This is a genomic window from Candidatus Poribacteria bacterium (assembly GCA_009839745.1).
Taxonomy (GTDB): Bacteria; Poribacteria; WGA-4E; order WGA-4E; family WGA-3G; genus WGA-3G.
This window is the reverse complement of sequence record VXPE01000111.1, coordinates 1-101,960: the sequence shown is the minus strand read 5'-3', so window position 1 is coordinate 101,960 and position 101,960 is coordinate 1. Positions and strand designations below refer to the sequence as shown.

General features: G+C 47.8%; 91 protein-coding genes. 46 read left to right on the top strand and 45 right to left on the bottom strand.

The window, feature by feature from the left end; translation table 11 throughout:
- Window positions 1-63: 63 nt before the first annotated feature.
- The 5 genes from F4X88_17485 to F4X88_17465 form a co-directional block, all read right to left on the bottom strand.
- Window positions 64-2,559, bottom strand: coding sequence for a hypothetical protein (locus tag F4X88_17485; protein ID MYA58078.1), 2,496 nt, complete (start codon window positions 2,557-2,559; stop codon window positions 64-66).
- Window positions 2,560-2,601: 42 nt separating this feature from the next.
- Window positions 2,602-3,612, bottom strand: a complete 1,011-nt coding sequence (locus F4X88_17480; GenBank protein ID MYA58077.1) for a Gfo/Idh/MocA family oxidoreductase — start codon at window positions 3,610-3,612, stop codon at window positions 2,602-2,604.
- A 133-nt stretch (window positions 3,613-3,745) separates the two neighbouring features.
- The gene (locus F4X88_17475) at window positions 3,746-4,519 is read right to left on the bottom strand and encodes a phytanoyl-CoA dioxygenase family protein (protein MYA58076.1); all 774 of its coding nucleotides are present in this window, start codon (window positions 4,517-4,519) and stop codon (window positions 3,746-3,748) included.
- A gap of 100 nt (window positions 4,520-4,619) precedes the next feature.
- Entirely contained in the window at window positions 4,620-5,354 is a 735-nt protein-coding gene (locus F4X88_17470; GenBank protein MYA58075.1) for an ABC transporter ATP-binding protein, read from the bottom strand.
- A 215-nt stretch (window positions 5,355-5,569) separates the two neighbouring features.
- Window positions 5,570-6,571, bottom strand: a complete 1,002-nt coding sequence (locus tag F4X88_17465) for a Gfo/Idh/MocA family oxidoreductase (GenBank protein MYA58074.1) — start codon at window positions 6,569-6,571, stop codon at window positions 5,570-5,572.
- A gap of 346 nt (window positions 6,572-6,917) precedes the next feature.
- Here F4X88_17465 and F4X88_17460 point away from each other — a divergent pair, with 346 nt between their 5' ends.
- A complete protein-coding gene (locus F4X88_17460) occupies window positions 6,918-7,565 on the top strand; it encodes a hypothetical protein (protein MYA58073.1) in 648 nt (215 codons plus the stop codon).
- A 17-nt stretch (window positions 7,566-7,582) separates the two neighbouring features.
- Window positions 7,583-9,916 (top strand): TonB-dependent receptor, encoded by a 2,334-nt coding sequence (locus tag F4X88_17455; GenBank protein ID MYA58072.1) that lies wholly within the window; start codon window positions 7,583-7,585, stop codon window positions 9,914-9,916.
- A gap of 113 nt (window positions 9,917-10,029) precedes the next feature.
- Here F4X88_17455 and coaD read toward each other — a convergent pair whose 3' ends face one another.
- Window positions 10,030-10,542, bottom strand: coding sequence for a pantetheine-phosphate adenylyltransferase (coaD, locus tag F4X88_17450; GenBank protein MYA58071.1), 513 nt, complete (start codon window positions 10,540-10,542; stop codon window positions 10,030-10,032).
- 237 nt (window positions 10,543-10,779) lie between these two features.
- On the opposite strand from coaD, the gene F4X88_17445 reads away from it, so the two are divergent.
- From F4X88_17445 to larB, 6 genes are all read left to right on the top strand, one after another.
- Window positions 10,780-11,412, top strand: a complete 633-nt coding sequence (locus F4X88_17445) for a ThuA domain-containing protein (protein ID MYA58070.1) — start codon at window positions 10,780-10,782, stop codon at window positions 11,410-11,412.
- Window positions 11,413-11,497: 85 nt separating this feature from the next.
- A complete protein-coding gene (locus F4X88_17440; protein ID MYA58069.1) occupies window positions 11,498-12,178 on the top strand; it encodes a RecX family transcriptional regulator in 681 nt (226 codons plus the stop codon).
- Between the two features lie 119 nt (window positions 12,179-12,297).
- A complete protein-coding gene (gene alaS, locus F4X88_17435; protein MYA58068.1) occupies window positions 12,298-14,955 on the top strand; it encodes an alanine--tRNA ligase in 2,658 nt (885 codons plus the stop codon).
- An 89-nt stretch (window positions 14,956-15,044) separates the two neighbouring features.
- Window positions 15,045-15,602, top strand: a complete 558-nt coding sequence (locus F4X88_17430) for a hypothetical protein (GenBank protein ID MYA58067.1) — start codon at window positions 15,045-15,047, stop codon at window positions 15,600-15,602.
- A 225-nt stretch (window positions 15,603-15,827) separates the two neighbouring features.
- Window positions 15,828-16,223: a YtxH domain-containing protein gene (locus F4X88_17425; GenBank protein MYA58066.1), complete on the top strand. Its 396-nt coding sequence runs from the start codon at window positions 15,828-15,830 to the stop codon at window positions 16,221-16,223.
- A gap of 83 nt (window positions 16,224-16,306) precedes the next feature.
- Window positions 16,307-17,059, top strand: coding sequence for a nickel pincer cofactor biosynthesis protein LarB (larB, locus tag F4X88_17420; protein ID MYA58065.1), 753 nt, complete (start codon window positions 16,307-16,309; stop codon window positions 17,057-17,059).
- 1 nt (window position 17,060) lies between these two features.
- On the opposite strand, the gene F4X88_17415 is transcribed toward larB, so the two are convergent.
- On the bottom strand, window positions 17,061-17,690 hold the full coding sequence (locus F4X88_17415; protein ID MYA58064.1) for a hypothetical protein: 630 nt from the start codon (window positions 17,688-17,690) through the stop codon (window positions 17,061-17,063).
- A 231-nt stretch (window positions 17,691-17,921) separates the two neighbouring features.
- Here F4X88_17415 and F4X88_17410 point away from each other — a divergent pair, with 231 nt between their 5' ends.
- The gene (locus tag F4X88_17410) at window positions 17,922-18,599 is read left to right on the top strand and encodes an ABC transporter permease (protein MYA58063.1); all 678 of its coding nucleotides are present in this window, start codon (window positions 17,922-17,924) and stop codon (window positions 18,597-18,599) included.
- A gap of 15 nt (window positions 18,600-18,614) precedes the next feature.
- A complete protein-coding gene (locus tag F4X88_17405; protein ID MYA58062.1) occupies window positions 18,615-19,349 on the top strand; it encodes an ABC transporter ATP-binding protein in 735 nt (244 codons plus the stop codon).
- 7 nt (window positions 19,350-19,356) lie between these two features.
- Here F4X88_17405 and iolG read toward each other — a convergent pair whose 3' ends face one another.
- The 10 genes from iolG to F4X88_17355 all read right to left on the bottom strand — a co-directional run bounded on the left by iolG (window position 19,357) and on the right by F4X88_17355 (window position 27,169).
- Window positions 19,357-20,376, bottom strand: a complete 1,020-nt coding sequence (iolG, locus tag F4X88_17400; GenBank protein MYA58061.1) for an inositol 2-dehydrogenase — start codon at window positions 20,374-20,376, stop codon at window positions 19,357-19,359.
- Between the two features lie 32 nt (window positions 20,377-20,408).
- On the bottom strand, window positions 20,409-21,302 hold the full coding sequence (locus F4X88_17395) for a TIM barrel protein (protein MYA58060.1): 894 nt from the start codon (window positions 21,300-21,302) through the stop codon (window positions 20,409-20,411).
- A gap of 82 nt (window positions 21,303-21,384) precedes the next feature.
- Window positions 21,385-21,792 (bottom strand): hypothetical protein, encoded by a 408-nt coding sequence (locus F4X88_17390; GenBank protein MYA58059.1) that lies wholly within the window; start codon window positions 21,790-21,792, stop codon window positions 21,385-21,387.
- Complete coding sequence (locus F4X88_17385) at window positions 21,789-22,127, bottom strand: type II toxin-antitoxin system RelE/ParE family toxin (GenBank protein ID MYA58058.1); 339 nt, start codon at window positions 22,125-22,127, stop codon at window positions 21,789-21,791. The genes F4X88_17390 and F4X88_17385 overlap by 4 nt, the downstream gene beginning before the upstream one ends.
- Before the next feature lie 11 nt (window positions 22,128-22,138).
- Entirely contained in the window at window positions 22,139-22,957 is an 819-nt protein-coding gene (locus F4X88_17380; protein ID MYA58057.1) for a hypothetical protein, read from the bottom strand.
- Between the two features lie 3 nt (window positions 22,958-22,960).
- Window positions 22,961-23,548, bottom strand: a complete 588-nt coding sequence (locus tag F4X88_17375) for an HNH endonuclease (GenBank protein MYA58056.1) — start codon at window positions 23,546-23,548, stop codon at window positions 22,961-22,963.
- Window positions 23,529-24,332, bottom strand: coding sequence for a site-specific DNA-methyltransferase (locus F4X88_17370; GenBank protein ID MYA58055.1), 804 nt, complete (start codon window positions 24,330-24,332; stop codon window positions 23,529-23,531). The genes F4X88_17375 and F4X88_17370 overlap by 20 nt, the downstream gene beginning before the upstream one ends.
- Window positions 24,333-24,471: 139 nt before the next feature.
- On the bottom strand, window positions 24,472-26,100 hold the full coding sequence (locus F4X88_17365) for a tetratricopeptide repeat protein (GenBank protein MYA58054.1): 1,629 nt from the start codon (window positions 26,098-26,100) through the stop codon (window positions 24,472-24,474).
- 132 nt (window positions 26,101-26,232) lie between these two features.
- The gene (locus tag F4X88_17360) at window positions 26,233-26,634 is read right to left on the bottom strand and encodes a hypothetical protein (GenBank protein ID MYA58053.1); all 402 of its coding nucleotides are present in this window, start codon (window positions 26,632-26,634) and stop codon (window positions 26,233-26,235) included.
- Window positions 26,606-27,169 carry a type II toxin-antitoxin system VapC family toxin gene (locus F4X88_17355; protein MYA58052.1) on the bottom strand — a complete coding sequence of 188 codons (564 nt, stop codon included), beginning with the start codon at window positions 27,167-27,169 and terminating at the stop codon, window positions 26,606-26,608. The genes F4X88_17360 and F4X88_17355 overlap by 29 nt, the downstream gene beginning before the upstream one ends.
- 29 nt (window positions 27,170-27,198) lie before the next feature.
- On the opposite strand from F4X88_17355, the gene F4X88_17350 reads away from it, so the two are divergent.
- From F4X88_17350 to F4X88_17340, 3 genes are all read left to right on the top strand, one after another.
- A complete protein-coding gene (locus F4X88_17350; protein MYA58051.1) occupies window positions 27,199-27,453 on the top strand; it encodes a hypothetical protein in 255 nt (84 codons plus the stop codon).
- A complete protein-coding gene (locus tag F4X88_17345) occupies window positions 27,437-29,329 on the top strand; it encodes a hypothetical protein (protein ID MYA58050.1) in 1,893 nt (630 codons plus the stop codon). Before F4X88_17350 ends, F4X88_17345 begins: the two co-directional genes overlap by 17 nt.
- 122 nt (window positions 29,330-29,451) lie before the next feature.
- Window positions 29,452-29,955: a hypothetical protein gene (locus F4X88_17340; GenBank protein ID MYA58049.1), complete on the top strand. Its 504-nt coding sequence runs from the start codon at window positions 29,452-29,454 to the stop codon at window positions 29,953-29,955.
- A gap of 174 nt (window positions 29,956-30,129) precedes the next feature.
- Here the strand turns inward: F4X88_17340 and F4X88_17335 are convergent, their stop codons facing one another.
- The 15 genes from F4X88_17335 to F4X88_17265 form a co-directional block, all read right to left on the bottom strand.
- A complete protein-coding gene (locus F4X88_17335; protein ID MYA58048.1) occupies window positions 30,130-31,617 on the bottom strand; it encodes a CoA-acylating methylmalonate-semialdehyde dehydrogenase in 1,488 nt (495 codons plus the stop codon).
- Between the two features lie 12 nt (window positions 31,618-31,629).
- On the bottom strand, window positions 31,630-33,069 hold the full coding sequence (locus F4X88_17330) for a S41 family peptidase (GenBank protein ID MYA58047.1): 1,440 nt from the start codon (window positions 33,067-33,069) through the stop codon (window positions 31,630-31,632).
- A 32-nt stretch (window positions 33,070-33,101) separates the two neighbouring features.
- Complete coding sequence (locus F4X88_17325) at window positions 33,102-33,581, bottom strand: hypothetical protein (protein MYA58046.1); 480 nt, start codon at window positions 33,579-33,581, stop codon at window positions 33,102-33,104.
- Entirely contained in the window at window positions 33,581-35,059 is a 1,479-nt protein-coding gene (gatA, locus tag F4X88_17320) for an Asp-tRNA(Asn)/Glu-tRNA(Gln) amidotransferase subunit GatA (protein ID MYA58045.1), read from the bottom strand. Before gatA ends, F4X88_17325 begins: the two co-directional genes overlap by 1 nt.
- A 123-nt stretch (window positions 35,060-35,182) precedes the next feature.
- Window positions 35,183-35,518 carry an Asp-tRNA(Asn)/Glu-tRNA(Gln) amidotransferase subunit GatC gene (gene gatC / locus F4X88_17315; protein MYA58044.1) on the bottom strand — a complete coding sequence of 112 codons (336 nt, stop codon included), beginning with the start codon at window positions 35,516-35,518 and terminating at the stop codon, window positions 35,183-35,185.
- A gap of 20 nt (window positions 35,519-35,538) precedes the next feature.
- Window positions 35,539-37,743 carry a DNA helicase PcrA gene (gene pcrA / locus F4X88_17310; protein ID MYA58043.1) on the bottom strand — a complete coding sequence of 735 codons (2,205 nt, stop codon included), beginning with the start codon at window positions 37,741-37,743 and terminating at the stop codon, window positions 35,539-35,541.
- Window positions 37,744-37,938: 195 nt separating this feature from the next.
- Complete coding sequence (locus F4X88_17305) at window positions 37,939-38,346, bottom strand: hypothetical protein (GenBank protein ID MYA58042.1); 408 nt, start codon at window positions 38,344-38,346, stop codon at window positions 37,939-37,941.
- A 65-nt stretch (window positions 38,347-38,411) separates the two neighbouring features.
- Entirely contained in the window at window positions 38,412-38,777 is a 366-nt protein-coding gene (locus tag F4X88_17300; protein ID MYA58041.1) for a type II toxin-antitoxin system HicB family antitoxin, read from the bottom strand.
- Window positions 38,770-39,012 carry a type II toxin-antitoxin system HicA family toxin gene (locus F4X88_17295; GenBank protein MYA58040.1) on the bottom strand — a complete coding sequence of 81 codons (243 nt, stop codon included), beginning with the start codon at window positions 39,010-39,012 and terminating at the stop codon, window positions 38,770-38,772. The genes F4X88_17300 and F4X88_17295 overlap by 8 nt, the downstream gene beginning before the upstream one ends.
- 64 nt (window positions 39,013-39,076) lie before the next feature.
- On the bottom strand, window positions 39,077-41,947 hold the full coding sequence (gene uvrA, locus F4X88_17290) for an excinuclease ABC subunit UvrA (protein MYA58039.1): 2,871 nt from the start codon (window positions 41,945-41,947) through the stop codon (window positions 39,077-39,079).
- A 187-nt stretch (window positions 41,948-42,134) separates the two neighbouring features.
- Entirely contained in the window at window positions 42,135-44,075 is a 1,941-nt protein-coding gene (locus F4X88_17285; protein MYA58038.1) for a hypothetical protein, read from the bottom strand.
- 453 nt (window positions 44,076-44,528) lie between these two features.
- Complete coding sequence (locus F4X88_17280) at window positions 44,529-45,935, bottom strand: ABC transporter permease subunit (GenBank protein MYA58037.1); 1,407 nt, start codon at window positions 45,933-45,935, stop codon at window positions 44,529-44,531.
- A gap of 198 nt (window positions 45,936-46,133) precedes the next feature.
- Window positions 46,134-47,651 carry an ABC transporter permease subunit gene (locus tag F4X88_17275; protein MYA58036.1) on the bottom strand — a complete coding sequence of 506 codons (1,518 nt, stop codon included), beginning with the start codon at window positions 47,649-47,651 and terminating at the stop codon, window positions 46,134-46,136.
- Window positions 47,652-47,731: 80 nt separating this feature from the next.
- Window positions 47,732-48,484 carry a hypothetical protein gene (locus F4X88_17270; protein MYA58035.1) on the bottom strand — a complete coding sequence of 251 codons (753 nt, stop codon included), beginning with the start codon at window positions 48,482-48,484 and terminating at the stop codon, window positions 47,732-47,734.
- 184 nt (window positions 48,485-48,668) lie between these two features.
- Window positions 48,669-49,784 (bottom strand): hypothetical protein, encoded by a 1,116-nt coding sequence (locus F4X88_17265; protein MYA58034.1) that lies wholly within the window; start codon window positions 49,782-49,784, stop codon window positions 48,669-48,671.
- A 513-nt stretch (window positions 49,785-50,297) separates the two neighbouring features.
- Between F4X88_17265 and F4X88_17260 the strand changes: the two genes are divergently transcribed.
- On the top strand, window positions 50,298-50,498 hold the full coding sequence (locus F4X88_17260) for a hypothetical protein (GenBank protein MYA58033.1): 201 nt from the start codon (window positions 50,298-50,300) through the stop codon (window positions 50,496-50,498).
- 98 nt (window positions 50,499-50,596) lie between these two features.
- Here F4X88_17260 and F4X88_17255 read toward each other — a convergent pair whose 3' ends face one another.
- The gene (locus F4X88_17255; protein ID MYA58032.1) at window positions 50,597-50,935 is read right to left on the bottom strand and encodes a hypothetical protein; all 339 of its coding nucleotides are present in this window, start codon (window positions 50,933-50,935) and stop codon (window positions 50,597-50,599) included.
- 65 nt (window positions 50,936-51,000) lie between these two features.
- Window positions 51,001-51,651, bottom strand: a complete 651-nt coding sequence (locus F4X88_17250) for a hypothetical protein (protein ID MYA58031.1) — start codon at window positions 51,649-51,651, stop codon at window positions 51,001-51,003.
- A 948-nt stretch (window positions 51,652-52,599) separates the two neighbouring features.
- On the opposite strand from F4X88_17250, the gene F4X88_17245 reads away from it, so the two are divergent.
- From F4X88_17245 to F4X88_17235, 3 genes are all read left to right on the top strand, one after another.
- Entirely contained in the window at window positions 52,600-54,609 is a 2,010-nt protein-coding gene (locus F4X88_17245) for an SUMF1/EgtB/PvdO family nonheme iron enzyme (GenBank protein MYA58030.1), read from the top strand.
- Window positions 54,610-54,705: 96 nt separating this feature from the next.
- Complete coding sequence (locus F4X88_17240) at window positions 54,706-55,596, top strand: phytanoyl-CoA dioxygenase family protein (protein ID MYA58029.1); 891 nt, start codon at window positions 54,706-54,708, stop codon at window positions 55,594-55,596.
- A 165-nt stretch (window positions 55,597-55,761) separates the two neighbouring features.
- Complete coding sequence (locus tag F4X88_17235; protein ID MYA58028.1) at window positions 55,762-56,820, top strand: DUF1669 domain-containing protein; 1,059 nt, start codon at window positions 55,762-55,764, stop codon at window positions 56,818-56,820.
- Here the strand turns inward: F4X88_17235 and F4X88_17230 are convergent.
- The 3 genes from F4X88_17230 to F4X88_17220 are packed head-to-tail and all read right to left on the bottom strand — an operon-like array spanning window position 56,817 to window position 59,201.
- The gene (locus tag F4X88_17230) at window positions 56,817-57,971 is read right to left on the bottom strand and encodes a PDZ domain-containing protein (protein ID MYA58027.1); all 1,155 of its coding nucleotides are present in this window, start codon (window positions 57,969-57,971) and stop codon (window positions 56,817-56,819) included. The genes F4X88_17235 and F4X88_17230 overlap by 4 nt on opposite strands.
- Window positions 57,972-57,974: 3 nt before the next feature.
- Window positions 57,975-58,553 (bottom strand): hypothetical protein, encoded by a 579-nt coding sequence (locus F4X88_17225; GenBank protein ID MYA58026.1) that lies wholly within the window; start codon window positions 58,551-58,553, stop codon window positions 57,975-57,977.
- Between the two features lie 21 nt (window positions 58,554-58,574).
- Window positions 58,575-59,201 (bottom strand): sigma-70 family RNA polymerase sigma factor, encoded by a 627-nt coding sequence (locus tag F4X88_17220; protein MYA58025.1) that lies wholly within the window; start codon window positions 59,199-59,201, stop codon window positions 58,575-58,577.
- A gap of 271 nt (window positions 59,202-59,472) precedes the next feature.
- Between F4X88_17220 and F4X88_17215 the strand changes: the two genes are divergently transcribed.
- Window positions 59,473-60,093, top strand: coding sequence for a hypothetical protein (locus F4X88_17215; GenBank protein ID MYA58024.1), 621 nt, complete (start codon window positions 59,473-59,475; stop codon window positions 60,091-60,093).
- Between the two features lie 73 nt (window positions 60,094-60,166).
- Window positions 60,167-62,866 carry an altronate dehydratase gene (locus F4X88_17210; protein ID MYA58023.1) on the top strand — a complete coding sequence of 900 codons (2,700 nt, stop codon included), beginning with the start codon at window positions 60,167-60,169 and terminating at the stop codon, window positions 62,864-62,866.
- Window positions 62,867-63,058: 192 nt separating this feature from the next.
- On the opposite strand, the gene F4X88_17205 is transcribed toward F4X88_17210, so the two are convergent.
- From F4X88_17205 to F4X88_17190, 4 genes are all read right to left on the bottom strand, one after another.
- Window positions 63,059-64,120, bottom strand: a complete 1,062-nt coding sequence (locus F4X88_17205) for a Gfo/Idh/MocA family oxidoreductase (protein ID MYA58022.1) — start codon at window positions 64,118-64,120, stop codon at window positions 63,059-63,061.
- A 154-nt stretch (window positions 64,121-64,274) separates the two neighbouring features.
- Window positions 64,275-64,508, bottom strand: coding sequence for a hypothetical protein (locus F4X88_17200; protein ID MYA58021.1), 234 nt, complete (start codon window positions 64,506-64,508; stop codon window positions 64,275-64,277).
- A gap of 27 nt (window positions 64,509-64,535) precedes the next feature.
- Complete coding sequence (locus F4X88_17195) at window positions 64,536-65,135, bottom strand: hypothetical protein (GenBank protein ID MYA58020.1); 600 nt, start codon at window positions 65,133-65,135, stop codon at window positions 64,536-64,538.
- Window positions 65,020-66,045 carry a Gfo/Idh/MocA family oxidoreductase gene (locus F4X88_17190; GenBank protein MYA58019.1) on the bottom strand — a complete coding sequence of 342 codons (1,026 nt, stop codon included), beginning with the start codon at window positions 66,043-66,045 and terminating at the stop codon, window positions 65,020-65,022. Before F4X88_17190 ends, F4X88_17195 begins: the two co-directional genes overlap by 116 nt.
- 173 nt (window positions 66,046-66,218) lie before the next feature.
- Here F4X88_17190 and F4X88_17185 point away from each other — a divergent pair, with 173 nt between their 5' ends.
- The 4 genes from F4X88_17185 (at window position 66,219) to F4X88_17170 (ending at window position 73,646) form a co-directional block, all read left to right on the top strand.
- Window positions 66,219-69,812 (top strand): T9SS type A sorting domain-containing protein, encoded by a 3,594-nt coding sequence (locus tag F4X88_17185; protein ID MYA58018.1) that lies wholly within the window; start codon window positions 66,219-66,221, stop codon window positions 69,810-69,812.
- Window positions 69,813-70,027: 215 nt separating this feature from the next.
- Window positions 70,028-71,563, top strand: coding sequence for a hypothetical protein (locus F4X88_17180; protein MYA58017.1), 1,536 nt, complete (start codon window positions 70,028-70,030; stop codon window positions 71,561-71,563).
- Window positions 71,517-72,581 carry a D-cysteine desulfhydrase family protein gene (locus F4X88_17175; protein ID MYA58016.1) on the top strand — a complete coding sequence of 355 codons (1,065 nt, stop codon included), beginning with the start codon at window positions 71,517-71,519 and terminating at the stop codon, window positions 72,579-72,581. The genes F4X88_17180 and F4X88_17175 overlap by 47 nt, the downstream gene beginning before the upstream one ends.
- Before the next feature lie 156 nt (window positions 72,582-72,737).
- Entirely contained in the window at window positions 72,738-73,646 is a 909-nt protein-coding gene (locus tag F4X88_17170; GenBank protein MYA58015.1) for a hypothetical protein, read from the top strand.
- Window positions 73,647-73,694: 48 nt separating this feature from the next.
- On the opposite strand, the gene F4X88_17165 is transcribed toward F4X88_17170, so the two are convergent.
- Together F4X88_17165 and F4X88_17160 are read right to left on the bottom strand one after the other, a co-directional pair.
- Window positions 73,695-74,360 (bottom strand): hypothetical protein, encoded by a 666-nt coding sequence (locus F4X88_17165; protein ID MYA58014.1) that lies wholly within the window; start codon window positions 74,358-74,360, stop codon window positions 73,695-73,697.
- Window positions 74,361-74,400: 40 nt separating this feature from the next.
- The gene (locus tag F4X88_17160) at window positions 74,401-74,769 is read right to left on the bottom strand and encodes a hypothetical protein (protein MYA58013.1); all 369 of its coding nucleotides are present in this window, start codon (window positions 74,767-74,769) and stop codon (window positions 74,401-74,403) included.
- A 209-nt stretch (window positions 74,770-74,978) separates the two neighbouring features.
- On the opposite strand from F4X88_17160, the gene moaA reads away from it, so the two are divergent.
- From moaA to F4X88_17100, 12 genes are all read left to right on the top strand, one after another.
- A complete protein-coding gene (gene moaA, locus F4X88_17155) occupies window positions 74,979-75,974 on the top strand; it encodes a GTP 3',8-cyclase MoaA (GenBank protein MYA58012.1) in 996 nt (331 codons plus the stop codon).
- Between the two features lie 119 nt (window positions 75,975-76,093).
- Window positions 76,094-76,879 carry a Fe-S cluster assembly ATPase SufC gene (gene sufC / locus F4X88_17150; GenBank protein ID MYA58011.1) on the top strand — a complete coding sequence of 262 codons (786 nt, stop codon included), beginning with the start codon at window positions 76,094-76,096 and terminating at the stop codon, window positions 76,877-76,879.
- Window positions 76,880-76,925: 46 nt separating this feature from the next.
- A complete protein-coding gene (sufB, locus tag F4X88_17145) occupies window positions 76,926-78,344 on the top strand; it encodes a Fe-S cluster assembly protein SufB (protein MYA58010.1) in 1,419 nt (472 codons plus the stop codon).
- A gap of 177 nt (window positions 78,345-78,521) precedes the next feature.
- Window positions 78,522-79,820: a Fe-S cluster assembly protein SufD gene (sufD, locus tag F4X88_17140; GenBank protein MYA58009.1), complete on the top strand. Its 1,299-nt coding sequence runs from the start codon at window positions 78,522-78,524 to the stop codon at window positions 79,818-79,820.
- Between the two features lie 129 nt (window positions 79,821-79,949).
- A complete protein-coding gene (locus F4X88_17135; GenBank protein MYA58008.1) occupies window positions 79,950-80,291 on the top strand; it encodes a glutaredoxin in 342 nt (113 codons plus the stop codon).
- A gap of 117 nt (window positions 80,292-80,408) precedes the next feature.
- The gene (locus F4X88_17130; protein MYA58007.1) at window positions 80,409-81,668 is read left to right on the top strand and encodes a cysteine desulfurase; all 1,260 of its coding nucleotides are present in this window, start codon (window positions 80,409-80,411) and stop codon (window positions 81,666-81,668) included.
- Window positions 81,665-82,051, top strand: coding sequence for an iron-sulfur cluster assembly scaffold protein (locus tag F4X88_17125; GenBank protein MYA58006.1), 387 nt, complete (start codon window positions 81,665-81,667; stop codon window positions 82,049-82,051). Before F4X88_17130 ends, F4X88_17125 begins: the two co-directional genes overlap by 4 nt.
- 52 nt (window positions 82,052-82,103) lie before the next feature.
- Window positions 82,104-82,415, top strand: a complete 312-nt coding sequence (locus F4X88_17120; protein MYA58005.1) for a non-heme iron oxygenase ferredoxin subunit — start codon at window positions 82,104-82,106, stop codon at window positions 82,413-82,415.
- Between the two features lie 33 nt (window positions 82,416-82,448).
- Window positions 82,449-82,748, top strand: coding sequence for a metal-sulfur cluster assembly factor (locus F4X88_17115; GenBank protein MYA58004.1), 300 nt, complete (start codon window positions 82,449-82,451; stop codon window positions 82,746-82,748).
- A gap of 62 nt (window positions 82,749-82,810) precedes the next feature.
- Entirely contained in the window at window positions 82,811-83,182 is a 372-nt protein-coding gene (locus F4X88_17110; protein MYA58003.1) for a DUF971 domain-containing protein, read from the top strand.
- Window positions 83,183-83,227: 45 nt separating this feature from the next.
- Entirely contained in the window at window positions 83,228-83,563 is a 336-nt protein-coding gene (locus F4X88_17105; GenBank protein MYA58002.1) for a hypothetical protein, read from the top strand.
- Between the two features lie 13 nt (window positions 83,564-83,576).
- Window positions 83,577-83,756, top strand: a complete 180-nt coding sequence (locus F4X88_17100; GenBank protein ID MYA58001.1) for a hypothetical protein — start codon at window positions 83,577-83,579, stop codon at window positions 83,754-83,756.
- Between the two features lie 457 nt (window positions 83,757-84,213).
- Here the strand turns inward: F4X88_17100 and F4X88_17095 are convergent, their stop codons facing one another.
- On the bottom strand, window positions 84,214-85,299 hold the full coding sequence (locus tag F4X88_17095; protein MYA58000.1) for a Gfo/Idh/MocA family oxidoreductase: 1,086 nt from the start codon (window positions 85,297-85,299) through the stop codon (window positions 84,214-84,216).
- Window positions 85,300-85,824: 525 nt separating this feature from the next.
- On the opposite strand from F4X88_17095, the gene F4X88_17090 reads away from it, so the two are divergent.
- From F4X88_17090 to F4X88_17080, 3 genes are all read left to right on the top strand, one after another.
- Window positions 85,825-86,985, top strand: a complete 1,161-nt coding sequence (locus tag F4X88_17090) for a restriction endonuclease (GenBank protein ID MYA57999.1) — start codon at window positions 85,825-85,827, stop codon at window positions 86,983-86,985.
- 151 nt (window positions 86,986-87,136) lie between these two features.
- Window positions 87,137-87,511, top strand: coding sequence for a hypothetical protein (locus F4X88_17085; GenBank protein MYA57998.1), 375 nt, complete (start codon window positions 87,137-87,139; stop codon window positions 87,509-87,511).
- Between the two features lie 58 nt (window positions 87,512-87,569).
- The gene (locus F4X88_17080) at window positions 87,570-89,042 is read left to right on the top strand and encodes an undecaprenyl-phosphate glucose phosphotransferase (GenBank protein ID MYA57997.1); all 1,473 of its coding nucleotides are present in this window, start codon (window positions 87,570-87,572) and stop codon (window positions 89,040-89,042) included.
- Between the two features lie 166 nt (window positions 89,043-89,208).
- Here the strand turns inward: F4X88_17080 and F4X88_17075 are convergent, their stop codons facing one another.
- Entirely contained in the window at window positions 89,209-90,246 is a 1,038-nt protein-coding gene (locus F4X88_17075; protein MYA57996.1) for a hypothetical protein, read from the bottom strand.
- Window positions 90,247-90,517: 271 nt separating this feature from the next.
- Between F4X88_17075 and F4X88_17070 the strand changes: the two genes are divergently transcribed.
- The 8 genes from F4X88_17070 (at window position 90,518) to cas2 (ending at window position 101,943) form a co-directional block, all read left to right on the top strand.
- Window positions 90,518-91,543 carry a WYL domain-containing protein gene (locus F4X88_17070; protein ID MYA57995.1) on the top strand — a complete coding sequence of 342 codons (1,026 nt, stop codon included), beginning with the start codon at window positions 90,518-90,520 and terminating at the stop codon, window positions 91,541-91,543.
- A gap of 476 nt (window positions 91,544-92,019) precedes the next feature.
- Window positions 92,020-94,905 carry a type I-D CRISPR-associated protein Cas10d/Csc3 gene (gene cas10d / locus F4X88_17065; protein MYA57994.1) on the top strand — a complete coding sequence of 962 codons (2,886 nt, stop codon included), beginning with the start codon at window positions 92,020-92,022 and terminating at the stop codon, window positions 94,903-94,905.
- Window positions 94,902-95,897, top strand: coding sequence for a type I-D CRISPR-associated protein Cas7/Csc2 (gene cas7d / locus F4X88_17060; protein ID MYA57993.1), 996 nt, complete (start codon window positions 94,902-94,904; stop codon window positions 95,895-95,897). The genes cas10d and cas7d overlap by 4 nt, the downstream gene beginning before the upstream one ends.
- A 34-nt stretch (window positions 95,898-95,931) precedes the next feature.
- Window positions 95,932-96,645, top strand: coding sequence for a type I-D CRISPR-associated protein Cas5/Csc1 (gene cas5d / locus F4X88_17055; protein MYA57992.1), 714 nt, complete (start codon window positions 95,932-95,934; stop codon window positions 96,643-96,645).
- Window positions 96,646-96,725: 80 nt separating this feature from the next.
- The gene (gene cas3, locus F4X88_17050) at window positions 96,726-99,026 is read left to right on the top strand and encodes a type I-D CRISPR-associated helicase Cas3' (protein ID MYA57991.1); all 2,301 of its coding nucleotides are present in this window, start codon (window positions 96,726-96,728) and stop codon (window positions 99,024-99,026) included.
- A 53-nt stretch (window positions 99,027-99,079) separates the two neighbouring features.
- Entirely contained in the window at window positions 99,080-99,910 is an 831-nt protein-coding gene (cas6, locus tag F4X88_17045; GenBank protein ID MYA57990.1) for a CRISPR-associated endoribonuclease Cas6, read from the top strand.
- A gap of 12 nt (window positions 99,911-99,922) precedes the next feature.
- Complete coding sequence (cas1, locus tag F4X88_17040) at window positions 99,923-101,560, top strand: CRISPR-associated endonuclease Cas1 (GenBank protein MYA57989.1); 1,638 nt, start codon at window positions 99,923-99,925, stop codon at window positions 101,558-101,560.
- Window positions 101,561-101,649: 89 nt separating this feature from the next.
- A complete protein-coding gene (cas2, locus tag F4X88_17035; GenBank protein ID MYA57988.1) occupies window positions 101,650-101,943 on the top strand; it encodes a CRISPR-associated endonuclease Cas2 in 294 nt (97 codons plus the stop codon).
- Window positions 101,944-101,960: the final 17 nt, after the last annotated feature.

Genomic DNA, 101,960 nt, shown 5'->3' with positions numbered 1-101,960 from the left:
CACCGATTTACCCGTGCTTTTCTAAAGACTAAACTTTTTTCAAACTCACGTTAGAGTACTCCTTTAATGTGGAATTCCCAATTGATGCATTCGGCGGTGAATCGCCTCTCGTGCCTCTTGGAAGGGACGAGAGAGAAATTCCTGATGGTCATCCTCGCCGTGATGGTGTGTCACGGTGCCGGGTTCATGGTGCCGCGCTGTCTCTTGAATATAGGACAACCCACCTTCAATCAAAGTCAACATATAGTTTGCAGTCTCCGGGTCAAACATCCACCACTCACCGCCGACTGCGATGTAGATTGGAGAGGTGTGGGCGATGATGCCGCGTCCCCATCCGTCGTAGTGTGGAACGGCTTGTGCGTAGTTCGGTCCACCGCATCTCGCCGCGATCCAAGAGTGTTTGTCCACTTTCAGATTCGCCTTCAGATGTAGATGCGCTTTGCCATCTTTGTCCTCAGTCGAAGCGACGACACGTCCCGCCTGAAGAATCTGCAAGGTATGGATCGGGAAGATGGAATCCGCGGAGGCTTCGACCTCAACCGTGCCGCCGTTACCGGGCAGGTTAATCGTGCTACCGATCGGTTGCCCATCGACGGTTAGACGGATCATGGGACCCCCACTGAGGAACGTATTTCCGGCACTCATGTATTTGCACCAGTTATCGTAATTGAATTCCTCGTCGTCAGGGATGTGGACATAAGTGCGATAAACACCTACCGGCACATCGCTACTCATCTTATCTGTCCCACCAACGAGCGGCAATTTATAGCCACAGTTGAGATAACGATAGTATTCAAGGTGTCCATACATCGCGTTGGTGAGGTACTCTACAGCATCAACGCGTCCGGTAGCAATGAGTGTCGCGGGTTCACAATTCGGATTTGGAATGTGTGGCAACACAACGGTGCCGCCCTGGGCGTGGCACGCATCTGCCCAGTGCGAAAGCGTGACCTCCATATTTCCGCCGAGTTCTGCTTCCCCAGGACCGTCTGAACACCACGGTGCGACCTGTTGCTTTAAACCGAGGAGTGTGAGATGACCGAGGAGATGCTGGCGATTTTCCTGCGTCGCATAGACAATGCTCCTTCCATCAGCAGAGGTTGTGGGTCTTCCGATGAATTCCTCTGTATTCGTAAAGAGATGTCCCCACTGCGAAAGGAGAAGGTTGACAACCCCCAAATCTTCGCCTTGTGCTTCGGTATGCGCCCCCTGCGTAGACAGGAAATGGACGTGCGTATCGCCGCTGAAATAACGTTCGGCGTTCATATCACACCACCGTTTTAACCGAAGCGTCAACTCGCGCTGTCCGGGTTTTATGTTGACAGTAGTTCGCAAGGGAGTATATTCAAAGCCGCGAGCGACATCAACGATAACGTCCCCGCGCGGTAGCCACCCCTGACACGTTCCGTCAATGTAGGCATAACTGATCTGTCCTAACCGGACATCACCACCGACATCTACGTGCCATGTCCCCATATTCGAATTGACGTGGGCATGGTGTCCGTGTGGCGCATACGGCACTCCGTGTGGGGAACGGAAATGGATGCGACAGGGAACCGGTTTGTTTGTATCCTCGTCAATGACTGTGGTATGCACCCAGTTTCTGCCGGCGTCGATGACCTCCACCTTAACCCGTTCATTGGGTTGAACGATCCCCTTTTCTTCGACTTCCCCCCACTTGACAGTGCCAAGCGTTTCACCTTGATTTTTGACTTCAACGCTTGCGGACGGAGTGGCGGATACTTCAACGTAAGCAGGGCTGCTTTTGTTGTTTTGGGATTCTCCCCAGCCTTTGAAATCGTCGTCGATAAAGGCATCGGGCGCATTTTCCGGTAATGGGTAAGGGTAGGTCGCAACGCCACGGTCAACATTGACTTCCATATCAAAGGGTTTGTCGGCATCCTCAGATCGAGGCAGCGTGATTTTGACTTCGCGGCGGGGACGACGTGGAATCGGGTCTTCGTCAAGGTAACCGAGCGTAACTGCTGCAACGATAAAACGCCGCTCTTGCGGTTGTATTTCAATTGACGCAACTTCGACGCCATCTCTCGGATTCTTCCATATCCATAAATAGTAGTCGCGCGGTGTCCCTTGGCTGACTTCGGTTTGTCGGTTGCCAGCGGATCCCCAAGGTCCCTCGTGTCGTGGCGATAAACTCTCCTGTCGGTCAGGTATAGCAAGAAACGTCTGTTGTCCCCATCCCTGTGGCACACTGCCGATCTCGAAGCGTTCACGAATCGGCACGCTCACCGATTCACCATCGGTGTAATGGAAAACATAATTAGCAATCAGTCTGCCGATCGGTTCGCCTTCAGGGATGCGTGACTCAAGCAGCCGATGCACAAAGATCACTCGCTTCGGGCTTGCACCGACAGGAACTTGGATAGCGTCAGTGTTAACGTCCTCACCGAAACCCAAGAAACAGGTTGTGTCTTCCGCGATGTCGAAAGGAAGTCCGTGGAACGTCTGTGCTCCGAGGGTGGGCGTTGCGTTCTCGCCGAGAATCTCTGTGCCGACATTGCACAAAGCGGAAAGTGAAATAGATTGGTAGTCTCTCATGTTTTCTAATCTTCCTTTTAAAGCCCCAGCGGGGCGACATGTCTATAGAGGAAAATCAATTGACTGTCCCTGTTCAGAGGACATATAGAACGCTTGCATGAGTTCAGTGAGGTTCCGTCCATCTTGGATGGTAATCGTCACCGGTTCATCGCGAAGAATAGCGTTAATCCACTGTTGTATCGGTTCAGGCGGTGCTGCGGGGGCATTAGCGATGTATTCCGCTTTCTCCTCATCAGAGAGTTTGCGGGTTTCAAAATGCATCTCGCCATCATGTCCCGCGGCAAACGAACCTTCTGTGCCGTAGATTTCAAGCATATTTGGACCGGAGCGTTGCGTCCACGCAACGTCAATCACCCCGAGTGCCTTGTTCGCAAACTCAACAACGGAAACACTATTGTCATCGATCGGGAAGTTGCCAGTGAAGTTGTTAATCTTGGCGATAGCACTCTTCGGCTCACCCATCAACCACCGGATAACATCGACACGGTGACACCCTAAATCGAAGAGGGCACCACCACCGGCGCGTTCTGGATCTGCGAACCAAGCACTTGTTCCACTGAACCAGCTATCCAATGCGGCAGAATGCGCAATCCGTCCTCTACCGAACGTGATGTCGCCGAGGAGTCCATCGTCAATTGCCTTTTTCGCAAACAGAATTTCAGGGTTAGCCCGGGAAGGGAGTGAAATCATGAACTTCACACCCGCCTTCTCGACGGCATCAATAATTGGATCGCATTCCGCAACAGTAATTGCGAGTGCCTTTTCGGTGAAGATATGTTTCCCTGCTTCAGCAGCAGCGATCATTACCCGCGGGTGGTCGGACGTGATTGCGTCAACGGCGACTGCGTCTACATCGTCGCGGCTGAGGACTTCATCGAGATCCGTATAGAAGGGAACTTCGTATTGCTCAGCGGCCTCTCTTCCACCCCCACCATGGTCAAAGTCCTCTTCGTCCCAGACGGCAACGAGTTCGGTTTCAGGGTTTTCGTTAATTTTTCGGGCATAGCCACCAGCGTGGACATGCGCCATACTAATCTTTGCGACTCTAATCATTTTTAATTTATGGCCTCCTGAACTGCCCTCCACTTCGTTTCGGGCAGGTTTCTGGTTAATTCTGTGCTGGGTTTGAACCGCTGTACGCGAAAGATAGGCACCCCACACATAATTCCTCTTATCCTCTTAATTGTTATCTAATCCTACCAACAGAAGAGCGGGTGGCGAGATGGTTCCAACCACGGAGTACCAATTGGACATCGGTGTGGCGATTCTCGGATTCGATCTCATCGTCACCGGCAAGCATTTGAACGAGAACGCTCTTTCTCGTCTGGTTTGAGCGGTTTGGCATCGAGCCGTGCAGGGTAAAGTAACTAAAGAAAAGCACGTCTCCGGGTTCCGCCTCTAAAACGGTTGCGTTCTCGATAGGGTATCGTTCTGTAACTTCAGCGTTCTGTCCGCTGCCCATCATGCCATCTGTGCGTCCCAACTCTTTGTGGGACCCCGGATAGACGCGGACACACCCCATTTCATCCGTAGCCTCTGAAACGTAGATGATGGCAGCTATCATCGTGTCTTTGACGGAGGGAAAATACTGCCAATCTTGATGCATCGGGAAGGGAGCACCCTGCTCCGGGGGTTTGCAGAAGAGTTTGGAGTGGTGAAGCATAATATCGGGTCCGAGAATGGCTTCGGTAACATCAAGAAACTTCTCCTGCATGAACGCCTGCAACCAGATCCCAGAGAAACTCTGGATATTGTGGGTATGGATGATAACAGATTCACCGCCATCAAGGGCATCCATCAATCTACCGCCCCAACGTGCGTTGACGTTCTCATCGCTTTTGAGGAGTTGATCCACGACCCGATCGAAGTCACTTTCCATCGCATTGATTTCTTGAGAGGAATAGACCCCTTTGGCGAAATAGTATCCGTTCTCCTGAAAGGATTTTCCGATATCTGACATTTTTTTAACTATTGCTCCTGAGCGGGGGGTCCGTTAGTCCACCCCGAATCTAAAATTGGTCAACAACCTGTTTCAGGTTATGAAAGTTTTTTATCTCTATTCAAAAGTACATCGTTAAAAAGCTCTCCTCGCTATCTACTTCTGTGCCCTCCTGCTGCAACTTGCTAAAGGTATCAAAAACAGCAAATTGACCCTTGTCCAGAATTCCGACGAGGTTTTCGACGTGCGAGTCAGAACCACACAACCGACGGACATCCTCAAGACGATTGGTAGCAACGATGACAGTTTTTCCCATCGCTTGGAGTTCACCGAGAAACTCGGTCATCTCGACCTGTCCACCCGGATCAAGCGGTGTGAGCGGCTCATCCAACAACCATAACTGTGGTTCATGTAAAAAGGTTTTGGCGAATAAAAGCCGTTGCCGTTCTCCTGTCGATAGCGTACCAACTTTAACCTCATGGAGATGCTGGATGTCCATCAATTCGAGAACTGTATCGATTGCATCCACACGCTCCCGTCTCTCCAATTTGTATGCAGCGGCAAAAAAATTGAGGTAATTTACAACGGACGATTCAGGATACCCTTCAAACGCGACCGGGATATACCCGATGCTTGGACGCACCTGTTTTAGGTTCGCAAATGCATCAATTCCATCAATAGAAACGGTCCCTGATGTCGGTTCGACTAAGGTTGCCAAAATGTTGAGTAGGAGCGTTTTCCCTGAACCATTCTTACCGATTAGAACGAGGCATTCCCCAGCTGCCACTTGGAATGTAAGTTCCGTCAGAATGGATTTCTTGTCAAAGGATTTGGACAGATTTTGGATCTCAAGCATCTTTAATTTACCTTGCGGTTCGGTTAGGATACTTTCATCTGAGCACTGCTTTCCGTATATCCGTCCCGGCGCGATGCTTGGGACTACAATTTTGACCAAAGATCATAGCAGTTAATAACATTGACGGCTGATCCAATAGAACAACTGCTGGATCTCCAAACGTTTGACTCCGCAAGCAAAATTAGAAAAACAGAAAACCGGACTGACCGAAACACTCAACTCAGATCGACCTTGACGGGTGTGCCGAGTTCAGCGGATTGCCACGCGGCTTCGGTCAATTGGATGACGCGCAACCCGTTTTCAACACCGATCGGATTCTCCGTCCGTTCACCCCGGATGAGTTCAATAAAAGCGACATCCTTGTTGGCTTGTTCCGGCATTTCAGATGTGTCAACAAGTTCTGGTGTCCCATCCCCTTCTTGACGATAGAGTTGCCCCTCTCGGAGATGGAGCGCGCCCTCCTCTAACCAGACGGAAAAAGCTTCTCGAACGCCCCCATACGCGTGTCCGACAATGCTGATATTGCACAAGGCACCCGTATCGAACTTAATGGACATCGCAGTGAGCACATCCACCTCAATGTCTAAGTTGTCTATCATCGCGAAGACAGTATCGGGACTCGCTTCCAATACCCAGAGGAGAATATCAATCAAGTGACTCCCTGAGTCGTTCAGTTGTCCACCTCCACCGAGGAACGGGTCTTGCCGCCATTTGCCCTGCTGATTCCGATACCAGTTCTGTGACTGATGTGCGGCGACGAAGTTAACGCGTCCGAGTTCACCACTTTGGACGACTTGGCGACAGTATTGATACGTAGGACTCAAATGCCGTTGGTAACCTATCATCAGGTGCAAACCGGTCTCTTCTATCTTCGCGATCACCTGCTTGGCATGATCCACCGTGCAAACCATCGGTTTCTCGGTGTGGACATGACACCCTCTATCAAGTGCGTCCATAATATGCTGGAAATGGAGACCGTGCGGTGAACTAATAACCACAGCATCCGGTTTGACGGCATCTAACATCTCAACGTGGTCTGCGTAAGTCGGCAGGGACTCGTCTAAACCGACGGTCTCTTTGAACGCCTCAAGCGAAGCTTCACTTGGATCGGCGAGCGCGACAATCTCCACATCTTCAACACTTGAGACACTGCGTCCGTGTCCACGTGCATTGCCGCCACACCCGATGAACGCAAAATTCAATTTCTGTTTTGACATATTTTAATTTATTGCCTCTTGGGCTGTCCTCCACTCTATTCATAGTTCTGACGCTGTTATCGTTTGCGATTTAGCCTATCACAACCTGCAACAAAAATTCAAGTTTTTAATTTTACTTCGCAGAGAAACAACATGCGTTAAAATTCTTGAGGGCGTCTCTTAAATCCGCTTGCACAGTCGCTGAAGAAAATTAATAAAGTGTTTAATAAATGAACACTATTGCACAAATTATGGCAGAAAACGTGCCCAAATTCACCATTTCTACTCCAATTCGCGGTGGCACACAATTTGCTAATCTGATTGTATCAAACAGCAGCTCACGTTATAAAATCAAAAAGGAGTTACCATGTTTATCAATACACAAAGGTTCTTTTTATTTTTACTATTCGCAGCTTGTTCTCTATTTTCCATATTTGGGTGTGACAGTGTTAATCCCTCCAAGATATTGGAAGACGTTACCGGTCCCAGAACTCCTACCTTAGCTGCCTCATCTGCGGTCACCAGTGTTTCTTTTCAGAACGATATCTTACCGATTCTCACAGCAAGATGCGCTTTCGCTGGATGCCATGTCGCTGGGGGACCAGACAATTTAGACTTCAGCACATATCAAACTCTGAAAAAAGGTGGAGAAGATGGCCCCGTCGTTATCCCAGGGAACCCCGACGAGAGCGATATTATCGAAGAAATCGTCTCTGGAAGAATGCCACCGGGTGGTCCTCCGCTGACTGATGCACAAATTCAACTCTTCATTGATTGGATTAATGAAGGGGCAATGGACGGGCAGCTGGGGCAACCTGTTCAACCGATAGAACAGAACACATTAATTGATGACGATGATCGTGAGGATGACGACGATGATGAGGACGACGAAGACGACAACGAGGATGATGAGGACGATGATGATCACGATGATGAGGACGACGAGGACGACAACGAGGATGAGGAGGACGATGATCGTGATGACGACAATGATAAGGACGACGAGGACGACTAAATAGGAGGAAATCTACCATGCAAAAACCGCTCTACCTTATTCTTTTTATAACCCTAAGTCTATTACTGAGCTGGATTCCGAACGTGCAGGCGGAAAAAGAGTGCACCGAAGATGTTGTAGAAGTAGAGGAGGTCACGGTAACAGCAACGCGCGCCGAAAAAGAGCCTTTCAAAACGCCTAACGCTATCACCGTTCTTAACCTCAAACAATTGGAACGGACCAATGCCGAGCACGCGTCCAATCTACTTCGTGATGCCGTCGGCGTTAGCGCACAGCAAACGACAGTCGGACAAGGTTCTCCATTACTCCGAGGCTTAACTGGCTACCAGACGTTGATACAGGTCGATTGGGTGCGTCTGAATAATTCAACATTTCGTTCGGGACCAAACCAATACACGGCAACCATCGGACCAGAGATGTTAGATCGGGCAGAAGTGCTACTTGGTTCAAGCTCGATGTTATACGGAAGCGGTGCTATGGGGGGGGTCGTGAGTTTCTTTACGAAAGCGATCCCGCTTAATCCAGCGCAGCAAACCTGGAAGATACATCCACGACTCCTTGCTCGGTACACGACAGCCACACAAGAACGACTCGGTCGGTTGGAGGTAACAGGAAATAAGGGTAGATTCGGATTCATCGCTGGCGGTGGTGCACGATTCTATGGAGATATGAACTCCGGTAACGGTTACGATCTCCACTACAAAAACCGGAAGTTTGAAATCGTAAACGAAATGCCAAGCGGCGTAAAACTCTATAACTATGATGAGATCAATCAGTTGTCAAAAGACAATATCCCTGAGAGATGGCTCATCGACACCGAAGGTCCACTGGGTTGGAAAGCCTACGATGCCAATGCAAAATTGGGTTATCAACTCAACGACACCAGCACTATCAATATCGCCTATCAGATGTGGCGACAACCGCAAACCCCGCGGTATGATAAAATCGCACCACAGGAATTTGATGAATTCTTTTTTGAACCGCAAAACCGGAATCTCGTCTATGCTAATTACTTCGTAACTCCAGTAGAAGGAGGCATCGACTCGTTCCGTCTGACAGCCTCTTATCATCGCCAAAAAGAGGGGCGCAACGAAGTGAAACTCGATGCGACATCTCGACGACATCGATATGATACTGTGAACACCATCGGCTTAAGCGCGCAAGCGGTTAGCTCCATCCTTTCTCGACAACGCTTGGTCGGTGGCGGTGAATTCTACTTGGACATGATCCAGAGTCGGACCGTTAATACCGATCTTAAGACCGGAAAAGAAGATATTAATGAAGACGTTGGACGTTTCATCAACGGTTCTCAGTTCTGGGATGCGAGTCTGTATTTGCAAGATGAAATTACGGTCCATGATCGTGTTGAACTTACCCTCGGTGGACGCGCTACGTTTTATCAGACCCATGCAGATCTGTCTGTCCGAGATAACGCTTTTGATGCGTTCAATGTATTCGACAGCAGCCTAACAGGAAGTGCTGGCGTCGTGGTGAGTTTGACAGAGCACCTGAACTTTGTAAGCAACTTTGGAACAGCATTTCGTGCCCCCTCGTTGAACGATACAACGGCGGTGGAAGTGACCAATGAAGGTGTCACTGCACCGAGTCCGGATCTTGGACCGGAAACTTCGTGGACAGTTGAGAGCGGTCTCAAGGCGAAGCACGCCTACTTCCATGGCACTCTCACACTCTTCCACAGTCGGATTAGCGGTTTAGTGGCACGTAAACCTGTGCAAGAGGCATATACAGGTGAAACACTCCCGCAACTCCATCAAGACCTCATCAAAGAATATGAGGGTATTGACGTACTCGTGTTTGATAATGTCGATGAGGCAGAGTTCCAAGGCGTTGAATTAGCTGGGTTGGTTCCGATCAATCCTGTCTGGTCGGTCTACGGCAATGGGGCATTGATACGTGGAGAAGTCCTTAAAATTGGCGGCAAAACACCAGATCCGAAGAAGCCGTGGGAAGCACGTGTCCGTAGGGAACCTCCATTGAACGGCATCGTTGGGGTCCAGTGGGAACCGTTAAATACAGAGTATTGGGCGACCTTTTATGTGCGCGCCGCAGCAGAACAGGGGCGACTGAACCGCAGTGATATCCGCGACCCCCGGATGCCCGGAAAAACACGCGATCCCGCCGAAGTTGAATTCGATTCCAACGGCTATGCAGTGGATGCTGGGACCCCAGGATGGTGGACCCTTAATGTTCGCGGAGGGTTTCAACTCTTCGATTACACACACGTGACATTATCACTCGAAAACCTGCTTGATCAACGGTATCGGCCACACGGCACGGGTGTAAACGCCCCAGGCTTCAACGTGAGCCTGAGTCTGGATAATCGGTTTTAATAGTTGTCAGTTATCAGTCGTCAGTTAAGAGGTTTTTCGGTAACAATTCAAGCCCCAGGAGTATTTCAAGCTGTGGATAATTGGTAACCTCTTTACTGACGACTGGCAATTATTTATAGCACATCAAATTTCTTTTTGATAAATTCGACCACAACTGCCGGTACCATCTCCCGCAATTTCTCCTCACTCACCTTCCGCTGCGCCATCTGCACAACCTCCATCACGAGCGTCGAACTGATATGCGCATATTGCGTGTTTGCCATCATAAAGAGGGTATCAATGTCTGGAGCGATCTGTTGATTCATCCGCGCCATCTTGAACTCCCACTCAAAATCGGAGATTTCGCGCAGTCCACGAACAATCGCGCATGCGCCGCGTGTCTGTGCGTAATGCACAGTTAACCCAGTATACCCATCAATCGTGGCTTGCGGATACGGCTCAATGACAGTCTCAAGCATTTGGGTGCGTTCCTCAAGCGTGAAGCGCGCCGGTTTGGCAGGATTCACACCAATCGCAACAACCAGTTCATCAAAGATACCGAGGTTGCAAATGCGATCAATGAGGTCGACGTGTCCATTCGTGACGGGGTCGAAACTTGCGGGAAAGATGGCGATCTTTTTAAGTATTCCTTGCGGTTCAGTCAGATGGGTTTGATGCATGAAGTGCCTCTCCGTAGACCCGCCTGCGCCGGTGTTGCAGGCTACGGGTTTTGGATACTATACTGAAGTAAAAACTGTTTCAAATTTTATCACAAATGTCTGCGTAAAGCAAGTCCTCCTGTTTTTAGCAAAAATCAAAAAAAGTTGCTTGCATTTTTGCGCGCGTGATATAATAGCACCATTACATAGCAAGGAGGCTAAATAATGGCAAAAATTAACACACTCGTCTTTGCAGGCGGCGCCATCCATGACTGGAAAGGCTGTAGTGATGAAATTGTGAAGGTTCTCTCACAACGAGATGAATTTGAGATTACCCGAGTCGAGGAAGATTTGGATGCTCTCGTTTCACCGAATTTAGATCCATACGATCTCATTGTTTTCTATTACACAATAGGTGAGATTTCGGATGCACAGAAGAATGGTTTACTCAACCACATCGCTTCCGGTAAAGGCTACGTCGGTGTGCACTCGGCAGCAGATTCGTTCCGTGAGTGTCCAGAGTACCGCTCAATGGTAGGGGGTTATTTCGTTACACACCCACGCTACCGCGACTACCAAGTCAGCATCGTTGACAGTGAACATGAAATCACAAAAGGGCTCGACGAGTTTGTCGTGGAGGATGAGCAGTATATCCTCGATTACGATCCTCGGAATCACATACTTGCGTCAGCACTATGGCAAGGTGCGGCGGCACCCGTAGCATGGACAAAGAACTGGGGCGAAGGTAAAGTGTTTTATCTCGCGCTGGGTCATGATGCAGCGGCGTGTCAGCATGAGATGTTCGGAACGCTCCTGGAACGAGGTGCGCTCTGGGCAGGCAGTAACGGCGGCGCGTAGACGTTTATCGGCTATCGGCTATCGACTATAAGTTTCCGATTGCGGATAGCCATCCTGCTTCTTCGCTGGACGATTTTTATTAAACATGAAACAGAAAATCACCAGTATTCAGGCGGTTCCTGAATTGCCTTCGCATCAACACCTTTTTCTGAATGACACTCCATTTGTTGTGATCCATACATCTCTGGTTGAAAAATTCGGATTACGTATCGGTTTAGAAATTGAAGCTGAGATCATCGAAAAGTTAATTGCAGCGGATGAAGTGATGCGTGCGAAGAACTACGCCCTCAGGTTACTCCGCGAAGAGAAAGATCCCCTTACAGTAGACGCTTCAGAGGATTCTCGCCCTATAGGAAAGCCTAAAATTTATACCAAAAATGAGATGGAACAGCGACTTGCGCGAGAAGGTTTCTCAACGAAAGCAATTGAAACAACGATCGAGGAGTTGATTCATTCGGGACATATTCGCGACCGGCAGTATGCAGAGAATTGGATAGTCCGCAGGCAGAAATCGAATCCCCGTGGAAAAATGTTGCTCAAGAAAGAACTTGTCAACAAAGGCATCGACCAAGAGACAGCAGAACAGGTTGTAGCGAACGTAGAAACTGAAGACGAAGCGAAAGTTGCCCTCCAGATTGCTCAAAAACGGATGAAGCAGTATACAGGACTGCCGATCCATGTTGCTAAACGTCGATTACACGGATTTTTGGCGCGCCGCGGGTTCGGATCGGAAATTGTTCGGCATGTACTCGAGCAGATTTTTTAACGCATCCGCACATCATACCAAAGTTTCCCGAACGGATCTTTGTATCCGTTTTTGTCTTGACTTTTCTGTAAGAAATAGACTATAATTAGGAGTAGGATAACGTAGGAGAGCATCCACAAATGACATCAGATGAAATCAGAACCGGTTTCCTTGAATACTTCCGCAAACACGGGCATACCATCGTGTCGAGTGCGTCCTTGATACCAGCAGACGACCCGACGCTGTTGTTCACGAACGCGGGTATGAACCAATTCAAAGATGTGTTTCTCGGTATTGGACAGCGGAAGTACACGCGCGCCGTTGACACACAAAAATGTCTGCGCGTCAGTGGCAAACACAACGATCTCGAAGAGGTTGGTTACTCGCCAAGTCACCATACTTTCTTTGAGATGCTCGGAAATTGGTCATTCGGAGATTATTACAAACAGGAAGCCATCGCCTTCGCATGGGAACTGGTGACCGAACTTTGGCAGATCCCGAAAGAGCGTCTCTGGGCAACGGTCTATCTTGAAGACGACGAAGCAGAAAAACTCTGGCTCCAAGAGACAGACCTTCCACACTCGCGTATCCGCCGTTGCGATAAGGATAACTTTTGGGAAATGGGTGAGACGGGTCCCTGTGGTCCGTGCAGCGAACTCTTTGTTGACATGGGCGTAGAAGCCTACCCTGAAACCGTAAACGACCCAGACGCGGGTCCCAATACGAGCGATCGCTTCAGAGAATTCTGGAATCTGGTGTTCATTCAGTATAACCGAAACGAAGACGGCACGCTCGAACCCCTGCCAGCAACACATGTTGATACAGGCATGGGCTTTGAACGAATTACCTCCATATTGCAAGGTGTTGACACAAACTACAAGACGGATCTGTTCACACCCCTTTTGGCGACCATTGCGGATATGACAGACACCGCCTATTTCGATGATGAACGTGGACTCCCTCACCGAGTCATCGCTGACCATATTCGGTGTTTGACTTTTGCCATCGGAGACGGTGTCATGCCCTCTAACGAGGGGCGAGGGTATGTCATCCGCAGGATCTTGCGACGGGCTGTGCTTTACGGTAAGAAATTAGAGATGGACGAAGCGTTCATCTATCGACTTGTTGATAACGTCATCGAATTGCTTGGCGATGTATTTCCTGATGTGCTGCCGCGTCATGAGTTTATTACTCGCACGATTCAGGGTGAGGAACACCGTTTTCATCAAACAATCGAACGCGGTTTGGAACTCCTTGATCGCTCATTCGACACGCTCAAGGCACAGAACGACACACAAATTGATGGAAAACGGGCGTTTGAGTTGTATGACACCTTCGGCTTTCCCCTTGATTTGACCCAGATGCTCGCCCGTGAACGTGGGTTCACGGTTGACGAGGCAGGCTTTGAAGACAGTATGGAAGGACAACGGGCGCGTGGACGGGCGGCATGGGAAGATAGAGGTGGTGCCAAAGACGAAGAGATCTCTGTTTACGCCGAAGTCCTCAAAGAGCACGGCGAAACAGAATTCGTCGGTTACACACAAAACAACATCGATGCAGAAGTCGTGGCTTTAATCGCCAACGCGGAATCAGTCGCCAGCGCGCAGCAGGGAGATGGGGTGTTTGTCCTGCTAAACCGAACGCCTTTTTACGGTGAATCGGGCGGACAGGTCGGCGATGTCGGCACAATTGAGAACGGCAATGCCAAGTTGGCTGTAGAAGATACGCTCAAACCTTCAGCAGACTTAGTTGTTCATAAGTGTAAGGTGCTTGAAGGTGAAATCACACCATACACCGCAGTGCAAGCAGAAATAGATAGTGAACGCCGAAATGCTGTCGCCGTGAGTCATACAGCGACACACCTTCTACACAGTGGACTGCGGCAGGTCCTCGGGACCCACGTTGCGCAAGCCGGTTCACTTGTTGAAGCCGGTAGATTGCGGTTTGATTTTTCACACTACGAATCTGTTTCACCAGAACAATTACGAGACATTGAGGAATTCGTCAACGAAAAAATTCGTGGGAATGACGCGCTGTCCATCAGTGAAATGTCATTAGATGAAGCGAAATCGAAAGGGGCTTTGGCCTTCTTCGGCGACAAATACGGCGACATTGTGCGTGTTGTGCAAGCGGGCAATTACAGCGTTGAACTCTGCGGTGGCACCCATGTTGACGCAACCGGTGAACTCGGTTTCGTAAAACTGATGAGCGAAAGCAGTATCGCTGCAGGGGTCCGACGCGTTGAGGCACTAACCGGTACTGCCGCGGTAGCAACGGTTCAAGAAGATACTCTGCTGCTCGCCAACGTGGCGAATCTGCTGAAAACGCCCAAAACTGAGCTGCCCGAACGAATCGAACGCCTCCTTCAGGAACAACGGGATTTAGCGCAACAAATCCAACAACTTAAAAGCCAGCAAGCCCTTGCGAACGTCGGCACCTTGGTCGAAGGTGCGACGCTTGTTGAAGATGTGCGAGTTGTCGCATCACTTGTAACAGACGCCGATAGGAACGGGTTACGGAAACTCGTCGATGAACTTAAAACGCGTTTAGAATCCGGTGTTGTTGCGCTTGCGGCTGTGTCAGGAAACGAAGTCGCTTTTGTGGTTGGCGTAACAGCAGATTTAGTGAAGAACCGTGATTTGCATGCGGGTAAAATCGTCTCCGAACTCACCCAACTGGCTGACGGTCGCGGTGGAGGTCGCCCAGAACTCGCGCAAGGTGGCGGCAAGAATCCGAGCAAGGTGAACGCAGCAATTGCGAAAACCCGCGACATCGTCGGACAACAACTTAAAGCTTAAACTTGCACATACCCCTTCTGCAAGACAGATATGTGCGTGAAAAGCCGTTTACGAGAAACGGTGCCCTAATAATACACAAAGGAGACATCATGGATTGGAGTTTGATTGCCTCACTTTTTTGGAAATTCAGTCTCGGTATTTTCCTCATTGCCCTTACAGCGCTCGCGGGGTATATGTGTGCCGCTATCGGTAGCTTCCGAAACTCTTTAAATAGCATCCGAAACACGCTGAACTCCACAGAAAACATCATTAATCAAGAGATCGGAGAATTGATTACCGACGTGGACAGGACGGTGAAAGAGGTGAACAAGGAACTCCCGGAACTGCTGCAAAATTTGAATGGCTTGACCGCTTCCTTACAAGGAATTAGTGAGTCCGAAATTCAACCCACCGTGCACAATATCCAAGAAATGAGCGGCGCCCTGAACCAAAGCATCCAAGAACTTGATGAATTGGTTCAAAAAGTGAGCGGTTTTTCCGGTCAGACGATCGAACAAGCCACGTTTTTCCGGAATCAGATAGCAGTTTCCCTTGCTGATGTCGTAAGTTTGTGGCAAGGCATCAAAGCAGGATGGGATAGTTTCAGTGCCACGCAACCCTCCGAATCGGAAGAGGACGTTCCGATATCCATGGCGTCTAACGGATAACTCAGTCAGGTAAAATTGTCAGTTTTCTACAAAAAAGCAACATCGTATTTAAATTGCAACAGGTCCTCATGAAAAGATAAAGATGAGAATTGAAACTTTCCACTCTGATTTTCGTAAACTTTAACAACGTGTTTTGGAAACTTGCAAGCTGCTTTAAAATACTCCAAATTTGGAGATCTGTGAGCTGCACCAAAACAATCCCAATTTAATAGAAAGGACAAAAAAATGAGTAACAACGGACAGAACAACGGAATCGCAATGATCTTCGCCTTTGTTAGCGGCTTTATGGCAGGTGCGGTTATCAGTCTGCTCTATGCCCCGAGTTCCGGCAAGGAGACCCGACAAAAAATTCGTGACACTTCGATTGAAGCAAAGAACCGGACAGTCGAATTTGCAAACCAGACCGGTGATAGCGCGCGGCAAGGCGTTCAGACTATCGTGGAACAGGGAAAAGAAAGCGTTCACCACATCGTAGACGGTGGAAAGGAACGTATCCACCAAGCCAGCGAACAGGTAAAAAGTGCTGTGGAAACAGGACGTAAAGTTTCCGCAGATGTCCGATCCAAAATCGCCGGATCTATCCCGGGCGTTGATGATGCCGAAGAAACCGAGGAAGCCTAAACGCCTTTTCAATGCATACGGATGGAAATAAAAGATCGTGGACCTGAGCCATATACCGACAGGTCCAGTGATCCGTTAGATGAATGGAAATTGCAAAGTTGAGAATCCTACTTGAACAAGTTAAAGGCGGAGAGATGGCAGTGGATGATGCCTTGCAATCTCTCCGCACCCTTCCTTTTGAAGATTTAGGATTTTCAAAGATCGATCACCATCGGCAGCTCCGCACTGGATTTCCTGAAGTCATCTTCTGTCAAGGAAAAACAGTGGAACATGTCCAGCAGATTAGCGAACGTATCCTCGCTGCAGGACATCCCCTCCTCGCAACGCGTGCCACACCTGACATGTATAAAGCCGTCCAAGCAGTTCAACCCATGGCACGCTATAATGAACTTGGGCGGACGATCACTGTCTCACAATCCACAAAAGATACAGGGGCTCCGGGTATACTTGTTGTTTCTGCAGGCACCTCCGATTTGCCTGTAGCCGAGGAAGCCGCCGAAACCGCGCTGATGATGGGAAACCAACCGGAACGTCTTTATGATGTCGGCGTGGCAGGATTACATCGACTCATGAGCAATCACGAGAAACTCCTATGTGCGCGGGTCATTATTGTCGTTGCGGGGATGGAAGGTGCGCTCCCGAGTGTTGTCGGTGGATTGGTGGATTGCCCTGTCATCGCAGTCCCGACGAGTATCGGCTACGGTGCCAGTTTCGGTGGACTCGCCGCCCTATTAGGGATGCTAAACAGTTGTGCGTCGGGGGTCACCGTCGTGAATATCGATAACGGTTTCGGGGCGGGTTATAGTGCGTCCCTTATCAATCGACTCGACGCGTAATTTATCGGTTATCTCCACTCAAAACGTCTTTCTGCTTTTCCTCACCTGCGATTCTCAGCACAACACTTGCACTTCTCGGGGTTCCTTGCGAACTGGTCCCTGATTTAGAGAAGTTGTGTTCTGCTTTTAATTGAACCACTTCAGAATTGATGCTGAGGGTAACAATATCAGTGCCAATTTTGCACCGAATTTGGTACGAAACCGATTCTGAACGACTGTGTCCATAGGAACGCGGTTGCCATGTTACACCGGATGCCTCAGCATAGACTATGAGGGCTGTTTCGGCAGCTTTTGCAATGTCTTCCCCAGAGTTAAGGACACGCCTCGCTGCGTTTGCCGCTCTGTTTACAGCGTTTTCCAGACGTTCCTGAACCGCTTTCGTATCACTCTCATCTGCGTCATCCATCTCTTTACTCTTTCGTAAAGCGACATAGACTATCGCTCCGAGCACACAAAGAAAAACGGAGGTACTCAGGATAACGGTGCCTCGCAACTCACGACGGCGCGTCATGCTTTCAAAATCCTGGCGATGGTGTGGATAGAACGCATCGTGTGCAAAAATCGGTGTGCTCCAGCACAATATACCGATAATTAACAACAGTAGCGGGGAAGAGAAAAATTTTTGGAACATCAATATGTACCTGCCTTGGTATCCAGTATAGCAACGAGAAACCGAAATGTCAATCCTGTATACACCAATGGGTATGTAAAGCTTTTTCTATAGATATATTGTTCTGCTGGCGCAAAGAGGGCTTGAGCGTTAAATGTCCTTGACCTTAATGCATGAAAAACTTGACCTAAAATTGTAAATTTGATAAAATAGGCATAAATAGATACAAATCCAAGATAAGGAGATAGACATTTGCAGCAGAGAACACCAATTGAAGAACAAATTGATCTCCCGTTTGTAGAATCTTTACGCATCAGTTTTCAGAGTTTGAAAATCCGTTTTGGGCGTTCAATCATTACGACGGCTGGTATCACACTCGGTATTGCATTTTTAGTCTCGGTTTGGACAAATAACGAAATCGGTCTCGCCCTACAGGAAAGCGGACGACAATCAGCAATTAATACCTTTGAAGAGACAACGGAAAAAGGCATTTCCACAAAAGATATCTGGTTGATTATCATGTCGCTGATTGTCTGTGTGGTAGGTATTGCGAACTCAATGCTCATGGCGGTAACAGAGCGTTTTCGCGAGATCGGCACGATGAAATGTCTCGGTGCGTTAGACGGGTTCGTGGTTAGACTGTTCCTCCTTGAATCAGGATTTCAGGGGTTTTCGGGAGCACTCATCGGCGCGCTTATCGGAACACTGGGCGCAGTGCTTTTAGGGCTTAAAGACTACGGGTTAGACTTATTCTTTTATTTTCCACTGTTACCTGCGCAGCCTGAAGACGGAACAATGCGGCTCGGTGTTATCGTCGTCATCCTATTGGGATGTATTCTGGGTATGATTTTGGCAGTGATCGGCTCCTCGTTTCCTGCATGGCGCGCGGCGAAACTTCCGCCTGCTGAAGCAATGCGTACCGAGGTATAAGCACGGAGGACAATTATGGCTGATATCGTTGTGAAAACTGAAGATGTTGTCAAAGAATATCGCATGGGTTCAAACATTCTTCGTGCTTTGGACGGCATCAACATTGAGATTGAACGTGGAGAGTATATTTCGTTGATGGGTCCCTCGGGTTCAGGCAAATCCACGCTTTTTAATATGATCGGTGCTCTCGATCGTCCTACGGAGGGTCAAGTTTACATCGACGGACAAAATATGTCCCATCTTTCGCAAAGACAAATTGCGGCGTTTCGGTGTCATCGCGTGGGCTACATTTTTCAAAGTTACAATTTGCTGCACGTGCGGAGCGCGCATGGAAATGTAACGCTACCGATGATTTTCGCTGGCATCCCTGAGAGACAACGCAATGAAAAAGCGGAACAGTTGCTGGATATGGTAGGATTGGGTGATAGGATGTACCACCTCCCTGACGAACTTTCAGGGGGTCAGCGTCAACGTGTTGCTATCGCCAGAGCACTCGCGAACGATCCGAGTATCATTCTCGCCGACGAACCGACAGCAAACCTCGACACGATTACAGGACGTGAGATTATCGACCTCGTCAAACGCTTGAATAAAGAACAAGGGGTTACTGTTATTTCAGCAACACACGACCTGAAGATGTTAGATGTCTCTGACCGGATTGTGGACATCCGAGATGGACTCGTGGAACGCATCAGGAACCGAGACGAGATTGACATCGAAGTCGGCGAAGTCGGCGGGGAGGGTCACTAAAAAACCTTTAGACCTCCGACAACAGGACAGGACGGTTTTCACGAAGCGACTTCAACGCTGCGAAACCGATCACGACAGGTGCCCGACCATCGTTCCCTGTAACCGGCGGTGGCGTGTCTTCCTGAATGCACGCAAAGAACGCTCGCAGCTCCGAAAGGAATGCTGGCTTGTAACGTTCGACAAAGAAATACGGAGGGGACGCAGCGCGGGTCCCTTCACTACCGCTAAAAGTAACAGTATTTATCGGCGGGTTCGCTGCCGTAACCATCCCTTTTGAACCGAAAACTTCAACACGCTGGTCGTAACCGTAGACAGCCTCTCTGCTGTTATCAATAGTTGCGATAACCCCATTTCGGAACCGTAAAGTGATAACGGCGGTGTCAATGTCACCCGCCTCACCGATTTTCGGATCAACGCGTACACCACCTATTGCATACACCTCAATAACCTCGTCTCCGAGGAGATAGCGCGCCATATCGAAATCGTGGATCGTCATGTCAAGAAAGATGCCCCCGGAGACCTTGACGTATTCGATCGGTGGTGGTGCGGGGTCTCGGCTCGTGATTCGCATGATGTGCGGCTCGCCAATCTCTCCAGAAGTAACGGCTTCTCGGACCCGCACGAAACTTGCATCAAATCGACGGTTGAAACCGACCTGAAACTTAACCCCTGCCCTTTCTACAATCGCCAAAGTCTCATCAATCTGCTCCAAATTTAAGGAGATCGGTTTCTCACAAAAAACGTGTTTCCCTGCCTGCGCCGCGGCTTGGCTCATTTCGACATGTGTATTGGTGGCAGATGCCACTAATACTGCTTCAATCTGGGGATCCGCCAAAAGTGCGGTATAATCGTCAGTTGTCTTTGGGATATTAAACTGCTTCGCGAGGGATTCAACACCGGGGGCATCCAAACTGCAAACGGAGATGAGTTCGGCTTCCGGTATGTTTTGGGAAAGGTGTTCAATGTGGAGTGCTCCGATACGTCCTGACCCGATAACGCCAACACCGACTTTCGAGGATTTGTTCATCAAAGACCTTTCCTACATGGATTTTATTCGTGCTACACAATTGAATTCAGATACTGTAGATTTCGTTCTGCGCTCTCGTAAGGACTCCCCATCCCCGGCAAGACATCTTGCTCCACGACGATCCACCCCTCATAGTCCTGTTTTCGTAATTCCCCAAGGAACGCCGGAAAATCAACGTCTCCGTTGCCTAACTCACAAAAAACGCCGTTCCCAACTGATTCAAAATAATCCCACGCCTCCTTACGGGAACGGGCAGCGATATCGGGATGACAATCCTTGAAATGGACGTGCCAGACGCGATCGGCATGGCGGGTATACGCTTCAATCGGATCACCGCCACCGAATCGGTAATGTCCTGTATCGAAACACAATCCGATGAGGTCCGGATCGGTGCGTTCCATCAACATGTCCACTTCCGCCGCTGTCTCTACATATCCGGCACAGTGTGGATGGAAGACCGTGCGGAGTCCTGTCTCGTCCCGGACAGATTGGGCGATGCGGTGCGCGCCCTGTATAAAAGTGTCCCACTGCGCTGGTGTCAATCCGTGTTCAGGACGGATACGACCGGCGTAGCGGGTCCGCAGCTCTGTGGTAGCATTATCATCTGACAGCACGATAAATGGCGTTTTTCCACTGACATCCGCTAACAAACGGGCGTGACGCAGTGCCGATTCCTCACCTGCTGCGTGTGTTTTTTCGTCAGCGAGTGCGACCGCTACGAATGCGCCTAACAGCGTTAATTGACGTTTTTTAAGTTCGGCATGGAGGCGTTCTGCATCCGTCGGCATGAACCCCCAATCGCCTAACTCGGTGCCGAGGTAACCGATTTCGTGCATCTCGTCTAATACCTGGGCATAGTCGGGTGCTTCGCCGTCTAACTCAAACTCAAGTACACCCCACGAACACGGGGCATTTGCAATTTTCATAGAATTTATAGACTCACTTTTGTTTAAAATCTTTTCCCATCTACTTACGGTTGCCTATTCTTCCTTCACCGTACCTGATTCATCAGTTCGTCACGCGATGTGATGTTCCTGAATCTTCCGATAGATGTGCGGTTGCTTTTGCTACTTTTGGCTCGCCTGTAGCCAGTTCAAGATTAGCATCTTCGTCCACTATGGGTTGGATTAAAAGCTGATATCCGAGTGCGTTCAGAACAACACCGATTGCGTCAATCAGCGGTGTATCCGTATTAGATAGCGCGGTTTCTAAGGTTTGTGGCGAAATATCAGTGTGTTGCGTGAGTTTGGAAATCCCGCCTTGTGCTTCGATAACTGTTTTTAGGGCTTCCCGGACGATAAGCGTCTGTCCGAAACTGTAATAGTCATCAAGAATAGCTTGGAGATAATGAATCGCTTCCTCCCGGTCAGCGAGGTCTTCGATGAGACACTCTTTCCATGTCCTCATTTTTTTCATAGGTTTTCCTCCTTATATTTCAGCCAGTAACTTTTTGCCCGTTCTATATCTCGTGTCTGTGATGATTTATCACCCGCGCACAGCAGCAAGACGATCGTATTCCTGATTTCGCCAAAATAAATCCGATAACCTCTTCCGAAGTGGAAACGCAGTTCAAGTACCCCTTCCCCCAGAAATTTGACATTCCCGAAATTTCCGAGTCTGAGTCGTTCCAATCCTGCCCGAATCCGAGCTCTTGTTTTTCTATCTTGAATTGATTTCAACCATTCATTAAAAGGTTCTTTACCGTTTAGTGCGCGATAGACCTGTATATTTCGTAGGCGTGAGGTATGCATTGTTGGTAAATTTAATGCTTTTCAAGTAACCGCTTAAGATCCTCAATGAAATGTTCCAACAGTTTGACCTTGTCACTCTCCTCGGGTGCTTCCGCTGTTAGTACATACGTGCCATCTAGCTCTGCCTCCGCAATGACTCGTTCCTTCTTTGGTAGGTCCACAATTTCCAGGGTTTTGCTTATATCAGCCGTGATGAGGTAGTATTTGACGGAAGCACTATTTTCGTCCGCCTGAAGTTTGCGTTTCCAATAAGCCTGCTCAATGATTAGGTTTTTCAAATTAACGATACACGAGATTACAGCGATAACACGAGAATTTTCAGGGGTGTAAATAACAAAATCAACATCCGGGAGATAAGCATTGAATTCCCCATAATCAATTGCGAGATACTGTTTAACATTCTCTAATTCTTCGGAGAAAGTCCCATTATTCTCCAACTCATAGCGGCTAATCAGTTTCATTCCTAAGTTTTCAATTGGGTCGGTAATAACATGTCGGATCCGTTCTCGAAAAGTGTCGCCCTCAGCAGCACGCCAGTTTTTCCCAAGTTCTCCTGTCAAAGAAGCAGCCAAGCCTTCAAGAGCAACAGCGTCTTCAAGGCCACCCCATGAAACGGATTCCCCATAGTGTTCCTTAAGTTGGTATATAATATGGCTCGTGTAGTCAACGATGCTGAAATCAATGACATTTCTTTCTATGAGTGTGTCCACTAATGTATCATCATATTCCATCTCGTAAAGCGCATCTGTAAGAATGTTTCTCCTTCCATCAAGACTGGTTCCTCCACGCGCTGTTGGGGCTGCTTTGATGGGTTCAGTTCCATTTTTCACTAATCAATCCTCCGTGTCGGGTCGGTCAATATGGCCGTTGACACCGTGTTCATCATAAACATCAAAAACGGCTTCACAGAAAACTCTCGTCTTCTCATCCTGGTTTTTTAATGCTGTTTCATACATTCTGATGAAGTACCTTTTACCAGCCTCGGTCTGTGAATAGTTACTCTTGCGCAAATTATGTTCATAACAGAGGGTTTGACCATTATCAATGGTATTGGTGCCGCCTCTATCTTTCGGTTTGATATGGTCAGCGGCGATCGTAAGGCCATCTGCTTCTCCACGTCCACAGACAACACAACGACGGCCGTCGCGTTCAAAAATAGCTTCTCTATCCCGTGGGGAAAACTCAAATAGTACCACTTCATGGACATAATCCGGGTCATACTTGTAAATGCCTTTCCGGACTTTGATTAGTTTTCCTTCTTGATGGAGTTGCCTAACGGTTCTCCAAGGATCCCGCGGAGTTTTACCATGCTCTTGAAAATATTGTTCCGACACCCAGTCAACCACGGGGCCATGCTGAAGTTCCTCGTTAGGATGATTCACGAAATACTCGAACACAAGTTCACGAATTGTCTTTGCCATGTGACTTCCCTTTTTCTTCAAACAGATACAATTGATTTGCAGCCTGACTTACCCGTTCCTTCGCAAGTTCACAGTAATATTCATCGACATCAATCCCGATGCTACGACGTTTGTTCAATTGGGCAGCAACTAAAGTAGTCCCACTGCCCATAAACGGGTCAAGGATAGTGTCACCTACGTAACTAAAGAGTTTGATACAACGCCGCGGGAGTTCTAAAGGAAAGGGAGCGGGATGCCCAATACGTTTCTTACTCTCACCGGGAAAAGTCCAGAGACCGTTTGTCCACTCCATGAATTCCTCCCGGTTCATATCCGATTGTCCACTGCCACTCGTTTTCTTCCACTGTTCTTTGTAAAGAACTACAATTAACTCAACAGGAGCAATGACGTAGGGCGCGGACGCTCTCATCCATGACCCCCAAGCAGTTCGTCTGGAGATATTGCCTTCGTTCCATACAATGGTAGAGTGGTATTGAAATCCGATAGCGGTTGCGAGTTTGGTAAGATCCGCACCGACATGTTGTTGACCACCTTTGTTTTTGTCTAAGGGGATATTAAGACAGAAACGCCCATCCGACTTAAGCCATCGAAAACAACGCGTGAACCATTTTTTGGAAAAGGCAAGATAGTCGGTATAAGAAAGGGCATCGTCATTTGAGTTATATTCTATATCAACGTTGTAAGGGGGTGATGTAACAATAAGGTCAATGCTATCTTTTTTTATAGCGCGTGTAGTCAGTACATTTCCGTTGATTATTCTGAACTGATCGTTGCCAAAATACACATCTGTCTCCTATGCATTAAGGTGAGTATTGAGAAATTCCCACGTGTAAAACCGTATCCATGCGTCCTATTGCATTAACATACCACAACAATGTGAAGTATGTGAAAACAAAAATGGAAACTATGCATCAAGATTTGGGTTACTGTGGACTCAACATCTCCCTGATGTCTTCTGGTATCTGAATATCATTTGTTTCCTCAAAATCTTCAATACTTTTGTAGCCGTTAGTAAATAAAGCAACGATATCTACCCCGTTATCTTCAGCAACAGTAAAGTCTGCTATAGCCTGTTTCCATTGTTGTTGGCACAACCCAATTATACCGCGGGCAAAACACGCATAAGGAGACGACAGAAGTATTGCTAGTTTAGTCAAGTCAGTATAAGCACACTCCAAGTCCCCTTTGAAAAGGTAGGTCTCGCAGAGGTTGTAATAAGCTTCAGCAAAATCAGATTCTCCTATAATTGCAGTTTTAAAGTCTTCAATGGCAAGTTCAATATTGCCCTTGACCCGGTAGGCACGACCGCGATTATTATAGGCACTCACATAATAGGATTTCAGTTCTATTGCCTTGCTATAGTTCTTGATGGCACAATCATGTTCACCTTTCTCGTCATAAATTATACCCAGATTGTTATAGACCTCGGGAAATTCTGGATCCAGTTCTATTGCTTTATTATAATCTTTCATTGCTAAGTCAATTTTACCCATATCTTTGTAAGTTATGCCGCGACTGTTATAGGACTTTGCGCTCTTTGGATTCAAATCTATCGCCTTGTTGAAGTCATTTAGTGCTTTTTCAGTATCACCCATTTCAGCATAACATACTCCGCGGTCGTCATACGCATTGGCACTCTCTGGATCTATTTCTATTGCGCTATTAAAGTCTTTAAGAGCAGGATCAAACCGGTCAACATCGCGAAAAACAACTCCGCGATGAATATAAACTTCGGTGAAATCTGATTTTAGTTTCAATGCTTCGGTAAAATGCTCATAAGCTTTTTCATACCATTTCAATTTCTCCTGCATGTTATTCCCTAAACTCGCCCTATTTTGACAGATTACCCCTTTACCAAACTCTAGCATAGGGTCAAAGTATCCGTCTAACCATTTTATAAATCCATGGATATCTTTGTAAATCCTTTTGGTAGATATGTCATGATGCTTTTCGAGATAGTTTAGGATAGAAAGTTTGAGTTCTTTTGGAATAATCACCTCAACGTCTGGAGTGATAAAACCTTTTGGCGACTGGAGCAGTATACTTTTCTGAGATTCCACCCGCTTAATTGTTTCTGGAGGTATTTTTGATTGATAATCTCCCGATTCTCTTTTTTGTAAGATAACCCTGCCATCTTTGTGATAAGATCGATCACAAGCAAAAAAGAGAGCAATTAGGTAGTCAGTCGTGAAGTCTATAAAATTGGTTTTGCCACCATAATGCTGGTGTCGCGCTAAGATTTCAAAATCATCGGGTGTTTCGCTGGCAGTTCCATACAAATACTCTTTCGCCAATCCCAAAATCTCTCTTTCCATGTCCGGAATATTAGGCTCAATAACTTTACAGTACTCTTCTATACCTTCTTCCACTATCGAATCAATCAATAATGAGCGATACAGACTTGAGGAAACCTTTCCATGATAAGGAAATTCTTGATAACGCTCTGGCTCACCCCGATAGATGTAATCTCCGCCAGCGGATTTTTCTACTATCTCTTGAATTTTTTCTAAAACCCTATTGAGTTCATTTTGGGAATGGGATGTGTCGTGCATTCGCCTTCCTTCACAAGAAGAATCTCTTTACTCAAAAGGTAGAGTAATAAAGGGATTCAATTAATCCTGCGGATCGGTTTCTTGTATTTGTTGATTTGGTTTTACGTTGGTATCGCTGTTCAGCAAAGACCACTACGGTAAATCAATAGGTTGCTCAGCATTGAGGTTTTTGAAATGCTGCTGACAGAACCCTACATATCCGTATACATGTAGTTTATCTATGAGGATTTTAGCCGCAAGTTCACAGACTTCAAGATCGGTGAGTTCTAATAATCCGTTTCGCCACGCGGTGATTCTTTCGGCTTTGATACGTTCTTCCTCTTTTCGCTCTGCTTCTCTCCGCCGGATACGCGCTACAATCTCGTCAATACCAGACTGATTTGCTAACAATTTATGCCGCTCAACAGAATAATCATACTTGTTCGGTTTACACTGTCGGAGAAACCGCTCAGTATATACTGGACCAATTTGTTCTATAAGTTCCTTAATACCAAGTTCATAGATTTCAAGATCGGTCATCTCTAAAATGTCCACTTTCTGTTACCTCCTCTAACCATGTAACCGGGTTTTCAACCCGAATATAAAGTCGTGTCTGATAGCGTTGTGCTCTCCTGAGTAGCCTATCATCGGTTGTTAGAAAGATATCTGCCTTACTACTTTCAGCACAAGCGATGTGCAAAGCATCTTGCTCCTTAAAACCCAACGACTCAAGTTGTCGCCCCCTTGATATTTCTCTCGCTCCAACAATAACAATCTGGTGTGCGAGATTTAGCCAGGTTTCGACCTGAATCCGTTTTCCTAAATCTGGGGTTTGCTCAACTTCATCAACTACAATTTTGCTGGATATCCAGTACCAGTGCGTCCTTAAAAAATGAATTAGAATTCTCCTAATAGCTTGGGCCTCTTCAATAAGTCGGACCTGTGTTGGCGGATCAAGAAGCCGACTCAAACAACACGTATCAAGATAAATTTTCCAGAATGGCAAATTGGTCGGCACACGTATATCCAGACTTTGTTCGGTGACTTTTATTGATCGTAAGTTAACATAATACAAATTGGTCTGCTTTATTGAATTAGCATATCACGATATGGAGCCAGATGTCAAGGAAAACCAATCATGATCAGAACTATGCAGTTTTCGGTTTTCCGCTGATTCTGTCAGAAGGCGAGGTTAGAAACCTCGCCAACGGGGAAGGATTAATAAGAGTCGGGATTCGGAGTCCCGTCCTACGGAAGAATGAACGACTCCGATTATGCTACAACACAAGTTTCACGAACACACGAAGATATGATATACTGAAACCAACCGCGATCCAAACACAAGAGGTAAAAAACCATGCTTCCAACGATTGAAGCGCGAACAGCTATTAACACACCGCCAATGTGGGCTGTGTTGGAACGCCAACTTATCGACAAAATGAACTCCGCAGGACCAGAAGTCCTGGAGAAATACACGCGCCCAGACGGGACGCTGCTCTGGCCCACACACCCAGATTTTCAGAGCATCGACGGACTGGACGACGCCTACGAGAGCTTCCATAACTGGTCCCTCTTTTACATGCTCGGGGGCGATGAACGGTTCTTGGCGGATGCGGACACAGAGTTCGATGTCATCACAAACGATATGACGCGATACGGGACAGGTCACGGCTACCCGATGGTGGTGAAAGAATACCAACCCGGTTACGATTGGTTTCACCAAGGCGAAGGGAATTACCTCTTCTACATGCTCTGTATGGCGGACCCGTCAAACCCGAAGCACATCGAACGCGCAAGACGGTTTGCAGGATTCTTCATGGACGAGGACCCGGATGCACCAAACTACGACAAACAACACAAGATCATCAAGTGCGCTATGAACGGGAGCAAGGGTCCGGCATTTTGGGCTTTCGCTGGACATCCATACTTCCCTTGGGACGGCTATAATATGCCCTTTTACGATATCCCCGGAGGCACGAGTCATGAAGCCGTCAGGGACAATGAAGCGTTACGTGAGCGTATGGGAAGGATAAACCATGAACGTCAGGGTGTAGGAGACGCGGTTGTCAATCTCACGGCGACAACGCTTGCTACGAATGCTTACCTACTGACGGGTGAAGAGAAATACAAGGCATGGGTTCGGGAATATGTCAATGCGTGGATCGAGCGGACAGCGGAAAACGGCGGTATTGTCCCAGACAATGTTGGACTTTCAGGAACGATCGGGGAACACATAGATGGCAAGTGGTATGGTGCTTACTACGGTTGGAGTTGGCCCCACGGATGGCATAGCATCGGGCAAGCCGTAGGTATCGCGGCGCAGAATGCTACGTTGCTCTGGCAGGATACGGCATATCTCGACTTTCCGCGCTCACAAATTGACGTTCTCATCGAAAAAGGAATTGAGAAGAACGACCAACTCTACGTTCCACAGAAGTATGGGGATCCAGGCAAAGTCGACTACGTACCTGGTGCTTGGCTACAATACCCGATTACAAACGAAGATGGCACCGCTTTGCAAGTGGACGGTTGGTTTGAGTTCATGCCGATGCATCCGTCGGATGTCGCGCATTTATGGGCACTGTCAATGGAACCGATGGATCAGGAACGGGCAAAAAAAATCGCCAAAAGGACAGGCTCGAAATTCGACATCAACGCGTGGCACCATATCAAGGACAGCGGAGGACACGACGGCGCATGGCTCGCATACATGCGCGGCGAGTATCCCGAATACCCAGAAACAATTCTCAATCACAATCTCTCCCAAGTCGAAGCACGTCTTGCGTTTATGGCCGACGATGACGAAGACCCCGCCAACTATGGAGATGCCTATTTCCAACGACGGAATCCAATCGCCTGTGAAGGACTGGTTCAACTCACGTGTGGGGGTCCGTTGCCGCATTACAACGGCGGCTTGCTCGTGACGCGAGTTCGGCACTTTGACGGACAGCAGAAGCGACCGGGATTGCCACGCGATGTCGGGGCGTTGGTTACGAAGATGACTGCGGATACCACAGAACTCCAACTCGTCAACCTGAACACAACAGAACCGCGGGAGGTCATTGTGCAAGCAGGCGCGATGGGTGAACACAATTTCACGTCGGTAAGCATCAACGACACTCAGAACAGAAACACCATCTCGGTTAATGGAACATCTCTCCATGTCCAGCTACCGCCCTACACGCAAATCGACTTGGAATTAGGGATGCACCGTTTTGCCAATGCACCCTCCTATAAGCATCCCTTGTAAAATAAAAAAACGAACCTTTTCTGAACGGATCTGACTAAATAAGCAAAAGCAAGATGTAAATGCCTTTCCTAAAAAGATAATTGGGCATTCACAAAATCATAATTCTAATAGGAGATAGAAAAATGAAAAAGCAATGGTTCGTACTTAGCGCAATCGCAGCAATCGCAATGGTCGGAATGTTCGTTTTTGAAAACACGGCAGCAGCGCATCGAGAGGTTCGCAACAAACGAGAATATCGCAAAGACAATGCCCGCGCAACTCGGGGTCGGATCGCTACGCTAAATCCGGTGGCGACACTCAATCAATCGTGGATAGATCTGACTTTCGGTGTGGAACTTGACACAGAGACGTTAGCGAAGGTGCATCCGATCTATCAGAAAACCCGTGAAGCACTGCAGACGCAGATTAAGGAAGCGCGTGCATCTGACGAAAAGCGGGCGGCAGTGAAGAAATTACGCGAGAGCATCAAGGAAACGCAGACACAATTCTACGCGAGTCTCAAGGAGGTCTTGACGGAAGAGCAGATGACGAAACTGACGGAACTGACGAAGAAACGGCAGACGGAAGCAAAGAAACGCGTCAGCGAACGTCGTCGTAGCCAGCGAGAGTTCCGTCGTCACCGTTAAGTAAGTTTCATTCACAATCAATTTGGGTCGGGCAAACACGCCCGACCTTTTTTAATTTTACATAGATTGGATAACCTGGGTAACGAGGTTTAAAGGTGCGGTTAGGAAACCGCACCTACCTTGTTGGAGAGCATCAGCGAAGTTAAAAACTTCGTTAACAAAGAGATACAAAAGTTATGCCCAGCGTTCAACGACGACTTTCTTCTGGGTGAAGAAATCTACGGCATCCCAACTCTGACCGTGGAGGTCACCGAAGAAACTATCTTTCCACCCACTGAAGGGGAAGAATGCCATCGGCGCGGCGACGCCGATGTTAATGCCGACATTCCCAATCTCTGCTTCATAACGGAATTGACGGGCAGCCGCGCCACTACTCGTAAAGAGACACGCCATGTTCCCGTAACGCCCGCTATTGATGAGTCGGATTGCGTCGTCAATCGTCTCAACATGGATAAGCCCTAAAACCGGTCCGAAGATTTCGGTCTTGGCAATATCGCCCTGTGGATTCAGGTCATTGAGGATTGTTGGACGAATAAAATTGCCGTTTTCACCACCAAGGATACTCGGATACCTGCCATCAACGAGGAGTTGCGCCCCCTCATCAGCCCCGGCTTGAATAAGCCCCTCAATTCGGCTTTTGCTCTCGGAAGTGATGACGGGTCCCATTTCGACCCCTTCTTCCAGTCCATTTCCGACCACTCGATCCGTAGCGGTGTCTGCGATGGCTTCTGTGAACCAAGAACGCGCCTCGCCAACAGTGAACGTAAGGGAGGCGGCAAGGCACCGTTGCCCGGCACATCCGAAGGCACTCTCAGCCGTCGCATTGACAGTAAACTGCGGATCAGCATCAGGAAGGACAATCAGCGGATTTTTCGCACCCCCTTGACACTGAACGCGTTTGCCGTTTGCAGCAGCCTTCGCATAGATTTCTTTAGCAGTCGCAGTCGCACCGACGAAACTGACACCTCGGATGTCTGGATGCGTTAAGATTGCATCCACAGTCTCGCGTCCACCATTCACAAGATTGACAACGCCTTTCGGCAGTCCTGTCTGTTCCAGTAGCTGAAACACCTTTTGCATAGTGATCGGCACTTTTTCGGAAGGTTTCACGATGTAAGTGTTGCCGCAGGCAATGGCATACGGTAGAAACCAGAAAGTAATCATCCCCGGAAAATTGAAAGGTGCGATTGCAGCACACACACCAACAGGTTGACGAATCATAAATTCGTCGATACCGGTAGCAATATCCTCCAAGTTGGTGCCTTGCATGAGTGTCGGGATCCCGCAGGCGACCTCAACATTCTCGATCGCGCGTCGCATTTCACCCTTCGCCTCGTCAAGCGTCTTACCGCATTCCAACGTAATCGTTCTGGCGATGTCCTCCAAGTTCTCCTCTAAAAGGGTTTTCAAGGCGAAAAGGTATTGCACACGTTCAACCGGGGGTGTCCGTCGCCATTCGTGGAGTGCCTCAGCAGCAGCTGTAGCGGCTTGATGGACCTCTTGCGCGGGCGAAAGCGGCACCTGCGTGAGAACTTCCCCAGTCGCTGGGTTTGTGACATCGATCAGCTCAGCCGCCTCGGATTTTTGCCATCTGTTATTAACGTAGTTCGGTAGCGGCGTTTGTAGGTTCCCGCTTTTAAGAAGACTAACATCGGTTTCCATCGTATATCCTCCTTAGTTCTCCTTCGCGAAGAGTTCAAGTACTTTCAATTGTTCTATAGCGGCAACGATTTGCGGATCATGCTCCAGTTCGTCACGAGAATTTTCTGTAATCTGGGCAAGTGCGTATTTAATGCCGATATCGCTGAGGATAATCTGTTCTTCGGTGAGTGCGTCGCTCAAGCGTTGATAACTGCGCAGCAGTTTTGCCGCCTGCCGGTCATCACGAGAGGCGTGAGAAGCGGCTGCGAGTTGTGCTAACACATCATCCCCATTCTCTTCCATAAAAGTTTTAAGTTTCTCATGATCTCGGAGTTTCAACTGCATCTGGCGTTCAGAACGGCTAAACCATGCGGACTCAACATCAGGGATAATACCGACCTTGTCAATATTGACCCCGTTCGGTGTAAAGTAACTCGCGACGGTTAATTTCACAGCAGCTTTTGAATTGCTCAGCGGAAACACACGTTGAACGGATGCTTTCCCGAAGGTCTTATTGCCCATGACAAGTCCTCGCCCGTGGTCTTTGATGGCGCCAGCGACGATCTCAGAAGCACTCGCGCTCCCACCATCAACGAGTACAATCAGCGGAAAGTACTCCCTTTTTATCCCTTTCGCCTTGAAGTCCTCGCGCGTCTCAATGCCTTTACTGTAAACAACAAGTTGACCGGGGGTGAGGAAGTCGCTCGCGATATCAACGGCTGAAGTGAGGAGTCCGCCAGGATTTAAGCGGAGGTCAAGAATGACACCACGGACATCCTGTGCCTTGAAGTCCACAAAGGCGTTATCTACGTCGTTCGCTGTCGTATCAAGAAATTGATTGATTTTGATATAGCCAATATTATCTCCGATGATATCCTGTTCAACGCTCGGAATCCGAATGACTTCACGCGTGACAGTAACCTCAACAGGACGATTATCGTTCTGACGCACGACCGTAATGGAGACAGGGGTTCCCGGTTCACCCCGCAGCTGGTCAACTGCCTCGTTCAAGGTCATAACAGCGGTCGATTCACCTTCAATATGGCTAATAACATCTCCGCTTTGCAAACCTGCCAATGAAGCAGGACTCCCCTTAAAGGGTGTAACCACAGTCAGCATATCTTCCCGAATTCCGATAAGCATCCCAAGACCGCCGTATTTGCCGCGGTTCTGCGTTCGGAACTCAGCGATGTCCGGAATGAATTGGCTGTATGGGTCCAATTTGCGAAGCATGCCATTGATGGCACCCTCTATCAGTTCTTTGGAATCCGGTGTTTCGAGATGTGCCTGTTTAATATAAGCAAGGATCTCTGAGAAAAGCGCAAGATTCTCTACCAATATATCATCGGAGGTTTCTTCTGAACTCCAACCGAACGGTAGAAACGCGCAGATAAGAAACACTGATAACAAGATTCGAAAACAGGTTCCGGGCGAAATTCGCGAGTTCCCGAAACCGACCGTTAAAAATTTCACTTTTTATTCCCTCCCGCCGACATTATAGTTTTTTAATAAAAGTAGTTTCGTAGCCTTTGGATGCTCGGAATCCGAAAAGCGATAAAGGCTGCGGCAGCACAGTAGAGCAGATCAATACGACTCATCCGGGCTTGCATCAGTTCCCAAACGGACTGCCCCTTAAACACAACCGTCGCGGTCGGCATGGCTTGCGCTATGGATATATTATGCTCTTGGCTCAGTTGCTCCGCGATTTCGGCAACCGCATTCCACTGGACATCCAGATATTTTCCGATAAAAATACCGAGTATCGCGAAAACCGCAGCGGCAGCACTGACAACACGCCACATCGTTCTCGCATCACGCTCAAGACTTCGGCTGCTCGTGAGGAGTATCCCGACGCCAGTCAATATACCGATACCGATAGCAATGAAGCCAGCGGTCCGTCCTGTCCACTGGATATATTTTGCCCAAAGGACCCCGCCTATCGCCGCCCCAAGGAGTCCGCCGAACGGTGCTGTCAAGGTGTTCATTATGAAACAACTCCATCGGTCACAATTGGTGGTTTCTGTCGATGGTGATCCGTATTCTGCTCAAAGGTGTAAGCAACCCGTAGGACTTTTTCCTCTGCAAAAGGTGCGCCGAGCAATTGCAACCCAACGGGTAACCCATTTTCCACAAAACCGCAGGGAAGAGATATACCGGGCAACCCCGAATGACTTGCAGGTGTCGTCATCACATCGGAAAGATACATTTGCAACGGATCCGCAGTCCGTTCGCCTATTTTGAATGCCGGTGTAGGCGAAGTAGGTGTTGCAATAACGTCAACTTTCTCAAACGCTGCGTCAAAATCAGATTTGATGAGCGTCCGTGCTTTTTGTGCCTTCCGATAATATGCGTCCTGGTAGCCAGCACTCAGCGCGAAGGTACCGATCATAATTCGGCGCTTTACCTCCTCACCGAACGCTTCACTCCTTGTCCTTTTATACATATCAATCAGATCTTCCGGACTTTCGTTCCGGTAACCGTAGCGGACCCCGTCGTATCTTGCGAGATTGGCACTCGCCTCAGCGGGGGCGATGATGTAATACGTCGCAATGGCATATTCGGTATGTGGCAAAGAAATTTCCTCAACCGTGGCACCGACGGATTCAAGCACAGCGATGGCAGTGTGCACGCGATCGGCAATTTCTGCGTCTAACGCCTCCGTGAAATACTCCTTCGGGATCCCGATTTTCAAACCGTTCACGTCGTTAATGAGACTCTGTGTGAAATCCGGCACATGGACATCAACGGAGGTGGCATCCATCGCATCACTCCCACAGATGGCGTTGAGTAGCAAGGCACAATCGGTGACATCTTTGGTAAACGGACCGATCTGATCGAGCGAGGAGGCGAATGCGACTAAACCGTAACGCGAGACCCGTCCATACGTTGGCTTCATTCCAACAACACCACAGAGCGCGGCGGGTTGGCGGATCGATCCTCCCGTATCCGAACCCAGCGAACAGATAGCAGTATCCGCAGACACAACCGCAGCAGAGCCCCCACTGGAACCACCGGGAATGGTATCCAAATCCCACGGATTGTGCGTAATCTGATATGCCGAGTTTTCAGTAGAGGACCCCATGGCAAATTCATCCATGTTCGTCTTACCGAGCATCACGATGCCTTGTTCATGGAGTTTCGTCATGACGGTCGCGTCGTAGGGTGGCACGAAGGTTTCAAGGATCTTAGAGGCACAGGTCGTGCGGACGCCCTGCGTGCATATCACATCTTTAATCGCAATCGGGATGCCAGCGAGGGCAGGCATATCGTCACCGTTCTGAAATCCTGTATCGGCACGACTCGCTTGCTCTAAGGCAAGCTCCTTTGTGAGTGTCAAGTATCCCTTGACGTGAGGCTCCACCTCAGCGATACGTGCATAAACAGATTCGGTGAGTTCTACGGCAGTGATCTCACGCGCTTTGAGTTTCTCATGTAGGACGTGTGCCGTCAATTCATAAAGCATTTTTAATTATTCAATCTGGTCACTGCTCCATTACATTACGCAGTGGTTTTCGGTTAAGTCTAACCGCCTCTATATTATGAAAGAATTTTTAATAAAGCCATCTTGTCGACAGCCGATAGCTACTTAGTGGCTGCGGTCAACCACTCTGGGAACACCGAAGTATCCCTCTGCAGCTTCAGGGGCATTCGCAAGCACCTCTTCGCGGGGGTATGAGGGTTTGACAACATCCGGCTTGGCGACATGAGATGCCTCAGCCTCCGACCCCATAATAAAAACTTGATGTGGGTGGATGTGCGATGTCGGTGGCACATGATCCGTCTCGAGCTCATTCAATTTCCCGATGTAGTCCAAAATGCGGGCAAGCTGCTCAGTGAAGTGTTCTGTCTCTTCTTCGTTAAACTCAAGACGCGCCAAATTTGCGACATGGCGGACACCTTCAACGGTAATTGTGGTTGCCATTTTTCGTATTTTATTCCTCACTAATAGTCAGATATTGTCAAGGGTGTAAGTGATGGGTCAAGTCGTCTTGTTGTACCCCCACGACTAAACCGAACGGTGACATAAACGCCATGCCCCGATCTACTGATTTTTGTTATCTTTCCCCTTCCGAATTGCGGATGGAGAACAATCTGGTCAACCTGATAATCCACCACATCTTCAGAAACGACCTCATCCAGACTTCCTGATTGGCGGAAAGGAGATCGGTATCGATCCACATGCTTGACGAGATGTTCTGGAATTTCAGAGATAAAACGAGATGGGCTGGGATACAATGTCTCTCGAAACATTCTGCGTTCACTTGCATGCGAGAGATAAAGCTGCTCCATTGCCCGTGTGATTCCAACATAACAAAGTCGACGTTCCTCTTCTATTGCGGCTTCCATTGCCTCATCAATAGAGCGTTTATGCGGGAGATACCCCTCTTCCATCCCGACGATGAAAACAAACGGAAACTCCAAACCTTTCGCACTGTGCAGGGTCATCAACGTCACCATATCGGTGGTGTCGGTCTCCATAGCATCTATATCCGCCGTGAGTGCTACGTTCTCCAAGTAATCTGAAAGGGTCGGTTCAGGCGTGCTCTGTTCATATTCGATAACGGCGTTAATCAATTCCTCAATGTTTTCAACGCGGTTCTGCGCTTCAATTGTCCGCTGCGCCTTTAAATTTTTAAGGTAGCCTGTTACTTTCAGCACATGATCGAGGGCATCAGCGGGTAGCATAGCAGCATCGAAATCGTCAAAAATTTTGGCGAAGCGTTGCACTTTCGTCTGAAGGCCGCGGTTAATCGCGGTGATTTCGTCGACGCGCTGGATAGCTGCAAAGAGAGAGATTCCTTGGCGTGCCGCAAAATTCATGAGCCGGTCAAGCGTTGTCGCCCCGATGCCCCGACTCGGCACGTTGATGATACGTCGAACACTCACAGAGTCGTTGGGATTGCAGACCACACGGAGGTAGGCAAGGAGGTCTTTGATCTCCATTCGATCATAGAAACCGACTCCTCCGACAATCTGATACGGAATGTCTGCCGCGCGGAACGCCTCCTCAAAGATTCTGGACTGGGCATTGGTTCGGTAAAAGACAGCAAAATCTTTGTAATCCACACCTTCAGCGTGCCAATCCTCAATCTGCGTGCCGACGTAACCCGCCTCGTCGTTTTCGTCCATCGCTTCGTAGCAGGTAATGGGTTCGCCCATGTCGTTATCTGTCCAGAGCCTCTTTGCTTTTCGCGCTTTATTGTTGTGGACAACACCCCATGCGGCATCCAAAATATTTTGCGTGGAACGATAGTTTTGCTCCAAACGGAGGACGCGTGTGTTCGGATAATCCTTCTCAAAATCGAGGATATTCCGGATGTCCGCACCACGGAAAGCGTAGATAGATTGGTCATCGTCTCCGACGACACAGATATTCTGTTTCGTGCCAGTCAATAAGTTTACCAGCTCATACTGACATCGATTCGTATCCTGATACTCATCAACGAGTATATACTCAAATTTGTTCTGATAAAATTGACAGACTTCGGAATTTTCATTCAGGAGTCTCACCGTGAAAAGTAACAGGTCATCGAAATCAAGCGAGTTGTTCAAACGCAGTGCATCTTGATAGAGCACATAGACCTCCGAAACGATTCGCTCGAAATAGCCATCTGCGATATGCCGGTACGCCTCCGGTGATATAGACTCATTTTTCACACGACTGATATGGCTGAGGATCGCGCGCGGGTTGTACTGCTTGTCACTATAATTCAGCTGTCGGAGTACATCTTTGACGAGTGTAGCTTGCTCTCCCGTATCGAAGATGGTAAAGTCGCGGGTATAGGCGTGGTCTCTGGATCGAGACACGCTTTCAGTTTCCGCATTCTTGCCCAATTTCTCAATATCTCGACGGAGTATACGCGCACAGGTGGCGTGGAAGGTTGCTACCCAGAGGTCGCGGCTAACACTGCCTTTCACGAGTACATCCAGCCGATCTTTCATCTCTTTTGCTGCCTTGTTCGTAAAAGTTACAGCGAGAATACGGTAGGGAGAGACGTCGTGGTGTTCGAGTAGATAGGCGATGCGGTGTGTGATGACGCGCGTTTTTCCGCTGCCTGCACCGGATAAGATGAGGAGTGGTCCTTCGGTATGTTGGACGGCTTCGCGCTGGACTTCATTTAAGGAACTTAATAGGTTATCGGTCAATGGTTACCTCTTGCCTGGTTGTATTCGGGGAAAGCGCGCTTTGTAATATATCCTTGCAAGTGGTGCGTTATAGTCCCGAACTTCATTTCATAAAGTATACACGATTTCGGTTAATTTTGCAAGGGGAAATCCATATAAACACAACCCGTTACATTTAGGCGTTAAAACCATCTTCAAGAAGATAGGGAATTGAACTTATTGGCTTTTCATAATTTTATTTAAGTCCCAAACCAAAACCGTACCGTCCTGACTTCCACTTGCAAGAATTTTACCATCAGAGGAAAATGTCAACGCTTTAACCCAGTTGTTATGTTTAGACAAGGTTGTTATAAGATTTCCGGTATCCACTTCAACCCTATCACTGTGTTTTTGAAGCAACCTAATTTCTTTCCCAGAATGAGCGTCATACAACCAAACCCCGATCGAACTTGCTACTGCTATCAAGTCGCCATTTGGTGAATGTTTTAGGTCGTAAATTTGCCCTTTCCCAAGACGAAGCGTAGCATTTTCAGGGATCCCCCACTTCATGTAATCCTGAGCAAACCCACTTAGAGAAAACAGAACTGAGACTAACAATAAGGCAATAATTAGGACATTTTTCATAGATTCTTCTTTAAGAACTCACATAGTCTCTACTCTGAATAAAGAGATCAATGGACATAAATTTCTTATCCTTCCACCCGTTCTTGAACAACGGAAATTGTTGACTTCAACTTCTGTGCCACGAACGCGTAAAGGCTCATCCCTGATTTTTCGGCTTCGTGCGTCAGGGCATGATAAAGTTGCGCATCAATGGCGACTTTGAACGGTGTCTCATCCTCTCCTCGAGCAGGTGCTATCGGAATGGATTCACGATGTTTTTGATAACTCTCTTTGACCCCTTTCCAAGCCATTGCGAGTTCTCTCAATGCTCCCTCCGGTGTATCTGAAAACGCCGACACATTGGGCATTTCAACGAAATGGGCTAAGTAATCACCATCCTCGTCAAGAAATATGTTCACGTTAAATCCATCAAATACATCTTTTTTACTCATTTTGCGTCTCCTGATCATATTGCATGAGAAATTCTTTCACCTGATATCCTTTCGCTTGTCCTCTCTTAGACTGAACTGGTAAACGATATCGATAAGGCGAGTACCAGATGCGGTGACTTCCTGTCTGATGGTCAAAGATCCATCCACAACGGGCAAGTAAGGATTCAAACTCACGAAAACTCAAACCGTTCGGGCTATTTCTTGCTTTTGCTAACAGTCTGTCCCTTCGTCTCATACAGATCCGATCCACTTAAGTTTACAGGTTTTCAGGCAATATTGCAACCGTATCCCAATACCTCTCAGATGAGGTATTCCTTCAAGAACTGTCCAGTATAGGAGGCTTTAACTTTCGCAATATCTTCAGGTGTGCCGTGTGCCAAGACTTTCCCACCTTTATGCCCGCCCTCCGGGCCGAGATCGATGACATAATCAGCGGTTTTGATAACATCAAGGTGATGCTCAATCACCAGCACGGTATGCCCACTATCAACGAGACGATTGAGACTGTCTAAGAGTTTCTGCACGTCTGCGATGTGGAGTCCTGTGGTGGGTTCATCTAAAATATACAGATTATGCTTGCCTCGCTTGATTTTGCCGAGTTCGCTTGCCAACTTTATCCGTTGTGCTTCTCCACCAGAGAGGATCGTAGCAGGGTGACCAATCTGAAGATACCCCATACCGAGTTGGTAAAGAACATTCAATTTATGATGAATTAACCGCTGATCAGCGAAAAACGTAACGCCTTCCTCAATTGACATATTGAGGATCTCAGAGATATTCTTTCCGTTGTAAGTAACATCAAGCGTATCCTCATTATAGCGCGCCCCTTTACAGGTTGGACAAACGACTTCAACATCCGGCATAAAGTGGAGTTTGGTAGTAATTGTGCCTTCGCCGTGGCACTCCTCACAGCGTCCACCTTTGACGTTGAAACTGAATCGGGATGCAGTATAGCCCCTCTCAAGCGAGAGTGGAGTACTGGCGAAAAGTTTGCGAATATTATCGTAAAATCCGATATAGGTAGCAGGATTTGAGCGCGGTGAACGTCCAATGGGGGACTGATCGATGTTGATAACATCACTCAGATGCTGGTGTCCCTCCAATTCTTCATGTGCGCCATAGAGTGTGCGACTGTCATGGTAAAGGGAATGAAGCCGCTTGTAGAGAATTTCGTTAACGAGTGTGCTTTTGCCTGAACCAGAAGCCCCCGTGATGCAGATAAGTACACCGATCGGAATATCAACGTCAATGTTCCTAAGATTGTTTTCACTGGCACCCGTGATGCTCAAGAATGTCCCATTCAAGTTACGACGTTTTTCGGGGAGCCGAATCTCTCGTTGGCCACTCATATAAAGACCCGTCAGAGATTCAGGGCAATCAACAATGGTTTCGAGTTCACCTTGGACAACGATCTGTCCACCGTGGATACCCGGTCCGGGTCCGAGTTCAATAATATGATCAGCGGCGCGAATCGTGCTTTCATCGTGTTCAACAACGATAACGGTGTTGCCAATGTCCCGCAACTTTCGGAGGGTCTCTATCATCTTGGCATTGTCTTTTGGGTGTAAGCCGATACTCGGTTCGTCGAGGACATAGAGCATGCCCATCAATCCGGATCCGATCTGTGTGGAGAGACGGATACGCTGCGATTCACCGCCAGAGAGCGTCGCAGAACGGCGATTGAGATTTAGGTAATCGAGACCGATGCCGAGCAAGAGATTAATCCGAACGACGAGTTCTTTAATAACGCGGCTGCCTGCCTCTCGCTGCTTTTCGGGAATATCCGTGATAGTTAGCAAGAAATCCCGTAATTCTTCAAAGTGCAACTCACCGACCTCGTGAATTGTTTTCCCCTCAATCGTAACGAGAAGCCGCTGTCGTTTGAGTTTCGCGCCATGGCAATCAGGACAGGTGCGTTCTACCATTACTTTTCGGAGATACTCCTCCATACCCGAGTGCGCCTCGCCTTGTTTTCGGTAACGTCGATAGTGCCTATCAATCCGCGTAATGATCCCATCAAAACGGATTTTCCGACCGAGATGGCGTCTTTCAACAGGTCGTGCGCCTTCCGGTTGCAGGATCGGAAATTCTTCGCCGTGTGTGCCGTGATAGAGGATATCAACCACCTTTTCTGGAAGGTCTGCAAAAGGAACGTTCAGGTCGAACCCGTAGTGTCCAGCGAGACTGTACATCGTTCTCCCATCCCACCTATCGGGATCGTAGTTAAACGCTTGGTGGACGAAGGCGCCGTCGGCGATACTCCGACTTTTGTCAGGAACGAGTAGGTCCGGATGCACCTGTAAATAGGTGCCGAGTCCCGAACAGGTTACACACGCCCCCGTGGGTTCATTAAAGGTAAAGTGATGGGGTCCCAACTCAGCCATAAGGACACCGTGCTTCGGGCATCCGAAACCCTCTAATAACGCTGTTGCATCAGTTTCGTCACCCTCTGGCAACTGCCCATCAAAACGCATGAATCCTTCGCCGACAAGCATGGCGTGTTCAAGGGAGGCAAGCACCTGTTTGTCAATATCTTTTTTGACAAAGAATTTGTCAACGATAACTTGGATGTCATATTCCTGATCTGGATCGAGTTCAATTTCTTCGCTGATGTCGTGTTCAATGCCGTCAATTCTGACGTGTCTGCACCCTTTCGTCCGGATGTCGTCGAAGAGATAGTCATAATCTTCGCCGTAGATTTTGAAGACTGGGGCGTGAATTTCAACTTCAGTGCCTTCTGGCATTGAGAGCATACGTTCTAAGATCTGATGATGCGAACGGATCGGGATTTCTGCCCCACAATACGGACAGTGCGCGATCCCGATAGTTGCGAAGAGCATACGGAGGTAGTCTTGCAAATCGGTCATCGTGCCGACGGTAGAGCGCGGATTCATCGTGATCGTTTTCTGTTCAATAGAAACGACTGGGGACAACCCATCAATGAAATCGACATCAGGTTTTTTGAGTTGTGTGATAAAGCGCTTGGCGTAAGTGGACATCGACTCCAAGAATCGACGTTGTCCCTCGGCATAGACGGTATCAAACGCCAACGAGGATTTACCGGAACCGCTAATCCCTGTGACAACGACGAGTTTGTCTCGCGGGATCTCAACTTCGATGTTTTGTAGATTATTTTCTCGGGCACCTTTAACGGCAACAGTCTGTCTCATGGATACCTCCTATTTTTTTATTACTGAATTTCTGCTCTGATTGGTCTTACGGTCCAATCAGGTTTCTGCAAAGAACTATCTATTTTTACGGACTTGTACGGGAAAAGTTACCAATCGTCTTGAGACCCAGCGAAAACGTGACTGCAACGAAGGCGCGATCGGTGTAAAACTTAATAGTTAGGAATACCTATAGAAACGGATTATTTGCATCGAAATAGTATGCGGGTTCTTCTACGGAAGTTTGGCTGTCCTTTGTCAAACGGATGGGTGCTGAGAACTGTTCAATGACCTCTTTCTGTGCAAGCCATTCACACGCCAATTCAAAGGCGAGTTGACGGCTACCGAAATGGGTATAGATGTCGGTTATCGTGCGCTCCTCACCCGATTCTTCTAAGAAATCGAGCAACGGCTTGAACAGTGTTTGTAGATTATCCTCTAAATACGCGTCAATCCGTTCAAGGGCATCGCGAAGTATTGTCTCGTCTTTCGGCTTATCTATCAGATCCATGAAAACGAGGTTGAAAAAGGAGGGGTTGTGCGCAACTGCTTGATAAATTACCTTGCGTCTCGGGGTTTCGTTGTGCAGAAGGACTTCAATACGAGCCAACTCCCTGACCGCATACGTCAGGTAAAGAAATGTGTAATCGATATCGTGCTTGAGGTGGAACCACTTTTCGGCTTTTGCGAGGATAGCTGCCACGTTGGCGGCGGCATTGAGAAGTTGAGAGTGTTTATCCCGCTCACCGACCTGCAGACAGGAAGGGTCACCCACACTGTAAGGGCGAGATAACCTCGCCCCTACGGAAAAGAGACTGTCCCTAGAAAAAAGGACACGACTTTCGGCGAGAATCGAATGGAGTGAACTCCCTTGTAGCGTTCCCTCCAACAACTTTCTATAGTCGCTGCGGGTGTGGAGTTGAACTCGGAAGGGAATCCCATCTTCGATTAACTGATACGCCTTCTGCTTGAATTTCGTTCCATCTCTTAGGATGAGCGTGAGGTGAGGTGTGGTTTTCTCCCAGACGTTGTCTTCGGCGAGATTATTGGTGAGAACTGCGGCGAGAATGTACATGTCCTCTCTGAGCGTGTCCGTTAAACTGTCCAATGCCTGGTGAATCTGTGCGTGGCTGTTCGCTTTTAGCTGTCCCTGAGAAGCATCGCTTGCTCCGACAGTTCCATCGTAATAGTAAGCAGGTTCTTCCACAGAGACCTGACTCTTCACTGTGAGTTTGATGGGCATCGCGATTTGTCTGATAATCCCCTTCCAAGCCAACCATTGACAGACGAAATCGAACGACTCTTCATCAAATTCGGAGTCCTCATCATTCTTGCCGTGTGCACTGCGTCCTAAGTCTGCGTTCAATTCGGTATTTGTGCGCGGTGTTTTCTCCTCACTGAGATACTCAAGAATCGGTTGGAAGATAAATTGTCGCGCATCCAGATAAGCGTTGATTGCATATAGTGTGTCCTGAATAACCGCTTCCGTCTTTTCACAGTTGATTAAATCCGTATAGACCTGATTAAAGAAATCTGGATTGTAACGGAGTGCGGGTTGAATCACCTCGCGTGCAGGGATTTCATTGTTCAAAATCACTTCCAACCGTGCCAATCCTTGCACGACATTCAAAAGCGATAAGAAACAGGTAAGGCAATCTTTGTTGACGTAAAACTGCTTTTCAGCATAGACGAGACTCGGCAGTATGCTGGCGATGACGTTGAGCAGTTGGAACTGTTTATCGCGTTCACCGATGTTGGTGCGGCTGGCGTTTTTATCATACCACTCTTGGATGGAGGCATCGTGCGAAAAGAGGAGTGTGCTATGTGAGAAATAGGAGTGCATGAAGGAGCCCTGCTGTGCGCTCTCTATTGTCTGCTTAAAAGCGTTACGTGGGGTTACATTTGCGTGGATATTGACCCCGTTTTCAACGAGCGAAAAGAAAGATTGCGTTGGACGAATCGCGTCTCTGCCGATGAGTTCTACATCGAGGTCGGATTTTTCCCATACTTGGGCATAAGAGAAACTGCCTGCAACAATAGCGGCGAGGATATAGGGATCCTTCTGAACCTTTTCAACAAGCAGATCCACGGCTTCGCGATACTGTTCTTCGATAACGTCTTGGGATTGCATGGGGTTCTCCTATTTCGGCGCAATTGGAAGTCGAATTTCGGTCTAAAAACAGGAATTTTTCCACTATTAATTATACTACAACTCTGTTAAGAATGCAAGTCAATTTTATGAAAAAACAGGGCATTTTTTGTCTGAATCGCGGATTGGCGCGGATGATACGGATTCACGGATTTTTGGGGAATCCTTCTGTCTCATCTACGGATAAATCGGGGTGAGGAACCCTCCCATAAGGCAACGGAAAGGTGAATGTCAAAACTTTAGACATTCTGATAACACATATCAAGATCAGGTATGTCGGGTCAGGACGGTTCTTTTTCTGTGGCAGTTCATGAGAGCCAGGGAATGTGTTGATTTTCCAAGTAAGGCGTGAGGTATTCTCGGAGTTGGAGGGGGGCGTTGCGGAGGTGTGATTTGTCGGCAAATAGTATTTAGGGAAAAAGATATGCACCTACACTAAACTTCAACACGGACAAAGGCGAGGAACGCTCCCGATAGGAGAACTATGACAAATAGCGTTAACAACAACAGATCCACCGCCGCTGAATTGAAATCCCTGCTAAGGCTCAGCGTATCTTCAAATTTTGGGACTGCCTCTATAGGGACAGACTTCTGCGACATACCCTCACGAACACCAAAGATATGGAGACTCTCTGGATCGGTTCTGTCGGTATCAATGATGAATTCCCGGAATTGCCGAGCATAAAATTGAACATTCTCTAAGAACTGCAGATGCCGCTCGAAACCCGTTCCGGCGAACGACTCAAGGAGATGCTGGAAAATCGTGACAGGTGAAAGAAGGGTGATAGCACGCGCCCGGTTCATTTGAGAAATTCGCTGCTTTAGGTGTTCTTCGCGCAACTGTTCCTGCTGTTCCGCTTCTTTGATGACAATCTCACTGCCCAACTGTATCTCTTGGGTCGAATTCTCACTCATATCACGCCGGCGAGCACGGTATTCGGCCAGAATTTCACGATAAAGTTGCCAAGAACGTTCAGACAATCCGTGCGTAGACTTAGGCGATGCGGAACCACCCGCAATGGAAACAAGTGTATTCGGCATAAAAACCACAAGGGTAACCCAAGTCAACAGAAGTATCACAAGACTGACTGCGCTCCGCTGCACACGCGCAGATACGAGTAAACCTAACGCCAGAAAGAGACAGGTGTACACAAGCGCGATAAAGAAGATAATACCTAAACGTCCCCACGTATCTGCGTCAAGGTAAACATCACTTGATGTAGAGATTACCAACAGGTTCGCCAACACCGAGAACGTGAACGGGATACTAACACTTATCAATGCTCCTAAAAATTTGCCGATCAATAGTGTATGCCTCGAAATTGGATTCGCCAAGGTCAATCGTAGGGTACCGCGTTCGCGTTCACCGGAGATAGCATCAAACGTAAAAAGGAGTGCGATGAGGCTTAAAACGTAGCCAATAATGAATCCCCAATCCACTTTGGTAACCTCTGGACGGACATTATTCACATTAGGAGTGACAGACGGATATGTCAGTATCCAGAAACTTTCTAAAGTGCTGGTGCTCCAACGGTGGCTGATAGAAGTATGGTCCGCCAAGAAGATCTCCCCGCCTTCGGCGCAGAAACGGAGCGATGACGGTTTTTTGTAAAGATCTCCAGGGCCCTTTTGCGCAAGTCTGTATAAACTCTCTTCGGCGTAAGGGTTTAAACGGTTTTGGTATGCGGCGACACCTTCGCGATACTTCTGAACCCGTCCTGGGTGCTCCCGGAGATGCACAATGGCGTTCGTCAGCATCAAGCCGATCAGGAACACAGTTGTCAGCGCGAAGCGGAGACTGTTGAGATTATCGCAGAGCTCACGTTTCACAATATGCCACATATTTTTTATGTTCCTTGCGAGTCGTTCAGGCCATCTTTAGGAAAACGATTTTCTTCGTATATCCAACCCGCCTGTTAGTTGGGCTTACCTTCATTGGACACGTCTATCAGCCAAAGGTCTGTTGAGTATCAGACAAGAATAGTCTGTGGTAAGCAGCAGAATCGCAACTGATACAAGAATTAACTGATGACAACCATTCTATATTTCACTCCTGATGAAAACCAGAAATATCACGATGAAAAGAATGACATTAAGCATAAGAAGTATACCTACATCCGGTAATGCTCGCTCGGCATTTGTCTTCACATCAACCCTCTGAAAAGAAAATTGTGGGAAACTACTCCAATCTGGCGTGCCCTTTTCCGCTGTAAACCACTGTAGAGATCCGAACACATCTTTATCGTAGAAATAGTCAATCACCTGCTGTCTGTATCGCCTCACAGCATTGAAAAAATCTCTGGTGCCCAGCAAGTCCGTCCCTGCCCACGTTTGTGTTGCAGCATCATAGAGGCCGAGGGGTGAAAGTTTCAACCAGATACGCTCCACATTTGCGGGCTGGATGTAGATGTCTTCGAGTGCGGGCTTGCGGATGCGCCACGTTCGTTCTGCTGTATCAATAATTAGCGGACCGAGGAAACGGAAATAATGCTGTGCGTGAAGAACCTTGGGTTTATATTCTTCTTCCTTACCGCCGAGTGCTTCAAACTCTATATGGACTGTGTAGGTATATGATAAGTCACGAGGGTTACCACTAATACTCGGATCAAAGAGGAATCCAACCCCCGGAAGATCAAAATGCCAAACTTCACCTGGAAAGTCGTCAGTGGCAAGGAAGTGTTTGCGCTCTCTGTCAAATTCCTCCCATATCTGTTCAATTTGGTTGAAAGCAGATGCCTTACGTGCTTGCGGAGCCTCAGGACGCGGGATTATAGCAAGAATCACGTTTGGATAGATAAGCACCAAAAAACCCCAGATAAACATAGAGAACATCAATGCCGTGCTCGTTCTACGAGCCGCCGCCGAAATCAGGAATCCAATGAGATAGAATACAGAAAGATACAGGATAGATGTGAAAACAATTCCTCCGATCCGTAGAAAATCATCGGTACTCAGAAAAATGGCGGTAGAGGTCGTTAACAAAATAACCGCGAGAAGTAGACTCATTAGCAACGGCACAAGTAAGCAGAGCATCGCACTGATGTATTTTGCGAGGAGGATATGTCCGCGACGGACGGGATGCGTCAAAACAAGACGCAATGTCCCGCGTTCATATTCTCCCGTAAGTGCATCGTAGGCGAAAATCAATGCTAATAAGCTAACCGTAATTTCAAAGACAAAGACGATATCCATTGAGGCAAACATGCCCATAAACGGATTATCCGACTCGCGTATGTAACTATCCCACAGCGATGGAACAGATCCATAAGATATCGGGACCAAGCTTCCGAGTCGTTTATCGAATCCAGCATTGAATATGCTCAACGGGTTGGGAGGACGGTCAACGTATACATCACCCGCTGAATAGGTAATTTTCTCCTGTAGCTGCCGTTGATGCCTCTTGACAGCATCGTTGTAGTTTACTAAGCGTTGCTCGTAGTGACTGATGAGCACAGCGGTATTGGCGACCACAAGCAACAGCATAATCAAGACGGTTGCAGCGAATCGGAACGTCATCAGATTGTCAAGGAGTTCTCGGCGGATAAGCGTTGTTAGCATAAATTATTCTTCAATGCATATGTGTACAAGATACACATCTGAAAAGACATCTTTTGTCCACAAGTTGATGCCTACCGGAGTTAAGGCGATATTAAATTTGCCACCTCATCATCAGTCAGCTGATAAACAAACATAGTATAGCCAATCCTAGCGTCGGGTTCCCTTTGTTTAAGGCGATTAAGCAAGGCTATTCCTTGAAAACCTCTTAACATGATGCGTTCTTCCTTTGTCGGAGGGGCTTCATAGGTGGTTTTATATAGGTTCTGAGATTTGGGTTCCCGAAGTCCTTTGTTATATAAACTGATCTTGTGATGTAAGGTAGCCCACTGCTCAGAATCCATTGGATAGAGGAACGAACTATCAAGGATATACCCACCAAACAAATAGGTTAAACTCACGATATAACGTCCACCTGATAGTGGATCTAAGAGTGCATCGGTTGACTTAGGTTGGGCATAAGGTAAGACAATCCACCGATCATCAATACCATAAGATGACAGAAAAGAGCTTCCAAAGTACTGTATCCAGACCTCCTGATCTTCTTGTTCTTCAAGATATGCTGCCAAAAGCGGCAGGTCTTGACCCCAATCCAAGTTTGAGTCAACGAGATGTTTGTATCCATTCTTTGAACCCCCAGCGAATTCATTGAAGTAAGCCAGCGAATCTCGACTCTGATAAAAAAATATAAACCCCAGCCATAGCAGCAGAAAGCAAACAGCATAACGAAGCATTTTACTTTTTTCAAAGTGTAACGTGCTTAATCCTACCAGAGAGATAAAGCAGGGATAGATAGGAAGGATGAGACGAATGCCTACGTTATAGGAAGAGGACATGGATATTCCAAAATAAAAAACGAGCGAGGTGTTTTGTCTCTCTGATATGTCGTAAGCGTTTGGCTTCGCTCCATTGTTGATAAACAAACGGACCTACAACAATAACAGTAAGAATCAGCGTAAGTAATATGTATTTTTTCACAAAAAAACTCAGTTTCTCCGATGCGTTTGAAATAAATAGGTGTTAGTTTCTTGGCTGGCTCTTCGGTTCACCTTTGAGTTCGCCCCAGTGTGTCAGCATTTTACCTGTTGCCTCAACGGCATGAAAACCCGTATCATATACGAGAACGTCTCGAACAAATATTATACCTTCTCCATAACCTCCGAAAACATAAATCTTGCCGGTGACCACCGCAGCATCAATAGGACTCAGGGGACTCGGCAGTTCTGGAATAGTGTCCCATGCCTCTGTTCGCGGATGATATACATCCACTTTCGCTAAATACTCACGCGGGAGGATCAGAGGACGAAAACCTCCAATGAGATAAATCTCATCTCTTACAACAACTGTTGAGAACCTCGATATGAGGGCTAACATATCCGGCTTCTGCTGCCATTGAGAACTTATCGGGTCATATTCCTCAATGACCCTCAGATGAGGCCCAGCACCCGCAGGGGGCCATCCAGCACCCCCCATGACATAAAGACGATTGTTGACGACAGCCACACCTCCCGGACCCCGCCGGGTCGGCATGTTCGGAGCTGTCCCCCACAGATCCGTCGCTGGATTATAGACATCAACCCGGTCCATCCGTTGTTTATGTCCCCCACCGAAGCCCGTCGCACCGCCGATGAGATAGACTCTTCCAGCAACCACACCCAATCCAAAGTTGACACGAGAAATCGGCATATCTTTTTTTTGGATCCATCTATTATTCTTCGGATTGTATGCCTCTACATGAACTGGGAATTTCATATTCCCAATTTTGTTATCTTTCCCACTTGCCCCCCCGAAGACATAGATGATCCCATCAACGACTGCAACTCTAGGATACTCGCGTGGCGTTGGCATGTCTGCACGGGGCCGCCACGTATTGGTTTGCGGATTATACTCCTCAACGGTTGAAATTCCAAAGGGCCCTGGATTTCTTATTCCTCGCTTCACGTCTTCAATCAGGCTGCCCCCTATGAGATACACCTTATTATCCACGACAGCTGTGGCGAATCCCCTTCTCTCAGTGGGGAGCTGCGTGATGTGTTCCCACGCCTCCTCCGCAAAAGACGCTATTGGCATCCGCAAAAGAATGAAAACAATGCTACCAATAATGATACCTTTTTTGGAATTAAACACGCTTAACATCGATTATCCTCCCCTGTTTAATGGCTATCAAATAACGTGAGTTGAAGAAAAAATAAGAGTGTTTTATAGAAAGATCCCTCTGGTATAATGAGTTAAACTAAACCTTAACCCACAGGAGTTCTCCCCTGTCTATTGCATCACTTTTCTGCAAGATTGACAATTTTTTCTGGCACTTGAAACATATAAGGCACAACACCAACTTCCCAGGACGGACTGCGAAAAACGCGGACATCCTTGAAGACCCCATCTCAGCGAGGTAATGACGATCTTGGTTCACTTTCATCAAAGTCAGTATCGGACCTTCAAGGACTATTATCTTAGAGAAGTCTGCCTGCCCTTGCGTTGGACGTTTCTAAACTTGGTGAGTTATAACCGGTTCGTCGCACTCAAGTCAGAGGTGATGTTTGCGTTGTCTGTTTACCTTTACACCCGCTTGGGTGTCGGTGAGGGGTTTTCTTTCATAGATTCAACACGGTAAGTTACTCTAGGTTTATCTAACATCCGGCAATACCGATGGGCAATACCAATGACAGACCCCCTGTTATGGAGTTAGTCCGTCCCGTATTTGGCAAACTTTACGCAGATATCTGCGACATCGCTTGCATTGCCAGAGACTTACCGAAAGCCGATGGTTATAGCGATGACTCGGCACTTTATCAGGCACACCCTCTCCTTTGCGAGCATAAGCATAGGGGCGGAAATCTTCTCGGGTGAAACCCGTCTCGTCAAGATAAGCAGACTTTTTGCCATGGGTTTGTATCTCTTGTTGAAGCCTTCAGAGATACTCTTGGCGTTTCACGGGACACTGTTCTTTATAGGTCTGCGTTTTTTTTTCGCGTGATATTCAGCTTCGACAAGGCATAAGAGATGCCATGTTGAGAAACACCGAAGTATTTGGCGCGTTCGGTGAGGGTGTGATCCGGAAAATCAGCAACATGTTGCCGAAGTGCCTCGTAATCAATGCGGTGGGGACCCTTGGGCCCCGGCTTCTCAGCGGCAAAGGGGTCTTTGGCTTCTAACGAGTTATAGATCGTCCGTCTTGAGACGCGAAACGTTCGTTCCGCAGCGGCTTTACTGCCACCGGCGTTGATGAAATCGAGCACGCGTTTGCGTAAATCTGTTGAATATGCCATAATCATAGAGCATAACATAAACCCCAGAAAATGTAAACTTATTTTCGGAGTCTACTATAACAACATCACTGAACATCTGAGATCTATTCAGACTTGAATTCTTCATACATTTTTTTTGCGTCTAAGTACCTATCCGTATTTGCCTTATTTGGGAATAAATGAGCAACAGCCTTGTGATAATTCAGGTGTTCCTCTAAAGATAAATCAAGTGTATACGCTTTACCTTTATTCTGATCCAATAATGCTTCAAAAGGGAAGTATTTTAAATATGTATGAACTTCCGGGATATCTCCATGCTCAGCAATAAGGTGTTTTCGGTTATTCGCTATAATCTGTTCAATAGACAGATCATTCACATCTGTTTCTTGCTGTTCACTTTCTTCAGTTTCATCTGCTTCTTGCTCAAGAGGTGTAAATGGAGAAGTGTCGTATAAACTATCAGACTGACCTAGTATTTCAAAAGTATCTAAGTCCTTTGTGTTATCACCTTGCAAAGATTCTGATACATATTCATCGGGTTCTTCAATATGTTCAGTTTGTTGGGGCTGTTCTGGATTCTCAGATTCTACCTGTGATATTTCACTATCATTATCAGTTAAATCTTGTTCACTCACAGGTGTTACATGCCTTTTCTCAAAGTTATCCATGAAACGTTTTGTGTCATATCTTACATACAAACTGCCGACTAAAGCACAAACAACGAGTAAAATAACAACATAAATTGCGATTCTCACCTCACGTTCTCCTTTTGTGGGGCAAGCCTATAACAACTATCTATCTGATTGTTGCTATAGGCTTTGCATGTCTATTACCCCATTTGACTGCAGTTTACCCAGTCAACATTTCTGATAGAAACGAATGTTCGCACTTTCATTTCGTCAGGACTTACGCAAATGGATCAAATATCGGACATTTGGACACAAAAAAGCAGCATTTATCATCTTTTTAACCCCCTAAATCCCCCTTATCAGGGGGACTTTAAGAAGTAGTGCGTAAGTCCTAAGAGTTTTCATAAACTGAGAGTATAACACATTTTTAAACTATTGCGTAAGTCCTATAGGACTTACGCACTGGCGTATAAACTTTCGTTTGGGTTTCCATCGCAGCTCTCCACTGCAACACCGATGTCTACACATGAGAACACCATTGAACAGGGAAGGGACACTTTTTGCATCCGTCCTGTGATAGGAATCCCCTGGGATTTGAGATATTCAAAATCTGCTTCTGTTGGGTCTTGATGCCTAACGCCTCTATCCTCTGTCTATTTTTGCCATTCGGTTAAGACAATTGACTTCCGAGTACTTTCGCTGGGAAAGAGTGAATAGCGTCTACAATCACATTTTTTCACAGACAAATTCAACTGATTTTGATATAATAACCCAAGTTTCTATACACATATCGCCCCGAAATCAACGGTATGAAGGTTTCCTTATGGCATTCCCCGGGGGCTGTCGTTGGGTGCATCGGGGTTTATTTTTCTGCAAGTTGGGTTTGTTTCAGAAACCTTCAGAAAAATCAAAGATCTCTTGAAAACCGAGCAGGAACCCGACCGAAATTGTCCAAACTATAGTGACTTACATGATTTTCAGCAGGCAAAACAGGACGTTCTCTGCGGTATTTTGTAGCGTAAACTTCAGTTTGCGCGTCCCTCCCCACCGCTTGCGGGGAGGATACAGAGGGGTATGGATGCTACGATGGAAGATCAAACGTATACAAATTCAATAGGGATGCGGTTCGTTAGAATTGAACCGGGGACCTTCACGATGGGTTCAAAGAACGCTGCGCTCTCAGACGAACTGACAGCCGGAAAAGCATACCTCCGCGACGGGGATTGGGACGAACACCCCGTGCATCAGGTAACTCTTACCACGCCGTTCTACATCGGGATTTTTCAAGTGACAAACGCCCAGTATGAGACTTATGATCCCGCACACCGAGACTTGAAGAGTCTTCAGAATACAGGTTTCTCGAAAGAAGACGATGAAGCGGTTGTGTTTGTAGATTGGCACGATGCGACGCGATTCTGCGAATGGCTCTCCGAGAAGGAGGGACTTCCTTATCGACTGCCGACCGAAGCGGAATGGGAATACGTGTGCCGTGCAGGCACAACGACCCATTTCCATACCGGCGATATACTACCGCCTGAATTCCACAAAAACGTTGGAGAGAGTTGGTACCCGGATGCCGAGCGGAGCCGTGGCACAGAAAAAATCGTGCCGCTACACGTTGGGCAAACGCCACCCAACGCCTGGGGTGTATACGACATGCACGGAAACGTAGAGGAGTGGTGCCAAGATTGGTATGGGCCCTATGAACCCGATCCACAAGTGGATCCAGTGGGCAGAAAAGCAGGTTTGTATCGCGTCACACGGGGTGGGAGTCACTCGACGTTGCTCTGCTACCTACGCTCAGCCAATCGGATGGGGGCAGTCCCAGAAGATAAGCACTGGTACATCGGATTCCGTGTCGTCTGTGGTGAGATGCCGCAGACCGCGCCGCCCCCTGCACCGAAGGTGGCGTTATGGGGACGTAACGTTAAACAAGAAAATAGGCGTGTCCCCGTGCCAGAATCCCCTTATTTCGCGGAACCACTCACTTATGTTAAAATTCCTGAAGGTTCAAACGGACCACTTTTTTCGGCGCATAACCATGTCCCGGCGATCGTGGAGTGTCCGAACGGCGATATGTTCGCGGCATGGTATTCATGTGTAACAGAACGTGGACGCGAATTGACAGTCGCTGCGAGTCGATTGCGCTTTGGTGCAACCGAGTGGGACCCAGCCGAACCTTTCTGGGGTCCGCCCGATCGGAACAATCACGCCACATCCCTCTGGCGAAACGAGAATGGACGGATTTACCATTTCAACGGACTCTCGGCAGCCGCAACGTGGGGTCCCTTAGCGTTGGTGCTACGCCACTCCGATGATAACGGTGCGACATGGTCGAAACCGCGCTTCATCTCACCTGAGCACCGCCTCCGGCACATGCCGATCGCCTCTGTTTTCCGAAGACAGGACGGCTCTATCCTCCTCGCTTGCGATGCAGTAACCGGTGGAAACGGTGGCACGGCGATATGGCTCAGTGAGGACGACGGCGACACATGGTATGATCCAGGAACAGGACAACCCATTCCCGAGTTTGCTGATGGCAAACAGGGCGGATGGATCGCTGGTATTCACGCTGCTGTGGTTGAACTCACAGATGGAAGGTTGATGGCTTACGGCAGAGGCGACACTATCAACGGACGGATGCCGAAGAGCCTTTCCGCAGATAGCGGTAGGACGTGGCATTACAGTGCGAGTCGGTTCCCAGTCGTTTCTGGCGGACAACGGTGTGTGCTGCTACGACTTCAAGAGGGACCCATTTTTCTCGCCACGTTCACAGGAGAGCGGAAAGCATTGACACCCATGCCGATTGTTGATGCTGCTGGCAATGAACGCCTCGTTACCGGACTCTTCGGGGCGTTATCTTATGACGACGGTGAAACGTGGGAGTGTATGCGTTTAATTTCAGATGATGGAGAAGACCGAGAGCTTGAGACGATGGATGGACGCCCCTTTACGATGGGGTTAAATAGCGCCGAACTCGGGGGTTACCTCGCTGTTTGCCAAGGACAGAACGGGATCATCCATCTGATTAGCAGCCGTCAACACTATCGATTTAATTACGCGTGGCTGAAGGAAAAGTTGTGAAGTGCCTAAAATGCCTAAAGTTGCTAAGTTGGTTGCTGGCACAAACTAACAGTTTATGCTACAAATATGTGCCCATCAAAGGACTATAGTAAAAAAATGAAGCTCCCCTTTTTACATCAGGAAGTAGACATCAGTCCCGATTTACGAGAAAGTAACGACATCCTTGACAACCCCGATGCCTTGCAGGAACGGATGGCAGCCGAGGGGTATCTTCTGATTCGTGAACTACACGGCAAGGACGCGATCCTCACGGCGCGTCGGCAGATTCTGGAGAAACTCGCAGCAAAAGGGATGCTCGCACCGGATACAGAATTGATGGACGGGATCTTTAACCCCGATTACCCTGAACCGCCATCAACCGGCTCAATGGGCAATAAAGCATTGACGCAGATGCCAGCATTTAAAGCCGTTGTTGAAGGTGAACCCATCATGAACTTTTTCAAACGATTCCTCGGTGGCGATGCCCGAACGTTCGATTTTAAATGGCTTCGCACGGCGGGACCTGGATCAGGTTCACCGATTCATTACGATATCGTCTTTATGGGCAGAGGCACACAAGACCTCTACTCTTGCTGGACTCCCTTTGGCGATGTGTCTCTGGACATGGGTCCGATTGTGTTCTGCCTCGGATCTAACCGATTTGAAAAGATTCGAGCAACTTATGGACAATCAGATGTGGATCGGGATCTGATTGAGGGACACTTCAGCGATAAACCGCTTGAGATCGTCGAGAAATTCGGGGGACGCTGGGCAACGACAACATTTTCAGCGGGAGACGTTATCATTTTTAGTATGTTCCTGATGCATGCTTCACTCGTTAACACCTCCGATAAAATTCGGATAACAGCAGATACGCGTTATCAGCTTGCTGCTGAACCCATTGATGAACGCTGGGTTGGTGAAAAACCGAAAGGGCATTACGCATGGAAGCAACAGGACGCGAAGATCGAATCCTTAAAAAAATCACGGCAGAGATGGGGCATTTAATCGCATGACACGTCCTCAGAAACACTTTTTCTATACAGATAGGGGTTTCTCGCTGGGACCTTATGGGTAGTTCACCTTACAAACGTTTAAAACAGTAGCCTGCAACAATACGCAGAAATACCCAAGCAAAAACACGCAGGCGGATTTGAGAAACGCACTTCAAAGATGGAACGCACGTCAGTTAACCGCAAGGAAAAATTAAAATCCAAATTTATTCCTCTTCTTCTTGTTCTGCTTTGCGCTGCTGCAATCGGCGTTGGTATCAGACATTACACAGGCAACAAACTGCCTGTCGGAACGTGGGAGGTCTACTTCAGTGAAGTCGATACGGGAGCCAGTCACTATTCCCTTGAAAAACGCCTTATTGAAAAACTGACCACTGCCGCATCGCGGGTTGATGCTGCCCTCTATCACTTGGACTCTGCACGGGTAGCCGATGGCTTAATCAAAGCACATCGCCGCGGGGTCCAGGTGCGAGTCGTCACTGAAACGGACAACATTGGTGAGGAGGCAATTGCACAATTGCAGGAAGCCGGCATCCCTGTCGCCGAGGATGGAGACCCCGACAGTTACATGCATCACAAATTCATTGTGATTGATGAGCAATACGTCTGGACAGGCTCCTATAACACGACCTATAACGGGGCATATAAAAACAAGAATAACGTAATATTCATTGATTCCGCCCCGTTGGCGTATAACTTCACACGGGAGTTCCGAGAGCTGTTCCGGCAAATGCGGGCTGAGAAACCTACTGGCGCGTCAGTTGTGCATCCGAAAGTGGCACTCAGCGACGGGACACAGATATTCACCTATTTTTCACCAGACAACGACATCCTCTCCTCGCTTGTGAAGGAGATCGAATCTGCCAAGAAGTCGATTCATTTTATGGCGTTTTCGTTCACGGAAGATACACTCGGCAGTGCGATGCGGGATCGTTTTGCGTCGGGGATTGACATACAGGGGGTGTTTGAAAAACGACAAATTAGTCAATACTCTGAATATGAACAAATGAAGGCAGCAGGTATTTCAGTGATTCAGGATAGAAATAAGGGGACTATGCATCACAAGGTAATTGTTATTGACGAGGAGACTGTGATTACGGGTTCCTACAACTTCTCCAAAAACGCCGAAGAACGCAATAGCGAGAATCTATTGATTATCAAAGGAAATCCTGATATTGCCCAAGCATACCTCGCTGAATTTGATCGAATCGTGCGCTAAGGCGTTTCACCTAATATCACTGTAGAATAGTGTTCGGTGCCATTCCTACCGATTTTAAGGTGGACCTCCGTATTCGGTCGCTTACTCACAACGCATTTTAACAACTCGTCGTAAGAGTGGACAGGGACTTCGTTAAATTCCAAGATAAGATCCTGAGGTAAAAGCCCGCCTTTGTGCGCCGGACTGTTTTCAATCACACCCGTAACAAGGACCCCCGAATCGCCAATATCAACTTCAACACCGAGCCAACCCCGCGCAACCTTCCCGTGTTCTATAATTTCTTTGGCAACGGCGCGAACCGTCTCTATCGGCATAGCAAAAGTGATTTCCTGATTCCGAGCCGCCAGCGGGGATCGAGCAAGAAATTGTGTAATGTCTACATCGTCCTGCTTCTCGAAAAGCGTGTCAAACGGAGAATGCGTAGCCGTTGGTTCCGTGAGGACTGCGAGTATCATTCCAACAACCTCCCCTGACGTGTTTAGGACTGCCCCACCGCTGTTGCCGGGTGTAACCGCCGCGTTGATTTTAATTAATTCGCGACACAATTGATTCGGCAAGGTGTCCCAACCTCCCACAATACCGAAGGAGACAATGGGACTCTGGCCATAACTGCCCCCGATTGTCACAACCCAGGAACCTGTATCAATTTTTGAAGAATCGCCCCACTTACGAGGCAACGTGAATTCGATCCATTCCTCAGGGACCGCTGGAGACCTGATCGCATTCGTTGATGGCGTGGATTTTCGCAGTGGACCTGTAGCCCGAAGCACAGCAATATCAGTGAATACATCAGTGCCGATGAGTTTTGCTGAAGACACCCTTTTATTGTTAAAGATAACCTCAATCTTACTCGGAGGCCCCATCTCGAAAGTGGTCGTCACAATGTGTCCGGCGGTGTCAATCACAATACCAGAACTGATGTTTTGGTGCATCAGTGCTAACTCTTTAGTGTTCCACGAAAGTGGGACCGGTACGCCTTGTGTTGCGACAACCTTCACAACGGTAGGGCGGGCATCCGTGACGATCCTCTGAAAATCCTTTTCAAGCCGCTGCAACACACTCTCATTGGCGAAACCGGAAACGGAGACAGAGAGGAGAAGACTCAGCGATTCGATTATCAGTAGTTGACGTTTTAATTTTCGTGCGTACATGATTTACAAACCACCCCGTGTGGACGCGTTGGTATAACTCACCTGTTTTAAGATGTAATGTTGTTGCAGTGGACGCACCGACGGTCGAGTAACATCACCCGGTAGGCGCTGCCTGCCGTTTCCCACGGCACGCCGTGTCACCACCGGTGAGGTCGCAACTTGCACTTTTTGAGACTCAGATGTTACCACAGTTGAATCGGAGTCTCGATCAAACAGGGACCCGTCTTGGTAGAGATAGGTGCCAGTTACGGCAAGAATTAACGCCAGAATGCCACTGAACGCCCATACTGGACGGCGAAATACATCCACCAGTTGCTTCCAACCTATTGTCGGGGTTCCTTTAACCCTGTTAATTTCGCCCCGCTCTTCGGCGACCCGTTGCAGCAACGTCGGCATAAAGTAGGGTGAAGGTTCAATTTGTGGCAATTGCTGGACGGTTTTAACAGATTCCTGAAATCTGGCATACTCCTGCTGACACGCCTCACACGTTGCGAGATGTTCTTCAAAACCTCGCAACGTCTGATAATCAAGTGTGTCCTCAAAATGGGCAGAGAAACGTTCCTCAGCCTGTTGGCAGTTCATAATAAACGACTCCTATGAACATTAGATAAACGGTTTTAACTTGTCTTTAAGCATAAGCCGGGCACGATTGATGCGAGATTTCGTTGTCCCGCTCCGGAGTTCCAATACCTCACTGATTTCGTCGTAACTCAGTCCCTGCAGGTCCCGTAAGACGAGAGGGAGTCTGTATTGTTCTGGTAATTCTGCGATCGCTTTTTGGAGTGCGTTGCGTAATTCTTTACGTTCAAGTTCCACTTCCGGCTGGAAAGCAGGATTCGCGGGTGCATTTGCAATCAAATCAATTTCTTCTGTGTCGTTATGCCCCTCGCTTCCGCTATTCACAACGTTATCAACTCTATATTTGTCCCGCCGTTCTCGATTTCGGATTTCATTTTTGCAAAGGTTCTTAGCGATGTGATACATCCATGTTTTAAACTGTGCCCGCCCGGGTTTATAACGATGCGCCGCTTTAAACATACGAATAAACGTCTCCTGCGCTAAATCCTCAGCGTTATCCCTATCATTGATGAACCGAGCAATGAAATTAATGAGTGGCTGCTGATGTCGGCGCACGAGAAGCGTAAATGCGCCTTCATCGCCTTTCTGGTAGCGTTCTATTAATTCATCATCTAAGTCAAGCATCAGGTGCCTCCGGAGGTGCTTATCCATAATATACACCGAACTTCAGATTTGGTTGCAAATTTTTTGGTGCATGAAAATGGAGACCGGAAATCAGATATATTATGGTGCGTGTCTTGACCTGAAAACGGGTTTTCGTGTATGATTATTTTGATAAAGCACTACACACGCCTACAAAAATTTAGCATATTTCTACAGCAGATGTCAAATTCAGCAGGACTTACGTAAATTGGGCAAAAAACAGTGTATTTCCGTGATTTAACCCCCTAAATCCCCCTTATCAGGGGGACTTTAAGAGAAAATGCGTAAGTCCTATTCAGAACGGAACAGCTGCTTTCAGATGGAGGTTTACATGTTTGATCAAGTCTTACAAGAAGTTGAGGCACAGTGTAAAGAAGAGAGAATCCCGATGTTGGGGGAAGAAAAAGCGAAATTTCTCGCCGCGTGCGTTGAAAAGGCGAAACCGTCCCTCATTGTCGAATGTGGAACGGCTATCGGTTACTCCGGCCTCTGGATACTGCGCGTGTTGAAAGCCGTTGGGACCGGACGCTTGATAACGATTGAAATAGATGCTAACCGTGCTGCGCAAGCGCGAGCGAATTTTGAGCGCGCCGGAATGGCTGACCTCGTCGATTCACGTATCGGTGATGCACAGGAAGTCCTTAAAAGCATTCAAGACCCGGTTGACTTTCTGCTTCTCGATAATAATTTCGACAATTACTTCCCCTGTTTTCAGGCAATTGAACCGCAGTTGACAAATCCAGCGACCGTCGTGGCTGACAACGTCGGTATCGGTGCCGAGACAATGGCGGATTATCTGGAACACGTCCGAGAGCGTTATGAATCCGAAACACACTGGTTTGACATCGACCTCCCGTGGGTGAAACAGGACGCAATCGAAGTAAGCATCTACCGCTCGTAACCTAAAGCAGTTTTTTTACTAATTTCAGACCGGTGTTAACGAAGAAAACACCACCCAGGAGCACTCGCTAAAAATGGATTACGATTTTACCGCTGTCGCACGGCTGCCTTTGCCGAACGATAACGTCGCTATCGCAACACAAACCTTAGAGAGCGGCACACGCATTCATCACAACGGAGAACAGTTTCAACTATCGCACACCCTCTTGGAAGGCCATCGGTTCGCCGTCCAACCAATTCGGGAAACTGAACCACTTTTGTCGTGGGGTCTCCCTTTCGGTTTTGCAACACGTTCTATCTCTCCAGGGGATTACGTGTGCAATCAGAAGATGATTGATTCGCTATCAATTAGAAATCTACCCTTTGAATTGCCAGAGACACCTAACTTTAGCGATAAAATGGCGCCCTATCAATTAGACGAAGCAGAATTCTGTTCAGGACAACAAGTGCCGCGTCATGCAAACGAACGTCCCTTTCTCGGTTACCAGCGTCCCGGTAATCGTGGCGTTGGCACGCGAAACTATATCGTCGTTATGGGGACAACGGCGCGCACCTCTGGCTTTGCGAGACGACTTGCTGGTATGTGTTCGACGCGCGCTGAAACCTATCCGAACATAGACGGCATTGTTGCCGTAACCCACACGGAAGGCGGCGAAAGCAAAACTCCCAATAATATTGATATGCTGCTCCGAACGCTCGCAGGTTTCACCGTCCATCCGAACATCGGCGCGATACTACTTGTTGACTACGGCACCGAAGCAGTTACCAACGAAATGCTTAAAACGTATATGCGAGACGAGGGGTACGCTTTGGATGATGTCGTTCACAATTTCCATCGCCTCCAAGGTAGTTTCGACACCGATTTAGCCGGTGGTGCTGAGATTATTGATAGCTGGTTAGATGACGTGAACAGCGTTCCGCGGACCGAACAGTCCTTGGAACATCTCAAAATCGCCTTGCAGTGTGGCGGTTCTGACGCGTTCTCTGGTGTATCGGGCAATCCGCTCGCCGCTTACGTTGCGAAAGAGGTCATCCGTTATGGCGGGTGCGCTAACCTCGCAGAGACCGATGAACTGATCGGTTCCGAGGCTTACGTGCTTCAGAATGCTCGCGATCTACCGACAGCGCGTAAATTCCTCAATACAATCGAACGTTTCAAGAGGCGCGCCGCGTGGCATGGACACTCCACAGAGGCGAATCCATCTGGGGGCAATAACTTCCGTGGGCTCTATAATATCGCCATTAAATCAATCGGCGCGGCAATGAAGCGGCACCCCGATGTCTGTCTCGATTACGTCATCGATTACAGTCAACTGATGGAGGATCCGGGTTACTACTTCATGGACAGCCCCGGCAACGATCTGGAGAGCATCGCAGGACAGGTGGCATCCGGGTCCAACATGATTTTCTTTGTCACTGGAAACGGTTCGATTACGAATTTCCCGTTCGTGCCAACAATTAAGATCGTTACGACGACCGGACGCTATGAAATGCTTGAAAAGGACATGGACGTGAATGCCGGTGCGTATCTTGACGGCACATCGATGGAAGAACTTGGTGAGTCTATGCTCGACGTGACGGTGGATGTCGCGTCGGGTGAACGTTCCGTCGGTGAAAAAGCCGGACACTCCCAAGTTTCACTGTGGCGTGACTGGAAGCAGACGGGTCCCGTGGATTTAAATCCACTGTTGACGGATTCTGAGTTGAAATCTGGCGATCCGATTCCAATTGATACCGCGCCAGGAGCAGCACTCTCCGAATCTCGGCTCCCCCAGGAATTACAATTCCGTGCCCTACAAACAGAAGACGGATGTCGCACGGATCAAGTGGGACTGATTTTGCCTACCAGTCTCTGTTCGGGTCAGATTGCGCAGATGATTGCGCACCGTTGCAATGAACGGGAAATTGGCAAGGCGCAAGGTATATCGCGTTTTGTCGCGCTGCCGCATACGGAAGGCTGCGGTGTCTCCAGTGGACGTTCTGAGGAGATTTACACCCGCACGATGATTGGACATCTCACCCACCCGACGGTTGCTCTCGGCTTACTCCTCGAACACGGTTGTGAAAAGACGCACAACGACCACGTCCGACATGAGATTCAGCAGTTGGGAATATCCCCGGAACGCTACGGCTGGGCGAGTGTGCAATTGGATGGCGGGATTGATGCTGTCATTGATAAGGTGCAAGATTGGTTCTCGGAGGAACTTGTGGATAAACCGGCTGTTCCTGTTGTCGATGCGGGATTAGAACATCTCTGCATCGCCGTGACATCAACCGGAACCGCAACTGAAGAAGTCTCGGAGTCTCTGACGCAATTAACGCACAGCGTCGCCGCTTCAGGCGGAACGGTCATCGTGCCTGCAAACGCGACTTTTTTACGCATGTTCGGGGTTACAAACCCCGCCCACAGTGTGCCTACCACTTTGGCGTATGGACAGCGGGTTGAAAAGGCGGGTTTCCACATCATGGAGACTCCCACCGATCAACAGACGGAGACGTTGACAGGATTGGGTGCGACGGGTGTGGATCTGGCACTTGCGCACATTGTTGGGGCCCCCTTACAATCGCACGTGATGGTCCCACTCATTCAGGTCTCTACAGATGCGACAACGCAAACCACCTACGGTGCCGATCTGGATTTGGGGACTGCTGATGTTGATGAGTTGTTAGCCTTAATTGTGGAAGTGGCTTCGCGGCAGTATACCCCGAAGTTGCACGGCAAAGGGAACACGGATTTTCAGTTGACCCGGGGCTTGTTGGGAATTTCAATGTGATCAAAATCCCAAGAAAGACTTGAGAAGACAAGCATTGTCGAGAAAAAAGGTCGCGAGCACAGCTCGCTCCTACAAGAAGATACGCTGATAGCAGAGTCCCCAGATACCCCTAAATATTTTTTCATCCATCATTTTAATGTTGTGGGTAGATTATACAAATTCCCTCTAAGGAGCACAAACAATGTTCCGTTGCTACAATGGTAGCGAAATCGGTGCGCCGATTTGGGAGGAACGATACGTCGCCTCCGCCAACTCGATGCCGTCTCTGCCGATGCGTCCGTGGGTTGTCGGTTCTGCTTCACCCACAATGCACTGGAGCCAATGGTCGATGCTCGTTCCTTTTGCGGCGACACCCCAATACCGCTGCTGCCGTCGTTCCGCTGGCATGTTGCGGTAGGTATTATCATCTGGCACAGGCGCAGTAAATTCTTCCGACTCCGCCATGTCGTGTGTTTTCCAACGGAGTCCATTCTGAATCAACGTCGCAGAACCTTTGCTTGTGACGAGACCGTTCCCACTGTTCCTGATTTCAGCCGCCCAACTCTTCATCATCATACCGACACCACCGTTCTTGAAATGCACGGTTAGCACGGCGTTGTTCTCTACGGCTTGTTCGGCGGGTGGATAGGTCCCACCGAGTGGGACATGACTCGTGAACCCGTAGACAGTGGAGGCGGGACCGTAGAGCCACAGCCAGATATCGAGTTCGTGAATTGCTTGCTCCACCAACATACCGCCCGACTCTGCTTTCACAAAAAGCCACGGATGCCGTTCGGGTGAAAACCAACCGACCTGATTGGAATACGTCATTTGTAGTGTGCCGAGTGTGCCATCATCCAATAACGATTTCAGCTTCATGTACCCCGGATTGAACCGCATCATATAGGCGACCATCAGGAGAACACCCGACTCTTCAGCGGCAGCAATCATTGCTTCACCCTCGGCGACGTTGCAACACATCGGTTTCTCCATCAAGATATGCTTGCCAGCAGCGGCGGCAGCACGGGTGATTTCGAGGTGCGGACGCGGATGGACACACACATCAACGGCATCTATATCCTGTCTATCGAGGAGTGCGCGGTAGTCTGTGTAGGCATCTGCACCAAACAGGGCAGCTTGCTCGTTTGCCGAGGTCTCGTTGATGTCTGCGATTGCGACGATGTCTGCGCGTCGCGTCGGTTCTTGGTAATAGGGCGAGTGAAGATTGCGAAAAATGCCACCACATCCGATAATGCCAACTTTAATTCTGTCCATTTTTTAATTTTTCCTTGCGGAGGAATACGCAGAAACACCCAAGCAAAAACACGTGCGTTTGAACTTTGGCGTGCGTTCCTCAAATCCGCCTGCGCCGTTGTTGCAGGCTACGGGTTTGGGTTATAAGGGTTGGGGAACCCAACCCCTACGACAACTATTGGCGTTGCCTACTGCTTTTAAGGATAGGCGGTGGTGTCTCGTCCGCTAAGAGCGCGAGTGCTTCAGCGATAATCGCGTGCTGTAATTCCGGGTTGTTCGGTTCACCAAGCGGATGTCCAAAACCATACGGAACAAGTAGGGCGCGCGGTGGTTTTATCTTCTTCGTTATATCCTCAATAAGGGTAATTGAAACCGTAGAAATTCCCACCGCTTCAACGGAACGTTGTATCAATCCGACGGATTGATTGCACATCGGTCAGACAGGGGTTAAGAACACAACGTCCACACCATCGGTTTTAAGCTTCTGTGCGACCTCAGGGGCAGTTTGCGTAATAAGGGTATGCGGTTTTGTAATGGATCCCATAAAACTGAAGTGCCGAGGGTTCAGGGATCCGATTTTGCCTTCAGTCTCTAACTCTCTGAACCGATCAAGGGGCAACGCGAGGTTCGGATCCGTTTCGAGCCCTCGTTCATCGTAAGCCGCACTTTTATGTCCGTTTATGAGTGCTTGTGTCTGAACGGAATTTGGAATCTCGCGGTAGGAACAATCTCCGTTCCCAAAAGTTTTTTGCCCCTCAAGCAAAAAACCGGCGGTGGTAATGAGAGAGACCCTACATTCATTCAATGGCACGCGCAGCGGTGTATGCGGTGATGCCTTATAACGCCGCCCCCGGTAAAACTTCATAAAGAATCGAGATAGAGGATCAAGTTTAGGGAATGGTGCCATTATGAACCTCATATTAGCCGTTCGCGAAGATAAGCCGTTTCCTGTTCTGACCCGGGAGTTGGACGGTCTGTCCAGTAATGTCGCTCTCAATGGTAGCGAAGCCGATTTCATTGACAGCGGTGTAATCATCACGCGCACAATCGGGTAACGGTCCACCGTCTAAGTAATCGGTAATCTGTTTATATGCGACATTGAACGGACCGGCGTTTTCAGGTAAATCAAGAGTGGCGTTATCAACTAACTTTCCTTCTTTATGCACAGTCGTGCTGCTATAAAATCCTGCCTGAACGCTGCCTTCGCTGCCGAGGACATCAACGGAGAACCCGCCACGTGTGCCATGGTTTCCGACATGGAAACCGACAACACCGCTCTCAAATTGAATCGTTGAGCCCACAATCGCGGGTTCAGGTTCGTAAGGCTCTGGGACATCCCCACCCCCAGAAACGAATCCAGCCACTGAAACCGGATCATAACCCGCGAATTGGCAAATCATATCTGTCGTGTGGATAGCAAAGGAGAGCACACCCCCGCCGCAATACCCGATGACGGTTTGCACCTCACCGATGAGTCCATCCTTGATAAGCGATTGGAGGCGAATGAGGTGTGGGGCCCAGTGGCGTGTGTAGTCAACAACAATCGGAATGCCTTTCGCGTCAGCACCCGCGGTCATCGTATCTACCTCTTCAAGCGAACATCCAGCGGGTTTTTCGAGGAAGATGGCTTTGATGTCCGCTTTCAAAACGTTTTGCATGACCTTGAAGTGATGCGGTCCGCGGACACAGACAGCAACGATGTCTAAATCTTCGCTTTCAAGCATCTGCGTATCTGTTTCGTAGTAGTTTATGGAATTGGCTGGGAAAGCGGGTCCCCACACCTGTTGAAACTCCGTTTGGCGGTCTTGGGACATGTCCGCGACTGCGACCAATTCGGTTGTTTCACAGAAACGGATGCCGCCTGTGTGGCAATAGGGATAAGGGTCATCTGGCGTTGAATAACGGGAGGCGATATTGCCCAATCCGATGATACCGACACGATACATTGGGATCCCCCTTTTGAGCGTTTATTATGGCGAGAGTATATCAGAAGGATTTTGATCTGTAAAGGGAATTTCCTATCTCAATTGAATTTCTGGCGTAACTGTTGTAAAATAGAGAGTAGTGAAATTAATGCTACACCCAAAAAATTTAAACTCAATAGAACACGACACATCTCATGAGACTTTTAATATCATCAATCCTCCTTATCTTTTTTGTCATTGGGACTCCCGTGCTCGCGGATCCGTGGTTGTGCGGAACACCGCTGCTGCATCAGGATCACCTCCATCAACACCCTTTTGAAGAAATTCCGGCTGCGCCCGCCGCACCTGTTCAGATTGGACAGGTAGAGCGATTTTTTATTCATATTCCTGAGACAGAGGTAGTCGCCACCTGTATTGCCAAAAGTGAACATCTCTATGTCTATGTTGACAATTCAGTGCGCGATCTGTTTACGGATGCCGAAGCTGCTGCCGTCGCGAGAGAATTTGATAACCGCATCTACCCGAATGTTCGCAAATGGATGGGAACGGAATGGAAACCCGGACTCGACAGAGACAACCGCATCACCTTGCTGATGCACGATGTTGGCATGAACCAATCTGGGAAGGACTACGGTGGATATTTCGCGCCGGCCGATCAGTTGCCGACATTGCCACATAGCAACCGCCGTGAAATGCTCTATATGGACGTTTTTCAGTTCAGAGAACGGGATCGACATACTTTTTATAGCAGTCTTGCACACGAATTCGCACATCTCATCAATTGGTTCCAGAACGGCGGGACGACTGACCAGCGGTGGTTAGAGGAAGGCACTGCGAGCTTTGTCGAATGGGCAGTTTACGGCACTGTGCATAACATCTTTGTCGATGGTTACTTAGCAAACCCGAGTGTTTCGCTTGCTTATACAAACACAGCGGATGTGTATTACGGCGGTGCCTTTATGCTCATGCTTTATCTCTATGAACAGTATGGAGGCCCGGAACTCATCCGCCGTATTATAGAGACGGACGCACTCGGCGAACACGCGATTGACGCTGCCCTGGAAGGCGGTGGAAGAAGGGACAGATTCCCTGAAGTCTTCCTGAAATGGGGGCTTGCGAATTGGGTGAACACGCAGGCGCAAAGCAAACAACTCGGTTACGCTGCCCTACGTAATCGAAAGGTGAGTGCTGTAGTGCAGCGCGTCCGCAGTTACCCGAACGCGGTGAACGATATTCCCATCAACCAATGGGGGGCACACTACATTGTCTTCGAGAATCTACCCGAAACCTTGGATCTATCGGTGATTGGAAGTAATTCAGGAAACCTCTATGCGACCACCCTTTATCTGCCATCCAACGGACGCCCGGTGGTTACACCTCTCCCATTTGACACGAAAAACAGAGGGCATCTTCGCAGAGCGGGGCTTCTACGCGACGGTGAGATTGTGCTAATGGTAACGGGAGATGTTCCACAGACCTTTCGCTATGTCGCCGTGGATATGCCCGTCGCTAACAACGTTGGTGCGGTAGATATTCCGCGCCAGCGTGTGTCGGACACTATGCCTGACGCTGTCACCCACGCCCTTGGGAATCTCACCCAACAGAGTGTTTCGTTAGTGCAGCTTACCCCGGAGACACACCTCGAACCGAGGACTCAAATCCATCTTGCCAGTGATTATACCGACATTGCAATCGGGGATCGGAATGCCGCACACCTCTACGCAGCGAGTGATTGGGGACTTGAAATCTTCACGTTAATAGCACCGACACACCCCGCTCGAATTGGTGAGATTGCTACGCCGGGCAGGGCGCAATCTGTCACCGTCGCCGGAGACACCGCTTATGTGGCTGACGGTGCTGCCGGTGTCCAAGTCATTGATATCGCAGTCCCGAATAAGCCGAGTCTCGTAAAGACGCTCAGAGGGTTCACGAGTGTACACAGAGTCCGAGTCGCTGATGACAAACTATACGTACTCGATCGTGAGCGTGGAATGCTTGTTTTCAATTTACGCGATATACACAATATGCAAATACCGCGTCCCCGACGTTTCTTTCGCACAGCAGGCACACCGATCAATGTTGCTATCCACAACGGCACTGTCTATTTCAGCGATGACAGACACGGACTTCTTATTCTCGATCCAAGTCCATTCGGTGATTTTGTTGTGCGCGGCGTTGTGCCAATTCTTTCCACTGCCCACGAGGTCGAAGAGACAAGAGGGACGACCCACGCCTATGTCGCTTCAGGCAACCTCATCTTGGTGGACGTTACCGATGACGAAAATCCCGAAATAGATTTCCGCCTTAATACGCCAGGACTCGCAACAGGTATTCAATTCCAAGACAATACCGTCTATCTCACAGACAGGCAAACAGGACTTCATGTTATTAATGTGCGTAACCCACAACAGCCACGGCGTATCGCCACACAACCTACATCCGGCAACGCGACCGATATAGTCCTCAAAGATACACTCGCTTATGTCGCTGACGGAAAGGGGGGCATCCAAACAATAGACATCAGCGAATCAGCGTCGCCGAAATGGTTACATCAATATGCCTCTGGCGGCACAACTTATGGACTTGACGTTGTCGAAACAGATGCAGGCGAACGAACCGTCTACGTCGCAAACGGTGTAGGTGGATTGAAGACCCTCGAATTTACGACCCCTTATCAGGGCACTGTGACAAAAAGACTCCCGTTGCCCACGCATACCATCACCTCTAACAACCGGTTTGAGGCTGCTGACTGCACCAAAATTCGTGTCCAAAACGGTCACGGATATGTTGCCACTGAGACTGGAATGTCCGTTGTCAATCTCGCCACAGATACGATTGCAGCACATATCCCGACAACTTCGCCCGTTTCGGACATCGCGTTGCACGAAGGCTATGCCTATCTCTGCGCAGGATCCCTCATTGTTGTTGATAGCCGGGTCCCGCAGCAAAGTAGAATTATATCCAGACGCGATATGCCGGGAAGTGCTTATCGTGTTGTCATCGATGCCGCCCAACCCGCCCACGCATACCTCGCTGCCCTTGAAGGCGGGCTGCACGTTTTCGACATTACAGGACCGGCAGTCCCGCGTTTGGTTGGAAGTTACGCGACACAAGGCAATGCAACAGGTGTTGCGATCGCGGATGAACGGGCTTACCTATTGGACAGCGGCATCGGTGTCGTAGTGCTTGATGTGTCTGAACCGAACAAACCGAAGTTGCAAGACGCATACGAGAAGGATGCGCTCCCAATTGATGCAACGGTCAGTGGCAACGCTCTCTATCTACTCAGTAGCAATAGCGTTGAGGTAATTGACACACGTAGATTGACAGTCGCTTCAAGTTTTCGTGAACTCAGATTCCCGTTTGAATTGAAATTGGTAGGGAATACCCTGTATGTTGCGGATCTGTATGAGCTCCGTATTTTTCGTGTGAACATAGAAGGAAACCGCTCGCTTGCTGTGGAAGAACCTACGCAATCTGACTGGACGCCGCATGCCGTTAATTCTGCGTTAGTCAACCGTTTAAGTCAAAACTTTCCCAACCCATTTAACCCGGAGACCTGGATCCCGTATCAACTCGCCTCAGATACGAACGTGTCCCTTCATATCTACGATGCTCAAGGGAAGCGTATTTATTTTAAAGCACTTGGCTACCGCAAGGCGGGTTCACACACCGTTCATTGGGACGGTCGGAACACTTCCGGTGAATCTGTCGCGAGCGGGGTATATTTTTACGCAATTCAAGCTGGAACTTTCCAAGCGACTCGGAAAATGCTTATCAAGAGATGAATTCTCTATACTGACTTTGGGCAATTGTTGGGGTATAGAAAGTCCGCCTCATCTTTTGAGACACTTCTCAAATAGCAAAGAAAAAATTTTGTAACGCCAACGAAAAAAAAACGTTGAATTGTTTAATTCGACATCATACTTTAAACTCATGTTCGGTCGTATTCCATTTCGGTTTTACCACACTATTCTGAGAGACTTGCGAGGAGAAATATAACATGTCCAGGAACAGCGTAACAGGTCGTTTCCGAGATATTGAGATAGCATTTAGCACTGAAGGCACTCGGACCTATATGAGTGTCCGGAATCTAATTAGCGATGAAAGACAAGTGCGTGTGATGTATCAGAAATTAGCCATGAGTGGACTCGCTAATTGGAGACAGTTTCAGTTAGCCAATTCGCCTGTCCTGCTGTGCCTCCCAACGGAGGTACTCGAAGCATATCGACTCACCTTTTTTGTTGACAATACGGAGCCTATTTCCGCTCGTATTGAAAAAATATTAGCAGAATTGGAGCAACTTAGAATTAAATTCCCAGCAGAGGAGTTAGCAGAGGACCCCGTGCCTGTGATCAATATATCCTCCGTAAGGGACCATAGTAACATAGACACACACGCGAATCCCGAATTCGAGCCTGCAATAGCATCACTTGCTGAAAAAGTAGTTGTTCCTCGTTCGCCTAACCCCGTAGAAGAAACCGTGATCCCGAACGATCCCGAAGTGGATACTGCAGAGCCGAAACAGCTGATCCTCGCTGAAAACGAACAGGAACCGACAAAAGTATCCTCGCCTGTCCGTATCGCGCCTAAATCACAGGCATTCCCCATAGACAATAACCTTGAGTTTAAGATCACAATCCCATCTCTGCCATCAAGTGCGCGTGCAAAGCAACGGCAATCGGAGGCAATAACAACATCTGCTAATACCAGCAGAGCAGCTTTGAAACAGAAAAGGAAAGGAATTTTCGGGCAGTTTGCTGAAGCCCTCGGATTTCCTGTCGAAGGCAGACGCGGCAAGGCTTACTATCAGCAAAAAGGCGAAGCCATTCAAAACGATTTTCAGGATAAACTCTCTAAATTAGAGAAGGATTACAATGAAGGCTACGGACTGAATCTCATTGATTGGGATCCAGAAACGCTCTGTGAAGAGGAAACCGCAATGTTGCTGCTTAACCTCATGGTGAACGAGATAACCGCATGGCAGAAAGAGGCAGAACGTGGCACACCTGATTCCGAACAGCTTGTTGAAACCCTCACTGATGTCGGGAGGCAACTCAAACAGACGCTCAAACAGACGCGTGGTATTTCCACCCCCTCCCCCACATTGTTCCCTGACTTCCTCGCCGAGAACGCGAGCGATTTGGAGAAAATTCAGGGCGAATGTGATGCCTATCTCCAACGCTTTACGAAGAAGTTAACCGAACAAGAAAAGACACACGCCTCAAAGATTGAGGTGATCGTTTTCAAGAAGTTCCTCATCGAGTTCGTCCGCGATTTTCTGTTTGTTGAGATCGCCAAAAGCGCGAGCGGGAACGCCTTACCCAAGCGTCTCACCTGGTTCTTAGACCTTGTTGATTCCGAAGTCATTCCAATTGAAATCGGGAAAACGAAAGTATCGTCCAACCACCATAGGGTAAAAGGTGCCTGCAGCAGTGAATTTGTGTCAGGAACCATCGTTGAGGTCGTCACACCAGGCTTGCGGTCCAAGGATGGAAAACGGGTCAGTCAAATGGCTGTCGTTATTGAAGCGGAGTAGATTGATGAAAATTGGTGAGGGCTTAATTCAGAAAGTGTCCCAGATTCCACAAGTGGACCTTGGTCACTTTCCGACACCGCTTGAGGAATGCCCACGACTCTCTGAAGCACTCGGCGGTCCACGTATCTTCATTAAACGCGAAGATTGTTCAGGCTTGGCATTCGGTGGAAACAAGGTCCGACAACTTACCTTCACAATTGGGGATGCCGTTGCGCAAGGGGCCGATACGATTGTCCACGGCGCGGCATCGCAATCCAATCACTGTAGACAAGCCGCCGCTGCCTGCGGTAAACTTGGACTCAACTGCTACTTGCGTCTCGCACGGGACCACAAGAGTATCGTTCAAGGCAATCTGTTGTTAGATAATTTAGCAGGCGCCGAAGTCGAAGTTGTGGATGTCCCATTCGGACCTGAATTAGATGTCGTAAAATACGAACTGGCGGAAGACCTCAAGAAACAAGGGCTGAAGCCTTATGTCGTTTCCTCGCCGCGCTCCACTGCGCTCGCCGCTGTCGCTTTCACATGGTGCATCGCTGAAATTGCACAACAGCAAGAGCAATTGGGTATTGATGCCGATTGGATTTATACGGCTTCCGTAGGCGGTACACAGGCAGGTCTGGTCCTCGGCACCAAAACGCTTGGACTGAAAATGAAACCCTTCGGCATTGCTCCCATTGTTTGGGAAAATAAACTTGAACGGCTCAGTAGTGCGGCAAACAGTGCCGCCGACCTTTTAGGCGTGGACCCGTGCGTTACGGAAACAGATATTCAAAATACAGATGACTATATTGGAGAGGCTTACGGCTATCTCACGCCGGAATGTATTGATGCCCTCAAATTGGTCGCGAAAACCGAAGGTATCTTCCTTGATCCCGTCTACACCGCCAAAGCGATGGCGTGCCTTATCGACCACATCCACCGGGGCAAACTCGGCCGCGACGACACCGTCATCTTCTTGCACACTGGCGGTACCCCAGCACTCTTCGCATACCATGAGGAATTAGTCGCCGATCTGTAGTCTGAACCTCTTGATCATAACCCCGACCTTGTTAGTGTTGCTGCGCTGCTGGTCTATGTACAGCGGTCCCTAAACACATCCTGCCTCTATTTTACTCTTCCTCCGTTATTTGATAATGAAACTCGAACGCCATCTTTTAAAAAAGAATCCCAAAACATGTCCTATATACACTGTCCCCACGAGAATCATTATAAACCCGATGAAAGCCTAAAGCATCTGTTTGAGGAACTCATCGTAAAACCCTTTGAACACGATCTACCGGCACTCTCGGAAGACATTAAAAATAACAGAATATACTACTGGGAAGATATAGCGCGTATCCTGAGACAGGGACAGAGCGACTTTGATGAAACATCTTATGATAAACCCTCCAATGAATATTATTTCCCAAAAGACAAGGTATCCATCTATTGTGTCCATCACATGCCCAGGCACCTCTTCGGTTCCTATCACATCTTTACCAATTGCCTCACACCGATAAGCGAAAAGGATAAAGTCGTATTCATCGACTTCGGTTGTGGTCCACTCACTTCAGGTATTGCTTTTCGAGCGTTTTCAGAACAGGGTGACATCACTTATATAGGAATTGATAGTTCACAAACGATGCTTCATAAAGCAGAAGCAATCAACACATACGGTCCCAACACGTATAGAGAGCCTTTCTTCGACAAAATTGCGTTAATTCGCGACTCCGATTCTTTGCCCCGATTACTGGACAGGTACATTGAAAACGATGATAGGACACAGATTATATTTAATTTCTGCTACTTTTTCTCGAGTCCGACATTAGACATTGACGGCTTATCCGATGTACTCATCCAGATAATGACGGCATACAATCAGCATAAACTGTGTTTAATATACCAAAATCCCGATCATCGATCGTTGTCCGGTGCCCGTCGTTTGAAACTGTATGGTAAGTGGAAAAAACTTAAAACGAATCTTTCGACCTTTAGAAGTCAAGAAATTCAATCAGATGTTGAAACGTTCTCTTATCATAGACTAATAAACGGTTTACTGCACGATAGTGCCAAAGTCTACTATGAGATACTCCGATGCAAATAAAAAAGGCACGGTCTGCCGACCGCGCCTCATAAAACCGAATGAACGTTTTTAGAACCGTTCCGCTTTAATCTCGCCCCACTGCATCGCCAATTTTTCTCTGGGATCAACAGGAAAGGGTGTATCGCGATTCAGATCGTCTTCTGGTTCACCTTCAAAGTAGCGGAAGTTATCAATCCAGAAATCGACATCCGACTGGGCAATAGATAAACCGACCCACATATCTGTTTCAACATCATCAGTCGCATTGAAGGTAATATGGTACTCCTCCCATTCCTTTCCTAATAGATTGATAGCACCGCCTTGGTAGAAAGTCCACGGATCGTGTTGCATCTGGACGCTGAGTTGGACCTCGCGCGGTTTCTCGGCACGCGCCCAAAAAATCACGGTGTAAGTCTCGCCAGATTTCATCGAGGCATCCTTTTGCCGAACCTTCGCATGCCATGCGGTCCCTGTTGCTTTATGCCCGATAACTTTGAGCGATTGCTTTCCGTGTTGCGGGTTTTTCTTATCGATTTCCATCGTATAGAGTCCACCACGTCCACAACACGCGCCGTCTTCTAAACCCCAAGCGGCTAAATCCTCTTCAAAACTGTGATTTTCGAGGAGAAGTTCTCCTTCCTTCCACTTTCCCCATTCCACTGGGGTTCCTGCAAAAGTAGTCAGCCCGATGAGCAGCGTGAGCAGAAACACGCTTACCGTAATAGTCTTCGTCACTTTAACCTTCTCCTTTGTGTGCTAAAGCACATCTACAAAATTAGTCTTCGCTTCGCATCAAGGATTCCACCTCGGATAGTACCTGGGTCACTGCGGTTTGATCGACTGCTTCAGCAACACTGGCGTAACCTGCTGTGTGAATCATTTCCGCGAGATTTTGTCCCAACTGTTCAATCGTCCATGCGACTGAGTCCGGCACACTCGCTTTATCGAGATGCCGCTGGTCGTTTTTCCCAGAGGGGTCGTAATGATAGTGCGGATCCTTGCGAAAACAGTCAAAGCGGAGGAGTTGCACATTTTCACCGCCGACCGCGCCGTAAACACGGACAGAGGGACCCCCATCCGATCCGAAATTGCGGTTGTCGACGTGAAGTTCAACACCACCGACATGGAACACTTTTTCATTCATCGCTGTTTCCTCCAACGTTGAAAAATATAGAGACATTATACAGCACAGCGATAAGGGTGTCAAGATAAAAAGTCTACTCGGATGTGGGATTCAATGCCCGCCATTTGACTGAGAAATATTTTTTATAGTTTTTACTATAAAAAAACTTGCAAACAAAAAACAGATGTGATATACTATTATTAAATTTGAATCTACTTGTCGAAATCAATATGAAACAACAGATGCTCGACCGCTTTGGACGGATCCATACGAACCTTAGGATCTCGGTTACAGATGTATGTAACTTCCGTTGCATCTACTGTATGCCAGAAGACATGACCTTCATGCCAGACGCGGCATTGATGACGTTCGACGAGATTCTGCACCTCACTCACATTTTCGCCGCGTTGGGTGTTAATAAGATTCGTATTACGGGTGGTGAGCCGCTTGTCCGTCCCGAGGTGCCTACACTCATAAGGCGATTGACGCAAGTGGAAGGGCTGAAAGACATCAGTTTGACAACAAACGGCATCGGTCTCATCAACCAAGCACAAGCCCTTTACGATGCGGGGCTCCGCCGTATCAATGTCAGTCTGGATACGCTCAATGAAGAGAAGTTCGAGCAGATGACGCGCCGGAAGGTGCTCTCACGCGTGCTTCAGGGGCTTAAAACAGCACACGACTGTGGTTTCAATCCGATTAAGGTCAACGCTGTCGCAATGCGCGGTTTTACCGATGATGAGATTGTCGATTTAGCCACTTTCGCACGGCAAAACGAATATCAACTCCGATTCATCGAATTTATGCCGCTCGATGCCGATGATGTGTGGGGACGGAACATGTACATCCCCGGAAAAGAGATTATCGAAAAAATTAACGCCGTCTATCCGCTTACATCCGTAACCTTAAACGGCGAGTCAAAGAGTGATACTGCACAACGGTATCGCTTCTCGGATAACGGAAACGAGGTAGGGGTCATCCCCTCCGTGAGCGAACCGTTTTGTGAAAACTGTAATCGAGTGCGCCTCACTGCTGACGGAAAGTTCAGAACGTGTCTCTTCTCATTAACAGAAACAGATCTGCTGACACCGTTACGGGAAGGGGTGTCAGATGCGGTCATTGCGGAGTTAATCCTCGACGCAGTCGCACAAAAAGAGGCAGGGCATAAGATTAACGCATCAGACTTCATTAAACCCGAAAGAAATATGTCGAGAATCGGCGGTTAAAGCGTTTCTTGTTAAGACAGGTGCGTTTAAAAAATCGCGCGATAGGCGTGAAGTCAACACACTAAAAAATAATTTTGGAATCGTCCCTACAAATTTCATTAAGGAGTTCAAAATAACGGATGAGCAGAGACTTGGTGATTAAAGACTTGCACATCAGTGTGCAGGGAAAACCAATTATTAAAGGATTAAATTTAACTGTTAAACAGGGGGAAATCCATGCGCTGATGGGTCCAAACGGCTCTGGCAAAAGCACCCTCGCGAATGGCTTGATGGGACATCCACTCTACGATATTGATTCTGGCGAAGTGATTTTTAACGGAATCGATATTCTGGAGTTAGAGCCGAACGATCGAGCGAAACTCGGACTTTTCCTCGCTTTTCAGTACCCAACCGCGATCCCTGGGGTTAGCTTAGCAAATTTCTTACGACTTGCAGTGAGCGCAGTCCGTGCCAAAGAAGGGAATGGGGCAGGGAACGACAGACTTATCCCGATGCGCGAATTCCGCCGTGAACTTCGCGAAAAGATGAAACAACTCGGTATTGACGATTCTTTCGCAAGGCGATACCTCAATGATGGATTTTCCGGTGGCGAAAAGAAACGTGCCGAGATTCTACAACTCGCAATGCTTGAACCTCAAATTGCGATTCTTGATGAGACGGATTCCGGACTGGACATTGATGCGATCCGAATCGTGGGTGAAAGTGTCAGTCAATTGATTGGACCGGAGTTGGGCGTGCTGATTATCACGCACTACCCGCGATTATTAGACTATATCCGCCCGCAGTTCGTGCATATCCTGCTCGACGGTAAGATCGTTGAATCGGGTGGTTGGGAACTCACACAGATGTTAGAAGCAGAGGGTTATGATCCGATTCGTGAGAAATACGGTATTATTGAGGCTTAATTCAGAGCGGCGCGCGACATCCCGCTAACATAATAGGAGAAGCGAAATGGCAAATTCTGAAACGAATACCATAGAAGAACTCGGAATCAGTAAAGAATATCAATACGGATTCCACGATGATGTTAAACCTACATTCAAGTCCCGGAAGGGATTGGATGAAGAAGTCATCAATCAGATGTGCGACATCAAAGAGGAACCTGACTGGATGCGCGAGTACCGGCTTAATGCTTACCAGATTTTCAAGCAGAAGCCGATGACGAAATGGGGCGGTGACCTTTCCCAACTGGATTTTGACGACATCTACTATTACGTCAAAGCCTCCGACAGGAGCGAGCGGAGTTGGGACGATGTACCGGATGACATCAAAAAGACTTTTGACCGGCTTGGTATCCCGGAAGCCGAAAGAAAGTTCCTCGCAGGTGTCGGCGCGCAGTACGACTCAGAAGTCGTTTACCACAATATCGTTGAAGAATTGGACAAAATCGGTGTTATTTTCTTGGATACCGATACGGCTGTCAAAGAGTACCCCGACTTAGTGAAGAAATACTTCGGGACCATCATTCCGTCTGCGGACAACCAGTTCGCGGCACTCAACAGCGCAGCCTGGAGCGGTGGAAGTTTCGTGTATGTTCCACCGGGCGTAAAAGTGGAATATCCACTGCAAGCCTATTTCCGAATCAACAGTGAGAACATGGGACAGTTTGAACGCACGCTCATTATCGCCGATGAAGGGTCACAGGTTCACTACGTTGAGGGGTGCACCGCCCCGACGTATAGCAGTGAATCTTTACACAGTGCTGTCGTCGAGATCGTCTGTATGAAAGGTTCTCGGGTCCGTTATACGACTATCCAGAACTGGGCGAACAATGTATATAATCTCGTCACGAAACGTGCCTTTGCCTACGAGGACGCGCAGATGGAGTGGGTCGATGGCAATCTTGGCAGTAAGTTGACGATGAAGTATCCGAGCGTCTATATGATGGAACCCGGGGCGCGCGGCGACATTCTCTCTATCGCGTTCGCGAGTAAGGGGCAACACCAAGATGCTGGGGCAAAAGTCTATCATTGCGCACCGCACACTACTTCGCAGATAACCTCGAAGAGTATCAGTAAAGACGGCGGTAGATCCAGTTATCGCGGGTGGGTCGATGTGGCGAAAGGCGCGAAGGGGTGTAAATCACACGTCGTCTGCGATGCACTCATTCTTGATAAAGACTCCCGTTCAGACACCTATCCGGTCATTGAGATCGGTGAAAACGATACAAACATCGAACACGAGGCACGGGTCAGCAAAATCGGGGAAGAGCAATTGTTCTATCTGATGAGTCGTGGGCTTTCGGAAGAAGAAGCTTCCACAATGATTGTCAATGGGTTCATTGAACCGCTCGTCAAGGAACTTCCGATGGAGTATGCTGTCGAGATGAATCGCCTCATCCAACTTCAGATGGAAGGTTCAGTGGGTTAAGTAGCGATCGGTAATCGGCTATCAGCAATCGGCTATCAGTAAGAGATTTGTGTATTAAAATCCTCTTTACTGACAACTGATGGCTGATAGCCACTAAAATATGGATAAATAAAATTGCAAAAGGGACACTTTTCAAAAGAATTTCTTCAAAAGATAGCAGCAACTGAGCCTGAATGGATGCGTAAGAAACGGTTGGAAGCTTACGCACATTATGAATCCTTACCGATGCCGCACACAACGAAAGACGATGTGTGGCGACGCACCGTCGATATGCGAACCCAAGATTATTGGCGGCGCACTCGGCGACATCTCCGCGGTTTTGCGCTCGAAAAATATTATCCAAGTGATCCAACGAACGGTAAGCCATCCGCCGAAGATTTTAATGACATCGACGAAGAAACAGCAGGCGTGCTTGTGCAAGTTGATGGGCACCTCCAACACGCCTCTGCTACTGAAACCCTGAAAAAAAAAGGGGTATACTTCGCACATCTCCGCACTGCCCTACAAGAGCAACCGGAATTGCTTCGCACTTACTTTATGAGTAAGGCGGTAACCTTGGAAACGGCGTTAAAAAGCGGGAACATTGCCCAACACAACAAATTTGATGCCCTTCACGGTGCCTTTTGGCAAGGTGGTTACGTCCTGCATGTTCCTAAAGGCGTTAAGGTCGAAGTCCCACTGCGGGTTTATATCAAGATGTCCGAGGCGGAACATGCCGACCTATCACATACGCTTATCATCGCTGAAGAGGGGAGTGAGGTTGTGATCTTGGAGGACAATTCGTCAACCGCCCCAAATATCAGTGGCTTACATAGTGGTGCGGTAGAAATTTTCGCGGAACAGAATGCGAACGTGACTTACGTGCAGGTTCAACATTGGAATCGCCAGGTTTGGAACTTTGCTTCGCACCGCGCTATGGTTGCCAGAGACGCGAAACTTTGCTGGGTAACTGCCACTTTCGGTGGCAGATTGAACAAAATAAACCAAGCTGTCGTTTTAGAAGGTGCTGGATGTACTGCCCAAATGTTGGGCTTGGCTTTCACAGATGCAAGGCAACACTTGGATGTTAGTACTGCCCAAGAACATATTTCGCCGCACACCTCCAGTGATCTGCTCTATCGGACAGTCCTGAAAGATAGATCGCAGACGGCGTGGGGTGGCAACATTTACGTTTATCCGTCGGCAAACCACACTGATGCGTACCAGAAAAATGACAATTTACTGCTGAGTGAGCGTGCGCATGCGGATACGCTGCCCGGATTGGAAATTCAAGCACACGAGGTGCGGTGTACACATGGCGCAACCGCTGGGAAGATTGACGCCGAGCAGGTCTTTTACCTAATGAGCCGCGGTGTGTCTTACGCACAAGCAGAAAAATTGATTGTTGATGGGTTTTTTGCCCCTGTCATGGAACGTATTCCATTGGAATCCGTTCGCGAAGGACTGAATACATCCGTTGCGCGTAAACTTGAATAGTTTTCAGTGCGGGTTGCTACGCAACCCTTTCAGTTTGCCTCGCAGTGAGAGTTAAGAGGTTTTCGTTTACCAAATCGCTCTTTAACTAATAACCGACAACCGATAACCCCAAAAAAGGAGTAACTCACAATGAGTCAACCCAAAATTATCGCTTACATGAAGCCCGTCTGCGGGTGGAGCAATGGTGTCCGTGCCATCTTTGCCAAATACGGTTTGGAGTATGAAGATAGAGACATCATTAACAACGAAAACAACTATCGTGAAATGGTTCAGAAGACGCGGCAGCCTTATCAGCCGTGCGTCCAAATTGACGATATAATGCTCGCCGATGTCAGCGGAGATGAAGTCGAACACTATCTGGTTTCAGAAGGAATCGTTAAATCCAGTGATGCTGAAACCGATGTTCCGACCGATCAGGCGTGTGAGGATCATGGGCCTGCTGCTGTCAGTATTGGGTTCCCAAGCAGATAGGAGCATGGACAAAGGTAAGGTTGGAAGAGACTTTGATGGAGGAATAGATGGATGTCCGCAACCTTCCAATCTTCCAACCTTCTATTTTTGGATTCCATCCCTACTTAGGTAATGAATATGGATACATCTCAGTTTCGTCCTCTTGATGTGGAGAGAATCCGCGAAGATTTTCCGATTTTTGCGACGACCCCACCGTTGGCTTTTCTCGATAACGCCGCGTCAACGCAAACACCGCGCCCGGTCGTTGAAGCGATGGATGCCTATTACGATACGTATCGCTCTAACATCCATCGCGGTATCTACCGTATCTCAGAAGAGGCAACGGCACAGTATGAAACGGCTCGTGAGAAGGTAGCGCAGCTCGTCAATGCACCGCGGGCACGGCAGATTATCTTCACGCGGAACACGACGGAATCTATTAACCTCGTCGCTTACAGTTGGGGCAGCGCGAACATCCAAGAAGGCGACGAAATTATTCTCACCGTCATGGAGCACCATAGCAACCTCGTGCCGTGGCAGTTGCTGGCACAGCGCACTGGCGCGGTGCTGCGGTTTCTGGAGATAACTGATGAAGGGTTGCTTGACTTCACACAACTTCAGGACCTCCTCACTGAAAAAACGAAACTTGTTGCTATAGGGCATGTTTCTAATGTCCTCGGGACGATTAATCCGATCCAGTCCGTTATTACGGCTGCGCACGCTGTTGGCGCAAAGGTCGTTGTTGATGCAGCACAATCGGTGCCACATTTTCAGGTCGACGTTCAGCAGCTGGATTGTGATTTCTTGGCGTTCTCTGGACATAAAATGTGTGGTCCGACGGGTATCGGTGTCCTATACGGTAAATCGGAACTGCTTGAGGAGATGCCCCCTTTCCTCGGTGGTGGTTCAATGATTCGGAGCGTAGAACGCGACGTATCCAGCTATGCTGAACTTCCCGCCAAGTTCGAGGCGGGGACTCCAAGTATCGCGGAAGCAATCGGGCTTGGACATGCCGTAGACTACATTACACAAGCAAATTTAGCAGCTCTTCAGGTCCATGAACAAGAACTCCTAAAATACGCACACAATCGCTTACAAGAAATCGAAGGGATCACCCTCTATGGCCCCTCTTCACCGCATCAAAAAGCAGGTGTTATCTCTTTTAATATAGAGGATATCCATCCACATGATGTGGCAGGTATCTTGGATACGCACGGTATTGCTATCCGCGCAGGACACCACTGTGCACAACCGCTGATGAAGCGGTTAGATGTTATCGCCACTGTCCGTGCGAGTTTCTACCTTTATAACACAATCGAAGAAGTGGACCGGTTATACGAGGGGCTATGTCGAACACAAAAATTGATGACTCGGAGTCAAAGAAGGAGCGTGGGATGAACGTATATCAGGAAGAACTGCTTGACCATTACGAAAATCCAAGTAACTATGGAACCTTGCCGAGATGTACTATTTCTCATGAAGAAGACAATCCACTTTGTGGGGATCAGATCCGTCTCGATCTCATTGTTGAAGACGACATTATTACACAGGTGCGTTTTTCTGGGCACGGTTGCACGATCAGTATAGCGGCTGCCTCTATGCTAACTGAGGAGATCGAGGGCAAAAGTCTTACGGAAGTCAAGAAACTCTCGCGAGACGACATCTTAGATATGATCGGTATCCCTTTGGGTCCCGTCCGTATCAAATGTGCGTTATTGGCTCTCAAAGTTCTCAAAACGGGTGCCTACGGGATCAAAGGCTGGCCCGGTGAAGAGAAATAAAAAACAAGAACCGTTTTGTTAATCCGTTACCTTTACCGAGAAAAAGGAAATTATGGCAGAATTCTATAAAGTTGCAAAAGCGAGTGAAGTGCCGCCCGGCACGAAACAATTAGTCGAGGTTGACTTCGTCCCTGTGTTACTCTTTAATGTTGATGGAGAGTTCTATGCTATGGAGGATGTTTGCACGCACGACGGCGGTCCCTTGGGGGAAGGTTGGTTTACTGGAGATGAGATAGAATGCCCTCGACACGGGGCACGTTTTTGTGTAAAAACAGGAAAGCCACTCTGTATGCCTGCTGTTGAAGCCGTCGACTGTTACACCGTCAAAGTTGAGGACGATGATGTTCTCGTGAGCGTCGACTAATTAATTATCCAAACTTCGTAGGAGGAAATCCTGATGGTATCTGAAGAAAGCGTATTAGAAAGTATCAAGCAAATTATCGATCCGGAAATTGGGATCAATATCGTCGATATGGGACTTATCTACGGCGTTGACATCAATGACACAACCATAGACATTACAATGACCCTAACGAGTCCTGGATGCCCCGCTGGCGGACAGATTGTGAATGGCACACAGCACGTCACGCAGCAGATGGAGGGTGTTGAGGAAGTCAACGTTAATGTCGTTTGGACACCGCGTTGGACCCCAGAAATGATGACCGAAGACGCGAAGGATGAACTCGGCATCTTTTAAAGTAGTCGGGTCTTTAGAAAAGCCACACGCGCTTTTCTCCCGCCGTGTGCCCAGCCTACATCATGAACAGGTTAGCGAAACAACCGAAACTTCTCAAGAAACATCCCAATGCCTTTCAGATAGAGTGGAAGGACGGACATGTCAGTTGGTATCCATACACCTATCTCCGGCAGATGTGCCCGTGCGCGGAATGTGCTATCATCCGACACAAAGGCAGAGATGTCCATTCCCTCTTTTCACCGCAAGGCGACGGAGATATAACCCTCATTGAGGTCTCAGACGATATTCAACCGCTTGACATTCAGTTAGTCGGTCGTTACGCGCTCCAATTCAGTTGGAACGATGGACACGATACGGGTATCTATCCATTTGAAGTCCTACGCGAGACGTGTCCTGGCCCGGAATGTGCCCCCGTTGGATCAGAAACCTCTTAGGAAACCGTGCCTTAACTGGTATCCTTTAACCGCAAGGTATAAAAAATGCAGACTACGCCGTCCCTTCCCGAAATTTTGCCGCGTGAACTGAAACAGAAACTGGACGCAAATGAACCCGTGTTTTTATTAGATGTCCGCGAACCCAGCGAATATGACATCGTGCACCTTGAAGGCGCGCAACTCGTACCACTTAACACATTGCCACACAACGTAGAAAGTCTCCCATCAGACCAAGAAATTGTTGTCTATTGCCACCACGGAACACGGAGTCTCTATGCCACCGCGTATCTACACCAAAACGGATTTCGTAATGCCAAAAATCTCGCAGGGGGTATCGACCAGTGGGCAGCCGAGATTGATCCCACCCTACAGAGATATTAAGAGGAGAACAGATATGATCGTCGAATTTGAGAACCGCTCCGGTGAAATAGAACACGCCGAAATGGAAATTGATGAACCTTGTCCTATCTGTTGCGGAATGCTCTTCCCGCTTGTGGAATCACAATCCGACAGCGGATACCGCTGTAGTAGCTGCGGACTCGTCTTCTCTCGCGTAGAAGAAGAGTTTGTTTAACGATTCAGAAAGCGTTTTTTTATGATTCCTTGCGGTTCGGTCAGGTGGGTTTGATGCATAAGGTGTCTTTCCGTATATCCGCATGCGTGTTTTTGCGAATCAGAATCAACGGTATGAAGCCCGTGTGGGCTTCCCCGGGTATGAATGCCGTGTGGCATTCCCCGGGGTATTTCTGCGTATTGTTGCAGGCTACCGTCTTATACCATCTCTAAAAGTTTATATCGCATTAGCCTCACCATCCACCCAGGCCCGGTAGGTGCGGTTTCTAACCGCACGGGACATAACCCAAAACGGTAGGGAACCCTTTTAAGAGAAATCATCAACCAGAAATGGTATTAGGTTATTTTCGTAACCGTAGTCCGTAATGAAACAGAGGGGTTTTTACTTGGGCGTTTCTTCAGATTTAAGGAAAGTACATCCAAGATTCAAATTCACGTCGTTTCTCCGCAAGGTAAAATTAAATATTCCGAAAGTCTGGCACTTCCATCGGTGTCCCGCCATTGGCGATCGACTGCTCCGAAACCAAACCCGGCACTGTGAAATCCATCGCCGTATAGACATCCATCGGTGGTGGCGTGTCGGTGAGGACACTATCCACAAAATCCCGCACTTTAAAATACTCGCCGAGGTCTCCGGCATTTTCTGACTCAGCAGGTGGATTTTTCCATCGTTCGGGCAAACAATCTTCAAACTGCGAGAGCGGTCTCCACTGTTCAGTCACCGAGAACTCATCCAACCAAATCTTCGGTGCAGCGTTGAGTCCACGCGAACCTTCATAGCACCCTTTCGTTCCCTGCAAACTGAAATAGGAATTCGCAGGTCGATTCGAGAGCATGTCGATCCGAATTTTAATTAATCCACCACAATCGGTCTTGCAAAGCATCATCACTGTATCCTCCATGGCGTGCTCAGGATCGGTGTTAGTGCCGGTTCCCAGACAACAGACACTCGCGACGCGACTCCCAAACCACTGGAGCACGGGACCGAGGCTATGTGTCGCATAGTTACACCGATTAATACCGACCTGCCAGTAGTAACGCCACGTCGGATTGCCCTCTGCATCGTGATGGAGCGACTTGATGTTGTGGAGGTATTCCCCTTCTCCGAAATAGACATCGCCGAACATGCCTGCCTCAACCATACTCCGGATGAGGACATTTGACTTGGAGTAGCATGTATTTTCAGCCATCGTGTATTTGGCAGATGATTTTCGGACTGCTCGAACCAAATCGTAACATTCTTCCAATTTGACGGCAGCGGTCACCTCACTGATAACGTGTTTTCCGGCTTCCAGGGCTTCAATCGATTGTGGAACATGCAGGTTTTCAGGTGTAGCAAGGACAACAATATCTACCGCGTCCAACATCGCTGTATAATCCGTAAACTGCTGAGGAACATCAAACCGTTCTGTGACGCTTTGGAGTGTCGCCTCATTGATGTCACACACGGCTGTAACGGTTGTTTCTGCTATCGCTTGAAACGGTTGAAAATAAGAACTCCCACGGTGTGCTCCAACAATCCCTACTTTTAGTTGATTCGCCATTGTGTATCTCCTCCTAAATATACTAAACTTTGGACAATTTTTTTAAGAACACACATATCGCCCCGGTGGGGCTTAGGTCTTGGGGGATTGGCGTTTCTATACACATATCGCCCCGCTGGGGCTGCCGTTGGGTGCATCGGGGTTTATTTTCCTGCAAGTTGGGTTTGTTTCAGAAACTTTCAGAAAAATCAAAGATCTCTTGAAAACCGAGCATGAACCCGACCAAAATTGTCCAAAAATATAGGGATAGCATAGCATATTGCCTGCAATTTATCAGTAAAATTTCATGAGAATGTGCAAGCAAAATTTTTACTTGAAAAACTTATGCTAAACATGTTAAAATGCCATGATATTGGATGACACTACTACGAAACGGAGCTCCTTCCGTTTCTGTCCCCCTTCCACCGTAGTAGCGGGATAAAGGGTTGGGGCTGGGAACCCAAGATGAATATGCTATACTTATGGAGTCTCTTAGGGAGAGTAGCAATTTTCTGTTAATCTGTTGATAGAAGAATAGGAACGGAGATGTTAATGGATTTTGTTGAGGAACTCAGGAATCTATCCATCAAGATCGAAAAGCAAAAAGATGTTATCCGAAGCGAAGAAGCCACTAAAAATGCGTGTGTCATGCCCTTTATCAAACTGTTAGGATATGATGTTTCTGACCTGACAGAAGTGGTACCTGAATTTACTGCTGACTTTGGTACAAAGCAAGGCGAAAAGGTTGACTATGCTGTTTTTAAAGATGGTGAAGTCACCATGATCATCGAGTGCAAAAAATTCGGTACAGATTTGTCTGATGATCACACTGCCCAACTTTACCGTTACTTTTCAGTCACTCACCCTCCAGTAGCTGTGCTAACCGATGGGGCTCTGTATCGGTTTTACAGCGATTTGGAAAAATCGAACGTAATGGATATAAAGCCTTTTTTTGAATTCAGCCTGCTTGATATTCAGGAATCACTGGTCGATGAGCTCAAGAGGTTTACCAAGTCTGCCTTTGATTTGCATGCAATCCGTAGGGTTGCAATCGATTTAAAGTATACAAAAGAGATAAAGCAGATCTTGGTGGCGCAACTGAAAGCACCTACTGAAGAATTTGTTCAATTTTTCCTGTCTTCTGTCTATAGTGGCGTAAGAACACCAACTGTATTTCGGCAGTTCACAGGTATTGTCAAGCGCGCAGTGAACCAGTTCCTGAGTGATCAGATTGATCAACGCTTACAGTCTGGAGCGAATAACGAGGAAGTTTCAGAAGAGTCTGCTGAGGTCGAAGAATTCGATTCGTCAACTGTTACCTACAGCAAGCATCAAACAAGTAAATCAAAGCGCAAAGGACTGATCGTTACTTTTCCAGATGGAACTGTATTTTCTTCAGAGCGAGAGTGCAAGAATCAAACAGAAGTTTGGGTTAAAGCGATTGTAAAATTACTTGAGCAGTTTGGGATGGATCGGTTTATAGAAGCTGATCTTAAAACGAGGCGTTCTGGCAGTAAGGAAAGGTTTATATCAACCAATCCGACCTTCAGAGATGCCGGTAGACGCAGGATACCCTCCACGGAGTACAAGACGAATGGCACAACGTATTTCATAACGCAGGACTATAGAGCTGAAAGAAAAAAGGAACTTCTTGACAGTATATCCGACGCGTTAGGTGCAGGATTGAAAGTAGGGGTGTTTGAGTGAATAGGTTTTACTGCACGGGCATACCTATGTAGGAGCGAAAAGGGAGTTGATTCAATGTATCATTTACATTTTTTGGTTTTTGAGGAAAAAGTTTTCAACAGTTTGTCAATCCGCAATTACGCTTTACGTGACAATAATGGAGATTATAACGATGAATAAATTGGATATAAACGGCAAAGTCTTTAAAATAACAAATGATCATGTTTACGAAGGAATCCGTGAAGATGGTGGGGGGTGTCCGTTGGCGTCAGCATTAAGGGATTTTCTGTGTTGCGACACAGATCTGAAAGATGATTCAAATCTGGATTATCTTGAAATTAACGTTGATTTTAAAACGGTATCCATAGAATATCTCGCGGTAAACGGAGACACCTATACCTGGGAATGTGACGTGGTTCTTGATGATGCTATCACCGATTTTATCCATGACTTTGATAATGAACGTATCGCGTATAGGCAATTTATGGGAAGAACTGTGCATGTCGAACTTCTGGAAGATAAGCACTACAAACTATCTTTCATATAACGTCAGTTCTGACTACAAAGAGCAGAATAGTGAGACGTAACACAGCTTAAAATAGGCAATGAACAGTAAAACGCTCGACCATTTGCTCATCGCGATCACAGTCCTGTTAGATATCTGTTTCATCGCTACTGCAATTGTCGTAGCATACTGGGTCCGGTTTGAATCGGGTTGGACTCCTGAAGTCCTGTCCCTGCACAAAGGGGGTTCCCCACCCCTTGACGACTACTTTCGGCTTATCCCTCTCATGGCAATAATATGGCTAATGACGTTGAAGGCACTAAAACTCTATCGTCCAGAAAGTAACGCGACGTTTTCGGCATTTTGGACGCTCTGTAAAGCCGCGGGTATCTCGCTCATTGCCACATTAGCCGCCCTCTTTTTCATCTACCATCACGATGTCTACTCGCGTTGGGTTATGCTCTTAGCGACTGGTTTCAGTCTCGTGGGGTTGTTCTTGGGCCGATGGGTGCTTTATCGTTTCCGCCAATCAATTCACGCCCAAGGGATGGGCGTAAATCGACTGGCAATCGTCGGGAACTACGATGTCCGCGTCGAAAAGTTCATTAACGTTCTGAATACTAAAGCGGATAGCGGTTACGAAGTGGTAGGGATAATTGGTGAAACAGCAGCCAGTAGTCAGCAGCCAGTAGTCAACAAGGGGGAAATCGGGGTTACAAACCCCTCCCACAACCTCTTACCCGAAAGCCAATTGCAGTCCCTTGGGAAAAGCCAAGACATCCTTGAACTGGTGCGAAAACATCGACTTGATACGCTTTTCATCGTATCCCCGACTGTGCCAAATGACACTATCCTGCAGATTCTCCACGCCTGCGAAGGAATACCCGTCCAAATCAACGTCCTGCCTGAACTCTCTGAATTCATCAGGGACAGCAGGAACACGATTACCTTTTTTGAGGATATACCGGTGCTACAATTAAGGGAGACACCGATGCAGGGCGGACGCGGTATCGCCAAGCGTCTTATAGACATCGTCCTTAGCGCATCAGCATTGATAGCCTTAAGCCCGCTCATGCTAACAATTGCGATCGCTATACGCTTGACCTCACCGGGCAAAGCAATTTTTCGTCAGGAACGGGTCGGTAGGGGTGGAACGCGGTTCAAGATTTACAAATTCCGTTCCATGCAAGTTGATGCTGAGGAAAAAGTTGGACATGTATGGGCAAAAAGCGATGACCCCCGGCAAACCCGACTTGGAAAATTCTTGAGACGCTGGAGTTTAGACGAATTGCCGCAATTCTTCAATGTTCTCAAAGGCGATATGAGCCTCGTCGGTCCCCGTCCAGAGATGTCTGGATTAATTGATACGTTCCGTGAATCAATCCCGCACTATCTCGCTCGACAGCGCGTTAAATCTGGCATGACCGGGTGGGCACAAGTCAACGGCTTGCGCGGTAATACCTCCCTTGAAGAGCGGATTTCTTATGACCGATATTACATCGAAAATTGGTCTCTCGCCTTAGACATCAAGATTATCTTGAAAACATTATGGGCAATCAAAAAAGGTATTTAAACCATGGACCTCTGGGCCGTTCCTCTACTTCGTTTCGGACGGGTTTTTGGCTCGGGTGCAGCTGGAATAGGCATCCGCGCGATCTCTTAAAGAAAAGGAATCAACAAACAGGCATTATCTACTCTCCATCCTGATTCTGGAAGGCGCGGCTCGCGATAATTCATATCTATTCTGCAAAATACCGTCGCACAAAGGGCCACGCGCCGGCTTTGTAATAACGGTGTCCACCTTCTCCGATAAAGAGCTCACACCTATCCGCAACACCAGCAACCTCGTAGATAGTCTTCAAACGTTCATACGCGAACTCGACGTGATCTATGGGGAAAATCCCGTCTCCTTGTCCCGCAATCGCGCAAAATGGACGCGGTGCGATTAAGCCTGCGACATCGTACATCTCCCCAAGTCGCATGACCCCCGGCACATAGTTGCATTCGCAATGGCGGATCATGCCGATGCTCCCTTCAAACGTACAGAAATAGCAACTCGGTACTGCTACAGCAATACGTGTATCGCATGCCGCGGCGAAAAGCGATACCGTCCCACCGCCGGAGTTGCCAGTAATCGCGATGCGTTCGGCATCTATGGGTAAATCCGCTATCGCCCAATCAATGAGGCGCGACATATCCCATACCCGCTCACCAATCGGGGTCCGTCCAACGAGTATGCAATGAACCAACTGGTGTCGGCAGGAGTGTGTATTATTCGCCTGCTTATCCGCTGCCGTGCGCGTCTCACCAAACGCCCGCGTCGTCGGCGCAATAGCAATATATCCCTCCTCAACGGCTGCCTGTCGAGCGATGTCCCGTTCCCCTTCCAGCATGTGTTCTTCCTCTGCTTCTGTGTGTGCGATGCCAGCATAGAGATGCGGAGGATTGTGTCCATGTGGTGCGAGGATGAGCGGCACTTGGTTTCCTTCAATCGTTTTTGGACGGAGTAGGTAAAACGGCAGCGGCACCGTCGGCTCGACCCACAGATACCAACTCTCTCGGAAATGGTCATCCATATCCAAGACTTCGAGTTGCTCTGCTTTTGGGACGTATCCTTTGAGATCGGATTCCATGTTGTCTAAGCCGAGGATTTCCCGCAACTTCGGACGAAAAAGTGCCTGCCATGTCAACAACCCTTCCCGGGTGGTCTCATGGAATTCATACAGTCTCGGCACGGTATCGTATAAGTTTTTAAAATGTGTTTCAGCGTTATACATTTTTTCTAATTTTCCTTGCGGTTCGTTCAGGTGAATTGGTGTCAAAAAACGATTTTCCGTAGATCCGCTTGCGTGTTTTTGCTTGGGTATTTTGCGTATTGTTGCAAGCTATATTTTTTGGAAATACGGTTCACTTGACAAAATATTCAGCACTGCTATACTGTTGGCAACTGTGCTTCCACGTAAACTCTCAGACATAATAGAGGATACCCCCCCGTCTGTCAACCCAATTGTTGAAAAGAGAAGTCCCTCGATTACAAAGGAGGAAAATATGGGCTATAACGATGGTAGAAAACAGGTGCGACGTATCTTGAGCATAATAGACCATCTCCAGAAGGTAGACGGTATCACAGTCCGATCCCTCGCGAGCTTCTATGATATTGATATAACCCGCATCTATGATGACCTGAAGATTATCAAGGAATGCTGCAACCTGAAAAAGGATAGAGGATCCTATTGGATTGAGACAGAACGTTTGCTGCGCTGGCCCAGGATCACAGCCGAAGAGAGGCACGTCTTGGAGTTAGTGATTGCTGCTTCACCGCTTGCAAAAGAGGCGCGTTTTGAGAAATCTCTCAAACGCGTTCTGGAAAAACTCGACACCACCCTTGCGGAGCACATCCAATCGAGATTGGAGCAGAATACACCGGTTCAACTCCACAAAATCGAGGCGGATAACGAAATTGAGGGACATCTCTATCTTTCAGAGGAAGCTCCACCGTATAGGGAGAATAATAATGATGTTGAGGAGCACTTTCGCGTTCTGGAAGAGGCACTTTACGAGCAAAAGGCGGTACGTGCGAGTTATCAGCCCGGTGGAAAATCGGAGCCTGTCGTCCATCTACTCCATCCGTATGCCATCTTCTTTCGGAAGGAGGATTGGTATCTTGAAGCACGCTCCAATCGGTCAGATACCCCGTCACTCACTTTCAAAATTGTCCGTTTCCGCCGCGTTATGTTGAGTGATGAGCCGTTTGAACCCTCTGAGGATTTTTCACTCTCCGAGAGTTTAGCACCTCGATGGGGACTCTTCAGCGGTGAACCGATCAACGTAAAACTCAAAATTGCCGCACACAAGGCGTATCTGGTTGAAGAAAAGCAGCGTCATCCCTCGCAAAAGATTGTAGAACGGTGTGCCGATGGTGCGGTGATTGTCCGTTATGAAGTGCCGAAAGAGGAGTTCACGTTTTGGGTGTTGAGTCTTGGGGATGCGGCGGAGGTCTTGGACCCACCCGAATTCCGTGCGGAGTTTCAGGAGATTGTGCGCCGGATGCATTGCCTCTATTCGGGAGATTAGAGCAGAACACAGCGGTCCCGCCCTATTGGATAAACTACAGAAAACCACCCCCGTGAGAGGGTGGGCAACCTATTCTCCCGGCCGGGAGACAGCTCAACGTACGTAATAGTCTTCGGCTGTGATTTTACTTCTGATATGGGGCAGAAAACCACCTTGGTGAGAAGGCGGGCAACCTATCCTACTGACCGGTCGGTAGGTAGCTCAGCATACGCAATAGTCTTCGGCTGCTACTTTACTTCTGCAAGTGAACTATCTGATCACAGTATACCCCTTTTTGCACAAAAAGTCAAGAAATTTTCGCAATTTCTGAATTTTTTACAAAAAAAAGACCTATTTTCTCGATTTTTATGTCGAATTTTTTGTAATTGGTGTAAAACGCAAATTTTATGTAGTATAATTTAAGGTAGATTGAAGAGCGATTACACATTTACGCGATGGTACACGACTCAAACTGATGAAATCAGAAAGGAGACATCATGGCAAAACGGAAATCCGAAATTGAAGATTTATTATTGACCCTTGGGATTGATTCGGGGACCAGTGACATCCTTCAAAATTATATGGACAAAGTCGCTAACAGGAAGTTACGTACCTATCAGAAGATCATCCAATATGGCGCGAAGGCTGGTGAGTCGCTCTATCTCCATATTCTCAACGGGATTTGCGTTCTGGAACGGTTACGTCCAATTTTAGATTTAGATAACCTTGAAGTTCAGGTCCTATTCAGTGCTTTCAGCGTCCATGATTTGAACAAGCTTAGTCAATTTCAGGATCAAAAGCGTTCGTTTAACTATCTGGCAAACGCAGAAAACATCAGTGACGTGTTGACTGACCTTGAGATAGACCCCTTCTTCCCGGAATGGCAAGATTATTTGAAGGATATTGAGGTCTTGGTCCGCGCCCATTCGCGGTTCTATAACACCTATGCTGAAACCCTCGATCAGACTTATAATCCGTATTCATTGGATAAAAGCAGACTTCTCAATTATCTTGTCCCGATTATCCGTGCAATGGATGTCATTGACCTATCAAAAACACTTGAGGAACGTGCAAAAAAACGGGACTTTCTCATAGAACTCAATAGCGTCTTTGATGATATTCAGTACAAATTCGTATACCATAAAGTGAGCGAACAGCGCGGTATTTTGACGAACCTCATACACAATGAGATTGTGAGGTGCCTCAAATCGGAAAAAGACTTACTGCCGCTGCTTTATTATCCTGAGGGTGTAGCGTATCTCGTCGATCAAGAACGCGATATCCACATCACAACCGATGAAATCGCAGAAATTGGAAACGCTGTTGTTCGTAACATTGAGTCGAAGACTCGTGGAGAATTCATCAAGTTTATTCAAGGCAGCCCTGCTGGTATAAAAGTTGATGAAAAGTGCATTACACTCGGCGTATCTTTTGGGGAAATTTGGAATGAAGTCCGGAATATCATCAGCGAGCGGAAGTATGTCGCAAACACGAAAGTAGATGCGATGAACGCCAAGTGTCGGGAAAGGCTTGAAGGAATTCGGGATAAGTTGGGTGAACCAGATCCGAATGTCGTTGAACATCAAGAGGGACAACTACCTCTTTTTGATCCAAATGGAACGGTTGGACAGCGAACGTTGCTTGATGAAATCTTAGAGACAGAAACCTACCGACTACCACATGATGATGACGCTATTCGACTTGGAGAATTGGTCAGAACATACTATATTTTCTTGAATAAACATTTTTCCGAGGCTCTCCCTGATGCGTGGTTACACATCTATGGACTACTTGAATTGCCGCTGGATACTGAAGATACAACCTATCATGAGCGGTATGCATTGTTCAATGCCCTTTGGGACCGCGGCTACATCATCGGACGCGATCTTTACAATACCGGTCGCGAGTTTGATGAGATTTACGAGTTGATTGTCCAAAACGGCATCCAGTTTTTAGAGACCTTAGAAACCGAAAGCGAGTTTGGACTATTAGTCGATTACGTTCTCAAATACGTTGATTTCAACTTTGTTGCTGGTAGGAATCGGGGTTTCAACACAAACTTAAAACGTTATGTTAAGGATAACCACGTTCAGTGTAGCACCTGCGGTTCGGAATTTGATACTGCCCTCTGGATGAAACCAGATGTGCCAGCAAATATCAAGGTGCAACAATTTTCCAATCGGCTTGAAGGCGGCTCATCACGTGAACCGAAACGCCGAGTCTGTAGTGTATGCCGAACCCAATACATGCTTGACAAACTCTGTTACAATGTCGGAGGCAGCACAGCAACATTTTTTATTCATCTCTACCCAATCTCGTTTTTTACGGAGGTTTTTATTCGGGCTTTCCAACGGGCACAGGAGAATTTCCAAAATCCCGATTTTCCGTCCGTTTTTCTCAAAACAGACGATGCCCTTCGGAACTATCAGGAAAAGACCCAGTTGGAACTGACGTTTTCACAGACAAAAGTCAACGGAAACCCAATTCCGAAGTTCTCAGAGGCACTCGGTAACATTCTAACGATCCCGGTGAATACACCCGGGAACAATCATACGGGGAACATTTTATTCGCAATCGAAAACGCTTTGTTATATCAACGCTTTTTAGGATCCCGTGCGGTGCTGACCGATTCGTCAATCCCACTCTTTTCCGATGATGAATTCAATCATCTGTTCATCGACCATATCCCCCCCGCATTTCGCGGATGGTTGCCGGATAACAACCTTGACAGTGATATGACGCAGCAAGCGTTTAAGCAACTCCTGAACTTGCATACCATCCGATCAAAAATTGGAAGTATTGACGCGGACGATCTGGTGCGCTTGATTCGGAGTTTAAATTACGACGTGCTTGAACTCTACTACGTAACCCACCGAATGATTAAACGCGAACAAGCCGGAAATGAACCGCGACAGTTCGTAACCGTCCGCGACACAGCACAACTTATCGCCGATGTCGTGGCACAGAAAGGAGGAGAGACGATTATGTCTCACATTAAGGAACTTGCCCGCATTGCGTGGGAAGGGCGGTTGAAGGGTGAGAGTCTCAAGGATAATTCACTCGCTAAACCGCTTGATGTCGCATTTGACAGCCTTGAACGTTGGCAATCAGAGCATGAAACTGAAGAAGAAGCACGGGCTATCATGTCCAAAGAGGTCGCCCGAGCGATTGAACGTCTTGATAAGCGGTTCTTCGGGATAAAAAAATTGGAGAACATCTCGCAATTTGTCACCGTCCTTTTTGATCAGATCTACAAAGGCGTTTATCAAGGCAATCTGCTTAATTTGCTTGAAAACCGGAAACGGATTCGTTCTGGGTATCTTTATTTTATTACCGAAATGGTCCCAAAGCGTGATAGAGACAAGGAGGAACAGCAATCATGAGTATTCTGAATAACTATACCGACTTTATGGTTGAAAAATACGAAAACTTTCCACAGAGCCGTTATCTGACGCTAATTGTCTTGCGGAAAGCGGAGTCAGAAATGATTTTCCGCACCGAGGGGTCCGGTGAGGGGTTGAGCCGAGATACAGTCCATGCCGGACTTGAGGCGCGTGATCTTATCTCTCGCGTGACAATTAGTAAACGTAAACAGACAGCTATTGAACGGCGGACAGGACGTGAACTCTTACGTCAGCATAACTTATTATTCTACGCTGCAGACTCAAGGGGGAATCGTCAGGAAGCTGAGGATAATATCTGTGCGTTAAATCGCAACAAACCGTGTGGTATTTGTGCCGACTGCATGATTTATGGTTATGCCGTCGGCGGTGGGGGCGCGCAAAAGTCTCGCGTCATTACAGACGATGCCTTCAGTGTTCTACCCTACCAAACCGTTACAGCAAAGCGGACGTTCAACGCACTCTACGATAACAACACAATGCGAGATCCGGTTACCGGACAGGCATCCGCAAGCATTCAGGAAGATGAGTACGTCAAGCCAGAAACACTGTTCGTTGACATGCAGACGCTCAAAGATTTGACATCGGACGAGATCCACTATGTAATAGCAAACGTGTTGCGGAGTCGCCGTTACGGTGCTATCTCCTCACGGCTTGGTAAGATGCGGAATACACTTGTCGGGGCCATCTTTAGCGATTGTGAGATCTTCAGCAATTTGGAACTAACGCAGTGTGTTTATGACCGTCTCGGAGCAGAAGGTAGACAGTTCCCACTTGACGAAAATAAGGTTGAGTCGGTAATTGCCGATGCGGTCGCAGCGTTAACGGGTGAAGTTATCGGCAGTGTGCAGCCACTCACCGACTCGGAGTTAACTGAGTTAATTGGTGAAATTCAGCAAACATTCGCATCGCCGGATGAAGTGAAAGGGTTGTTAGATAACATTACGGCACTCTATCGCGAGCGTGAAACATAAGGTAGGGTTACCTATCCTATGTTGGAGGTATCTCATGTATATTTATCGATGTGAGTTTGAACTCATGGAAAACCTCTTTTTCGCTAGCCGCGAGGTAAACAACTTCTTTCAGACGGAGGCAGTCATTGGTAATTACGCCCTTGCTTATGCCCTTGGATTGTGCAGTGCGGGTTACCATAATGCTGCTGAAATCACTTACGCTCAGGATTTGGAAAAACTCAACGAGGCGGGTATCTATGTTACGCCCGGCACATTGACCGAGCAGCCACGTTTCACGGTGACACGTTTCAACGCCCTTTCTGATTCATATTGGTATCAGATGGAGCAGAACGCCATCTCGGTCAATCGGAAACGTATTTTCAATCCACGATTAAAGGCGAGAGCGACGAACTTCCCACAGATTGGAAGACTGAAGCTGCTGTCCATAGGCAACAAAGGCGTTTTTTACGTAACAAGCCGCGACGAGTTTCGCGTGCCGCGTTATATCCGTCTCGGTAAGTTCATGAGCAAAACGAAAATCTCTGCTTACAGACAGCGGTATCGTCAAACCCACGCAGAGGATGTGTCCTACAGTAATTATCTGAATCCTAACGATTTACCATCAAATACACAGATCGGTATGTTTGACCTGCTCAATATACGACCAGCACCATTAATTCGCCAAGTCCAATTGTCTGGGGATTTCTATGAATTGGTGGAGGATAAAACGCTACTACCGGCACGGATGCAGTTTTACACCGATTTTTAGACGGAACTCAACTATCTGTGGGGTGTGTCCTGCCTATGAGATGGGGCAATCACACCCTATAGGTTATTTGGAGGTTTGCTATGTCAGAGATCACGATTAATCTAAACGCAGGTTATGAAAAAATTAGTCCGACGAATGCGTTTGACCTAAAACATCCGCCGCTCTATCATCAACAGCGAACATACGATGCCTTAAAAACAAACGATCTTGTCATCAACACCTACAACACGGGAACAGGAAAAACTCGTGCTTCGTTGCTTCGACTTTTCGATTTGAAAAACGAAAATGTTTTGTTCATCGCACCGACAAATGAGTTGATTCATCAACACACAAATGACATTCGAGAGTTTGTTGAGGAACATGGATTGAATTTCTGTGTTGCTGAAGTCACTGGGCAGAGACTTCGCGAATGGGAGGTCATTGATGACCCCGGTTATCGTCTTAGAAATCCGAGAAAATTGCACGAGCTGATTCAAAACCCCCGTGACTATTTCCCTGAAATGACACGGCAAGCCCCCCTAATTCTCGTCACAAATCCCGATATTTTTTACCTCTGCTTTTACAGCGTCTATTCAAAGTTAGACAGCGCAAATCTTTTCAGTCATTTCTTACAGGATTTCAACTACATTGTCATTGACGAGTTTCACTACTACAACGCCAAGCAACTCGCCAGTTTTCTGATGTTTTTCATTCTGTCTAAGGAGTTTGGTTACTTTGATAATAACGGACGGAAGGTCTGCCTGCTTTCGGCGACACCTGATGAGAAGGTCCTCACCTATCTTGACTTGATAGGGCTGAAATACGCGCATATCAGTCCAGACAACGAGCCGATTGAAAGCAATAGTTATGAGAAAATACAGACGCTTTCTGAACTTGAATTGACGATACATAGTGGCAAAATGCAGAATTTACTTAAGGCACGCCCTGAGTGGATTAGCGATCCATTGCGCTCTGGAAAGGAAGGCACGGTTATCAGTAGTTCTCTCCGAACGATTAATGAAATTAAGCAGACGCTGCAAACGGTAGGACTGAAAGAAAAAATTGGGTTAATTACGGGTGCTGTCAGTAAACAAGAGAGGCGTGACGCAACGACATCTTTTCCGCTTGTTCTCGCGACACCAACAGTAGACATCGGTTACAACTTCAAAAAAATGGACAAATCACGGCAAAACATTGATTTTGTCTGTTTTGATGCTCTTTATGGAGCGGAATTCACACAGCGGATTGGACGGGCAGGTAGATTGCTCGGTAAGGATGACACCACACACACCAGCATCGCGCATGCATTTGTACAAGGAAAACTTCGCGCACAATTACGGCAAGGGAAAACTTATGACCGCCGAGAATTTGCAACACTCGTTAAAGAGTCGCTCGGAGAGGATAACCAGTTTTACCACTATATTCAGTCCTATGCAGTGCTTGAAGCATTCTATCCGCTTTACGAACTTTACAGGCGAACACTTGAAGAACGGCAGGACAGAATTAAAGAACTCTTTGAGACAATCCAACAGGTTTTCGCACCTCAGAGCGACACAACATTTGACGAAATGTTCAAAAAAATTCAGTGGCATTTTACCTATGAAACTGTCATTAATGCTTTTAAAGACAATACCTACAATGATTATATCCGGCATCAATGGGAACGGGCTGCGTGGAGTTACTGTCGACACCAAGCATGGATGAAAGGGGAACTGGAAACCTTTGAACAGTTGCCGAAAGAAAAGGAGAAAATAATACTTGCGACACTTCTCAAAAACAACCGATCGGAAATTGTTGCGTACGCGGAGCAGAAATACACTCCTATTCAGTCGCTATTCAACTTTCGCGGTTCGGATATCGGCATCCGTTGCGGTATATATGATTTGAATCATCTATTCCAGAATACTGCGAAACATACTGAATATGACCTTTTTCACGTCCTTTCACATTGTAATTTTATCATTATTCCCAGAAAGGAAAAGTACCATGAACTCACAGGAGATTGGGGAAATTATTGTGAGTTTTTTGTAAGGGCTGACAGTCTGAAAACTCCACCAACCCGTGTTCAATTCAACTACGATGCCGGTGGGATTGATCGAGAGTCCTTTGAACGTCAACACTGTTGGGGCCCCACCGCATTAAAAGGCTTGCGATTGGAATCTGTTCCGCTTGAAATGCAGGATGCGCTGAAGAAAAAAGGGTACATTACATGCCTTTTATCGAAGAGAGAAAATCAGTACGCCCTCAACAACATACTGGAAACGAGAGGACAATTTTCCTACCCACTGAATGTAGCCTTTAATGATGGACAACAGGAGTATCAGTTAATTCTCGGATCCCAAGCGTTTCTAATCCATGCAGAGTTGCAAGGTAGATGGGAAGAGAAAGGGCAGACTACGTAATTTGATTTACGTCTAATCGCTGTTGAAATTGCTCTCACATAAGGAGACCACCCATGCCTATCAGCACACAAATCTCACTCATACCGGAAACCGACGTGACGCTCCGACCTACAATGGGACACCACGCTCACGCTGCGTTCCTTTCTATTCTCAAGGAGAGCAACCCAGAGGTGGCAAAAGCCGTTCACGCGCCCGCGGCACAGAAACCCTTTACCGTCTCACCGCTCATTGGTAAGATGAAGAAGCGAGGCAATCTGTGTTACATCCGGGCAGGTACTGAGTGCAGACTCCGATTCACCTTCCTCAATGATGCCTTATTTCAGCATTTCGGGAAAGCCTTCTTGACACTCGCAATGCCTCCGATTCGCTTGGGAGAAGCCGTCTTTCAGGTGAGACAGATGGTCTCACACGCCACAGAGGAACGGAGTTGGGGCAAATCCGAGAGTTACGCTGAACTCGTCCAATCCGCAAAAACAGATACCCAGATGTCGTTCCGATTCTACTCACCGACCGCCTTCCGCGGAATGACACCCCGCGGACAAGAGACCCGTAAAGAGGCATACCTCGATCTCGTCCGGTGCTATCAAAGTTGGGTGAACAAGTGGAATGCTTTCGCACCTATGGAATTTGACAAAACCGAGATCCTCGCGTTCGTCCGAGAATACATCCAGTTGACGAGTGTGGCAACAGAGACGAAGAAACTCAATTTCGGAAGACATAGCGAGTTCGGATGGGTGGGGACCTGTGCTTATGTCTTCTATCCCGAAGATTCGCTTGATCCCGATCTGCTCCGGGCTGTCAATTGCTTAGCAAATTTCGCTTTCTACTGCGGCACAGGCTACAAAACTACTATGGGAATGGGACAAACGCGGCGGATTGATTAAAGGAGGTTTCAGATGTCAGAAACTTACATTCCGCTTTCACAAATAAACACCTACGTTTTTTGTCCTCGGCGGTTCTACTATGAATCTATTGAGGGGCATCAGGTTGTTAATGAACATGTTGAGGAAGGTAAAATCAAGCATGAAAACGTTCACACAGCGGTGACGGATCGGAAAAAGGGAGACAAGACGGTCTCTCGACGGCAGTATCTCGCTTCGGACGCGCTTGGTGTGTCTGGTTATACGGATCTGGTTGAGGAGAAAGACGGTATCCCGTATCCCGTTGAATTCAAAAAGGCTGGGATGGGGAACTGGCTGAACGATCAGGTTCAACTCTGCTTGCAAGGACTCTTATTAGAGGAGAAAACAGGGATTTCGATCCCCCACGGATATGTCTTCTACATCGGTTCTAAGCGACGACGAAAGGTTCCGTTTGACAAGGAACTCCGTGAGACCACGCGCCGCTATATAGCAGAAGCACGCGCGCTCCTTGAGTCCCGAAAAATTCCGAAACCTATTCACGATAATCGCTGTAATGGGTGCAGCGTTCGATCGATTTGTTTGCCTGACGAGGTCGCTTATCTACATGAGTTGGATGACCGACCAAAACGTATTAAACCCGCACTCGGTATTGATAATGTCCTATACGTCGATGAACAGGGATGTGCGATCAAAAAGACAGGCGAACGTATTCTGGTCGTGAGAGAGAACGAAATTCTCCGTGATGTTCCGTTGATTCATCTCGGACAAGTCGTCATCTCTGGCAATGTTAATCTGACGACACCGGCAATGCAGACGCTCTTACACGCGGGAATCCCTGTCGTCTTTCTTTCTGCCTATGGACGATACCATGGCGCGTTGACACCGCAGGTGTCCCGAAATTCACTTTTGCGCTGTGCACAGCATAGGGTCGCGAGTCATCCGGACGCATGTCTTGCGCTTTCAAAGGCGTTTGTGCGCGGAAAATTGGTTAACATGCGGACAATGCTTCAACGCCGAAAATGGCAGGCAACAGACGGCACAGATTCGACATTGGAACCGTTATTGGCTAACATTAAGGCGATGCAAGCCATGGAAAAACGCATCCATAAAGCCACAGCACTTCCAGAATTGTTGGGAGTAGAAGGCAATGCTTCTTCCGCATATTTCGGCGCATTCAACTTTATGCTCAAATCGGAGATGGGTTTTGATTTCCAGCGGCGAAGTCGCCGTCCACCGGCGGACGCAACGAACGCCTTGTTGAGTTTTGCCTATTCACTACTAACAGCAGATATGATGTCAGCAATTCAAACAGTTGGGTTAGATCCTTACATCGGTTTCTTTCATCAACTCAAGTATGGTAAACCCTGCCTTGCCCTCGATTTGATGGAGGAATTCCGACCTATTATTGCAGACTCCGTTGTGGTTACATTAATCAATAATCGTCGTATCAAGTCTACAGATTTTATGCAATCCCACGGCGGATGGCATCTAAAGGCGCGTTGTCGGAAAGCGTTCTATGCCGCTTATGAGACGCGAAAGAATGAGACGATTACACACCCTGTGTTTAAATATAAACTCACATTTCAACGTGCGATGGAATTACAAGTGCGTCTTTTAGCGAAATATCTAACGGGTGAGATTGACCAGTATACGCCATTGACGGTTGGGTAAGACCAAAACCTACCCTTCCCCCCTTCCATCCTTCCAATCTGCCATTCTATATGGACCTTGAAAGTGAGAGTTTAATGAGGAGTCGCTAAATGCATTACACAGTTGCTTACGATATTACAGATGACAAACGCCGGAACAGAGTCGCTAAAATCCTCAAAGACTCTGGCACTCGCATCCAATATAGCGTTTTTGAATGCAACACAGATCGCCGCGCCCTGCTACGCTTGCAGAGTCGGTTAGAGAAAGCGATTGATTTGCAAGAGGACACGATCACCTTCTACCATCTTTGTACGACATGTGAGAAACAAATCGATCGGATAGGTCTAAAAAAAGGTCTTGACAAACATAGGACTTACGCAATAATGTTTGACATAACCTCATAGAAGGGGTAATATGTTCT

Coding starts and splice junctions, on each gene's coding strand:
- F4X88_17485 (MYA58078.1), bottom strand. CDS start 2,559: ATGAGAGACTACCAATCTATTTCACTTTCCGCTTTGTGCAATGTCGGC.
- F4X88_17480 (MYA58077.1), bottom strand. CDS start 3,612: ATGATTAGAGTCGCAAAGATTAGTATGGCGCATGTCCACGCTGGTGGC.
- F4X88_17475 (MYA58076.1), bottom strand. CDS start 4,519: ATGTCAGATATCGGAAAATCCTTTCAGGAGAACGGATACTATTTCGCC.
- F4X88_17470 (MYA58075.1), bottom strand. CDS start 5,354: ATGCTTGAGATCCAAAATCTGTCCAAATCCTTTGACAAGAAATCCATT.
- F4X88_17465 (MYA58074.1), bottom strand. CDS start 6,571: ATGTCAAAACAGAAATTGAATTTTGCGTTCATCGGGTGTGGCGGCAAT.
- F4X88_17460 (MYA58073.1), top strand. CDS start 6,918: ATGTTTATCAATACACAAAGGTTCTTTTTATTTTTACTATTCGCAGCT.
- F4X88_17455 (MYA58072.1), top strand. CDS start 7,583: ATGCAAAAACCGCTCTACCTTATTCTTTTTATAACCCTAAGTCTATTA.
- F4X88_17445 (MYA58070.1), top strand. CDS start 10,780: ATGGCAAAAATTAACACACTCGTCTTTGCAGGCGGCGCCATCCATGAC.
- F4X88_17440 (MYA58069.1), top strand. CDS start 11,498: ATGAAACAGAAAATCACCAGTATTCAGGCGGTTCCTGAATTGCCTTCG.
- alaS (MYA58068.1), top strand. CDS start 12,298: ATGACATCAGATGAAATCAGAACCGGTTTCCTTGAATACTTCCGCAAA.
- F4X88_17430 (MYA58067.1), top strand. CDS start 15,045: ATGGATTGGAGTTTGATTGCCTCACTTTTTTGGAAATTCAGTCTCGGT.
- F4X88_17425 (MYA58066.1), top strand. CDS start 15,828: ATGAGTAACAACGGACAGAACAACGGAATCGCAATGATCTTCGCCTTT.
- larB (MYA58065.1), top strand. CDS start 16,307: ATGGAAATTGCAAAGTTGAGAATCCTACTTGAACAAGTTAAAGGCGGA.
- F4X88_17415 (MYA58064.1), bottom strand. CDS start 17,690: ATGTTCCAAAAATTTTTCTCTTCCCCGCTACTGTTGTTAATTATCGGT.
- F4X88_17405 (MYA58062.1), top strand. CDS start 18,615: ATGGCTGATATCGTTGTGAAAACTGAAGATGTTGTCAAAGAATATCGC.
- iolG (MYA58061.1), bottom strand. CDS start 20,376: ATGAACAAATCCTCGAAAGTCGGTGTTGGCGTTATCGGGTCAGGACGT.
- F4X88_17395 (MYA58060.1), bottom strand. CDS start 21,302: ATGAAAATTGCAAATGCCCCGTGTTCGTGGGGTGTACTTGAGTTTGAG.
- F4X88_17390 (MYA58059.1), bottom strand. CDS start 21,792: ATGAAAAAAATGAGGACATGGAAAGAGTGTCTCATCGAAGACCTCGCT.
- F4X88_17385 (MYA58058.1), bottom strand. CDS start 22,127: ATGCATACCTCACGCCTACGAAATATACAGGTCTATCGCGCACTAAAC.
- F4X88_17375 (MYA58056.1), bottom strand. CDS start 23,548: ATGGCAAAGACAATTCGTGAACTTGTGTTCGAGTATTTCGTGAATCAT.
- F4X88_17365 (MYA58054.1), bottom strand. CDS start 26,100: ATGCACGACACATCCCATTCCCAAAATGAACTCAATAGGGTTTTAGAA.
- F4X88_17350 (MYA58051.1), top strand. CDS start 27,199: ATGTCAAGGAAAACCAATCATGATCAGAACTATGCAGTTTTCGGTTTT.
- F4X88_17345 (MYA58050.1), top strand. CDS start 27,437: ATGCTTCCAACGATTGAAGCGCGAACAGCTATTAACACACCGCCAATG.
- F4X88_17340 (MYA58049.1), top strand. CDS start 29,452: ATGAAAAAGCAATGGTTCGTACTTAGCGCAATCGCAGCAATCGCAATG.
- F4X88_17335 (MYA58048.1), bottom strand. CDS start 31,617: ATGGAAACCGATGTTAGTCTTCTTAAAAGCGGGAACCTACAAACGCCG.
- F4X88_17325 (MYA58046.1), bottom strand. CDS start 33,581: ATGAACACCTTGACAGCACCGTTCGGCGGACTCCTTGGGGCGGCGATA.
- gatA (MYA58045.1), bottom strand. CDS start 35,059: ATGCTTTATGAATTGACGGCACACGTCCTACATGAGAAACTCAAAGCG.
- gatC (MYA58044.1), bottom strand. CDS start 35,518: ATGGCAACCACAATTACCGTTGAAGGTGTCCGCCATGTCGCAAATTTG.
- F4X88_17305 (MYA58042.1), bottom strand. CDS start 38,346: ATGAAAAATGTCCTAATTATTGCCTTATTGTTAGTCTCAGTTCTGTTT.
- F4X88_17300 (MYA58041.1), bottom strand. CDS start 38,777: ATGAGTAAAAAAGATGTATTTGATGGATTTAACGTGAACATATTTCTT.
- F4X88_17295 (MYA58040.1), bottom strand. CDS start 39,012: ATGAGACGAAGGGACAGACTGTTAGCAAAAGCAAGAAATAGCCCGAAC.
- uvrA (MYA58039.1), bottom strand. CDS start 41,947: ATGAGACAGACTGTTGCCGTTAAAGGTGCCCGAGAAAATAATCTACAA.
- F4X88_17285 (MYA58038.1), bottom strand. CDS start 44,075: ATGCAATCCCAAGACGTTATCGAAGAACAGTATCGCGAAGCCGTGGAT.
- F4X88_17280 (MYA58037.1), bottom strand. CDS start 45,935: ATGTGGCATATTGTGAAACGTGAGCTCTGCGATAATCTCAACAGTCTC.
- F4X88_17275 (MYA58036.1), bottom strand. CDS start 47,651: ATGCTAACAACGCTTATCCGCCGAGAACTCCTTGACAATCTGATGACG.
- F4X88_17270 (MYA58035.1), bottom strand. CDS start 48,484: ATGTCCTCTTCCTATAACGTAGGCATTCGTCTCATCCTTCCTATCTAT.
- F4X88_17265 (MYA58034.1), bottom strand. CDS start 49,784: ATGTTAAGCGTGTTTAATTCCAAAAAAGGTATCATTATTGGTAGCATT.
- F4X88_17260 (MYA58033.1), top strand. CDS start 50,298: ATGGGCAATACCAATGACAGACCCCCTGTTATGGAGTTAGTCCGTCCC.
- F4X88_17255 (MYA58032.1), bottom strand. CDS start 50,935: ATGTTATGCTCTATGATTATGGCATATTCAACAGATTTACGCAAACGC.
- F4X88_17245 (MYA58030.1), top strand. CDS start 52,600: ATGGATGCTACGATGGAAGATCAAACGTATACAAATTCAATAGGGATG.
- F4X88_17240 (MYA58029.1), top strand. CDS start 54,706: ATGAAGCTCCCCTTTTTACATCAGGAAGTAGACATCAGTCCCGATTTA.
- F4X88_17235 (MYA58028.1), top strand. CDS start 55,762: ATGGAACGCACGTCAGTTAACCGCAAGGAAAAATTAAAATCCAAATTT.
- F4X88_17230 (MYA58027.1), bottom strand. CDS start 57,971: ATGTACGCACGAAAATTAAAACGTCAACTACTGATAATCGAATCGCTG.
- F4X88_17225 (MYA58026.1), bottom strand. CDS start 58,553: ATGAACTGCCAACAGGCTGAGGAACGTTTCTCTGCCCATTTTGAGGAC.
- F4X88_17220 (MYA58025.1), bottom strand. CDS start 59,201: ATGGATAAGCACCTCCGGAGGCACCTGATGCTTGACTTAGATGATGAA.
- F4X88_17215 (MYA58024.1), top strand. CDS start 59,473: ATGCGTAAGTCCTATTCAGAACGGAACAGCTGCTTTCAGATGGAGGTT.
- F4X88_17210 (MYA58023.1), top strand. CDS start 60,167: ATGGATTACGATTTTACCGCTGTCGCACGGCTGCCTTTGCCGAACGAT.
- F4X88_17205 (MYA58022.1), bottom strand. CDS start 64,120: ATGGACAGAATTAAAGTTGGCATTATCGGATGTGGTGGCATTTTTCGC.
- F4X88_17195 (MYA58020.1), bottom strand. CDS start 65,135: ATGATTACACCGCTGTCAATGAAATCGGCTTCGCTACCATTGAGAGCG.
- F4X88_17190 (MYA58019.1), bottom strand. CDS start 66,045: ATGTATCGTGTCGGTATCATCGGATTGGGCAATATCGCCTCCCGTTAT.
- F4X88_17185 (MYA58018.1), top strand. CDS start 66,219: ATGAGACTTTTAATATCATCAATCCTCCTTATCTTTTTTGTCATTGGG.
- F4X88_17180 (MYA58017.1), top strand. CDS start 70,028: ATGTCCAGGAACAGCGTAACAGGTCGTTTCCGAGATATTGAGATAGCA.
- F4X88_17175 (MYA58016.1), top strand. CDS start 71,517: ATGGAAAACGGGTCAGTCAAATGGCTGTCGTTATTGAAGCGGAGTAGA.
- F4X88_17170 (MYA58015.1), top strand. CDS start 72,738: ATGTCCTATATACACTGTCCCCACGAGAATCATTATAAACCCGATGAA.
- F4X88_17160 (MYA58013.1), bottom strand. CDS start 74,769: ATGAATGAAAAAGTGTTCCATGTCGGTGGTGTTGAACTTCACGTCGAC.
- moaA (MYA58012.1), top strand. CDS start 74,979: ATGAAACAACAGATGCTCGACCGCTTTGGACGGATCCATACGAACCTT.
- sufC (MYA58011.1), top strand. CDS start 76,094: ATGAGCAGAGACTTGGTGATTAAAGACTTGCACATCAGTGTGCAGGGA.
- sufB (MYA58010.1), top strand. CDS start 76,926: ATGGCAAATTCTGAAACGAATACCATAGAAGAACTCGGAATCAGTAAA.
- sufD (MYA58009.1), top strand. CDS start 78,522: ATGCGTAAGAAACGGTTGGAAGCTTACGCACATTATGAATCCTTACCG.
- F4X88_17135 (MYA58008.1), top strand. CDS start 79,950: ATGAGTCAACCCAAAATTATCGCTTACATGAAGCCCGTCTGCGGGTGG.
- F4X88_17130 (MYA58007.1), top strand. CDS start 80,409: ATGGATACATCTCAGTTTCGTCCTCTTGATGTGGAGAGAATCCGCGAA.
- F4X88_17125 (MYA58006.1), top strand. CDS start 81,665: ATGAACGTATATCAGGAAGAACTGCTTGACCATTACGAAAATCCAAGT.
- F4X88_17120 (MYA58005.1), top strand. CDS start 82,104: ATGGCAGAATTCTATAAAGTTGCAAAAGCGAGTGAAGTGCCGCCCGGC.
- F4X88_17115 (MYA58004.1), top strand. CDS start 82,449: ATGGTATCTGAAGAAAGCGTATTAGAAAGTATCAAGCAAATTATCGAT.
- F4X88_17110 (MYA58003.1), top strand. CDS start 82,811: ATGAACAGGTTAGCGAAACAACCGAAACTTCTCAAGAAACATCCCAAT.
- F4X88_17105 (MYA58002.1), top strand. CDS start 83,228: ATGCAGACTACGCCGTCCCTTCCCGAAATTTTGCCGCGTGAACTGAAA.
- F4X88_17100 (MYA58001.1), top strand. CDS start 83,577: ATGATCGTCGAATTTGAGAACCGCTCCGGTGAAATAGAACACGCCGAA.
- F4X88_17095 (MYA58000.1), bottom strand. CDS start 85,299: ATGGCGAATCAACTAAAAGTAGGGATTGTTGGAGCACACCGTGGGAGT.
- F4X88_17090 (MYA57999.1), top strand. CDS start 85,825: ATGTTAATGGATTTTGTTGAGGAACTCAGGAATCTATCCATCAAGATC.
- F4X88_17085 (MYA57998.1), top strand. CDS start 87,137: ATGAATAAATTGGATATAAACGGCAAAGTCTTTAAAATAACAAATGAT.
- F4X88_17080 (MYA57997.1), top strand. CDS start 87,570: ATGAACAGTAAAACGCTCGACCATTTGCTCATCGCGATCACAGTCCTG.
- F4X88_17075 (MYA57996.1), bottom strand. CDS start 90,246: ATGTATAACGCTGAAACACATTTTAAAAACTTATACGATACCGTGCCG.
- F4X88_17070 (MYA57995.1), top strand. CDS start 90,518: ATGGGCTATAACGATGGTAGAAAACAGGTGCGACGTATCTTGAGCATA.
- cas10d (MYA57994.1), top strand. CDS start 92,020: ATGGCAAAACGGAAATCCGAAATTGAAGATTTATTATTGACCCTTGGG.
- cas7d (MYA57993.1), top strand. CDS start 94,902: ATGAGTATTCTGAATAACTATACCGACTTTATGGTTGAAAAATACGAA.
- cas5d (MYA57992.1), top strand. CDS start 95,932: ATGTATATTTATCGATGTGAGTTTGAACTCATGGAAAACCTCTTTTTC.
- cas3 (MYA57991.1), top strand. CDS start 96,726: ATGTCAGAGATCACGATTAATCTAAACGCAGGTTATGAAAAAATTAGT.
- cas6 (MYA57990.1), top strand. CDS start 99,080: ATGCCTATCAGCACACAAATCTCACTCATACCGGAAACCGACGTGACG.
- cas1 (MYA57989.1), top strand. CDS start 99,923: ATGTCAGAAACTTACATTCCGCTTTCACAAATAAACACCTACGTTTTT.
- cas2 (MYA57988.1), top strand. CDS start 101,650: ATGCATTACACAGTTGCTTACGATATTACAGATGACAAACGCCGGAAC.